113 protein-coding genes, 2 pseudogenes and 2 riboswitches (2 of these 117 running past the window's edge) are annotated in these 115,343 nt (G+C 53.4%); of the genes and pseudogenes, 102 read left to right on the top strand and 13 right to left on the bottom strand.

Annotated features, from left to right (window positions below; genetic code table 11):
• The 22 genes from yfmH to PVA01S_RS26405 form a co-directional block, all read left to right on the top strand.
• Positions 1-32: the final stretch of an EF-P 5-aminopentanol modification-associated protein YfmH gene (yfmH, locus tag PVA01S_RS01090; protein ID WP_127604469.1), read on the top strand. Its footprint begins 1,255 nt before the window's first position; only the last 32 of its 1,287 coding nucleotides appear in the window; its start codon lies off the left edge, out of view; the stop codon is at positions 30-32.
• Positions 29-790, top strand: coding sequence for an elongation factor P 5-aminopentanone reductase (gene ymfI, locus PVA01S_RS01085; protein ID WP_127604468.1), 762 nt, complete (start codon positions 29-31; stop codon positions 788-790). The genes yfmH and ymfI overlap by 4 nt, the downstream gene beginning before the upstream one ends.
• 78 nt (positions 791-868) lie before the next feature.
• Entirely contained in the window at positions 869-1,123 is a 255-nt protein-coding gene (locus tag PVA01S_RS01080; RefSeq protein ID WP_054795802.1) for a DUF3243 domain-containing protein, read from the top strand.
• Between the two features lie 121 nt (positions 1,124-1,244).
• Positions 1,245-2,099 carry a hypothetical protein gene (locus PVA01S_RS01075; protein WP_230876010.1) on the top strand — a complete coding sequence of 285 codons (855 nt, stop codon included), beginning with the start codon at positions 1,245-1,247 and terminating at the stop codon, positions 2,097-2,099.
• A gap of 98 nt (positions 2,100-2,197) precedes the next feature.
• Positions 2,198-2,977 (top strand): DUF3388 domain-containing protein, encoded by a 780-nt coding sequence (locus PVA01S_RS01070; protein ID WP_127604464.1) that lies wholly within the window; start codon positions 2,198-2,200, stop codon positions 2,975-2,977.
• Positions 2,978-3,033: 56 nt separating this feature from the next.
• On the top strand, positions 3,034-3,918 hold the full coding sequence (locus tag PVA01S_RS01065) for a helix-turn-helix domain-containing protein (protein WP_127604462.1): 885 nt from the start codon (positions 3,034-3,036) through the stop codon (positions 3,916-3,918).
• Between the two features lie 106 nt (positions 3,919-4,024).
• Positions 4,025-4,516, top strand: coding sequence for a YajQ family cyclic di-GMP-binding protein (locus tag PVA01S_RS01060; RefSeq protein WP_127604460.1), 492 nt, complete (start codon positions 4,025-4,027; stop codon positions 4,514-4,516).
• A gap of 143 nt (positions 4,517-4,659) precedes the next feature.
• Entirely contained in the window at positions 4,660-5,988 is a 1,329-nt protein-coding gene (gene rimO / locus PVA01S_RS01055) for a 30S ribosomal protein S12 methylthiotransferase RimO (protein WP_127604458.1), read from the top strand.
• Complete coding sequence (gene pgsA, locus PVA01S_RS01050; RefSeq protein WP_127604456.1) at positions 5,985-6,572, top strand: CDP-diacylglycerol--glycerol-3-phosphate 3-phosphatidyltransferase; 588 nt, start codon at positions 5,985-5,987, stop codon at positions 6,570-6,572. The genes rimO and pgsA overlap by 4 nt, the downstream gene beginning before the upstream one ends.
• A 39-nt stretch (positions 6,573-6,611) precedes the next feature.
• Positions 6,612-7,856, top strand: coding sequence for a competence/damage-inducible protein A (locus PVA01S_RS01045; RefSeq protein ID WP_127604454.1), 1,245 nt, complete (start codon positions 6,612-6,614; stop codon positions 7,854-7,856).
• 183 nt (positions 7,857-8,039) lie between these two features.
• Positions 8,040-9,089 carry a recombinase RecA gene (gene recA / locus PVA01S_RS01040; protein WP_054795805.1) on the top strand — a complete coding sequence of 350 codons (1,050 nt, stop codon included), beginning with the start codon at positions 8,040-8,042 and terminating at the stop codon, positions 9,087-9,089.
• A 67-nt stretch (positions 9,090-9,156) separates the two neighbouring features.
• The gene (locus tag PVA01S_RS01035; RefSeq protein WP_127604452.1) at positions 9,157-9,861 is read left to right on the top strand and encodes a RecX family transcriptional regulator; all 705 of its coding nucleotides are present in this window, start codon (positions 9,157-9,159) and stop codon (positions 9,859-9,861) included.
• Positions 9,862-10,105: 244 nt separating this feature from the next.
• The gene (gene rny / locus PVA01S_RS01030; protein ID WP_127604450.1) at positions 10,106-11,647 is read left to right on the top strand and encodes a ribonuclease Y; all 1,542 of its coding nucleotides are present in this window, start codon (positions 10,106-10,108) and stop codon (positions 11,645-11,647) included.
• Positions 11,648-11,740: 93 nt separating this feature from the next.
• Positions 11,741-12,535 (top strand): TIGR00282 family metallophosphoesterase, encoded by a 795-nt coding sequence (locus tag PVA01S_RS01025; protein ID WP_054795807.1) that lies wholly within the window; start codon positions 11,741-11,743, stop codon positions 12,533-12,535.
• 147 nt (positions 12,536-12,682) lie between these two features.
• Positions 12,683-12,943, top strand: a complete 261-nt coding sequence (locus PVA01S_RS01020; RefSeq protein ID WP_006286829.1) for a stage V sporulation protein S — start codon at positions 12,683-12,685, stop codon at positions 12,941-12,943.
• Between the two features lie 101 nt (positions 12,944-13,044).
• Positions 13,045-13,995 (top strand): dipeptidase, encoded by a 951-nt coding sequence (locus PVA01S_RS01015; RefSeq protein WP_127604448.1) that lies wholly within the window; start codon positions 13,045-13,047, stop codon positions 13,993-13,995.
• 225 nt (positions 13,996-14,220) lie between these two features.
• Positions 14,221-15,972, top strand: coding sequence for a 2-oxoacid:acceptor oxidoreductase subunit alpha (locus tag PVA01S_RS01010; RefSeq protein WP_127604446.1), 1,752 nt, complete (start codon positions 14,221-14,223; stop codon positions 15,970-15,972).
• Positions 15,960-16,826, top strand: coding sequence for a 2-oxoacid:ferredoxin oxidoreductase subunit beta (locus tag PVA01S_RS01005; RefSeq protein WP_054799143.1), 867 nt, complete (start codon positions 15,960-15,962; stop codon positions 16,824-16,826). The genes PVA01S_RS01010 and PVA01S_RS01005 overlap by 13 nt, the downstream gene beginning before the upstream one ends.
• A 106-nt stretch (positions 16,827-16,932) precedes the next feature.
• Positions 16,933-17,505, top strand: a complete 573-nt coding sequence (gene pduL, locus PVA01S_RS01000) for a phosphate propanoyltransferase (protein WP_127604444.1) — start codon at positions 16,933-16,935, stop codon at positions 17,503-17,505.
• A 102-nt stretch (positions 17,506-17,607) separates the two neighbouring features.
• Positions 17,608-19,095 carry a tRNA (N6-isopentenyl adenosine(37)-C2)-methylthiotransferase MiaB gene (gene miaB / locus PVA01S_RS00995; protein WP_054795808.1) on the top strand — a complete coding sequence of 496 codons (1,488 nt, stop codon included), beginning with the start codon at positions 17,608-17,610 and terminating at the stop codon, positions 19,093-19,095.
• Positions 19,096-19,110: 15 nt separating this feature from the next.
• Entirely contained in the window at positions 19,111-19,554 is a 444-nt protein-coding gene (locus tag PVA01S_RS00990) for a YlbF/YmcA family competence regulator (RefSeq protein ID WP_127604442.1), read from the top strand.
• Between the two features lie 81 nt (positions 19,555-19,635).
• Positions 19,636-19,794, top strand: coding sequence for a hypothetical protein (locus PVA01S_RS26405; RefSeq protein ID WP_164751700.1), 159 nt, complete (start codon positions 19,636-19,638; stop codon positions 19,792-19,794).
• Positions 19,795-19,846: 52 nt separating this feature from the next.
• On the opposite strand, the gene PVA01S_RS00985 is transcribed toward PVA01S_RS26405, so the two are convergent.
• From PVA01S_RS00985 to PVA01S_RS00970, 4 genes are read right to left on the bottom strand one after another with little or no spacing between them, the layout of a single operon-like run.
• Entirely contained in the window at positions 19,847-20,683 is an 837-nt protein-coding gene (locus tag PVA01S_RS00985) for an energy-coupling factor ABC transporter ATP-binding protein (protein WP_236595868.1), read from the bottom strand.
• Positions 20,683-21,423: an energy-coupling factor transporter transmembrane component T family protein gene (locus PVA01S_RS00980; RefSeq protein ID WP_127604438.1), complete on the bottom strand. Its 741-nt coding sequence runs from the start codon at positions 21,421-21,423 to the stop codon at positions 20,683-20,685. Before PVA01S_RS00980 ends, PVA01S_RS00985 begins: the two co-directional genes overlap by 1 nt.
• Positions 21,420-21,698: a PDGLE domain-containing protein gene (locus PVA01S_RS00975; protein ID WP_054795810.1), complete on the bottom strand. Its 279-nt coding sequence runs from the start codon at positions 21,696-21,698 to the stop codon at positions 21,420-21,422. The genes PVA01S_RS00980 and PVA01S_RS00975 overlap by 4 nt, the downstream gene beginning before the upstream one ends.
• The gene (locus PVA01S_RS00970; RefSeq protein WP_054795811.1) at positions 21,695-22,333 is read right to left on the bottom strand and encodes an energy-coupling factor ABC transporter permease; all 639 of its coding nucleotides are present in this window, start codon (positions 22,331-22,333) and stop codon (positions 21,695-21,697) included. The genes PVA01S_RS00975 and PVA01S_RS00970 overlap by 4 nt, the downstream gene beginning before the upstream one ends.
• Before the next feature lie 175 nt (positions 22,334-22,508).
• Here PVA01S_RS00970 and nikR point away from each other — a divergent pair, with 175 nt between their 5' ends.
• From nikR to hrpB, 4 genes are all read left to right on the top strand, one after another.
• The gene (gene nikR / locus PVA01S_RS00965) at positions 22,509-22,973 is read left to right on the top strand and encodes a nickel-responsive transcriptional regulator NikR (protein WP_127604436.1); all 465 of its coding nucleotides are present in this window, start codon (positions 22,509-22,511) and stop codon (positions 22,971-22,973) included.
• 148 nt (positions 22,974-23,121) lie between these two features.
• Positions 23,122-23,307 (top strand): hypothetical protein, encoded by a 186-nt coding sequence (locus PVA01S_RS00960; protein ID WP_054795813.1) that lies wholly within the window; start codon positions 23,122-23,124, stop codon positions 23,305-23,307.
• Positions 23,308-23,368: 61 nt separating this feature from the next.
• Positions 23,369-23,773 carry a YmaF family protein gene (locus PVA01S_RS00955; protein ID WP_127604434.1) on the top strand — a complete coding sequence of 135 codons (405 nt, stop codon included), beginning with the start codon at positions 23,369-23,371 and terminating at the stop codon, positions 23,771-23,773.
• Positions 23,774-23,958: 185 nt separating this feature from the next.
• The gene (hrpB, locus tag PVA01S_RS00950) at positions 23,959-26,469 is read left to right on the top strand and encodes an ATP-dependent helicase HrpB (RefSeq protein WP_127604432.1); all 2,511 of its coding nucleotides are present in this window, start codon (positions 23,959-23,961) and stop codon (positions 26,467-26,469) included.
• Between the two features lie 64 nt (positions 26,470-26,533).
• Here hrpB and PVA01S_RS00945 read toward each other — a convergent pair whose 3' ends face one another.
• The gene (locus tag PVA01S_RS00945) at positions 26,534-26,857 is read right to left on the bottom strand and encodes a hypothetical protein (RefSeq protein WP_127604431.1); all 324 of its coding nucleotides are present in this window, start codon (positions 26,855-26,857) and stop codon (positions 26,534-26,536) included.
• A gap of 207 nt (positions 26,858-27,064) precedes the next feature.
• Here PVA01S_RS00945 and PVA01S_RS00940 point away from each other — a divergent pair, with 207 nt between their 5' ends.
• The 7 genes from PVA01S_RS00940 to PVA01S_RS00910 all read left to right on the top strand — a co-directional run bounded on the left by PVA01S_RS00940 (position 27,065) and on the right by PVA01S_RS00910 (position 36,194).
• Entirely contained in the window at positions 27,065-28,321 is a 1,257-nt protein-coding gene (locus PVA01S_RS00940) for a M48 family metallopeptidase (protein ID WP_127604430.1), read from the top strand.
• A 25-nt stretch (positions 28,322-28,346) separates the two neighbouring features.
• Positions 28,347-29,000 carry a hypothetical protein gene (locus PVA01S_RS00935; protein WP_127604429.1) on the top strand — a complete coding sequence of 218 codons (654 nt, stop codon included), beginning with the start codon at positions 28,347-28,349 and terminating at the stop codon, positions 28,998-29,000.
• A gap of 485 nt (positions 29,001-29,485) precedes the next feature.
• Positions 29,486-31,837, top strand: coding sequence for an RNA polymerase recycling motor HelD (helD, locus tag PVA01S_RS00930; RefSeq protein WP_127604428.1), 2,352 nt, complete (start codon positions 29,486-29,488; stop codon positions 31,835-31,837).
• A 141-nt stretch (positions 31,838-31,978) separates the two neighbouring features.
• Positions 31,979-32,860 carry a YihY/virulence factor BrkB family protein gene (locus PVA01S_RS00925; protein ID WP_127604427.1) on the top strand — a complete coding sequence of 294 codons (882 nt, stop codon included), beginning with the start codon at positions 31,979-31,981 and terminating at the stop codon, positions 32,858-32,860.
• Between the two features lie 122 nt (positions 32,861-32,982).
• Positions 32,983-33,981 carry an HD domain-containing protein gene (locus PVA01S_RS00920; protein ID WP_127604426.1) on the top strand — a complete coding sequence of 333 codons (999 nt, stop codon included), beginning with the start codon at positions 32,983-32,985 and terminating at the stop codon, positions 33,979-33,981.
• Positions 33,982-34,208: 227 nt separating this feature from the next.
• Positions 34,209-35,168, top strand: coding sequence for a D-alanyl-D-alanine carboxypeptidase family protein (locus PVA01S_RS00915; protein WP_127604425.1), 960 nt, complete (start codon positions 34,209-34,211; stop codon positions 35,166-35,168).
• A 231-nt stretch (positions 35,169-35,399) separates the two neighbouring features.
• Positions 35,400-36,194 carry a lipid II flippase Amj family protein gene (locus PVA01S_RS00910; RefSeq protein WP_127604423.1) on the top strand — a complete coding sequence of 265 codons (795 nt, stop codon included), beginning with the start codon at positions 35,400-35,402 and terminating at the stop codon, positions 36,192-36,194.
• A 145-nt stretch (positions 36,195-36,339) separates the two neighbouring features.
• Here PVA01S_RS00910 and PVA01S_RS00905 read toward each other — a convergent pair whose 3' ends face one another.
• Complete coding sequence (locus PVA01S_RS00905) at positions 36,340-36,678, bottom strand: WGxxGxxG family protein (protein ID WP_127604421.1); 339 nt, start codon at positions 36,676-36,678, stop codon at positions 36,340-36,342.
• 267 nt (positions 36,679-36,945) lie between these two features.
• On the opposite strand from PVA01S_RS00905, the gene PVA01S_RS00900 reads away from it, so the two are divergent.
• The 32 genes from PVA01S_RS00900 (at position 36,946) to PVA01S_RS00745 (ending at position 66,010) form a co-directional block, all read left to right on the top strand.
• Positions 36,946-37,341, top strand: a complete 396-nt coding sequence (locus tag PVA01S_RS00900) for a DoxX family protein (RefSeq protein ID WP_127604714.1) — start codon at positions 36,946-36,948, stop codon at positions 37,339-37,341.
• Positions 37,342-37,415: 74 nt separating this feature from the next.
• Positions 37,416-38,111, top strand: coding sequence for a pirin family protein (locus tag PVA01S_RS00895; RefSeq protein WP_127604419.1), 696 nt, complete (start codon positions 37,416-37,418; stop codon positions 38,109-38,111).
• A 149-nt stretch (positions 38,112-38,260) separates the two neighbouring features.
• Complete coding sequence (locus PVA01S_RS00890; RefSeq protein ID WP_127604417.1) at positions 38,261-39,424, top strand: HEAT repeat domain-containing protein; 1,164 nt, start codon at positions 38,261-38,263, stop codon at positions 39,422-39,424.
• Positions 39,425-39,605: 181 nt separating this feature from the next.
• The gene (locus tag PVA01S_RS00885) at positions 39,606-40,337 is read left to right on the top strand and encodes an MBL fold metallo-hydrolase (protein WP_127604712.1); all 732 of its coding nucleotides are present in this window, start codon (positions 39,606-39,608) and stop codon (positions 40,335-40,337) included.
• 1 nt (position 40,338) lies between these two features.
• A complete protein-coding gene (locus PVA01S_RS00880; RefSeq protein ID WP_127604415.1) occupies positions 40,339-40,968 on the top strand; it encodes a TetR/AcrR family transcriptional regulator in 630 nt (209 codons plus the stop codon).
• Between the two features lie 78 nt (positions 40,969-41,046).
• On the top strand, positions 41,047-41,622 hold the full coding sequence (locus PVA01S_RS00875) for a permease (protein WP_127604413.1): 576 nt from the start codon (positions 41,047-41,049) through the stop codon (positions 41,620-41,622).
• A 344-nt stretch (positions 41,623-41,966) separates the two neighbouring features.
• Positions 41,967-42,407, top strand: a complete 441-nt coding sequence (locus PVA01S_RS00870; RefSeq protein WP_307720661.1) for a GNAT family N-acetyltransferase — start codon at positions 41,967-41,969, stop codon at positions 42,405-42,407.
• 25 nt (positions 42,408-42,432) lie between these two features.
• Positions 42,433-43,044, top strand: a complete 612-nt coding sequence (locus PVA01S_RS00865) for a TraX family protein (RefSeq protein ID WP_127604411.1) — start codon at positions 42,433-42,435, stop codon at positions 43,042-43,044.
• 131 nt (positions 43,045-43,175) lie between these two features.
• The gene (locus tag PVA01S_RS00860) at positions 43,176-43,397 is read left to right on the top strand and encodes a cysteine-rich CWC family protein (RefSeq protein ID WP_127604409.1); all 222 of its coding nucleotides are present in this window, start codon (positions 43,176-43,178) and stop codon (positions 43,395-43,397) included.
• Between the two features lie 69 nt (positions 43,398-43,466).
• On the top strand, positions 43,467-44,192 hold the full coding sequence (locus tag PVA01S_RS00855; RefSeq protein WP_127604407.1) for a ZIP family metal transporter: 726 nt from the start codon (positions 43,467-43,469) through the stop codon (positions 44,190-44,192).
• A gap of 35 nt (positions 44,193-44,227) precedes the next feature.
• Positions 44,228-44,689 carry a DinB family protein gene (locus PVA01S_RS00850; RefSeq protein ID WP_054795828.1) on the top strand — a complete coding sequence of 154 codons (462 nt, stop codon included), beginning with the start codon at positions 44,228-44,230 and terminating at the stop codon, positions 44,687-44,689.
• Between the two features lie 34 nt (positions 44,690-44,723).
• Positions 44,724-45,260 (top strand): NUDIX hydrolase, encoded by a 537-nt coding sequence (locus PVA01S_RS00845; protein ID WP_054795829.1) that lies wholly within the window; start codon positions 44,724-44,726, stop codon positions 45,258-45,260.
• A 273-nt stretch (positions 45,261-45,533) separates the two neighbouring features.
• A complete protein-coding gene (locus tag PVA01S_RS00840; protein WP_174817547.1) occupies positions 45,534-47,648 on the top strand; it encodes an LTA synthase family protein in 2,115 nt (704 codons plus the stop codon).
• A gap of 183 nt (positions 47,649-47,831) precedes the next feature.
• A complete protein-coding gene (locus PVA01S_RS00835; RefSeq protein WP_164751699.1) occupies positions 47,832-48,068 on the top strand; it encodes a DUF6953 family protein in 237 nt (78 codons plus the stop codon).
• On the top strand, positions 48,065-48,622 hold the full coding sequence (locus PVA01S_RS00830) for a cyclase family protein (RefSeq protein ID WP_127604403.1): 558 nt from the start codon (positions 48,065-48,067) through the stop codon (positions 48,620-48,622). Before PVA01S_RS00835 ends, PVA01S_RS00830 begins: the two co-directional genes overlap by 4 nt.
• Before the next feature lie 65 nt (positions 48,623-48,687).
• Positions 48,688-49,566 carry a radical SAM/SPASM domain-containing protein gene (locus PVA01S_RS00825; RefSeq protein WP_127604401.1) on the top strand — a complete coding sequence of 293 codons (879 nt, stop codon included), beginning with the start codon at positions 48,688-48,690 and terminating at the stop codon, positions 49,564-49,566.
• 175 nt (positions 49,567-49,741) lie between these two features.
• Positions 49,742-51,346 carry a LytS/YhcK type 5TM receptor domain-containing protein gene (locus PVA01S_RS00820; RefSeq protein ID WP_127604399.1) on the top strand — a complete coding sequence of 535 codons (1,605 nt, stop codon included), beginning with the start codon at positions 49,742-49,744 and terminating at the stop codon, positions 51,344-51,346.
• Positions 51,347-51,353: 7 nt separating this feature from the next.
• On the top strand, positions 51,354-52,097 hold the full coding sequence (locus tag PVA01S_RS00815) for a LytR/AlgR family response regulator transcription factor (protein WP_054795830.1): 744 nt from the start codon (positions 51,354-51,356) through the stop codon (positions 52,095-52,097).
• Between the two features lie 184 nt (positions 52,098-52,281).
• Positions 52,282-54,342, top strand: coding sequence for a carbon starvation CstA family protein (locus PVA01S_RS00810; RefSeq protein WP_127604397.1), 2,061 nt, complete (start codon positions 52,282-52,284; stop codon positions 54,340-54,342).
• 4 nt (positions 54,343-54,346) lie between these two features.
• Positions 54,347-54,541: a CstA-like transporter-associated (seleno)protein gene (locus PVA01S_RS00805; RefSeq protein ID WP_054795831.1), complete on the top strand. Its 195-nt coding sequence runs from the start codon at positions 54,347-54,349 to the stop codon at positions 54,539-54,541.
• A 235-nt stretch (positions 54,542-54,776) separates the two neighbouring features.
• Positions 54,777-54,861: riboswitch (cyclic di-GMP riboswitch) on the top strand.
• A 78-nt stretch (positions 54,862-54,939) separates the two neighbouring features.
• The gene (folE, locus tag PVA01S_RS00800; RefSeq protein WP_174817546.1) at positions 54,940-55,524 is read left to right on the top strand and encodes a GTP cyclohydrolase I FolE; all 585 of its coding nucleotides are present in this window, start codon (positions 54,940-54,942) and stop codon (positions 55,522-55,524) included.
• A gap of 16 nt (positions 55,525-55,540) precedes the next feature.
• Complete coding sequence (locus PVA01S_RS00795) at positions 55,541-56,356, top strand: 6-carboxytetrahydropterin synthase (RefSeq protein ID WP_127604395.1); 816 nt, start codon at positions 55,541-55,543, stop codon at positions 56,354-56,356.
• A gap of 1 nt (position 56,357) precedes the next feature.
• Positions 56,358-57,077, top strand: a complete 720-nt coding sequence (locus PVA01S_RS00790) for an SDR family oxidoreductase (protein ID WP_127604393.1) — start codon at positions 56,358-56,360, stop codon at positions 57,075-57,077.
• 158 nt (positions 57,078-57,235) lie between these two features.
• Positions 57,236-58,027, top strand: a complete 792-nt coding sequence (locus PVA01S_RS00785; RefSeq protein WP_127604391.1) for an ATP-binding protein — start codon at positions 57,236-57,238, stop codon at positions 58,025-58,027.
• A gap of 16 nt (positions 58,028-58,043) precedes the next feature.
• Entirely contained in the window at positions 58,044-59,090 is a 1,047-nt protein-coding gene (locus PVA01S_RS00780; RefSeq protein WP_127604389.1) for an alpha/beta hydrolase, read from the top strand.
• A 1-nt stretch (position 59,091) separates the two neighbouring features.
• Positions 59,092-59,334, top strand: a complete 243-nt coding sequence (locus PVA01S_RS00775) for an acyl carrier protein (RefSeq protein ID WP_127604387.1) — start codon at positions 59,092-59,094, stop codon at positions 59,332-59,334.
• Positions 59,331-60,773, top strand: coding sequence for a class I adenylate-forming enzyme family protein (locus PVA01S_RS00770; protein ID WP_164751698.1), 1,443 nt, complete (start codon positions 59,331-59,333; stop codon positions 60,771-60,773). Before PVA01S_RS00775 ends, PVA01S_RS00770 begins: the two co-directional genes overlap by 4 nt.
• A gap of 19 nt (positions 60,774-60,792) precedes the next feature.
• Positions 60,793-62,382, top strand: coding sequence for a methyl-accepting chemotaxis protein (locus PVA01S_RS00765; RefSeq protein WP_127604383.1), 1,590 nt, complete (start codon positions 60,793-60,795; stop codon positions 62,380-62,382).
• 51 nt (positions 62,383-62,433) lie between these two features.
• Positions 62,434-62,745 carry an STAS domain-containing protein gene (locus PVA01S_RS00760; RefSeq protein ID WP_164751697.1) on the top strand — a complete coding sequence of 104 codons (312 nt, stop codon included), beginning with the start codon at positions 62,434-62,436 and terminating at the stop codon, positions 62,743-62,745.
• 4 nt (positions 62,746-62,749) lie between these two features.
• The gene (locus PVA01S_RS00755; protein WP_127604379.1) at positions 62,750-63,592 is read left to right on the top strand and encodes a PP2C family protein-serine/threonine phosphatase; all 843 of its coding nucleotides are present in this window, start codon (positions 62,750-62,752) and stop codon (positions 63,590-63,592) included.
• Between the two features lie 13 nt (positions 63,593-63,605).
• Complete coding sequence (locus tag PVA01S_RS00750) at positions 63,606-65,669, top strand: FapA family protein (protein ID WP_127604377.1); 2,064 nt, start codon at positions 63,606-63,608, stop codon at positions 65,667-65,669.
• A 14-nt stretch (positions 65,670-65,683) separates the two neighbouring features.
• A complete protein-coding gene (locus PVA01S_RS00745; RefSeq protein ID WP_127604375.1) occupies positions 65,684-66,010 on the top strand; it encodes an STAS domain-containing protein in 327 nt (108 codons plus the stop codon).
• 22 nt (positions 66,011-66,032) lie between these two features.
• On the opposite strand, the gene PVA01S_RS00740 is transcribed toward PVA01S_RS00745, so the two are convergent.
• Entirely contained in the window at positions 66,033-66,329 is a 297-nt protein-coding gene (locus PVA01S_RS00740; RefSeq protein WP_054795846.1) for a hypothetical protein, read from the bottom strand.
• Between the two features lie 153 nt (positions 66,330-66,482).
• Here PVA01S_RS00740 and PVA01S_RS00735 point away from each other — a divergent pair, with 153 nt between their 5' ends.
• On the top strand, positions 66,483-66,833 hold the full coding sequence (locus PVA01S_RS00735; RefSeq protein WP_054799160.1) for a hypothetical protein: 351 nt from the start codon (positions 66,483-66,485) through the stop codon (positions 66,831-66,833).
• Positions 66,834-66,902: 69 nt separating this feature from the next.
• On the opposite strand, the gene PVA01S_RS00730 is transcribed toward PVA01S_RS00735, so the two are convergent.
• Complete coding sequence (locus tag PVA01S_RS00730) at positions 66,903-67,814, bottom strand: DMT family transporter (RefSeq protein ID WP_054795848.1); 912 nt, start codon at positions 67,812-67,814, stop codon at positions 66,903-66,905.
• Positions 67,815-67,914: 100 nt separating this feature from the next.
• On the opposite strand from PVA01S_RS00730, the gene PVA01S_RS00725 reads away from it, so the two are divergent.
• From PVA01S_RS00725 to fdhA, 14 genes and pseudogenes are all read left to right on the top strand, one after another.
• Positions 67,915-68,802, top strand: coding sequence for a LysR family transcriptional regulator (locus PVA01S_RS00725; protein ID WP_127604373.1), 888 nt, complete (start codon positions 67,915-67,917; stop codon positions 68,800-68,802).
• 133 nt (positions 68,803-68,935) lie between these two features.
• Positions 68,936-69,150: pseudogene (locus tag PVA01S_RS00720) on the top strand (hypothetical protein); the annotation flags it as partial.
• A gap of 60 nt (positions 69,151-69,210) precedes the next feature.
• Positions 69,211-70,158: a DMT family transporter gene (locus tag PVA01S_RS00715; RefSeq protein WP_164751696.1), complete on the top strand. Its 948-nt coding sequence runs from the start codon at positions 69,211-69,213 to the stop codon at positions 70,156-70,158.
• Between the two features lie 161 nt (positions 70,159-70,319).
• A complete protein-coding gene (locus PVA01S_RS00710) occupies positions 70,320-71,072 on the top strand; it encodes an IclR family transcriptional regulator (RefSeq protein WP_258313361.1) in 753 nt (250 codons plus the stop codon).
• 54 nt (positions 71,073-71,126) lie between these two features.
• Positions 71,127-71,861, top strand: a complete 735-nt coding sequence (locus PVA01S_RS00705) for a class II aldolase/adducin family protein (RefSeq protein ID WP_127604367.1) — start codon at positions 71,127-71,129, stop codon at positions 71,859-71,861.
• On the top strand, positions 71,858-73,108 hold the full coding sequence (locus tag PVA01S_RS00700) for an aromatic ring-hydroxylating dioxygenase subunit alpha (RefSeq protein ID WP_127604365.1): 1,251 nt from the start codon (positions 71,858-71,860) through the stop codon (positions 73,106-73,108). Before PVA01S_RS00705 ends, PVA01S_RS00700 begins: the two co-directional genes overlap by 4 nt.
• Before the next feature lies 1 nt (position 73,109).
• Complete coding sequence (locus tag PVA01S_RS00695) at positions 73,110-73,307, top strand: hypothetical protein (protein WP_054795852.1); 198 nt, start codon at positions 73,110-73,112, stop codon at positions 73,305-73,307.
• Between the two features lie 3 nt (positions 73,308-73,310).
• Positions 73,311-74,513: a Gfo/Idh/MocA family protein gene (locus PVA01S_RS00690; RefSeq protein ID WP_127604363.1), complete on the top strand. Its 1,203-nt coding sequence runs from the start codon at positions 73,311-73,313 to the stop codon at positions 74,511-74,513.
• Positions 74,514-74,612: 99 nt separating this feature from the next.
• A complete protein-coding gene (locus tag PVA01S_RS00685; protein ID WP_164751695.1) occupies positions 74,613-75,734 on the top strand; it encodes a TAXI family TRAP transporter solute-binding subunit in 1,122 nt (373 codons plus the stop codon).
• 59 nt (positions 75,735-75,793) lie between these two features.
• The gene (locus tag PVA01S_RS00680) at positions 75,794-77,734 is read left to right on the top strand and encodes a TRAP transporter permease (RefSeq protein ID WP_164751694.1); all 1,941 of its coding nucleotides are present in this window, start codon (positions 75,794-75,796) and stop codon (positions 77,732-77,734) included.
• Complete coding sequence (locus PVA01S_RS00675; protein WP_054795859.1) at positions 77,731-78,417, top strand: cysteine hydrolase family protein; 687 nt, start codon at positions 77,731-77,733, stop codon at positions 78,415-78,417. Before PVA01S_RS00680 ends, PVA01S_RS00675 begins: the two co-directional genes overlap by 4 nt.
• A gap of 122 nt (positions 78,418-78,539) precedes the next feature.
• Positions 78,540-79,466: a LysR family transcriptional regulator gene (locus PVA01S_RS00670; RefSeq protein WP_054795860.1), complete on the top strand. Its 927-nt coding sequence runs from the start codon at positions 78,540-78,542 to the stop codon at positions 79,464-79,466.
• Positions 79,463-80,368, top strand: a complete 906-nt coding sequence (locus tag PVA01S_RS00665) for a LysR family transcriptional regulator (RefSeq protein ID WP_127604355.1) — start codon at positions 79,463-79,465, stop codon at positions 80,366-80,368. Before PVA01S_RS00670 ends, PVA01S_RS00665 begins: the two co-directional genes overlap by 4 nt.
• A 103-nt stretch (positions 80,369-80,471) precedes the next feature.
• Positions 80,472-81,689 carry a formaldehyde dehydrogenase, glutathione-independent gene (gene fdhA, locus PVA01S_RS00660; protein ID WP_127604353.1) on the top strand — a complete coding sequence of 406 codons (1,218 nt, stop codon included), beginning with the start codon at positions 80,472-80,474 and terminating at the stop codon, positions 81,687-81,689.
• Positions 81,690-81,772: 83 nt separating this feature from the next.
• On the opposite strand, the gene PVA01S_RS00655 is transcribed toward fdhA, so the two are convergent.
• Complete coding sequence (locus PVA01S_RS00655) at positions 81,773-82,951, bottom strand: benzoate/H(+) symporter BenE family transporter (RefSeq protein ID WP_230876008.1); 1,179 nt, start codon at positions 82,949-82,951, stop codon at positions 81,773-81,775.
• Between the two features lie 248 nt (positions 82,952-83,199).
• Between PVA01S_RS00655 and PVA01S_RS26400 the strand changes: the two genes are divergently transcribed.
• From PVA01S_RS26400 to PVA01S_RS00630, 6 genes are read left to right on the top strand one after another with little or no spacing between them, the layout of a single operon-like run.
• Positions 83,200-83,373, top strand: a complete 174-nt coding sequence (locus PVA01S_RS26400; protein ID WP_155614316.1) for a hypothetical protein — start codon at positions 83,200-83,202, stop codon at positions 83,371-83,373.
• Positions 83,373-84,722, top strand: a complete 1,350-nt coding sequence (locus PVA01S_RS00650; RefSeq protein WP_244932865.1) for a right-handed parallel beta-helix repeat-containing protein — start codon at positions 83,373-83,375, stop codon at positions 84,720-84,722. The genes PVA01S_RS26400 and PVA01S_RS00650 overlap by 1 nt, the downstream gene beginning before the upstream one ends.
• A complete protein-coding gene (locus PVA01S_RS00645; protein WP_127604347.1) occupies positions 84,719-85,273 on the top strand; it encodes a nitrous oxide reductase accessory protein NosL in 555 nt (184 codons plus the stop codon). Before PVA01S_RS00650 ends, PVA01S_RS00645 begins: the two co-directional genes overlap by 4 nt.
• Positions 85,270-86,088, top strand: coding sequence for an ABC transporter permease (locus PVA01S_RS00640; protein WP_127604345.1), 819 nt, complete (start codon positions 85,270-85,272; stop codon positions 86,086-86,088). The genes PVA01S_RS00645 and PVA01S_RS00640 overlap by 4 nt, the downstream gene beginning before the upstream one ends.
• Entirely contained in the window at positions 86,081-86,800 is a 720-nt protein-coding gene (locus PVA01S_RS00635) for an ABC transporter ATP-binding protein (protein WP_127604343.1), read from the top strand. The genes PVA01S_RS00640 and PVA01S_RS00635 overlap by 8 nt, the downstream gene beginning before the upstream one ends.
• 57 nt (positions 86,801-86,857) lie before the next feature.
• Positions 86,858-87,382: a redoxin domain-containing protein gene (locus tag PVA01S_RS00630; protein WP_127604341.1), complete on the top strand. Its 525-nt coding sequence runs from the start codon at positions 86,858-86,860 to the stop codon at positions 87,380-87,382.
• A gap of 163 nt (positions 87,383-87,545) precedes the next feature.
• Here the strand turns inward: PVA01S_RS00630 and metE are convergent, their stop codons facing one another.
• Positions 87,546-89,840, bottom strand: a complete 2,295-nt coding sequence (metE, locus tag PVA01S_RS00625) for a 5-methyltetrahydropteroyltriglutamate--homocysteine S-methyltransferase (protein WP_127604339.1) — start codon at positions 89,838-89,840, stop codon at positions 87,546-87,548.
• 152 nt (positions 89,841-89,992) lie between these two features.
• A riboswitch (cobalamin riboswitch) is annotated at positions 89,993-90,197 on the bottom strand.
• 274 nt (positions 90,198-90,471) lie between these two features.
• Between metE and PVA01S_RS00620 the strand changes: the two are divergent.
• The 11 genes and pseudogenes from PVA01S_RS00620 to PVA01S_RS00570 form a co-directional block, all read left to right on the top strand.
• Positions 90,472-91,149: pseudogene (locus PVA01S_RS00620) on the top strand (oligopeptide/dipeptide ABC transporter ATP-binding protein); the annotation flags it as partial.
• 37 nt (positions 91,150-91,186) lie between these two features.
• Positions 91,187-91,723 carry an ATP-binding cassette domain-containing protein gene (locus PVA01S_RS00615; RefSeq protein ID WP_307720660.1) on the top strand — a complete coding sequence of 179 codons (537 nt, stop codon included), beginning with the start codon at positions 91,187-91,189 and terminating at the stop codon, positions 91,721-91,723.
• 261 nt (positions 91,724-91,984) lie between these two features.
• Entirely contained in the window at positions 91,985-92,905 is a 921-nt protein-coding gene (locus PVA01S_RS00610) for a carbohydrate ABC transporter permease (RefSeq protein WP_127604335.1), read from the top strand.
• Positions 92,906-92,942: 37 nt separating this feature from the next.
• Entirely contained in the window at positions 92,943-93,770 is an 828-nt protein-coding gene (locus PVA01S_RS00605) for a carbohydrate ABC transporter permease (protein WP_127604333.1), read from the top strand.
• 66 nt (positions 93,771-93,836) lie between these two features.
• Positions 93,837-95,597 (top strand): sensor histidine kinase, encoded by a 1,761-nt coding sequence (locus PVA01S_RS00600; protein WP_164751693.1) that lies wholly within the window; start codon positions 93,837-93,839, stop codon positions 95,595-95,597.
• Between the two features lie 2 nt (positions 95,598-95,599).
• Entirely contained in the window at positions 95,600-97,207 is a 1,608-nt protein-coding gene (locus PVA01S_RS00595) for a response regulator (protein WP_164751692.1), read from the top strand.
• A 215-nt stretch (positions 97,208-97,422) separates the two neighbouring features.
• Entirely contained in the window at positions 97,423-98,691 is a 1,269-nt protein-coding gene (locus tag PVA01S_RS00590) for an ABC transporter substrate-binding protein (RefSeq protein ID WP_164751691.1), read from the top strand.
• Between the two features lie 87 nt (positions 98,692-98,778).
• The gene (locus tag PVA01S_RS00585; RefSeq protein WP_127604326.1) at positions 98,779-99,801 is read left to right on the top strand and encodes a Gfo/Idh/MocA family protein; all 1,023 of its coding nucleotides are present in this window, start codon (positions 98,779-98,781) and stop codon (positions 99,799-99,801) included.
• Complete coding sequence (locus PVA01S_RS00580) at positions 99,798-100,823, top strand: Gfo/Idh/MocA family protein (protein WP_127604324.1); 1,026 nt, start codon at positions 99,798-99,800, stop codon at positions 100,821-100,823. The genes PVA01S_RS00585 and PVA01S_RS00580 overlap by 4 nt, the downstream gene beginning before the upstream one ends.
• Positions 100,824-100,843: 20 nt before the next feature.
• Positions 100,844-101,995 carry an N-acetylglucosamine-6-phosphate deacetylase gene (locus tag PVA01S_RS00575; protein ID WP_127604322.1) on the top strand — a complete coding sequence of 384 codons (1,152 nt, stop codon included), beginning with the start codon at positions 100,844-100,846 and terminating at the stop codon, positions 101,993-101,995.
• Between the two features lie 22 nt (positions 101,996-102,017).
• Positions 102,018-102,803, top strand: coding sequence for a glucosamine-6-phosphate deaminase (locus PVA01S_RS00570; RefSeq protein ID WP_127604320.1), 786 nt, complete (start codon positions 102,018-102,020; stop codon positions 102,801-102,803).
• 142 nt (positions 102,804-102,945) lie between these two features.
• On the opposite strand, the gene PVA01S_RS00565 is transcribed toward PVA01S_RS00570, so the two are convergent.
• The 3 genes from PVA01S_RS00565 to PVA01S_RS26395 are packed head-to-tail and all read right to left on the bottom strand — an operon-like array spanning position 102,946 to position 105,747.
• Positions 102,946-104,619 carry a hypothetical protein gene (locus PVA01S_RS00565; protein WP_127604318.1) on the bottom strand — a complete coding sequence of 558 codons (1,674 nt, stop codon included), beginning with the start codon at positions 104,617-104,619 and terminating at the stop codon, positions 102,946-102,948.
• A gap of 14 nt (positions 104,620-104,633) precedes the next feature.
• Positions 104,634-105,608 carry a hypothetical protein gene (locus tag PVA01S_RS00560; RefSeq protein WP_127604316.1) on the bottom strand — a complete coding sequence of 325 codons (975 nt, stop codon included), beginning with the start codon at positions 105,606-105,608 and terminating at the stop codon, positions 104,634-104,636.
• On the bottom strand, positions 105,577-105,747 hold the full coding sequence (locus PVA01S_RS26395; protein WP_164751690.1) for a hypothetical protein: 171 nt from the start codon (positions 105,745-105,747) through the stop codon (positions 105,577-105,579). The genes PVA01S_RS00560 and PVA01S_RS26395 overlap by 32 nt, the downstream gene beginning before the upstream one ends.
• A 190-nt stretch (positions 105,748-105,937) precedes the next feature.
• Between PVA01S_RS26395 and PVA01S_RS00555 the strand changes: the two genes are divergently transcribed.
• The 5 genes from PVA01S_RS00555 to PVA01S_RS00535 form a co-directional block, all read left to right on the top strand.
• The gene (locus PVA01S_RS00555; RefSeq protein ID WP_244932864.1) at positions 105,938-107,719 is read left to right on the top strand and encodes a vWA domain-containing protein; all 1,782 of its coding nucleotides are present in this window, start codon (positions 105,938-105,940) and stop codon (positions 107,717-107,719) included.
• 71 nt (positions 107,720-107,790) lie between these two features.
• Positions 107,791-111,180, top strand: coding sequence for a tubulin-like doman-containing protein (locus tag PVA01S_RS00550; RefSeq protein WP_127604314.1), 3,390 nt, complete (start codon positions 107,791-107,793; stop codon positions 111,178-111,180).
• A gap of 54 nt (positions 111,181-111,234) precedes the next feature.
• Positions 111,235-113,643 (top strand): hypothetical protein, encoded by a 2,409-nt coding sequence (locus PVA01S_RS00545; RefSeq protein WP_127604312.1) that lies wholly within the window; start codon positions 111,235-111,237, stop codon positions 113,641-113,643.
• Entirely contained in the window at positions 113,640-114,926 is a 1,287-nt protein-coding gene (locus PVA01S_RS00540) for a vWA domain-containing protein (RefSeq protein WP_127604310.1), read from the top strand. The genes PVA01S_RS00545 and PVA01S_RS00540 overlap by 4 nt, the downstream gene beginning before the upstream one ends.
• Positions 114,927-114,949: 23 nt before the next feature.
• Positions 114,950-115,343: the 5' portion of a hypothetical protein gene (locus PVA01S_RS00535; RefSeq protein ID WP_127604308.1), read on the top strand. The gene runs 242 nt beyond the window's last position; 394 of the gene's 636 nt are visible here — the first part of the coding sequence; its start codon is at positions 114,950-114,952; its stop codon lies off the right edge, out of view.

The following is a 115,343-nucleotide window of genomic DNA, read 5'->3' as shown; positions in this document are numbered from 1 at the left end:
CAGCGTCCATTGTCCGAAGCGAGGCGAAATGACACCAACCGGAATTAAATCTTTTACCGAACAAACCGTACTAATAACGGGGGCGAGCCGCGGAATCGGCGCGGCGATCGCCCGCCGGTTTGCCTCCGTCGGCATGAACGTCGTCATCCATTATTTGCAGTCGCATGAATCGGCGAACGAGACAGCCCGAAGCTGCATGCGGCACGGAGCCCGTGTACTGACGGTTACCGCTGATTTAAGATCGCTCGATCAAATCGAACGTATGCGCGAGAAGCTCGAACAGCACGGACTTATTCCCGATATTCTGGTTAATAACGCGGGTATTTCCCATTACGGGATGCTGTCTGATGTCACGGAAACGGAATGGGATGACATTATGAACATCAACTTAAAAGGTACGTTTCTGATAACGCGGCAGTTCATGCCCGCGATGATTGCTCAAAAATACGGGCGGATCATTAACGTTTCGTCGATTTGGGGCATCTCCGGCGCTTCTTGCGAAGTCGCATATTCGACGGCGAAGGGCGGGATCAACGCCTTCACGAAAGCACTGGCAAAGGAGCTTGCGCCCTCGGCGGTAACGGTGAACGCAGTCGCTCCCGGCGCCGTGGACACGATGATGATGGCAGGCTTCGACGCGCAGGAGAAAGCGGCGCTTGAGCACGACATTCCGGCGGGAAGGTTCGCCCAACCCGACGAAATCGCTTCACTCGTTTATTTCTTGGCGCTGCCGGAATCCGGCTATATTACCGGACAAATCATAAGTCCCAACGGCGGATGGCTGACCTGACCAACCGTATAAACTTTGCGTGTTTTGCGAATTCTAACCTTTGTAACGTCGATATCACTTCAAAGGAGGAATTGCGGCATGGCAACTGTGCTGAAGGTGTTTGAACGCTGGAAGGAATTTTTAGGAGAGCGTGTAGAGCAAGCAGAGAAAGCCGGGATGAGCGATGAGACGATATCGAAACTCGCGTTCCAGATCGGCGAGTTTTTATCCGATAAAGTCGATCCCGAGAACAAAGAAGAACGCGTCCTGAAAGAACTGTGGGATGTATGTGACGAGCAAGAAAGAAAAACGCTCGCCAAAGCTATGGTGAAGCTTGCCAAAGCGAATAATTAACCATAAGCGTCATTTTAAGCCAGCCTCCTTCCCAGGGGGCTTTTTTTGCGCTGCCTGCGCATAGCTTGGAATGGCGTTTTGAAACGTATATACTAAGGAGAAGAGCTCGGAAGATACAGAAATGAGGGTAGTAAGAAAGATGAAAGGGCTTATCCGAATCATTGCGTTGTTCCTTACCGTCGGTTTGCTCGCCGGGTGCGGCAAAAATATTCCCAGCATCGATCCGGCCTTGCTGCAAAGCAAACCTTCGCTGCTGGTAGTGACCGAACCGAACTTGGCGCCCGATACGAAGCAGCGGCTGCAAGCCGCTTTGGTGGATTGGCGCGATCACCATCAGACCGCCTTCGATTGGTTCGCTGACGTGTCGACGCTGTCGGAAGAACAATTGGAAGCGATCCGTTCCCATGCCTACGATTATATCGTAGTGGCCGGTCATGAACTGGTGCAGGCGACGCTTCCGCAAGCGGAGCAAATTGGAAACCGCAAATGGATTTTGCTTGATGATCAGGTTGTCCGGCAGACATTGTCCATCCAAGGCTCGCATATCATGGTGAAGTCGGTTCTGGAATCGCAGCTTCGCGGCGAATGGGACGAATGGGTCAGGCAGCAGCTCGTCTCCGATCGGGCGATCGAATGGGTGACTACCTCGGCGTATCCGATTCCGTCCGAATGGGCGCCGTCGGAAGAGGCCGAATACGTGTCGCTTGCGGATGCGGAAGGCTGGTACAGTCAATTACAGTTTCAGGTTCGCTCGCACGGCCCTGCTTGGATTGTCGTGTTCGCGCCGCTGGAAAAAAGTCAATTGCAGCGCATTCGCGGCTTGCAGGTGCCTGTTGTTAACATGGCGCAGACGACGGTCGAATTGAACTGGAACGAAATTCTCGTTACCTTGAGGAACAACCTCTCGAACCAGGCGTGGACCCCCGGTTTGCAGCCTTATGAGCAGCGGGAAGCGGTTGTGAAGAAGAATTTTTGAAAACCCGCCTGAAACGGGAGGAATTTATCGAATATTGTAGAATATTTTTCGTATCCCCATTTGTACAAAACCTAACATTCTATGATCGGAGAACGGACATGACGAACGAAAATAACGATAAGAAGCAATGGTATATGGAGTATAGAATACATAAGAACCGTCCAGGCTTGCTGGGCGATATCGCTTCTTTGATGGGGATGCTCGACATCAACATCGTGACGATCAACGGGGTGGAAGACCGTACACGCGGCATGCTGCTGCAAACGAATGATGAAGAAAAAGTGGAATTAATGGGTAAAATGTTAAAAAAAGTGGATAATATAACTATAACGGCTCTTCGTACGCCCAAATTGGTTGACATTTTGGCGGTACGTCACGGCCGTTATATCGAACGCGACTCGGACGATAAGAAGACGTTCCGCTTTACGCGCGACGAACTAGGACTTTTGGTCGATTTTCTTGGCGAAGTGTTCAAGCGGGATGGCAATCATGTTGTCGGCTTGCGCGGGATGCCAAGGGTAGGGAAAACCGAGTCCATCATTGCCGGCAGCGTGTGCGCGAACAAACGGTGGACGTTCGTTTCTTCGACCTTGCTTCGCCAGACGGTGCGCAGTCAGCTGTCCGAGGACGAGATGAACCCGAACAACGTGTTCATTATCGACGGTATCGTATCCACGCTGCGTTCCAACGAGAAGCATTACGGGCTGCTCCAGGACATTATGGGCATGCCGTCCACAAAAGTGATCGAGCATCCGGATATTTTCATCCGGGAATCGGAATATACGTATGATCATTTCGACTGCATCGTCGAACTGCGCACGACGCCTGATGAAGAGATTACTTATGAAAGTTTTACCGGCGGTTTCGATTCCTATTGAGGATGTCCGGCTAAAGGTTCAAAGCATACGACTCATAACGGGAAGGGGTGACAAGCGTGACCGATCTCGGTCTGTTATTGAAGAAAGCGAGAATGGAAAAGAAGATTTCGCTTGAAGATTTGCAGGAAGTGACCAAAATCCGCAAGCGCTATTTGGAAGCGATCGAAGAAGGCAACTACAAAGTGCTGCCCGGCAATTTTTATGTGCGCGCATTTATCAAGAGCTATGCCGAAGCCGTAGGGCTCGATCCGAACGAAGTGCTGCAGATGTATCAGAATGTCATTCCTGCGACGGAAACGGAGAAGGTTGAGCCGATCCGCACGACGCGCACATCGACGACCCGAAATACGGAACGTATCGGCAAATGGGCCTCCAACATCATGGTGATCTCTTTTGTCGTCCTTATTTTGGGGATTATTTATTACTTTATGAGCATCAACTACAAGGGCACGAGCGACGCCAGCAACAATTTGCCGAAGCAGATTACCGATAAGATCGAGCCGGCCGCGCCAAAAACGGATAACGGGGGAACCCCGGGCACGGGGGCAAACGGCGGCGGACAGCTCGCGCAAACGCAGCCCGAGCCGATTGCAGCGGCGCCGGTCGCGCCTGCGCCTGAGCCTAAGAACGAAGTGAAGCTGGTCAAGAGTGAGCGGGGGACCGATTTTTATGCGGTCAGCGGAACCGATAAGCTCAAGATCGAGGTGAAGGTAGTCGGCGACGAGTGTTGGATGAAGATCGACGAGCTCGGCACAAGCCGCCAACAGCTGCACGAAGGAATATTGAAGAATGGGGAAGTGAAAAGTTGGGAACTTGCCAATCCGGCTTATTTACGTTTTGGCAAAGCCAGCGCCATGGAGATTGTCATTAACGGTCAAAGCTATCCGGTCGGCAATCAGGCCAACGTGAAGAACGTGCAGGTGGACTTCCTGAAATCGTAGCCGCATCGGCGGGCATCCAAGGAGACACGCGCTGCCTTTGTGCAGAGGGTGTCTTTTTTGTTACAATAAAAACTGGTAAAATTTTGACGGGAAGGAAGTTCGATTCATGAGCAGTGAAAATTCATTCGATATCGTATCCAAGCTTGATATGCAGGAAATGAACAATGCGATCAACCAGGCGGAGAAAGAGATCGCCACACGCTTCGATTTCAAGGGCAGCAAGAGCAGCATCACCTTGGAAAAGGAAGAGCTTGTCGTCGTCTCGGACGACGATTTCAAGCTGCAGAACGTGCTCGACATTCTGCAATCCAAGATGGCCAAGCGGGGCATCTCGTTGAAAAATTTAGAATACGGCAAGGTTGAGCCGGCCGCGAACAGCACGGTGCGCCAGCGGATTAAAGTCAAGCAGGGCATCGATCAAGACATTGCCAAAAAAATCAATATCCTGATTCGTGATTCGAAGCTGAAGGTGAAAAGTCAAATTCAAGGCGATCAAATTCGGGTCACCGGAAAGAGTAAAGACGATCTTCAGCAAGTCATGCAGCTGCTTCGCAAAGCCGATTTGCCGCTGGAGCTGCAGTTCATCAATTTCCGTTAACGGCACAGAGTAGGCTTTAAACCTTGCGGATTCTAAGACCTGCAAGGTTTTTCGTGTTTTTGACACTGTTTGCGGGAGTATATTATACTTGTAGCAGACCCAATTAGAAGTAAAAGGCTTCATGCCGTTTTGGAGGAAATTTCATGACAGAGAAAGTCAAAGTGGTTACCCTGGGCTGTGAGAAAAATTTGGTCGATTCCGAGATTATGTCCGGCCTCGTCCATGAACGCGGGTACCAGCTCGTAGCCGAGAAGGAAGAAGCGACCATTATCATCGTCAACACGTGCGGCTTCATCGACGCGGCGAAGGAAGAGTCGGTGAATACGATTCTCGATATGGCGGAACTGAAAGAAACCGCGAATTTGAAAGCTTTGATCGTTTCCGGTTGCTTGACTCAGCGCTATAAGAAGGAATTGATGAACGAGATGCCGGAGATCGACGGCATCGTCGGAACGGGTGATTTCGATAAAATCAACGACATTATTGATGAAGCGCTGGCCGGGAAAAAACCGATCTTTGTCGGTAACCCGGTGTTTAACTATGAGAAGAAGCTGCCGCGCCGTTTGTCCACTCCTCGTTATACGGCTTATGTGAAGATTGCTGAAGGCTGCGATAACGCCTGTACGTTCTGCAGCATCCCGATCATGCGGGGCAAGTTCCGCAGCCGCAGCATCGAATCAATTTTGGACGAAGTGGCCCAGCTCGCCGCGCAAGGGGTCAAGGAAATCAGCCTGATCGCGCAAGATTCGACCAATTACGGTACGGATCTTTACGATTCGTTCAAGCTGCCTGAACTTATGAACCGCGTCAGCGAAGTGCCGGGCATCGAGTGGGTTCGGCTGCATTACGCTTATCCGGGATTTTTCACCGATGAGCTGATCGAGACGATTGCCGGCAATCCGAAAATTTGCAAATATATCGACATGCCTCTGCAGCACAGCGAGGACGGCATCCTGAAGCGGATGCGCCGTCCGGGACGGCAGCGCGACGCGCGGGAGCTGATCCGCAAAATCCGCGACCGCATTCCGGGCGTATCGCTGCGCACCTCGATTATCGTCGGTTTCCCGGGAGAGACGGACGAAGACTTCGAGAAGCTCAAAGCGTTCGTTCGCGAAGTAAAGTTCGACCGGCTAGGCGTCTTTACCTATTCGAAGGAAGAGGATACGCCGGCATCCTGGTTGCCGGATCAAGTGGCAGACGACGTGAAGGAATACCGGGCCAACGTGCTGATGGAAATACAGCGTGAAATCTCGAATGAACGCAACAGCAATCGGATCGGCCAAGTGATCGACGTGCTGATCGAAAAATACGACGGCCGGAACGATGTTTATGTCGGGCGTTCGCAGTTCGACGCGCCGGAAATCGACGGCGAGGTGTTTGCCCGCGGCGCCGATTTGCAGATCGGCGAAATTGCCAAGGTTCGCATTACGCATTCGTTCGAATTTGATCTGTCCGGGGAGGTTGTGGCATGAATTTAGCCAACCGGATTACGTTGGCGAGAATTTTTTTAGTACCGATCATCATGTTCTTCCTGCTCATTAACGTCAAATTCCCGCATGTCCGGATCGAGCAATTTACGATTACGTACAATCAGATTATCGCTGCGCTGATCTTTATTATTGCGGCCAGCACGGACAGCCTTGACGGTTATATCGCGAGAAAACGGAAGCTTGTCACGAATCTGGGCAAGCTTCTGGACCCGCTTGCCGACAAGCTGCTCGTATCCGCCGTACTCATCTCTCTGGTCGAGATGGATAAACTGGACGCCTGGATTGCGATTGTGATCATCAGCCGGGAGTTTGCAGTCACCGGCCTGCGTCAAATCGCTCTGCTGGAAGGCACCGTCATGGCTGCAAGCAAATGGGGCAAGTGGAAGACGGCGACGCAAATCACGGCGATTATTGCGCTTCTTATCAACAACTTCCCGTTTGCTTTCATCGATTTCCGTTTCGATCTCGTAGCCAGCTGGATAGCTGCAATTATTACGCTTTATTCCGGCTTCGATTATTTTATTAAAAACAAACACGTTATCAATTTCGACGACAAGAAACAGTAGGGCGACCTATTGTTTTTGTTGTATCCGGAGGGGAATAGGATGAGAGCGGAAATTATCGCCGTCGGCACGGAGCTGCTGATGGGTCAAATCGCCAATACGAACGCGCAGTTTTTATCTAAAGGCTTGGCCGACCTGGGCATCGGCGTATATTTTCATACGGTCGTCGGTGACAATGCCGGACGGATCAAGGAATCGCTTGCGCTTGCGAAGAGCCGGGCCGACTTGATTATTTGCACGGGCGGTCTGGGGCCTACGCAGGACGACATAACGAAGGATGTGCTTGCCGAGGTGCTTGGACGGCCGCTGGTGATCCACCAGCCTTCGATGGACAAAATGAAGGAGCTGTTCGCCAAACGAAACATGCCGATGGTCGAGAGCAACGCCCGGCAGGCGCTGATGCTGGAAGGGAGCGATCCCCTGGCGAACGAAACGGGCCTTGCGGTGGGCGTCGCCTTAACGGTGGACGGCACGCGCTACGTGCTTCTGCCGGGTCCGCCGAGCGAAATGAAGCCGATGTTCGAGCTTCAGGTCAAACCGTGGTTAGAAGCGAATGTCGAAGGCCTGGAGGCGCTTCATTCGACCATGCTCAAGTTTGCAGGCATCGGCGAGTCGTCGCTGGAGCATCAACTGATCGATTTGATCGACGCGCAGACGGATCCTACGATAGCGCCTTACGCCAAGGAAGGCGAGGTGGCCATTCGGTTAACGACGCGCGCAGGAAGCGCGCAGGAAGCCGCACGGAAGCTTAAACCGCTGGAGGATGAGATACGCCGCCGGCTCGGAGGCTTCATCTATGCGGCAGAAGACATCTCGCTCGAAGAATTCCTCTTGCGGGAGCTCGCTTCCCGCGGCCAAACACTCGCCGTGGCCGAAAGCTGCACCGGAGGACAGCTCAGCGATTTGCTGACGGCCGTACCGGGCAGCTCGAACGCTTTCGCCGGCGGGGTGATCAGTTATACGAACCAGGTGAAACACCGCGTGCTCGGCATTCCCTTGAACGAGCTCGAAGGCGAGGGAGCTCCCGGAGCCGTCAGCGCGGAAACGGCGATCCGGATGGCGGAGGCCGTACGGACTTTGTGCGGGGCCGATTACGGACTATCCGTCACCGGCGTGGCAGGACCCTCGGAATCGGAAGGCAAGCCGGTTGGCTTGGTGTATGTCGGGATTGCGGGCGGGGGCGAGGCGGCGGCGGTTGAGCTGCAAGCATGGGGCAACCGCTCGACAATCAAGCTGCGCGCGTCCAAAAGCGCGCTCTATCAGCTGTGGGAACGGCTAAAATCGTAGTTGCCGCTCACTAGAAAATAAAGTATAATAGATTTACGCGGAAGCACCGTAACAACTTTAAACCTTGTTACGGTTTTTATTTGGACCAAGATGCGAATATATGTTCGAGAAAAACCTTGGCAAAGGTTATGAAAACCGTTATGATGGAAACATAAGAGAATATAGAAGAGGGAAGTGAGTCTCTTGACGGATCGTCGCGCAGCACTGGAAAATGCCCTTCGTCAAATCGAGAAGCAGTTTGGTAAAGGGTCGATTATGAAACTGGGTGAATCTACCCACATGCAAGTGGAAACTATTCCAAGCGGCTCGCTTGCGCTCGATATCGCGCTCGGTATCGGCGGTTATCCGCGCGGTAGAATTATAGAAGTTTACGGACCGGAGTCTTCAGGTAAAACGACCGTAGCGCTGCATGCCATCGCGGAAGTGCAGAAGGTAGGCGGCACGGCGGCATTCATCGATGCGGAGCACGCTCTTGATCCGCTTTATGCAAGCAAGCTTGGCATCAACATCGACGAACTGCTCCTGTCACAGCCCGATACGGGCGAACAGGCGCTCGAGATCGCGGAAGCGCTCGTACGAAGCGGCGCGGTCGACATCATCGTCATCGACTCCGTAGCCGCGCTCGTGCCGAGAGCGGAGATCGAAGGGGAGATGGGGGATTCGCACGTCGGGCTGCAAGCGCGTCTGATGTCGCAAGCGCTGCGTAAGCTGTCCGGAGCGATCAACAAGTCGAAGACGATCGCCATCTTCATCAACCAGCTGCGCGAGAAAGTCGGCGTCATGTTCGGGAACCCGGAGACGACCCCCGGCGGACGGGCGCTCAAGTTTTATTCTTCCGTACGTTTGGACGTACGCCGCGTAGAAACGATCAAGCAAGGCAACGATATGGTCGGTAACCGGACGAAGATTAAAGTCGTTAAGAATAAAGTAGCGCCGCCGTTCAAACAAGCGGAGATCGATATCATGTACGGCGAAGGAATTTCCAAAGAGGGCAGCATCGTCGACATCGCGACAGAAATGGATATTATCCAGAAGAGCGGCGCGTGGTATTCCTACAGTGGCGAGCGTCTTGGTCAAGGCCGTGAGAACGCGAAGCAATTCTTGAAGGAAAATCCGCATCTGGCGGATGCGATCGAGAAGAAAATTCGGGAAACAAGCAATTTGGTTGCAGTAGTCGGACCGAATACGGACGATGATGAAGAGGAAGAAGAGGATTTGGCAGTACTCGAATAAATCGGCTTAAGGCACCTTTTCTTAGCAGGAGGGTGCCTTTTCGCCGTTTCTTGTGGAGGTAGTATGGATGACCGGTTATCAAGAAAGCGCACCGCTGGGCGGTTTTATTACGAAAGTGGAGCGTCAGGCGAGAGCTCAGCAGCGGTACAATGTTTTCATCGACGATAAGTTGGCTTTTTCCGTCCATGAGGACATTATGATCAAGTACCGGCTCTTAAAGGGTGCGCAGGTGGAGTCTGCGGAGATGGAACGGATTCTGGCGGCTGAAGAGAGGCATAAGGCTTACTTGAGCGCTGTTCGATTGCTGGCGAGCCGGCTTCGCTCCGAACACGAGATGCGTTCGCGGCTGAAGGAAAAGGAATTTCAGCCGGATGTCATCGAAGACGTGATCTCACGGCTGAGAACGGAAGGGTACTTGAATGACGCTTTGTTTGCGGAACAAATGGCGAAGCAGCGTTCGCAATCGCAAAAGAAAGGGCGTCACTGGATCAAACAGGAATTGAAGCAAAAGGGCGTACCCAAAGAGCATATCGAAACGGCTCTTGCCGGAGTGGACGCGGAGACGGAGCGGGAGGCGGCCTACGCGCTCGTTTCCAGACGTTATAAGCGGGAGTGGGAGGAAGACCCGTCGAAAGCCCGGCGGAAAATCGCTTCCTTCTTGCAGCGCAGAGGGTACACGTTAACCGTCGTTCAACAAGTTCTGGGCAAAATGCCGCAGCGCAGCATGGACGATGATGACTTGGCGGAGTTGGATCTTTCGGAATATGAGTGATCCGATTAAATATTTATCCTATTTAGATAGGGGGCGAAGGCCAACAGCTTGACAAGCTTCTTGACCAAACTATAAAATAATCATGTATATTCATCATATACAGAATCATTCCTTGACAGCCCAAGGAGACGATTCGCAAAGTAAAATCGCCAATTTTTACTTTTTCTAACGTATGTAGAATGGATTAAACAACCTGATTATCCCAAGCTTACCCCTTGGAGAAACAACGAGGGAGGTGAACTGGATGGAACCGATCATCTGGATCCTGATTGTTCTCGTTGTTGGTGTACTATGCTTCGGGATCGGTTATTTTATCCGCAAGTCCCTTGCAGAGGCGAAAATTTCAAGTGCTGAACATGCCGCACAGCAGATCATCGACAACGCTCGCAAAGAAGCGGAGGCACTGAAAAAGGAAACGGTTCTGGAAGCGAAGGACGAAATTCACAAGCTCAGAACCGAAGCTGAAAAAGACATTCGTGAACGTCGAAACGAAACACAACGACAAGAGAGACGACTGTTGCAAAAAGAGGAATCGCTGGATAAAAAATTAGAATCTCTTGAGAAAAAAGAAGAGCAGGTCGCCAACAAGGAGAAACGAATCGAAGAAACCCAAGCGCAAATTGATCAGATTTATCGTGATCAAGTTTCCGAGTTGGAGCGAATTTCCTCGTTGACGATGGATGATGCGAAACAGATCATCTTGACGAACGTGGAGCGGGAAGTTCGCCATGAAACCGCGCAATTGATTAAAGAAATCGAACAACAAGCCAAAGAAGAAGGCGACAAGAAGGCCAGAGACATTATTACTTTGGCCATCCAAAGATGCGCCGCGGATCATGTGGCCGAAACCACCGTATCCGTTGTTGCGCTTCCTAACGAAGAAATGAAAGGGCGCATTATCGGTAGAGAAGGCCGTAACATCCGGGCACTGGAAACATTGACCGGTATCGACCTCATTATCGACGATACGCCGGAAGCGGTTATCTTGTCCGGCTTCGATCCGATTCGCCGTGAAATTGCGCGTACGTCGCTTGAGAAGCTCGTAGCCGACGGACGTATTCACCCGGCTCGAATCGAAGAAATGGTGGAGAAGTCCCGCAAAGAAGTGGACGAGCGGATTCGCGAGTACGGCGAGCAAGCGACTTTCGAAACCGGCGTACACGGACTCCACCCGGATCTGATCAAAATTCTGGGTCGTCTGAAATTCCGTACCAGCTACGGTCAGAACGTGCTGAAGCATTCCATGGAGGTCGCTTACCTCGCAGGACTGATGGCAGGAGAGCTCGGAGAAGACGTGACATTGGCGAAACGTGCCGGACTTCTTCATGACATCGGGAAAGCGCTGGATCACGAAGTGGAAGGCTCGCACGTGGAGATCGGCGTGGAGATCGCCAAGAAGTACAAAGAACATCCAGTCGTTATTAACAGTATCGCCTCGCATCACGGCGATACGGAAGCGACATCGGTCATCGCCATGCTCGTCGGCGCAGCGGATGCTTTGTCCGCAGCAAGACCGGGTGCGCGCAGAGAAACGCTGGAGACGTACATCCGTCGTCTCGAGAAGCTTGAGGAAATCTCGGAATCGTTCGATGGCGTAGAGAAATCTTTTGCCATTCAAGCGGGGCGTGAGGTTCGCGTCATGGTCCAACCGGAGAAAGTGGACGACACCGAGGCGTTCCGATTGGCTCGGGATATTACGAAGAAAATCGAGAGCGAACTCGATTATCCGGGTCATATTAAAGTGACGGTCATTCGCGAGACGCGTGCCGTAGAATATGCCAAATAACCTGAGAGCAGCACAATCCGAAAGAGAAGTGGCCGACACAGCCACTTCTCTTTCATTAGGTAGACCGATGAGCATGTATAGGGGGTTACGAACATTAGACTGTTATTTATTGGAGACATCGTAGGCTCGGTTGGACGCAAGGCGCTAAAGACGTGCTTGCCGAAGCTGAAATTGAAATACAACCCGACCTGGATTGTCGTGAACGGAGAGAACGCAGCGGCGGGCCGCGGCATTACGTCGGCGATTACGCGCGAATTTTACGAGCTTGGCGTTCAGGGGATTACGATGGGGAATCATACGTGGGATCAGAAGGACATCTTTGAATTTATCGATGGGGACGACCGGATTGTCCGGCCGGCCAATTATCCGGCTGGCACACCGGGCAAAGGATTGACATTCGTAAAGACCAAAGACAAGGAGCTGGCGATCATCAATCTGATGGGACGCACGTTCCTGCCGCCGTTGGATTGTCCCTTCGCGAAAGCCGACGAATTGGTAGAGGCGGCGCGTAAACGAACGCCGTACATATTCGTTGACTTCCATGCCGAGGCAACGTCGGAGAAGCTGGCTATGGGCTGGCATTTGGACGGCCGCGTGTCGGCCGTGGTCGGTACGCATACGCATGTGCAAACGCATGACGAGCGCATTTTCCCGCAAGGAACGGCCTATTTGACCGATGTCGGCATGGTGGGACCCCGTGACGGTATTCTGGGCATGGAGCGGACGGCTGTTTTATATAAATTTATGACCCAGCTGCCGTCCCGGTTCGTCGTGGATGAAGGCCAGTGGCACTTCCACGCCGTCTGTATCGACTTGAATCCGACGACCGGACTCGGTCAGAAGATGCAGCTGATCCGGATGAATGAAGAAGACCTGTTGTTCGAATAGGCGGCTTGCTCCTTGCCGCTTTTTCTAAATTGACAAACAATTCAAATATTTTCGAAAATACCACTTTCGGTTAGAAGGAATTAACCGCAAATTCCTAGAATATGATTAGTACTGGAAGCTATCATCATTCCCGAGGAGGTACTTTTCATGGAAGTATTAAAGGTTTCAGCAAAATCCAACCCAAATTCCGTTGCTGGCGCACTTGCCGGAGTGTTGCGTGAACGTGGGGCGGCGGAGCTCCAGGCTATCGGCGCAGGGGCGCTTAATCAAGCTATTAAAGCGGTAGCGATCGCCCGAGGATTTGTGGCTCCCAGCGGGGTTGATTTGATTTGCATACCAGCGTTTACCGATATTGTCATTGACGGTGAAGATCGCACGGCGATCAAGCTGATCGTGGAGCCGAGATAGTTCATATACGTTCATATCATAAACCCAAACGCCTGTTTACGCCGTAGACAGGTTTTTTTGGGCTGTGCGCCGGCAGGCGAAGAGAGGGAGGATGAGAGATCGTGACCAGGATCGTCATCGACGGACATTGCGACGTGTTATACAAATTGTTTGAAAACCGAGCGCTTGATTTCTACGGTACGAGCCTCAGCGGATTAGACGTGACGTATGAGCGAATGTGCCGTTCCAATATAAAAGTGCAATTTTTTGCAATTTATTTACCGGAACGTATAACCGTCCCTCATTTTGACTATTACTTGGAATACATCTCCATTTTCAACAGGAAAGTCGCATCGGACGGTCGCATCCGTCCGATTAAGAATCGAGGCGATTTGGAGGCGGTGATGAACGGCAAGCAGCGCGGCGCGCTGTTGACGTTGGAAGGAGCGGATGCCTTACACGGCAATCCGCTTTATTTGCGGACGTTGTACGAGCTGGGCGTGCGGATGATCGGCACGACGTGGAACTACGCGAATTGGGCGGCTGACGGTATTTTGGAGCCGCGGCAAGCAGGCTTTTCCAGGAAGGGAAAAACCTTTATTAAAGAATGTGACGAACTGGGCATTCTAATGGATGCTTCTCATTTATCGGTGGCGGCTTTTTGGGATCTGGCCGACACCGCGCGCTTGCCCTTCGTAGCGTCGCATTCCAACGCGAAGGCGATATGCGGGCATCCGCGCAACCTGGATGACAGCCAAATCCGCGAAATCATTCGCCGCGACGGGCGGATCGGAATCACGTTCGTTCCTTGGTTCGTCAAGAGTCAAGGGGGTGCGACGATTGACGACTTGCTCAAACATATCGATTATATTTGCGCATTGGGAGGCGAACGGCAGGTGGCGTTCGGATCAGACTTCGATGGAATTGACCGCTGGATTCCGCAGCTGGAGCATGCGGGACAATTCCCGCGGCTGGTCGAAGCGTTGGCCAAACGTTATTCGGACGAACAAGTGAACCGATTTCTTTATGCCAATTGGCACTCGTTGTTACAGGCCTATTTGCCGGTTCACTAAAACTTAACATCTGTTTTCTAGATACAAGACCATTAAACTATTCTCTATTTGATATGGATATGATCTAAAATAACTATCTTTACAATTGGGTTAAAACCCTTGCAATTTACCTCTTGACGACTTAAAATTTGGGTGACACCTGAAAGATCTATCGTGGTTTGATCGTCTTTCGGACCGATCAAGGGGTAGCTGCAATGGCAGCGAATTTAAAAGGAGTGGACAACGGTGATTAGCCAATTATCTTGGAAAGTCGGAGGACAGCAGGGGGAAGGCGTGGAGAGTACCGACAAAATTTTCTCTACAGCTTTGACCAGACTGGGGTATTACTTGTATGGATACCGTCATTTTTCCTCGAGGATTAAAGGCGGACATACGAACAACAAAATCAGAATCAGTACGAAACCGATTCGTGCGATTTCCGACGATTTGGACATTCTCGTGGCTTTTGACCAAGAAACGATCGATGTAAATGCGCATGAGCTGCGTGAGAACGGCGTTATTATCGCCGATGCAAAAGTGAATCCTGTCGTACCTGAAGGCGTAAAAGCAAGACTGTTCCCGGTTCCGATTACGGCAATCGCCGAAGAGCTTGGCACTTCCTTATTTAAGAACATGGCCGCTTCCGGCGCATCTTGGGCTTTGCTCGGCTTGCCGCTTGAAGTGTTTAATAAAGCAGTAGAAGAAGAATTCGGACGTAAAGGTCCGGCTGTCGTCGAGAAGAACATCGAAGCGGTTCGCAAAGCGGCGGAGTTCGTTCTGAATTTGACTGGAGGACCACTGCCGGAATTCCAATTGGAACCTGCAGACGGCAGACAGAAGCTGTTTATGATCGGGAATGACGCTATCGGCTTGGGCGCGGTCGCTGCAGGCTGCCGTTTCATGCCTGCATACCCAATCACGCCGGCTTCCGAAATCATGGAGTATCTGATCAAAACGCTTCCGAAATTCGGCGGTACAGTGATTCAAACCGAGGACGAGATCGCGGCATGTACGATGGCGATCGGCGCTAACTACGGCGGCGTACGCGCCCTGACGGCTTCGGCAGGTCCTGGTCTTTCCTTGATGATGGAAGCCATCGGCTTGGCCGGTATGACAGAAACGCCTGTCGTTATCGTCGACACGCAGCGCGGCGGTCCTTCCACAGGTCTTCCGACGAAGCAAGAGCAGTCCGACGTCTTCGCGATGATCTACGGCACGCACGGTGAAATTCCGAAAATCGTCTTGTCGCCTTCCTCGATCGAAGAGTGCTTCTATGACACGATCGAAGCGTTCAACCTGGCGGAAGAGTATCAAGTGCCTGTCATTTTGCTGACCGACCTGCAGCTTTCCTTGGGTAAACAAACGAGCGAGCTGCTTGATTACAATAAAATACAAATCAAACGCGGTTCGCTCCAAACGGGAGAGCTTCCTCCGCTTGAAGACAACAAAATGTTCAAGCGTTATGAGTTTACCGAGAGCGGCGTTTCGCCGCGCGTCGTGCCGGGCCAAAAATACGGCATCCACCACGTAACGGGCGTCGAGCACGATCAAGACGGCCGTCCGTCGGAAAGCCCGATCAACCGTAAGAAAATGATGGACAAACGGATGGGCAAACTCAAAAACATCAAAGTCAACAACCCGATTCTCGTGGATGCACCGCATGAAACGCCGGATCTGCTGATCATCGGTATGGGCTCCATCGGCGGTACGATCGACGAAGCTCGCGGCCGTTTGACTAAAGAAGGCTTGAAAACGAACCATGTAACGGTGCGCTTGCTGCATCCGTTCCCGGTTGAGGAACTGAAACCTTATCTGGAGAAAGCGAAGCAAATCGTTGTCGTAGAGAACAACGCAACAGGCCAACTCGCTTCCTTGATCAAATTGAACGTCGGATATGCCGATAAAATTAAAAGCATGCTGAAATACGATGGAAATCCGTTCTTGCCAGCCGAAATCACAAAATTTTGTCAGGAGTTGAACCTTGTATGGCAACGTTAAAAGACTTCCGCAACAATATCAAACCGAACTGGTGTCCAGGGTGCGGGGACTTCTCCGTACAAGCGGCGATTCAAAGAGCGGCTGCCGGCGTGGGTCTTGAGCCTGAACAGCTTGCCGTTGTCTCGGGTATCGGATGCTCCGGCCGTATTTCCGGCTATATTAACGCTTACGGATTCCACGGTGTGCACGGTCGTTCGCTTCCAATCGCGCAAGGTCTGAAAATGGCTAACCGCGAGCTGACGGTTATCGCTGCTGGCGGCGACGGCGACGGCTTCGCCATCGGGATGGGCCATACGGTCCATGCGATCCGCCGTAACATCAACATTACGTACATCGTCATGGACAACCAAATTTACGGGTTGACGAAAGGTCAAACATCGCCGCGTTCGGCAGAAGGCTTCAAAACGAAATCGACGCCGGCCGGTTCGATCGAATCCGCCTTGTCGCCGCTTGAAGTGGCGCTTGCTGCAGGCGCAACGTTCGTCGCACAATCTTTCTCCAGCAACCTGAAACAGCTGACTTCGCTGATCGAAGCAGGCATGAAGCACGAAGGCTTCTCCTTCATCAACGTATTCAGCCCGTGTGTGACGTTCAACAAAGTGAACACATACGAGTGGTTTAAGGAAAATATCGTGGACCTGGAAGAAACACCGGATTACGATCCGTCCAACCGCGTGATGGCGATGAACAAAATCATGGAGACGAACAGCTTGGTGACCGGTTTGATCTACCAAGACAAATCGAAGAAAAGCTATGAAGACCTCGTGTCCGGATTCAAACCGGAAGGTCTTAATAAAGCGAATCTTCAGCTCACCGAGCAAGAGTTTGATAAATTGGTGGCGGAATTCAAATAATTTCATGAATTGTACGCGAGCATACGGCCCAAGCCGTATGCTTTTTATTTTGCGGATGGGTATAATGGGGAAGAGAAGCCATAGAAAGATCAAGGAGAGATGGGACATGAAGCAAGTACTGATCGGCGTTTCCGCGAGACATATTCATTTATCGGCGGAGCATATCGAGGTATTGTTTGGAGCCGGCTACGAACTGAGGGTATTAAAGGAGCTTTCGCAGCCGGGTCAATATGCAGCCAAAGAAACGGTAGCCGTTGTCGGTCCGAAGGGGCGATTCGATAAAGTCCGGATCCTTGGCCCCGCACGTCCGCATTCGCAGCTGGAAGTATCCCGGACCGATGCGTTTGCGCTGGGGATGAATCCCCCCGTTCGCGAGTCGGGGCGCACCGAAGGCACGCCGGGGATTAAGGTGATCGGCCCGGAAGGGGAAATTGAACTCCAGGAAGGCGTTATTATCGCGGCACGGCACATTCATTTTCATACCGCAGATGCGGCTAAATGGGGCATTCGGGACAAGCAGCTGCTGAAGGTGCGTGTGGAAGGCGAACGCTCGCTTGTGTTCGAGCAAGTGATCGCGCGCGTGTCCGACCAATTTGCGCTCGATATGCATATCGATACGGATGAAGCGAACGCAGCGGGTGTGACAACAGGCGATGTCGGTACGATTTTGTCCGAATAGACTGATTTTCATTCAAGTTCTTTGAAAAACGTGCCGTACTAGTGATATAATAAAGGGTACGATCTTTGCGGCACACTGCAGTTTCAGGAGGAACGCGAGTCTATGACGACAACGAACAAATCGAAGAAAGATTATTCCATATATTTTCAACCGCCTTCCTATTCGGATGCGAAGAAGCGGGGGAAAGAGGACATTGAAGTTCATTACGACTTCAACGTCCCGGAAGATATGAAGGAAATCGGCAAGGACAAGTTTTACTTGATCCAAACGTACGGCTGCCAAATGAACGAGCACGATACCGAGACGATTAAAGGGATGCTGGAGCAGATGGGCTACCGGTCTACCGACGACCGCAAGCAAGCGGATATCATCCTGCTCAACACCTGTGCCGTCCGGGAGAATGCCGAGGATAAAGTGTTCGGGGAGCTCGGGCACCTGAAGCATTTGAAGCTTGAGAAGCCTTCGCTGATTCTTGGCGTCTGCGGCTGTATGTCGCAGGAAGAGGGCGTCGTCAACCGGATCATGAAGAAGCATCCGTTCGTCGACCTTATTTTCGGCACGCATAACATTCACCGGGTGCCGGTGCTGCTCAAGGAAGCGATGTTCAGCCGGGAGATGGTTATCGAGGTATGGTCCAAAGAGGGCGATATTATCGAAAACTTGCCGAAGAAGCGTGAAGGCATTAAAGCCTGGGTCAATATTATGTACGGCTGCGACAAGTTCTGTACGTATTGTATCGTGCCTTACACGCGAGGCAAGGAACGGAGCCGCCGGCCCCAGGACGTCATCGCCGAAGTGCGCGAGCTGGCGCGGCAAGGCTTCAAGGAGATCATGCTGCTCGGTCAGAACGTCAATGCGTACGGCAAGGACTTCGAGGACATCGAATACCGCTTCGGCGACTTGATGGACGATATCAGGAAGATCGATATCCCGCGCGTCCGATTCACGACGTCGCACCCGCGCGATTTTGACGATCATCTGATCGAGGTGCTTGCGAAGAAGGGCAATCTGGTCGAGCATATCCATCTGCCCGTGCAGTCGGGCAACAACGAAATTTTGAAGCGGATGAGCCGCAAATATACGCGGGAGCATTATTTGGAGCTTGTTCGCAAAATCAAGAAGGCGATTCCTGATGTCGTACTTACGTCAGACATTATCGTCGGGTTCCCGGGCGAAACCGACGAACAGTTCGAGGATACGCTCTCGCTCGTGAACGAAGTCGGTTTCGACAGCGCCTTTACGTTTATTTACTCGCCTCGGGAAGGTACGCCGGCCGCTGCAATGCCGGACGATATCCCGGCCGAAGTGAAGAAACAGCGGTTGTACCGCTTGAATGACGCATTGAACGCGATCAGCAAGCAACGCAATGAGCTTTTGAAAGGTCAAACGCTCGAGGTGCTCGTAGAGGGCGAAAGCAAGAACAATGCGAACGTGCTGGCCGGGCGGACGCGTACGAATAAACTGGTTCATTTCGAAGGACCGAAAGAACTGATCGGCCAATTTGTGCAGGTACGGATTACGGAAACCCCGACGTTCTATATCAAAGGCGACTGGGTGCAGGAAGCCGTAACACAACAACTGGGAAGCTAAGGGGCGTGTAAACGGATGGCAGAGCAAAAATATACCGATTGCGGCATGGAATTGTATACGAACACGGAATTGATCGTGCGCGAAGATATTTTGGCGAAAGCGCGGGAATTGGCGGATCTGATTTCGACCTCGAACGAGGTTCAGTTTTTTCAAAAAGCGGAGAAGCAAATTGCGAACAACGATCACATTCAAACGCTGATCAGCGCGATCAAGAAAAAACAGAAGGAAATCGTCGCTTTTCAATCGTTCCAAAATCAGAAAATGGTCGATAAAATCGAAAATGAAATCAATGCGCTTCAGGACGAGCTCGATGCCATTCCGATCGTTAGCGAGTTCAAGCAATCGCAGGAAGACATCAACTACCTGCTGCAGCTGGTCATGAGCGTCATTCGCGATTCGATCTCGGAGAAAATCAATGTCGAAGAAGGCGAAGTCGTCAATTCGAGCTGCTCGGAATAAGCGTTCGAGCGTCATCGACGTATAATCGGAAGCCATGCTGGCTATCCTCACCTTATCCGACAACGATAAGGAGGAACAAGCTTGGATATCGTGAAATTCAAAGTTGATACACATAACGAGGCGGATCGGCAGGCGATCCTGCGGGAGCTCGCCGAGCATACCTCGTTAACGGCAAGCGAACAGGAGCAACTGTTACAGGAGCTGGACGAGCTGGAAGTGCAGTCTGGCGCAGAACCGTAAGCGTAATCTGCAAAGCAATGAAGAAGACCTCTGAACGCCTGGAGAAGGCGGTTCAGAGGTCTTGCTGTTGACGCAGCCATTGCCGGGCTTCCTCCATCCGGATCGGCATCGATTCGGGCGGGTTCCAGGCAAATGCGGACATCAGCTTCGCAACGGGAGGCAGATCAAGCCGGGCGGAGGCGAGAAGCTCGGGACGACATCCGAACAGCTCCCGCGGCGTCATGCTGCCCAGACAGGCGCCTTCGCGTATGACGATCGCTTGTTCCGCCCATTCTGCGACAAGCTGCATCTGATGGGTGGCGATGACGACGGTTTTCCCGCGCTGCGCGAGCAGTGTTAACACGTCGTGGATCAGGCGCTGTCCTTCGGGATCGAGGAATGCCATCGGTTCGTCGACGATGACCGCCTCCGTATCCATGGCGAGCACGCCGGCGATTGCGACCATTTTCTTCTGTCCGAAGCTGAGCTCGCTGGGATTACGGGCAGCGAGCGGCTCAATGGCGAGCAGCGCCATGCATTCTTCCGCGATCCGGTGTGCTTCATGAACAGGGCGTCCAAGCTGCAGCGGGCCGAAGGCGATGTCGTCCTTCACGGTCATGGAGACGATTTGGTCGTCAGGATCTTGAAAGACGACGCCGACCTTCCGCACCCATTCCGCTTGATTGCTCTTCGTCACCGGCTCGCCCATAATGCGGACGGCGCCGGAGGCGCAGCGAAACAATCCGTTCATGTGGAAAATGAGCGTCGATTTCCCGGCGCCGTTCGGACCGATTAACGCCGTCCGGGAGCCGCGCGGAATTTCGAACGAAATGCCGTTCAAGGCTGCAGGCTGAGCGTCGCTGCCGCCGTACCGGTATACGACGTTGTCGAATTGAAACATAGGCTCCATCATCCGATCTCCTTCCATAGCTTGTCCGCAAGGAACAGCAGTGCGACCGGCACGGTCGCGAGCGCCGCTAACGCGCCGTCTGCCGAACGGTAGGCGGGGAGCGGGGATTGCGCAGGTACGCCGCGGTAGCCGCGGGCCATCATTCCCCAATAAATACGTTCGGACCGCTGCAGCGATCGCTGTAACAGCAGTCCGAGCAGCCGGGCAAGCTCGAGCGTTTGCCGGTAGTTGAAGTAAGCGCGGAGCCGCAAGCCGCGGCTGCGGCGCGCTTGCATCATGCGGAATGCTTCGTCCCGAATGACGAGAGTAAAACGCAGCGTAAACAGAATCAGTTCGATGAAAATCCCGGGAACTTTCAATCGAAGCAGCGCTTGGAAAAACGAGGGAAGCGGCAGCTCGTGGAAACAAACCGTCAGTGCTTGTACGGTGAAAAGCAGCCTGGCCGCATACACGGCCGCCTTCTCTGCGCCAGCGGCGGACAAGGTTAAGCCGTTCCCAAGGGCAATGCCCGTCCCGCTCTCATACAAGGGGAAAAATAAAAACGAGAACAGGACGAACGGAACGATAAGCCGAGCTCTTCCCCAGAAAGAGCGGAGCGGTACATTTGTCATAATCAGGTAAAGCTGTCCCCAGACAAGCAGCGCTCCGAGTATGTCCAACCGGTTCATGCTGACCGCCATCACGATACAAAGCAAGGTTGCCGCAATCCGGAGCGGGGGATAGCGTACGATGGTCTTCATCGGGTTTTGCGGCTGATCAGCTTGCCCAGCAGCAGAAACAGGACGAATGTCAGCACAGTGCCGAATATACCGGCCAGACTGCCCGAATACCAGCCTTCGACTCCCGGAAAGGTATAGTCCGGAAACCAGGACCCAAGCAGCGTGCCGGCCTGTTCGATATATCCGATTTCCTCACCGGCTTTCTCGAAGCCGTCCGGGTGGCTGGAAGCGAGCAGGGAGACGAAGGCGGCGATCAGCAGCGAAGCGATCAGCCAGAAACGAACCGGTTTGTTCATAAGGAAGCGGTCTCCTTCCCTGGCAAATAAAACGACGAACGCAGCGCGATAGGCAGAACGACGGCTGTGATCAGGCCTTCACCGATCCCAATCCACGTATGCCAGAATACAAGCGCCGCCGCCGCGTCCCCCAAACCTACGACGCCGGACAAGGCAAGCTGCACCGAGGCGGCCAAAGAGACGAGTACGACCGAGCACCAAGCGGATACGAACGCCGCCGCCGCTTTGGGGATGAATGAGAGTTTGCTCAAGAGCTTATGGGTGACGACGGCGAAGGCAGGAGCTAGAATCGCCATGTTCAGCACGTTCGTGCCAAGCGCCGTAATGCCTCCGTCTTGAAAGACGATAGCTTGAATGGCCACAACCACTGTCATGACCAGCGTTGCCGGCCAGAAGCCGAACAGCAGTGCCGCCAGTGCGCCGCCGATCAAATGGCCGGAAGCCGCTGCGCCGAGAATCGGAAAGTTGACCATCTGCGAAGCGAAAATAAACGCGGACATGACGCCCATTACCGGTACAGCCCGATAGTCAAGCTGACGGCGCGAGTGCCGGACGCTGCCTGCCAATACCGCAGCCGATACGATGGCGGAAGCGCTCCAAACCGCGGGGGATAAAATCCCGTCCGGGATATGCATTCGTTTCTCCTCCTTCTGTATGTAGGAATATGCATGATTTCAAACCATATCATATCACTGTGCTACTTTTATGTAAATGAATAGCACGATATTCGCACATCAAGGTGGAAGGTTTATTTCTTCAGCGCGCATATGCTAGAATAAACAGAGAGATTGTACGCGTCGAGGTGTAAATATGGAAAAAGACGTCTTAACACGATTTGGCGTGTCGATGCCGGAAGAGCTGATCAAGCAATTCGATCTCTATCTGACGGAACAAGGTTATACGAACCGTTCGGAAGCGATCCGGGACCTCGTCCGGCGGGTCCTCCTTGAACCGGGCGGCATGGATACCGATCAGCTGGTCGCCGGAACTATCGTGATGGTTTACGACCATCACGCTTTCGAGCTGCCGCTCACCTTGATGGAGCTCCAGCATGATTATCACCATCAGATTATTTCCACGATGCATGTGCATCTGAATCACCATCAATGCATGGAGATTATCGTTGTTCGTGGCATGCTCGGTCAGCTGCATGAGCTTCGGCAGCGTATACAAGTGTTGAAGGGCGTACATTACGCCGAGCTTTCGGTTACGTTCGTCGACAATCACGAAACGCCGCAAGACCCTCACACGCCGCACGGACATTCGCACGCTTAGGCGAACCGATCGGCAATTGTTTCTGGATGGCTTCAATAATTTGTCAAGGAAAAGTCGGCTCCGCTATATGCTTCCTCTTTTATTTATGGTATTTTGTAAACGGTAGGGCATTTGCCCGTAATGTGAAGCAAAGGGGAAGTTATATCGGATGGCGACGATCGTCATGTTAGTTTGTTTGGTTGTGATGGGGTCATTCTTCAGTCTCTCGTTCGTATTGGCCTTTAAGAAGAAGAAAACGGCAGCTATTATGTGGCTGATCGTCGGCTTCGTCAGTGCGTTTCTGTTTTATTACGGGATTTATCAAGGGTGGATTTTGATTCCCGAGCAAAAATAAGGCATGAACGGACGATACTCCCGCGTACAATGTGAAGAAATTCGGCGTGGGGGGGGAGTCGATGCGGAAATTTCAGGAGCTGCCCGGGGCCACCGCGCCAAGGCCTCTGGCCCATGCGCATTACGCGGGCGGCTGGACGGACACCGTGCTCGGACATGCGCATTCGCTCGAGCTGTTTACTTATCCGGTGAACGGAAGTGCGGCCGATGGACATGTACATACGTTTCAAGGCCATACGCATATGAGCGCCGGACATTTTCACCGATTCTTCGGTTCTACGGGTCCGGCCATCGCGCTGCCGAGCGGGGAGCATATCCATCGGGTCGAATTCAGTTTGGACGATGAGCCCTTCGAACCGAAAGGGAACTTTTATAAAACGGTGCTTTCGGTGAAGCGGCACGTCCATCATTTTGCAGCCGCGTCGGGGCCGGAGATCGGACACGATCTCGGGACTTGGGACGAGTGAGCGGGGGGGAAAGATCTGGCGGCTCCACTTCGGAGAAGCCGGGTCTTTTTGTCGTGGCGTCTTGGCCCAAGCTTCGGCAGCTTAGGCGTCGGCCTGCCGCATTTTACCTGTAAGTCAGGGTGTTCGGTGAGAGGTCGGCCTATCCTGAAACCATGAGTTGATATTCAGAGCAAGAGGTGACCGGGTTGTTACAATTGCCAATAGATGCACTCATTCCGGACGTTCGCCGTACGCTGTCCGCACATGCGCGGGCGGTGCTGGTGGCGGAGCCGGGAGCGGGGAAGACGACAAGGGTTCCTCTGGCGCTGTTGAACGAGCCCTGGCTGCAAGGACGCAAGATCCTCATGCTGGAGCCGCGGCGTTTGGCGGCGAAGGCAGCGGCGCGTTATATGGCCGAAATGCTGGGGGAGAAGGTCGGTCAAACGGTCGGGTATCGGGTAAGACTGGAGACGAAGGTAAGCGCGCAAACCCGGATTGAGGTTATTACCGAGGGCGTGCTTACGCGTCTGCTGCAGGCCGATCAGGCGCTGGAGGATACGGGCGTCGTCATCTTTGATGAATTTCATGAACGCAGCCTGCAAGCCGATCTCGGTCTGGCCCTTTGCTTGGAGTCGCAAACGGTGCTGCGTGACGATCTGCGGATTCTGGTTATGTCGGCGACGCTCGACGCAGCGGCGGTTAGTGCGCTGATGGGCGATGCGCCTGTATTGGTTAGCGAGGGACGGAGCTATCCGGTCGTCACGCATCATTTGCCGCGTAAACGGGACGAGACGGTTGAGCAGGCGACGGCAAGAGCGATCGAAATGGCGCTTGCGCGGGATGAAGGCGATATTTTGGCCTTTTTGCCGGGAGCGCGGGAAATCCGGCGTGTCGAAGCCATGTTGGCAGGTTTGAAAAGGGTTCCGGGCATTCGTATCGCGCCTCTGTACGGCATGCTGCCGCAGCAAGCGCAGGAGGCAGCGCTGCAGCCCGGACAACAGGGAGAGCGGAAGATCGTGATCTCGACGCCGATCGCCGAGACGAGTTTGACGGTCGAAGGCGTGCGCATTGTCGTCGACAGCGGCTTGATGCGTGTGCCGCGGTTTTCGCCGCGCACCGGCATGACGCGTCTCGAAACGGCCAAGGTGTCGCGGGCGTCCGCCGATCAGCGGCGAGGACGCGCCGGCCGGCAGGCGCCGGGCGTCTGCTACCGGCTATGGTCGGAAACGGAAGACCGGGCGCTGGCGGAGCATCGTACGCCGGAGATCGCCGAAGCCGATTTGGCCCCGCTTGCCCTGGAGCTGGCCGCCTGGGGAGTCGCGGATCCCGGAGCGCTCCAATGGTTGACGCCGCCGCCGGCTGCCGCCTATGCGCAAAGCGTCGAGCTCTTGAAGCAGCTCGGCGCGTTGAATGCGAGCGGCGCTCTTACCGGGCACGGCCGGCAGATGGCCGAGCTGGGGATGGAGCCCCGTCTCGCGCATATGGTGCTCCGCGCGATTCCGCTTCACCTGGGGGAGATGGCCTGCGAACTGGCCGCTATGCTGCAGGAGCGGGATGTGTTCGGCGGCGACCGGCAGGGCGACGATGCGGATATTCTGCTGCGATTCGCCGCGCTGCACGATTTTGCGAGGCAAGCCCAGGCTGCGCAGGGGACGGCTGCCGACGCGGCGGTCAAACGGCGCGTTCTGGAGGAAGCGGCGCAGTGGAAGCGGAGGCTTGGCTTAAGCGGTGCGACTAGCGCGGACAAGGACGCAAACTGCGGGCTGCTGCTTGCGCTGGCTTACCCGGATCGAATCGGGCAAAACCGCGGGGACGGACGGTTTATTCTCAGCGGAGGGCGCGGAGCGGTGTTCGGCAAGCCGCAGCAGTTGTCGCAAGAGGCTTATCTGGTGGCTGCCGAGTTGGACGATCAGGGAACGGACAGCCGCATCCGGCTTGCCGCACCGCTAACCTTGGACGACCTGTACCGGCACTTTGACGAACTCATCGTCCGGGAAGCGGTTGTCCGATGGGACGACCAAGCCTGTAATGTGCGGGCGCGCAAACGCGAACGGCTCGGTGCGCTGCTGCTGAAAGAAACGGTATGGCCGAATCCGGAGCAGGGCGAGGTCGTCCAAGCGCTGCTCGAAGGTGTGCGTACGGAGGGCCTCGACCTGCTGACGTGGACCAAACCGGCGAAGCAGCTGCGTGAACGGCTTGCTTTCATGCATCGCCATGCGCGCGGGGACGGCTGGCCGGACGTTTCCGATGAAGCGCTGCTGGAGGGGCTGGACGAATGGCTGGCGCCGCATCTGTACGGGATGAAGCAGCGCGAAGATCTGCAGCGGCTGCAGCCTGCCTCGCTGCTCGAAGGCATGCTGTCCTGGCCGCAGCGTCAAGCGCTGGAGCAGGATGCGCCTACGCACGTAACCGTGCCCAGCGGCTCGCGCATTCCGATCGACTACAGCGATCCGGATGCGCCGGTGCTGGCCGTGCGGCTGCAGGAGATGTTCGGGCTGCAGCATACGCCGCGATTGGCCGGTGGCCGGGTGCCGGTTGTTCTGCACCTGCTGTCGCCGGCACACCGTCCGGTGCAGGTGACGCGGGATTTGGCCAGCTTCTGGCGGGATGCGTACTTCGAGGTGAAGAAAGATCTGAAGGGCCGGTACCCGAAGCACGTCTGGCCGGACGATCCGCTGGCGGCGGCCCCGACGAATCGGGCCAAGCCGCGAAGCTAAAGGCATAAAGAGAAGAGACCGCCCGGCACGATGGCCAGGGCGGTCTCTTTCGAGATTGGAATTGTTATTTTACGCGGTACGTGAAAGACTTTGCTTGGGCAGTCCGGAACAAATACCAGCCGCCGATGATCATGGCTGCCGAGATCAGCAGCGCGATAAATTTAGGCAGCCAGTAGAGCAGCAGTACGCCGCCTGCGATGAGGCCGAGCACGCTGCAAATTTTTTTCAGCGCGTTGTCCGCTGTTCGGAGAAAGCGAAATCCGAAGTACAGCAGAATGAAAGCTAAAGCGTACGAGATAAACGCTTCAAACCCGCCCCAAACAAATAATGTGCATACGCCAAGCAATCCCAGCGCGATGCCTCCGATCGATCTGCCGTTCCATACCATATTGTTCTTCACCTGTCCTTTATTCAGTAGTTCGTCATAGGTTTATTGTAAACGATTTAGGCGCAATCGGAAACCGTCCGAAGACGGACGCTAAGCTGGACCTAGGTCGGGGTTGCGTATGATGCGCGTAGGAGGGGAAGCCGCGTTGCAACAACAGAGTCCGAACAGGTTATAATGGACGTATATCCCATTTAAAGGAGGTCGGTTATGCAGGCGCAAACCTCTTGGCGAAAAAAATTCGCGGTTGCTTTTATCATTTACGCTGCTGCGATTGGTCTCTACCTCGCTGCGGCGACAATCCATCCGATTCCGGAAGCTTACCGCGGAACGGCGGCCGATCCCGCCACGTTCCTCGATCCGGCGAAATACAGGCAGAGCCTCCTATATTCGGCACAGCGGAACTGGATTTTTTTCATCAGTTATCCATGGGAATGGGCTGTTTATTTGTACCTCTTGTTCAGTCGAAAAGGGGCGGCTTGGCAATCCAGGCTGGAGCAATCGCCGAAGCTTCGGAAGTTCACGCTGCCGTTATTTGTGCTGCTGCTGCAAGGCTTCGTGTTCCTATGCTTTTTGCCGCTTCGGGTGCTCAGCTATATGTTATCGCGAACGAACGGCATCTCGACCCAAGGATGGGGGAGCTGGCTGCAGGACCGGGCCGTCGACTTTGGCGTTAACTATGTGCTGATCGTGATCGTGGCTTCCGTCGCTTTCCTGATTATGCGAAAGGGCGGGCGCTGGTGGCTGAAGCTGTGGCTGCTGTCGATTCCGTTCACGCTGTTTATGATGTACATCCAGCCGGTCGTCATCGACCCGCTCTATAATCAATTCAACCGGCTGTCCGATCCGCAGCTGGAAGCGAAAATTTTGTCGCTTGCGGACAAAGCGCACATCCCGGCCGAGCGCGTGTATGAAGTCGATATGTCGGAGAAAACGAACGCCTTGAACGCGTATGTGAGCGGCATCGGGGGGAGCTTGCGGATCGTGCTGTGGGATACAACGCTACAGCGTCTGAACGAGCCGGAAATTTTACTGATCATGGCGCACGAAATGGGGCATTATGTGAAGCATCACTTGGAGTGGAGTGCGATCGGCGCCGTCGGCTCCAGCTTCGTGCTTCTGTGGGCCGGGAGCTTCGCCATTCGCCGTTTGCTGAAGCGATACGGCGATGACTGGGGCATCCGCCGTCTGCATGAGCCTGCTGCGCTGCCGGCGGTGCTGCTGCTCATCTCGGTGCTCACCTTCGTCTCCCTGCCGGTCAGCAATGCCGTTTCCCGGCAAGCGGAGCATGCGGCCGATATCTATGCGTTTCAGCTGATCGGCAGCAAGGAGGGGGCCGTCACGATGTATCAGAAGCTGGCCGAATCGTCATTAAGCGAAATGAATCCGCCGTTGCTCGTCAAGCTGTTTCGCTCCACCCACCCGAGCCTGATGGACCGCATTTTATATGCCCAAGATGCGCCGTAGACGTCATATTGTGTTGATGCCGGGTATGGCTACAGCGCCTCGCTTTATGGATGCGATCGGCGAAGCGCTCGCCGATCGGCTGAAGGCGCATGGCGATGATCGCCCCTCGGTGCAGACGGTGTTTCCTTATGGTGACTGGGGACGGCATCTTGTGCTGCAGCTTCGCGAAATCTCCGTCGACCTCGGCTTGTCCCCGGGACGCGCCGAGCGTTCTATCGGCGCCAGACGTATCCGGGCCGAGCTGCAGGAGTTAACGACGCTGGAAGAAGTGCTTATCGTCGGTCATAGCGGCGGTGGCGTAGCAGGGCTTCACGTATCGCGGTGGCTGCGGAAGGAGTTTCCGCACCTGCGCCTTCGCAACGTGCTCGTCGGATCGCCCAAATGCCGGGTGCTGCCTGACGAGCAGCATGCGGTTCTGGCGATCCGGGCGTCATCCCTTGACGGCCGAACCGTCGACCCGGTCGGACGGCTCGGCAGCTGGGGCGGATGGGAACGGACCCTGCTGGGTCTTGTCCGGTGGAACCGCTGGAAGTTCGCACCGCAGACGCGTATCGAGCTGCCGATCGTCGGCGGGCATCCGGATTATTTTCGCGGGTATGCGCCGTATGTGGATGAGACGGGGATGTCGAACCTGGAGAAAACGGCAGGATGCATCGAGAATTGGTTATCTGCCCATTAATCGCGGGGGGCGTGGAGCAGAGCGTAATAGCGTCCCGCTGCACAGCAGGATAATGAAAAAAAACGACCTGAATCAGGTCTCGAATTAGGTAGGGGTCGCCGGCTTGGCGGGGGGCGGTGCGAGTTTGGCCCGTTCCCCGCACCAGGCGTATTTTTTGTCAAAAGGCCGCGTTTGGTGCGGTTGCCCGGGAAATGAAGATTAGGAAATAAGGGAAATACGGAAAATACGGAAATCCAAGAGATCCAAGAGATCCAAGAGATCCAAGAAAACCAGCCTCTGCTGCAAACAGAAAAAGAACGATTGTGGAATCGTTCTTCGAAGTTAACAAGTATGAAATTGATTTACATGACGGGCCGTGTTAAAATCAAATATAACGCTTGAAAATGTAAAGATAAATAATCATATTTATCTAATTTAATATTACCACAATAAAAAGCCCGTGTCAAGCGTTTCCCCTCACATTTTTTTATTAAAGGAGAAGTCGCATGAATTCCAATGAACATCCGCAATGGCAAGAGGAACAACAACGCGTCCGTCACGTGGCGGCGGAAATCCGGGAACGGATCGGATCGCTGCAGGAACAGCTTGGCGCGATTCGCTCCGATATCGTCACGCTCCGCACACACTTCTGGGACGATGTAACGGTTAACTTCGAGGATGCGGCCGAAGCGGCCGAAACGTATGCGAGCATGAAGCAGCAGGCCGAGGTATTGTCCGAGCGGGAACGCAGTCATAAGCATGCCCGGGCGCAGCTGCTCGTTCTGGAGCGGCTGAAAGACTCCCCTTACTTCGGGCGCATTGATTTTCGCGAAGACGGAGAATCCGCTGCCGAGCGAATCTATATCGGTATCGGCTCGCTTCTTGAGAAATCGGGCGAGACCTTCCTGATTTACGACTGGCGCGCTCCCGTCTCCGGCATGTATTACGATTATGCGCCCGGCCCTGCGCAGTACGATACGCCGATGGGGCGAATAAGCGGAACGATGGAGCTGAAGCGGCAGTACATGATCCGGGGCGGCGAGATCCGCAGTTTGTTCGACACCGGGATTACGATCGGCGACGAGCTGTTGCAGCAAGTGCTGGGCAAGCAGTCGGACACCCAGATGAAAAGCATCGTCGCGACGATCCAAAAGGAGCAAAACTCCGTTATCCGCGACACCAGCAGCAAGCTTCTTGTCGTTCAAGGAGCGGCAGGCAGCGGGAAGACGTCCGCCGCTCTGCAGCGGGTTGCTTATTTGCTGTATCGGTATAGGGAGACGTTAAGCGCCGAGCACATTTTATTGTTTTCGCCGAACCCGATGTTCAACAGCTATGTGTCGACCGTCTTGCCCGAGCTGGGCGAAGAAAACATGGAGCAGACGACGTTCCAGGAATACGTTGAGTTCCGTCTTGGAGATGCGTTCGACATTGAGGATCCGTTCCGCCAGCTGGACGATGCATTGACGATGATGGACACGGCCGATTATGACGTGCGTATGGAGAGCATTAAGTTTAAAGCGAGCCTCTCGTTCCTGCAGGTCATGGAAAGGTATGTGAACGGTTTGAAGGAGGAAGGACTTGTTTTCAAACCCGTTATGTTCCAAAACCGCGAGCTGATCGGTGCGGAGGCGATGCGTCAGCAATTTTATGCGTACGACCCGAGCTGGTCGATTCCGAACCGGCTGCACCAGCTGGTTGAATGGCTGCAGCAGCAGCTCAAACAATTCGCGCGGGCCGAGAAGCGCAAGCCATGGGTCGAGGACGAAATTGAGCTGCTCGATCAGGACGCTTACATGGAAGCGTATGAGGCGCTGCGCCGCAAGAAACGGTTTACCGAAGAGTCGTTCGACGATTTCGAACAGGAAAAGGCAGCTTTGGCCGCGATGGTTGTCAACGTGCATTATAAGCCGCTGCGCAGCTGGGTGAAACGGCTCAAATTTGTCGATCTGCCGGCGACGTACGCTGCGTTATTCGCAAGTCCCCGGAAAGCTCTCGATTGGGCCGGCGAAGCGGGGCTGCCCGGATGTTGGCCGGCGGTTTGCGCTCTAACCCTTGATCGGTTGAAGCGTGGAGAGCTGGCGAACGAGGACACGACGCCGTTGTTGTATTTGAAGGACCGCATCGAAGGCGCGCACCGCAATCTGAAGGTGCGGCATGTGTTTATTGATGAAGCGCAGGATTATTCGCCGTTCCAATTCGCGTATTTGATGCAAATGTTCCCGAGCAGCCGATGGACCGTGCTGGGCGATTGGAATCAAGCGATTCACGTACAGGCGGCGGACCGCGACCGGTTCGGCGATTTGATCGCGCTGTTCGGCGAGGAGCAGTCCAAACGTATCGTGTTCACCAAAAGCTACAGGTCGACCCGGCAAATCGTCGAATTTACGCGCGGGATGCTGGTCGGAGGGCAGGTTATTGAGCCGTTCAACCGCGACGGTCTCCTGCCGACGGTAACTTATGCCCCCGATCTTGGCACCATGCGCGAACAAATCGTACGGCAGCTTGAGACACTGCTCGAAGAAGGGCACCGAACGCTTGCCGTTATTTGCAAAACGGCGGCCGAAAGCCAGGACACGTATGCGGCGCTGAAAGAGCGCTTGCCGGTTCGGCTGATCAGTACGGAGACGGTTACGTTCGAGCCCGGCCTGCTGGTCATCCCCGCCTATTTGGCCAAAGGGGTGGAGTTCGATGCGGTTATACTGCATAACGCCTCGGAGGAACGGTACGGGCGGGAGAGCGAAAGACGTTTGTTTTACACGGCATGTACGCGGGCCATGCATGAGCTGCACTTGTTCCATACAGGGAAAGTAAGCCCCTTTGTGGCGCAAACGCCGCCGGAAACTTATATAAAGCGCTGATGCGGAAAACGGCCGGTCTATTCAGAACCGGTCGTTTTTGCGTCAGCCGGGAAGAAATCGGTTATAGTGAATAAAATAAAGTCTACGGACTATGCTGGTAAGGAAGCCCAAATTAACGATTGAAGGAGGTGCGGGAGTCGGATGAAGAAAAAAAACGTTTTTTTTCAAACCTTAATTTGCCGGTTTCAAGATGACGATGTGTCGGCGTTGGCCGCTCAATTGACTTATTATTTGATCCTGTCGTTCTTCCCGTTTCTCATCTTCGTCGCGGCACTGCTTAGTTTTACCCGTTTTTCGGCTATAGACGCGCTCGAGCGGTTAAGCTTGTTTTTACCGGAGATGTCCAATCAGACGATCTCGGAGGTTTTATATGAAATCGAGCAGACCCGCAGCGGCTCGCTGCTTTCGTTCGGATTGATCGCGGCGCTCTGGTCGGCGTCCAACGGCGTCAATGCGATTATTAAGGGACTTAACAAGGCGTACGATGAAGAGGAGAACCGCCCGTTCTGGCTCGTCCGTTCGATGTCGCTGCTGACGACGGTCGTTCTTGCGGTTGCGATCCTGTTAAGCTTCAGCATGCTCGTGTTCGGCCGGATGATCGGCGAATGGATTTATCATACGGCACATTTGCCGGGCGATTTCTCGCAGTTATGGGGATGGGTTCAGTATGCAATCCCGCTCGTCGTGTTATGGACGATGTTCGTGCTGTTATATTCGTACTTGCCAAATGTGCGGCTAGGGTATAAAGCGGTCATTCCGGGCGCGATCTTTGCGACCGGCGGCTGGATTGTCGTCTCGATGCTGTTCTCCTTCTACGTGAATCACTTTGACAGCTATTCGAGAACGTACGGCAGCATCGGAGGCATCATCGTTCTGCTGACCTGGTTGTACTTATCGAGCATGATTATATTGTTGGGCGGCCAAATCAACGCAACGCTTCATTTTATGAAGACAGGAAGGGAGAAGCCGCCGTGCAAAGCGTTCTCGTTGTCGCTTTTCGGATGGAGTCGTAAGTCAACGTGAATGAAGTTGATTACATAAATTATTAATTACATTAATTAAAATCCGGCAAAACTGCAAGGAGTAGACGCCATGTCTTCGCCGCCGTATAATATGATTTCATCTTTTTGGCGGGAGGCCCCTATATGAACCATGGAAAAGATCGCTATGTCAGACAGCCGGCGAACGCAAGCACCTGCTGGGAGCCGATGTATCGCTTGGACGTGCCGCTCGACCCGCTTGAGCGGGGGCTGCTTATGACGGGCGAACTATGGCGGCTGCATCGCGTATCCCATTTCGGAGCGGCCGCTTTAGCCAGTCCGGTCAAACACTCGCGGTACGAGCATACGTTAGGGGTATGGGCGCTCGCCAAGACGTTTTTCCCGGAATGGCGCGAGCTGCATGCGGCGGCGCTGCTGCACGATATCGGCCATCTGCCTTTCTCTCACGCGGTGGAGAAAGCGATCGGGCAAGATCAACATCGCATGACCGAACAATTGATCTTGTCGGCGCCGATAGCCGGTTTGCTGAGCAAACACGGCTTGTCCGCATCGGATATCGTCGACTTACTGAATACCGACTCCCCGTTGACGCACCGATCCGGTTTTTTGGGCTTGGATCACCTGGACAGCTTCCTGCGCGACACGCATGCAGCGGGCTTGTACGATCGGCATCCGGCGGAGCTGATCCGAAACATTCGTTTCGAAGGCCATGTTGTGAGCACCGATGAAGAGACGGCCTCTCATATACTGGAAGCCGTTGTTCGCGATCACCGCATATTCCTGCATCCGTACCATCTGGCCCTGGATGCGCTGCTGTCGAAGGCCGTGCTGGGTCTCATTCGCGAAACGCCCTGTTTCGCGGAGGAGATCCGGACGATGACGGACGACCGGCTGCTGGCTCGATTCGAGTCGTCCGGGGACGACGAGGTTCGGGCCATGGCGAAGGTGCTGTTTCATCAACCGCATCGGCTCCGCCCGAGTGAGGCGCATGCCCCGCATGCGATTCGGGCGGAAGTCCGCAAGCTGTATCCGAAGCAGCCGCTCGTCAATGGCGTTCCGCTCACCGAGCTGCGGGATGATGCGAAGCTTCTCCTGCAGGAGCTGGAATCGCTGCGCGGCGTGTTCTTTTACCGGATCGATTAGCCGCCGCGTTCGTCGGGAAGGGAGAGTTCTGATCGGCAGATGCAGGGAATCGGATCGCTTGAAGCGTCTCTACAGAGAAGAGGCGCTTTTTGTATTGCCAATCATACCGATACGACCTCAAAAAAATTTGCAGCCTTTATTCAGCGGAACATACAGTTGTGACGTCTATATTAGAGTAAGGCTCAAATCTTGGTCGAAAATGTTGAAGCAGGGAGGAGTATTGCGTCATGAAATGGATTCGCCGCATGTTGTTAATTGGCATAACCGCCGTTATCCTGGCTATAGGTTGGCCGCACCTCGACCGCCTGAAGCCGGCAGCGGCCTTCGCGTGGCGCTCCGTCAGCAGCGGGGAATTTCTGAAGCCGGGCCCCGTCATTCAGGGGGAAGCCGCCGCGCTCGTGAATGGGGAGACGGGGGAACTTCTGTTCAGTAAACGGGCAAGCGAACGCATGTACCCCGCAAGCACGACGAAAGTGATGACGGCGCTTATCGCCTTGGAACGGTTGAAGCCGGAAGATCGGATTACGGTTGGCGACGAGGTGAGCTTGCGTACGCCCGGTGAAAGCTCCGCAGGACTGACCGCCGGTCAAAAGCTGACGCTGCGCGATCTGATCGCGGCCATGATGCTGCCGTCCGGCAACGACGCCGCCCGCACGGTCGCCGTCCATGTGGCCCGCAAATCGTGCGGCGCCAAGCTGAAGACGCGGGAAGCGATGAACTGCTTTGCGAAGCTGATGAACGAACGGGCGAAGCAGCTGGGGGCGGACGACTCCCACTTCGTCAATCCGCACGGGCTGCACGACCCTGACCATTATTCGACGGCTCGCGATCTTGCGATCATCGCCGTGAAGGCGATGGAGCAGCCGGAGTTTCGCCGCATCGTAGCAGAGCCCGAGCATCGGGTTGCAGGCAGCGCGGGGACCGGTTCTACGGTTTCGAGCAGCGGTTCCCCGGCCCCGCAGCGCTATACGAACCGCAATTTGCTGGTGCAGCCGAGCGGCGGTTATTATTTTCAAGGCGCTAACGGGGTGAAAACCGGATTTACCGATGAAGCCGGCTATTGTTTGGTCGCTTCGGCTCAACGCGGCGGCACTCAACTGATCTCCGTCGTGCTGCGGTCGACGCAATCGGAAGTCTGGACCGATTCGACAGCGCTGTTGACGTACGGTTTCGGGAAATCGTCGTAACGCGTAGAATTGCGGCGCATGCAAAACCGCCGAATGACGGCTTATTTACATTCGGTACCGAATTCGATATAGTGTCTGTAACTGCTGGAAAGTTATTCCTAATGAACGAGCTTGCCGTATTCATTCGGGGGTGAACCGGACACCGGGATCGGTTCCGGCAGCCGGACAGAAAGGACTGTCGGAGGAGACGCAGTACAACGATGTCTTAGGCGGGATGGGAGAGGGAGTCCGGTGATCAGTACGTTGATGTGGGTGTGCATCCTTACTCTGGTGATTCATAGCGTTGAAACGCTGTCTTACGCCATCCGGTTGTCGGGCGTACGCGCCGGGAAGCTGGCTGTCGCGCTATCCATAACGGGGATCGTCGTGCTTGTGTCGCGTACCGCGAATTTGATTCAAGCGCCGTTAACGGCGAAGCTGATCGACCAGGCGAAAGGCAGCGAATCGTTTCCGCTGGAAACGTATTTCAGATACATTTTGGGCGCATCTTCGCTCGGGACGCTGGTCGCGATTGCGCTGTTTCCGACCTTTGTCTTTTTGTTCGCGAGGGTCATTGCGCATTTGGAAATCGAGGGCTCGATCCCGAAGCTGATCTCCAGCGTCACTGTCGATAAAATCAGGCACGCGAAGCATCACCTGCGCAAACCGCGTCTTTCCATGCTGCGTAGTCTCCGATATTACGGCATTCCGAAGCGGCTGCTCGTCTTGAACGCCGTCGTCACCGCAATCTATACGGTAGGCGTCCTGTCTTCGTTGTATGCGGCTCATCTGGTACCGGCCTACAGTATGACGGCATCGCAATCGTCCGGACTCATCAACGGAATTGCGACGATTATGATGACGGTGTTTGTCGACCCTCAGCTGGCGCTCATTACGGATAAAGCGATTGCGAACGCCGAGGCGCGGAGCAAGCTCGGACGTATTTTCGGCCTGCTGATGATTTCGCGGTTTGCGGGCACGCTGCTTGCGCAGCTTTTTTTCTTACCGGGTGCGTACTGGGTCAGTTTGGTAGTACAGTGGCTGTAACATGGAGGCACTCGACGTTAGCGGGGAATTGACGCACGGATTGATGGATGGAGGATGACCGGGAATGGAGAACAGGATGCATTCGCCGCTGGGCCCCTTGGCTATTAACGTACGGATTCGAACCCGAAAAGCAGCCCGTGATGCATTAACTTTCGTTCCGACCCCGTCTTCCGGCAAGCCCGCACAGCCCGAGCAAACCGAGCAGCCCCCAGTTGGCCCGGCTGGTGGCGTCGGCTGCATTCGTCTGGAAAGCTTGAATCCCGCCGTAGGGAAGAGGAGTTCCTCCGAGGCCTGGCGGTACGAAGCCCGGCGTACTGCCGGATCGACCGAGCTCCGCCGTACGGTCGAGGCCGGCGCCGGCCGGGCTTGCTGGCGCGGCTGCGAGGGGCGTTATCTGCAGCGACACAGCAGCGAAAGCCGTCGTCACAGGCACGGACGCAGACAGAGCGGCGAACACGATGAAAAAGAACCAGCTTTTCAACATTCAACATGACCTCCGTTAGCCGGGGAACCCATTTTTCTGATAGCATTCCCCAATTCGCCTGCGCGCTTGACATCAATCAAGGAATATTTCGATACCTGTTGACAGCGGTCAAACGATCCGATATATTTATCTTAAATTAAAGATAATTCGACGGGGACGATCGGCCGAAAGGTTGAATTATTTTTATGTATAAATCTTAATATTAAGATTTTATTGCGTGAAGTCTTAACTTTAAGATAAAATAAAACTTTGGGAGGCTTTTTTATGATGATGGACACCGGATTGTTGATCATTCGTTTGGTTGTTGGCTTGACGTTAGCGGCGCATGGCGCTCAGAAGCTGTTCGGCTGGTTCGGAGGCTACGGTCCGAAAGGCACGGGGGGCTGGATGGACTCCATCGGTATCAAGCCGGGCGTACTTATGGCGGTGCTCGCCGGGTTGATGGAGCTCGCAGGCGGCATATTGTTCGCTGCGGGGCTGTTCACACCGGTTGCCGCCGCGTTGATCGCGGTCACGATGCTTGTTGCGATCGTGAAAGTGCACGCTGCTAACGGCTACTGGGTTTCGTCGAACGGATACGAATACAACCTGGTGCTGATTGCTGTTTCGGTCGGCATCGCATTCATCGGCGCCGGCGCTTATTCGCTTGACGCGCTGCTGTGAGCATTGGGCCCGCTGCGCCCGATGGGAGCGTACCTCCTCACCTAATACTGTCAAGAGAATGGAGGATTTATTCGATGATACGCATTTATCCCGCTGCTTCCCGTTACTCTGCTGACCACGGCTGGTTGAAAAGCAATTTTAGTTTCTCCTTCGGCGACTACTACGATCCTGAGAACATGAACTTCGGCGTCTTGCGGGTGTTGAACGACGACACGATTGCAGGCGAACGCGGCTTCGGGGCTCATCCGCATCGCGAGATGGAGATCGTCACGATTGTCCTGAAGGGTCAGCTGCAGCATGAAGACAGTACCGGCCACAAAGCCGTCACAACGTTCGGCCAAGTGCAGCGAATGTCGGCGGGCACGGGCATCATTCATTCGGAGGTCAACCCGTCCAGCGAAGAAGTACAGCTGCTGCAGCTTTGGTTCATACCGGCCGAACGGGGATTAACCCCGTCATACGAAACGACGGATTACGACTTGACGAAGCTGCGCCACCAATTGCTGCCGGTCGTTTCCAACGCATCCGGTCCCCATATCGCGCACATCCATCAAGATATGACGATCTATTTGAGCGAGCTGGAGAACGAAACGATCGACTTTCAGCAGAAGGAAGGGCGGCGTACGTTCCTGTTCGTCATTGAAGGCTCGCTGACGTTGAACGGTGACAACAAGCTCGATCGCCGGGATTCCGCGCGAATCGAGGACGTTACCAACCTGTCCCTTCAAGCCGAAGGTCAGACGCTGTTTATGCTGATTGACCTTCCCTAAAATCAAGATTCCGTAAACGAGGTGCCGGTCCTTCGCTGCAAATGCGGGGACCGGCACTTATTTTTATGTGAAAAATCTATATTTTTCAAGTTCAAGCGAATACGTTATACTGTTGCTATATCTTTTCCATCTTGGGGGTTGAACCGTACATGAGCCAGAATGGCGATTACGGCGCGATGGGGCGCCAATATTTACAAGCGGAATCATATGGCGTCGCGGCTTTTTGTTTATATCGCGCGATTTTGGAAAATAAGGAAAACGCCAGTGCGTGGAACGGCTTGATCCTCGCCTTGACTTTCATGCGTAAGGAGTACGATGTCCAGACGGTGCTTGCGAGATTTGCCCTGCAGCCGCAGCTCCCTTATGATCCGGACATGATTTCGTTCGCGATGATGATGTGGCAGAACAACCCGCGTGCGCTTGGGGAATGGATGGCCGCGGTGTCCCGGATGCGGGGGACCGGCGAGCATAAAGCGATGCTGACCGGGCTGGAGGCCGACCTGAAGAAAGCATACGGCGACCTTGTGGAGCAGCACGGCGAAGAGACGTTACAGGAAAAAGGCATGATCCCGCTTGCGGAATATGCCGCCAGACGGATTGAACTTGACTGGATTCACGAAGGCGGATCCGTCGATACGATATATAACAACGCGAAAGAATGGATCGAAGATCCCGAGCAGGCGCTCTCGTGCGTTCGCTTGCTTTGTATGCTGCCGGACCCGCGCAGCGAGAAGCTGCTGCGTCGCGTTTGCCGCAACGAAGAGCTGGATAGCAAGGTGCGCACCCATGCGCTGCTTGCGCTGCGCTGGCTGGGCATACGCGGCAACGTGAAGTTCCATAACTTCGGCGAATCATTCGTCGTTAATCTGGACAATCCGCAGCCGGAGCTGACGGTCTCGGTACCCGCCGTCTTCAAGCCGGCCTTGAACCGGATGATGCTGTGGGTTGCTAAAGAACAAGGTCATGTTACAGCGGACGAATACGAAGCGGCCGCGTCCACCGACGAACCGGAATTTTCGGACGAACTGGCCGAGAAGGTGAAGAATGCCGAGCTTCCTTCGCTGCTGCAGGAAGTCGTGCATACGCTGATTCGTGCCGCCTATGACAAATATTATCCGCTCGTCCCCACGATTCGCGGGACTCGGGACTGGGCAGCCGCATTCCTGATGCTGATGAAGGATTACGCCGTCGGCGTCGGGATGGGTTGGCCGCTCGGCGAACCGGAGCAGATCGAGCAAGCTGTGCTTCACCGCAATTGGCTGCTGAGCGGTTCGCCGGACTTCTATGAAACGCTGCAGTCCGTCCATGCTTAACGCGCCGACCCCGTTATGAAGAGAAGAACCGATTTCCCGCATAGAGCTGACGGCGGGGAGGCGGTTCTTTTTGTTATTGAACATAAAATGAAGCAAGCTGCCATTTTTTACTTGCCAAAACTAATAACATTAGTTATTATAAAACTAACAACATTAGTGTATGGGGGCGGTGAATCTTATGATGCGTATGAAAAGAGAATTGACTTTGGCGCAACTTACATTTTTTCCTAGGTTATTTCCGGTAAATTGTTATTTGATTGAGGAAGAAGACGGTTTAACGCTTATCGATGCCGCGCTTTCGGTAAGTTTGAAGGGGATTCTGCAAGCGGCTCGGCTCATCGGGAAGCCGATCGTGCGCATCGCGCTGACGCATGCTCACGGGGATCACGTAGGGGCGCTTGACGGACTGAAGCGCCAGCTGCCGGACGCGCCGGTTCTGATCTCGGTCCGCGACGCACGGTTAATGCGCGCGGATTCTTCCTTGGATCCGGGCGAGCCTCAACGGCCGATCCGCGGCGGCCTGCCGAAGAAGCTGCAAACCCGTCCCGATGTTCTGCTGAAGGATGGCGACCGGATCGGTTCGCTGACGGCCGTCTCCGTACCGGGGCATACGCCTGGCTCGATGGCCTTCTACGACGAACGCACCGGCTTTCTGATCGCCGGGGACGCGATGCAAACAAGAGGCGGAATTGCGGTATCGGGCCAGATGGTGCCTTGGTTTCCTTTTCCGGCGATGGCTACGTGGGATAAACAAACGGCGCTGGACAGCGCCCGGAAGCTGCGCGAGCTGCAGCCCTCGATGCTGGCGGTCGGTCACGGCGATCTGCTGCCGAACCCGCTTCAGGCGATAGACCGCGCGATTGCCCAAGCCGAACTTAGTTTAAACGGAAAACCCGCGCAAAGGAGCGTTTAGCATGTCACCGAGAATGGGATTGGATTTACCGGCTATTTTACAGGCAGCCACCGAAATCGCCGATCAGCAGGGCCTGGAGAACGTCAGTTTGGCCGGGCTTGCGAACAAGCTGGACGTTCGTTCTCCATCGCTTTACAACCATGTGAACGGACTTCCCGGTTTGCGCAAGAAGATGGCCGTGTACGGCATCGGGCTGCTCACGGCCGACATGAGGCACGCTGCCGTCGGCCGGTCCGGCGACGAGGCGCTGCGCGCCATTGCCCGCGCCTACGTGAGCTTCGTGAGGAAGCATCCGGGCTTGTATGAGGCGACGCTGCGGGCGCCGGAGGCTGACGATGAGGACCACCGCCGCGAATCGGAGGCGCTTGTCGCCCTGGTCGTCCGTGTGCTTGACGTGTACGAATATCAGGGGGAGGACGTTTATTACGTCGTCCGCTGCTTTCGCAGCATGCTGCACGGCTTTGCCTCCCTGGAGCAGCAGGGCGGCTTCGGGATGCCGCTTGGCCTGGACGATACGCTCGAGCTGCTGATCGATGCGTTTCTGGCCGGCATGCGGGTGTTGAAGCAGCAGCGGGTTAGCGGTCTGACGAAACCCGATGCATGGAGCGAGAGAGCGGGGGATTCGCGATGACTTTTATCGGATTCCTGTTATTGTTCAGTGTGGTCTGCGGAATTTTAGATGCGAAAGCACGCAAGGGGGGGTGGTAAGATGTTTGCCGGACATTTTGGATTGGCTGCCGCGGTGAAGGCGAAGACGCCTGAAGTACCGTTGTGGGCATTAGTCATAAGCACGCAGCTGCTGGACGTCGTCTTCGTCCCTTTGTTTCTGGCGGGGGTGGAAACGATGGAGCCGGTCGGGGCGGGAGGCTACGGAGAAAGCATTATTCATGCCGATTATTCGCACTCCTTGCTGGGAGCGCTGCTCATCAGCCTGCTGGCCGGCTGGATCGGCGGCCGCTTATGGGGGCGGCGCGGAGGTCTCGTTATTGCCGCCCTAGCATTCAGTCACTGGCTGCTCGACCTGGCGGTGCACCGGACGGATATGCCGATATTGCCTGGCAATACCGGAGATTTGCCGCTGCTCGGATTCGGCTTGTGGACCTCGGCATCGGCCAGTATCGCCGTTGAGGCGATCCTGCTTGCCGTCGGCTTCTTCTTATACACGCGCTCTATAGTAGGCGCGAAGGGAGTGAAGTCGAACCGCGGAATAAGGTTTGCCGCGATTGGAACGATGGGGGGGCTGCTCGTTTTGTCGCTGCTGGCGGATGTGCTGGGGATCGGTTGACAGGCTGATTTTGTAACTTTTTCCTGGCGGCTTGCGTTAGTTAGGTGAACGTACCGATAGGAGGAAACAAGCTCATGTGGAAAAAGCGCTGCTGCTTGCCGCTTCGCTGCTGCTGCCGCTAACGTGCGCTCCTGCAGAGGCGGCTAAAGTCAGGCCGCTCATAGGCAAAGCCTCCAAAGCCGGTTGCGGATGACGCGACGGTGATGGGGGCTGCTGTTCGTAAGCCCGAACCACCCGGGCAAGGGAAGCAAGCTATTCCTTCGCAGGCTTGCAGGAGTCGGGCCGTCTGGTGTCGAAAGCAAATGCGAAGCAATTTCCTGTATAAACAAGAGACGGAGTGAGACATGATGTTAACCAACCTCAAAACCCAATTGCAGGAGCCTGCCGTCCGGGAGCTCCTGGAGTATTCGATATTTCCCGATCCCGACCTGCTGGAGCAAGTCGTCGGCGAGTACGAGCGAAGTGAGGAACTCGAGCTGTATGGCTATGAAGAACAGGGGGAACTGGTCGGCATTGTCGGTTTTACGGTGTCGGATCGGAACGAGATGGAAATTAAACATCTAGCCGTTCACCCCGACGCGCGCGGGCGCGGTTACGGCAGGGGACAAATACTAGAGCTGCTCGCGCTCAAAAAACCGGCCCGTATCGTAACGGAGACCGATGAGGAAGCGGTAAATTTTTATCGGAATATCGGGTTCACCGTGATCGGATTGGGGGAAAAATATCCTGGGATCGAACGGTACCGCTGTGAATACGAGGCCGAAATCGACGATAACCGGTCCTAATCACGCGTAAGGGGGAGTGGTTGTCATGTGGCAATGGGTCGCCATGATCAGCATGACCGCGGATCATATCGGTTACGTTTTTTATCCGGATGACCCGTTATGGCGGGTTGTCGGAAGGATGGCTTTTCCCGTTTATGCGTATTTGCTCGTTCAAGGCTACCTGCATACGCGCAGCGTCTGGCGCTATTTGCTGCGTCTGTTGTTTATTTTCGCCGTCGCGCAAATTCCTTATATGGCTTTGTTAAAGACGCTGGAGATGAATGTCGTCGGCACGCTGTTGATTAGCTTGACGGTTCTCTGGGCGATCGACAAGCTTTCATGGGGGTTGAAGACGGCCGTAATCGCGGCTGCCGCGGGTCTGCTCCTGTGGATTCCGTTCGATTATGGGGTGTACGGGCTTATCCTCGTGCTCGTGTACCGGTATGTCCGCACGTATTGGGCCGTTGCCGCACATGCCGTCTTGACGCTAATCCTGTATGCGGGCGTTCCTATCCAAATGTTCAGCGTATTGGCGACGCTGCTTTTATATGCCGGGGCATTGCCGATAAGCCGTCAGGTGCCGGCTTGGCTGTGGCGCAGTTTTTATCCCTTGCATTTAGGGATACTGTTCATTTGGTTCACGCTTCAGATCAATTAGCGGCATAAATTATTAATCGAATTAAATAGATAGAAGAGGCATCCATGGGACGGGAGTGTCCTTTTTTGACAAGTCCATGATATGATAGAGCACATAAAGACGGGGCCGGAAGCGGGAAAGGCGGTGAGCGCGTGAATAATGGAACGGCCTGTGCCGGGCAATGTCCGCTTTGCGGAGCGGATAACGGGTGCAGTTACGTGCAGGGGAAGCCGATCGAAGCGTGCTGGTGCTGGAAGGAGCTGGTCCCCAAGACGCTGCTGGAACGGATCCCGGACGAGCGAAAGGGGAAGGCGTGCGTTTGCAGGCCATGCGTGAACGCCGGCGAGAGCGCTGAACGAAACGTGCAGGACTGATTTTCGGGCAGCTTTCGATATAATGGAAATACTTACATCATAGTCTAGTCGTACAAGGAGGCGAAATCTATCGAGACGTTGCTGATCGGGAGCATTTGTTCGGCGCTGTCGACCGGATTAGGCGCGTTACCGATCTTATTTTTCAAAAAGCTGACCCACCGTTGGCGGGATTTGCTTCTCGCCTTTACGGCGGGCGTGATGGTGTCCGCTTCGATGTTCGGTTTAATCCCTCAGGCGCTTGACGTTTCCAACACGTTCGTCGTTTCCGTCGGCGTCATGATGGGGGTAACGATCTTAAGCTTAATGGAGAAGTTCATTCCTCACATCGATGTGGAGCGTCCGCAGAAGGTCATTTCGGATAAAGCGTTCTTGGTGGTGGCGGCATTATTCCTGCACAATATACCCGAGGGTCTTTCGGTGGGGGTCAGCTATGCGCACGTGAACCCCGAGCTCGGCGCTATCGTGGCGATCGGAATCGGGCTGCAAAACATGCCGGAGGGGCTGCTCGTCGCCTTGTTTTTGAGCTATCAGGAGATTAGCCGTTGGAAGGCGTTTCTGGTGGCGACGCTGACCGGCGTTGTCGAGATTTTTGCCGCGCTGCTCGGTTACGGAATGACCCATTACGTGCAAGGGCTGGTCCCTTACGGTCTGTCGTTTGCCGCGGGTGCCATGATGTTTATCGTATACAAAGAGCTGATTCCGGAAAGCCATGGCGACGGGAACGAGCGGATTTCCACGTTTTCTTTCATCTTCGGGCTGCTCGCCATGATTGTCCTGATGGACCTCTTTAGTTAATTGACCGATCACTCCTGGACGAAAGGAACTACCGTATGATAACGATCAAAACACATCTGGAACGTATGTTTGATCATGTGCATTGGGCCAACCTGCGCATCCTCGCAGCGCTGCAGGCCTCCGATGGCAAACCGGATAAAGCCGTCAGGCTGTTCGCCCATATTTTGGGCGCCGAGAACGTATGGTTGACCCGGATGAACGGGGAAGACGGCGGATCGTTTCCGATCTGGCCGGAGGCCGATTTGGCGGAGTGCGGGCGTATGGCGGAAGCGAATCGGGCCGGGTATGCGCGATTGTTCGAACGCTTGAACGAGAGCGACTTGTCCGAAGCGACGACGTACCGGAACACGAAAGGCGACGTTTTTCAGACGGTGCTGGCCGATATTTTAACGCATGTGTCCATGCACGGCAGCTATCATCGCGGTCAAGTGAACGCGCTGCTGCGCGCCGAAGGCTTCGAGCCGGCCAATACGGATTACATTACGTTCGTCCGGTAATGCGGCGATAATTTCCTGTTCAAGAAGGTGCGGTATGTTAGCCTATAACATTTGTTTTATTCGAAGAAGCGATGAAATTTTACTGCTAAACCGGAATAAGCCCTCCTGGATGGGCAGATGGAACGGCGTAGGCGGGAAGGTCGAGAACGGCGAGACGCCGCGGGCTTCCGTCCTGCGGGAAGTATATGAGGAGACCGGCATCCGGCTGGATACGGTTCGCTTCAAAGGGATCGTCACTTGGCTGGTGGACGGCCGGCATTACGGCGGCATGTATTTGTATACGGCCGAGCTGGAAGCGGCTTACCCCTATGAAACGCCGATCAAGACGGAAGAAGGCATCCTGGACTGGAAGAAGATCGATTGGATCCTCGACCCGAACAACGAAGGGGTCGCGTCCAATCTCCCGCGGTTTATTCCGTTGATGCTTCAGGAGGACGGCTGCTACGATCATCATTGCCTCTTTATGAACGGTGCGATGACCGGCGTCGTGTCCAGACCGATCGCCGCCGCCACGGAGACCGATGCGGCGCTGCTGGCAGGCGCCAGGGAGAAAGCGGAGCTCACCCCATAACGTAATGCGATTTACACCCCACAACCTGCGCCTGCGGCTATGTTGCGGGGTGTTTGCTTGATCCGGACAAAAACAGAACGTAGCCGGGAATATGCAAACGGGGGAAGATCGAATGTCGCGCGGGTAAACCGAAATCCATAGACTGGATATTAACTAAAAATTAATGCAAGAGAAGCTGAAAAACGTAAAGTATGCTATACTGAGACTAGGTGCTTCATAAAAAATTTATAATTCGAGCGACCTACTATATCAGACATCGAATGTGGGGAGAACATGGGGGAACTACAGCTTGCGATTCGTCATTATGGCATTCAAACGGCGCGGCGGTTGCCGTTATTTTTGTGTTCAGTTTGGATCGTATTTTTAGTCGAGCTTCTGAGCCGGGGCAAGTGGGGCGATACGTTCGGCTGGACGTTCCTGGCGATTCCGAAACTGACGCTGAACGCCTTGGTCGTGTTGGGGCTGTTGCTGCTGCTCAGCGCGCTTACGAACAGTGTCCGGCTTTCGTTCTGGCTGGTGGCCACCGTCTGCCTGGCGTTCAGTCTCATCAGCGGGATCAAGCTGGAAATTCTTGGCGTCCCGTTCCTGCCCTGGGATCTGCTGCTTACGAGCGAAACGAAGGACATGACACCGTATATCGGCGGCCTGTTCAATTTTACGGTGATATCAGGAGTTGTCGTGTTTATTGCAGTCAGCCTGTTGTTACTTTATAAGCTGCCGCGAGTCGCCGTGAAATTGAAATGGAAGCACCGTACGACGATGGGGTTGTTCTCCGCGCTTCTGCTGGTTTCGATCTATAACGACGGAGCCATTTCCTTGAAGAAACTGGCCAATATAGAAAACCTGGCCTGGGATCAAACGGAAAATGTGAAGACGAACGGCTTTCTGTTGTCGACGATCATGAATTTAAAGTTTTTGAACTTGAAGGAGCCGTCCGGCTATAACGATCAAAGCATCCGCTCGATTGCTTCGTCCGTCCCCCCGGCGGTACCGGTTGCAGGGGATGTGAAGCCGAACATCATTGTCGTCCTCAGCGAATCGTTCTGGGATGCGACGCAAGTGAAAGGCTTGACGTTCAGTCAAGACCCGATTCCCTTTTATCACGCGCTGAGCGCTAAATATTCGAGCGGAACGATGCTTTCTCCGCAATACGGGGGCGGTACGGCCAATGTCGAATTCGAGGTATTGACGGGCAATTCGATGCGCTTCCTGCCGCAAGGTTCGATTCCATATAATCAGTATGTCGATAAAGGCATCGATTCCATGGCCAGCATATTGAAGCGTCAAGGGTACGACACGACGGCGATTAATCCATTCCATAGCTGGTTTTATAACAGCAAGAAGGTGTATGAGAACTTTGGTTTCTCGAAGTACATCTCGCAGGAGTTTTTTGAACCCGACTATGAAGGTCCTTATTTGTCCGACCGCTCCGTGGCGAAGTATATTATCGAATCCGGGGAGAAGACGCCGGGGCCCGATTTTATTTTTGCCAATACGATGCAGAATCATTACCATTACTACCCCGGTAAATTCAAGGAGAATACAATCGAGGTGACCGGCGTGACCGGCGAAGCGAAGGGTCTCTTCGAAACGCTGGCCCAAGGCTTGCAAGGAGCAGACAACATGCTGAAGCAGCTGGTCACGTACTACGAGCAGAAACAGGAGCCGACCATTATCGTATTTTTCGGCGATCATTTGCCAAGCCTCGGCGAAAATTATAAAGCTTATAAAGATAGCGGCTACCTGCAAGAGAACGACCCGGATTTTCTGAATAAAATGTACCGTGTCCCGGTGCTCGTATGGAACAACTACTTGCCTCAGCATCAGGACAAGCTGGACATGAGTCCTTCGTTCCTCAGTTCATACGTATTGAAGCTGGCTGAGCGCCCAGGCACTTATTACACGGATTTTTTATATCAGCTTTCGCAAAAGTCGCCCGTCATCCCGCCGAAAAACATGTACGCGGTGATGGGGATCGATGAGAATGCGCTGCAAAGCTATGAGAAGCTGCAATACGATATTATGTTCGGCAAACAATATGGATACGGCGATTGGGCCGGGACGATCAAGGACCCGAATTACGTATTAGGGCCCGGCAAGCTCGAGATCGAGGACATCCAAGTCCAGGTCTCCGGCGACGATCAGGTTGTGAAGGTGTCGGGGCAAAACCTGCCGCACAATGGCGTCGTGCTTATCAACGGTCAACCGGCTGTCACCGAATGCAAGAAGCTTGGCGAATTAACAGCGGTCGTAACGCCGGAAGCTGCCGGCTCGCAGGAGTTCAATATCGAAATCGTGGTGAAAGATTCCAAGGATATCGTGGTCGCCACCTCCAATAAAGTCGCCTATTCGGCGAATGCGGCAAATGCGGCAAATGAGGTGAAGTAGCCATTCGTACAAACACCCCTTAAGTCAGGCGATGGGATTTACCGCCAGGTAGGTCTAAGCCACTGCCAAGGGGTGTTTTTCTGTTGACGGTACACGTTCCTCCACGCGTACCAACGGTTCGCTAAATCAGCAGGTTTCGGCTATACTGAACAGGGAACCCTTATCAGTTAGGAGAGAATAGATGTGGAATATTCAGCCCAAGATGTTGCGGATTGGATGCTCGCCAAGGTCAAGAATGCGGGCATTTTATATCAAAGCGACGCCGTTAACCATATTGTCAGCCACTTCGGAGAATCCTATATTTATGTGAATGAGAACGGAAATACGTCCATTTCCAAAGAGGTCAAAAAATTATTCAAGAAACTCCATGGCGGCCGGGTTGCCTGGGATCGGGACGGTTTCTTCTGGGGATGGACATGAAGATCATTGATTTATCCGTACCCTTATATACGGGCATGCCTGTTTTTCCCGGCGATCCGGAAGTACGTGTTGCCGTGGTGCAAACCTATGAAACGCATGCGTGGGAATTGCGGCAGCTCATCCTCGGTTCGCATACGGGTACGCACGTTGACGCCTTTTCTCATATGCATGCAGGTCTGGAAACGTTAGATGAAATACCGCTGGAACGTTTTTTTGGCAGGGCTCGGGTTGTCGATCCCCGGCAACCGGATTGGCCCAGAGACAGAGGATTGTTGTTTATAGATGAGGTCGGAATAGAAGCAGCCGGTAAAATCATCGGGTTGAATCCGGGATTTGCAGGCGGGAATCTAACGGAAGAGTTAGAGAGAGCTCTACTCGGCGAGAGAATCATCACGTATACGGATTTAATTCATTTGGACCGGCTGCCGAAGGAAACAGACTTTATGTTTTTTGGAGTGCCCTTAAAGATTAAGGGCGGGGATGGTTCGCCGGTCCGGGCTTTTGCTATTTTGGAAGACGAGTCTTCCGGGATTTCATTGAAAGAAACGCCATGAACGGTTAAAATGAACGGGGAAGCTACTAGCTACGTACAGCGCAAATAGGATCGGAGTATGGATGGATGAAGAAGTTTAAGAAGTTTTATATCGAAATTACAAGCGTCTGTAATTTGGCTTGCAGCTTTTGTCCGCAAACGAAGCGGCAAGCCAATTTTATTAAAATCGAAGATTTCAAAAAAACGCTCGATCAAGTTCGGCCTCATACGGATTATATTTATTTTCATTTAAAAGGCGAGCCGCTGCTTCATCCCAAGATCGATGAACTGCTCGATATCAGCCATGAAAAAGGGTTTAAAGTCAATATTACGACCAACGGGACATTGCTCCATAAAGCCGGACCTAAAATCATGATGAAACCGGCGCTCCGTCAGATGAACTTCTCGCTGCATAGCTTTGACGGACATGCCGGCTCCACCGACAAGGAAGGCTACATTTCCAGTGTTTTGTCCTATGTGAAGGAAGCGGTACAGAAAACCGGCATGATCATCTCCTTGAGGCTATGGAATCTCGATACGGACAATGCAACGAACCAGCAAAGAAATCGAAATCGCGAAATTCTGGAAATCATCGAACGCGAATTTCATCTGCCCTACAGAATCGAAGAAAAATTCGTGCGAGGCAGCGGATTGAAAATTGCCGACCGTATTTATTTGAATCAGGATCATGAATTTCAATGGCCCGATCTCAAGGCGCCGGAAATAGAGGGAAGCGGATTCTGTCATGCGCTTCGGAACCAGGCGGGTATACTTGTGGACGGAACGGTAGTGCCTTGCTGTCTGGACGGAGAGGGCGTTATTAATTTAGGAAATATTCACCGGACGCCGTTCTCCGAGATCGTGGAGGGCGAACGGGCGAACAATCTGTATAACGGTTTCTCCAGAAGAGAAGCGGTTGAGGAATTATGCAAGAAGTGCGGGTATCGCACAAGATTCAGCGTGTAATCGTTTCGAAGGCTTGGTCAGAACGCTGCTGCTGCGGCTATCTGACCAGCCTTTTTTTGCTTTGCGGTGCAAGAATGTCGACAGCTGACCGTTCACTGGAAACGAAATTGTACTGCAAGTGCGGTTCATATCTGCTAGGATAACGTTAAAAGGGTACGCAGGGGGGCATGAAGCGATGCTGCAGCTATTCGTCGATATGATCGAGCGGGTCGGCTTTCTGATAGCGCTCGCATTTGCCTTTTCCCGCAGCCGCTGGATGCGCAGCTATATGAGCTATCAAGGGGACAAGACGTATCAATGGCGGTTTCTTGTTTTTTTCACCGCCTATGCGGTTATCGGAACGTACTCTGGTGTGACCGTCTCCAATTATACGTATCAACCGGCCCCGTGGATCGGCGAGGTTTCCCCGACAGCGGCCATTGCCAATTCCCGGACCGTGGGCGTTGTCATTGCCGGCTTGCTTGGAGGGGTGAAGAGCGGACTGATCGTCGGTATCGCTGCCGGCGTGCATCGTTACAGCCTGGGCGGATTCGTAGCCGTCGCCTGTATGGTTGCTCCTATCCTTCAAGGCGTGTTGGCGGGGCTTTGCCGCAATGCGTTCAAGAGGCGCTTCCGCAAGGTAGCGTCGGTCCAGCTCGCCTTCGTCGTCGGATTCATGGCCGAGTCGCTGCAGATGGGGCTCATTTTATTGCTGGCTAAGCCCTGGGAAGAAGCGGTCGGCTTGGTATCGCTCATCGGATTTCCGCAAACGTTCGCTAACAGCGTCGGGGTTGCGCTTTATTTTGTGCTGTACAATACGATGGAGCGGGAAGAGGACCGTATCGGCGCGGAGCATGCCCACCGAGCGCTGCAAATCGCCGATATGACGATGCCGCTCTGGCGGCTGGAGTTCGAGAAGGCGGTTCAGGAAATCGCCAAGGTGTTGAATGAAGAGACGAAAGCGGTTGGCGCGTTTTTCACCAAGAACGGTTCCGATTGGGTGATGGAAGGAAGAAAGACGAAGTTTTGCATCGACCTGTTCGTTGGCATTCCCAATCAGCGGCCGATCGGACAGTTCCGGTTGTATTTTGAACGGGAGCAGGATGACAATCCATCCCGCCGGCGTATGCTGACTTCCCTGGCCGGACTATTGTCCCAGCAGTATGCGTTTGTCGAATCGGAGAGGCAGGCGCAGCTTCTTGCGGAAGCCGAGATTCGCTCGCTGCAGGCCCAGATGAATCCGCATTTTCTGTTTAACGCGCTGAACACGGTCAAATCGTTCATTCGCACCAAACCGGAAGAGGCGCGTCAGATGGTGATGCATCTGTCGAAATTTTTACGCAAAAATATGAGCAACGGCAACCAAAGAATGGTTACGATTCGCGACGAATATGAATTGGTAATGTCCTATCTGAGTCTGATTAAAGCGCGTCTCGGGGATCAGCTGGAGTTTTACGCCGATATTGACGAACGCGTACTGGATCATCACATTCCTCCGTTTACGATTCAGCCTCTCGTCGAGAACGCTATCGTGCATGGGATCAAGGGCATCGAGAGGACCGGCGTGATCCGGCTCATCGTGAAGGAGGAGCCGGAAAGCGGCGAGAGGCATGCGCGAATTACGGTCGAGGATAACGGAGTAGGCTTGACCTTCATCCGGGAGGACGGGCAGGAAGATCATACAGGCATGGCTTTGCGTAATATCGAACAGCGTCTGAGCTATCATTACGGGAAAGTGCGGCCGCTTGAAATCGAGAGCAGTCCGGGGGAAGGAACGAAAATTACTTTTTGGGTGAGGTGAGGGATCCATGGGTTGGAATATCGTAATTGCCGATGATGAAGCACCGGCAAGGGAAGAGCTTGTATATTTGTTGGAGCAGCTCGCTGACGTGGACCGGGTGACTCAGGCGAACAGCGGCATGGATGCGATTAAGAAAGTGAAGGAACAAGCCCCGGATGTCCTGTTCCTCGACATGGACATGCCGGACTTGAACGGGCTTCAAGTGGCGGAAATCGTCGGCGAGCTGAATTCGCAGGTGAAGATCGTCTTCTCCACCGCCTATGACCAATATGCCGTCGATGCGTTCAAGGTGCGGGCTTTTCACTATATGCTCAAGCCATTCGACGAAGATGACTTGGACAGCGTCTTCCGGGAGCTGCGCAAAACGCGGACGGGAACGGGGACGAAAGCCCCAGCCATCCCGCCGGCCGGAAATTCGTGCGTCAAGCTGGCGCTCGAAATGGAAGAAGGCATTAAGTATGTGTCCCCGAAGGACATCATCTATATTAGCAAGGAGGGCAAGTATGTCCAGGTTCATATTCGCGATAAAGCCTATCACGTTACGTACACGTTGGTAGAGCTGGAACAGAAGCTGGAGCCGTTCGGTTTCTTCCGCTGCCATAAGAGCTATCTCGTCAATCTGGCCGCCATCGCCGAGCTGAAAACGTGGGTCAACGGGGCCTACAATCTGCTGATGGACGATGAGGCGCGAAGCACGATACCCGTCAGCCGCAATTATGTGAAAGCGCTGCGTTTGAAACTTGAAATTTAACATCATAGATGACAAATTCGGCATGATGCGCTTCAGGCGTATCGCGAAGACTCCAAACGATTTATACTATTTGCAAGCGCTCTCAAAACAAACCGGTTGGAGGAATGCAAGACGTACAGCCAGCTTGGGCCTGGTTCGTACGGACTGTGTTCGCGCGACAATAACGCTTACGAGGAGTGGGATCATGAAAAACAAATGGGTTTCGTACGGGGTTTGGGGGCTGATCGCGGCGTTAGGCGCGCTAGGGTTCGCGATGATCGCGCTTGCGAACGGCGAGAAAATTTCGGCGGCCTGGCTCATCATAGCCGCAATCTGCACTTATGCTTTTGGTTACCGTTTCTATAGCCGGTTCATTGCCAGGAAGATCTACGAATTAAACGACAACCGGGCAACGCCGGCCCATGTGCATAACGATTCCAAGGACTACGTCCCGACGAATAAATACGTGCTCTTCGGCCATCACTTTGCGGCGATCGCCGGAGCCGGTCCGCTGGTCGGTCCGATTTTGGCCGCACAAATGGGGTATTTGCCGAGCATTCTGTGGATTATTATCGGAGCTGTACTTGCGGGCTGTGTGCAGGACTTCGTCACGCTTGTCGGATCCATGCGGCGGGACGGGAAGTCGCTCGGTCAGATGGCGAAAGACGAAGTCGGCCGATTCGGCGGCACGTTAGCTTCTATTGCAACGCTGGCGATCCTCATTATCATCGTCGCCGTACTTGGACTCGTCGTCGTGAAAGCGTTGGCGGAGTCTCCGTGGGGAATGTTTACGATCGCCATGACGATGCCGATCGCCATCTTCATGGGCTTCTACATGCGATTTATTCGACCGGGGAAAGTCATTGAGGGCTCCATTATCGGTTTTGTTCTATTGATGATCGTATTATGGGCAGGACAATTTGTTGCCGCCAATCCGGTGCTGGCGAAGATGTTCACCTTCACCGCGCCGCAGATCGCCCTGATGATGGTCGTATATGGCCTGATCGCTTCGATTTTGCCGGTGTGGGTACTGCTTGCACCCCGAGATTATTTAAGCTCTTTCTTGAAAATCGGCGTCATCATTTTACTGGCGGGCGGTATTTTGGTGACATTGCCGGAGCTGCAAATGCCGGCTGTGACCAAGTTTATCGATGGGACCGGTCCCGTATTCTCCGGCAATTTATTCCCGTTCTTGTTCATTACCATAGCATGCGGCGCCGTTTCCGGCTTTCATTCCCTGATTTCTTCCGGGACGACACCAAAGCTGATCGAAAGAGAAAGTCATGCGCCCTTCATCGGATATGCCGGTATGGCCGCGGAATCCTTCGTCGCCGTCATGGCCTTGATCGCCGCGTGCGCCTTGGAGCCCGGCATTTACTTCGCTATGAACTCGTCGCCGGCCGTTATTGGAACCGATCCCGCTGCCGTCGCCGCCAAAATTTCATCCTGGGGCTTCACGCTGACACCGGAACAAATTACGAACACAGCCAAAGAAATCGGTGAAAACACCATTCTCTCCAGAACGGGCGGGGCGCCGACGCTTGCCGTCGGCATGGCGGAAATCTTTTCAACATTCCTGGCCGGGGCCAAGGCATTCTGGTACCATTTCGCGATTTTGTTCGAAGCGGTCTTTATTTTAACGGCTGTGGATGCGGGCACACGGGTAGGACGCTTTATGCTTCAGGATTTGATCGGCAACTTCTACAAGCCGTTTGCTCAAACGAAAGTGTTCAAGTATAATTTCCTGGCTTCGTTTATTGTTTGCTTGGCCTGGGGCTACTTCTTGTATCAAGGAGCCATCGATCCGTTCGGCGGCATCAATTCGTTGTGGGCGCTGTTCGGGATTGCGAACCAAATGTTGGCTGCCATCGCTCTCGCCGTCGCGGCGACGATTATGATTAAAATGGGCAAGGCCCGCTACGCTTGGGTAGGAATCGTGCCGTTCGTGTTCCTCGCGGTAACGACATTAACGGCCGGCTTCCAAAAAACGTTCTCCTCTCAGGCAAGCATCGGCTTTTTGGCGGCTGCGAAGAAATACCAGGACGGGATCGATCAGGGGCAAGTCATCGCGCCTGCCAAAAATATGGACGTCATGCATCAGATTGTGACGAACAACTATATCGATGCAGGCCTCACGATCTTCTTCGAGATTGTGGTGATCCTGATGATTATTGAATCTTTACGCGTCTGGTACAAAATTTTGATCCAAAAACAAAAACCGGTATTAAAAGAAGCGCCGTTTGTCAAATCTACTTTTGGAGCCTGATGCCATGAGAACGATAACGAGCTTTGCCAGCAAGGCCAAAGCGACAATCAAGGTCATTTTCAGTATTCCGGACTATGAGAAATACTTGAAGCATCAGCAAGAGCGCCATCCGCATGAAACCCCTTTGACGGAGAAGGAGTTCTATATGCTGTCACTTCACGAGCGTTATGAAAGCGGTAAGATCAATCGCTGCTGCTAACAAGGAGAGACGGAGTAAGGCGGGTGCATGCAGCCCGTCTTGCCCCGTCTCTTCGTTTATGCAACCTGTGCGGCTTCATCCGGCTTTGGCATCAAATGTCGAAAAATGCGCGATAATATCACGTATTTTTCGACTTTATTCTCATATAGCGTCGAATAATGTCGTTATATCAAAGATTTCAATAAAGAAATCATTGCTTATCTAGGTATAATAGACTATACTTGGCTTATATTCTTAACGATAATGGCAAACTCATCGAAAGGTGGGGACGCAAAGCTTCGGGTCTAAGGCGGTAACGCTATGACGGCTGGGCCGCCGAATTAGGGACGGATCTGTATATACGAATCCAGTTCTATTCGGACTGGATTTTTTGTTGTTTCTAAGGAGGGAAATACTAGATGACCATACGATCAAATACCAATTTGGCAAGTAAAGATGCTCTTGAAGACAGCATTCGAACGATTCTCGAGCAAATAGGGGAAAATCCGGACCGGGAAGGTCTGCTGGATACACCGAAACGAGTCGCGAAAATGTACCGGGAAGTGTTCTCAGGTGTGGGGGTGAATCCGGAATCGGCGCTGACGACAACGTTCGAAGAGGAGTACGACGGGATCATCACCGTAAAGGATATGACTTATTACACCTTCTGCGAGCATCATCTGATCCCGTTCTATGGAAAGGCGCACATCGGATATATTCCGGATGGGAGAATCGTCGGCTTAAGCAAATTTGCCAGATTGGTAGAGCTGGTCTCGCAGCGTCCGCAGGTGCAAGAGCGCATGACGCAGCAAGTTGCGAGTGCCGTATTGAATGTGCTGAAGCCGAAGGGTGTCATCGTAACCGTGGAGGGAACTCACTTATGCATGTGCGCGCGGGGCGTGAAAAAACCGGGAACGTCTACGGTGACAACGGTGAAGAAGGGGATATTTGCCGACAACGTCTCGCTATGTGAAGAGTTTGACCGTTCCATATCCAGAGCCTAGGAAGGGGGAAACGGCGATGCTTTATTTATCGAGAAGAATCGATTTTTCGGCAACTCACGTTTATCGGGTTCCCCAGTGGAGCGAAGAGGAAAACCTCCGGGTCTTCGGGCGCTGCAGCAACTCCAGCGGCCATGGGCATGATTACAAGCTGGAAGTGATGGTCAAGGGACGATTGAATGAAAAATCCGGGATTGTTGTCAATACAACGGATATTAAACAAATCGTGAGTTCATTTGTGGAAGAGGAGCTCGACGGGAAGTTTTTGGACCGTGAACATTCCTATTTTCAGCATCGCATACCGACTACGGAAAATGTAGTTGAGTACATCTGGAATTCGCTGGAACAGCGGTTTCAAGATTGCGAATTGCACCGGATTCAATTACATGAAAACCACTATTTAAGTTCGGTAAAGGAGGCGGGATGCTTGATACGACTTACACGCAAATATCACTTTTGCGCTGCGCACCGATTACATAGCGTGCATTTGTCGCCGGAGGAGAATAAGAAATTGTTCGGCAAATGCAACAATCCGCATGGGCACGGACATAATTATTACCTTGATGTCACCGTCGAAGGCGAGCCGGATCCGGTAACGGGCATGATCATGAATTTGGCGGATTTGGATGCCATTGTGGAAAGAGAAGTGCTCGATAAGCTGGATCATAAGCATCTGAACCTGGATACGGCTGAATTTAAAGAGTTGAATCCGACATCCGAGGTCGTAGCGCTCGTGATCTACAACATGCTGCGACCGCATCTTCCCAAGCTCCGAAAAGTCGGACTGTGGGAAACGGAAAAAAATTATTTCGAGTATTGCGGACCGGGTGAATGAGATGATTGACTTTCTGCAGCTCCAAGGAAAAACCGTTGCAATTACCGGGGCGTCCCGCGGGATCGGCAAAGAAACGGCATTATTGCTCAGTCAATTGGGAGCGAATCTTGTGCTGGGAGCAAGACATGAAGCCGAATTAAAGCAGGCAGCCTCTCAGATGAATGCGAATACGCTAGCCGTACCTTTGGACGTAACGAATGAAGAAAGCGTTAGCCGATTTGCCGAAGAGGCGATATCGCGGTTCGGCACCATTGATGCACTCATCAACAGTGCGGGCACAGGGGTGTTCGAATCGGTGTTGACGATGTCCAGTGACGATTTCGATCGAATGATCGCCGTTAATTTGAAAGGTACGTTCCTCGCCTGCCAATATTTCGGAAGGCATATGGTTGAAAACCGTGCCGGTAAAATGATTAACGTCGTATCTGTCGCCGGCACGACGGCACTGCCCGGCTGCGGCGGTTACTCCGCTTCGAAATTCGGGGTACTGGGATTAACGAGAGTATTGCAAGCGGAATTGAGGAATAAAGGCATACAGGTAACGGCCGTATTGCCCGGCGCGGTAGCGACTCCATTCTGGGACCGGATGGAACTGAAGCCGGATGCATCCGACATGATTCCCGTTCAATCGTTAGCCAAGCATTTGGTGTATCTCTTATGTCAACCAGAAGGTTCGGTCGTTGATGAAATGACGGTTATGCCTCCGCTCGGGATTTTGTAAAGGGGGAAGTGTCGATTGTGAAATCCATATTTCCTAAATTTTTTGGGAATTTTCATGCAGGAGCTCTAAATGCGCGGGCCCCTCTACCTTCCCCCTTATCAGGCGATAATATCCATGATCATCAACGGCGCGCCTTGATTGGATGGATTGCCAATCGTATGAGTCAACATCTGAATAGGGGTAAAGGGGAATCGGGATTTCTGATCTACCTGTCCTTCACTGCAGCGGAGAACGAACCTCAACCTAAGAACGATGAGGGCCGGTATTTATTATCACTGGCTGCTCGTTTGGTGGAAATGGTGGAGAAGCAGGAGGATGTTTATCTGAAAATAAAGGAAATGCATCTTTCGGATCGGCATCATCGCTGCTTCTTGAAGACTTATGAAGAAATTAAACAAGATCTAACCCAATATATCCCTTCCGCTCCTACAATCGAGCCGGTCGGCCATCCCGAAGAGGATGAAGTATGGCAGGTGTACCGCGACGTGATGTATGCCATCACGCAGCGAAAGTTTCTGCTGATCCGCAAACATGAGGTGGAGCCATACAAGGCAGGCAAGCTATTGTGCACAGCCCCGGTTATCGAACGATCGGACATTCCGAAAGCCAGGGAGCTCGCCAAACAAAGTCTGATCGGTATTGGGATCCCGCAGACCGCGATCATGAGCCATCTCCTTGTTATTTCTGAGGCGATTACGAATATTCTCAAGCATGCTCGCGAAGGAAAGATGACCATGTTTATAACCGACGCTGCCATCCATCTCCTCGTGGAAGATCAAGGGCCGGGCTTTCCGTTAAAGCATCTTCCGAATGCTGCGCTCATGGCGGGTTATTCGACAAAAAAATCACTCGGCCAAGGATTCACGCTCATGATGAAAATGACGGAACGGGTGCTGCTTTCCACGATTCCCGGTGAAGGGTCCTCCCTGATCCTCATATTTAATCGTTAAGGGAGAGTACGAAGCTATGATACCGGATGACCCGACTGTAAAGGGCACCATTCAAAAAACATTGATGACCTGCCTTCTTTTTGAAGGCTTTTGGGACCGCTGGATTGCCCATGGCATTCGAAGAGAAGACGTCGCTGGCTTTCAACGACGGTTAACAAGCGCCGAAGCTTGGAACGGGATTTTGCAGAAATGCGCGGAGGATTTTGCGAAGCAAGCGATCTTCCTTCAGGCTCAGCAGGACAGGAAGGAAGCGGAGGAACATTTCCGCATGGCCGGCTTGTACTATAACCTGCTGCAGTGGCTGTACCCCACAGGGGATGAGAAGCGAAAGTGGTTTGCACGCTGCAAGGAGCTCTTTCAACGGGCGGATAGGCTTTCCGAGGATCAGATCCTGGAGGCCGTCATCGACGTCGACGGAAACGATTGCTTCGGCAGAATCCGTGTGCCTGAACGGAAGAAGGGCATCATGGTCATCGTCAATCCCATTGATTCCTCCAAAGAAGAACTGTTCACCTACGAGACGGATTTCGCAAAGCTGGGTTTCGTTACGATCAGCTTTGACGGGCCAGGGCAGGGGGAAACTTATGTACGCACGTCATTCAAGGCCACCCGTCTTCATTGGGAAAAGTTTATGAATCAAGTCATTGACTACGCATCGAACCAATACCCGGGACTGCCTCTCGCTTTATTCGGAACCAGCTCAGGCGGCGCTTGGGCCATCGAAGGAAGCGCTCATCCGAAAGTGAGCAAAGCGATCTCGGTAAGTCCTGCTTGTGCAAGTGGTGTGAGGATGCCGGATTATTTCATGGAGCGTATGGCTTATATCCTCGATGATTCCGCACAAAGCCTGCTGCCGAAGCTGGATAACTTCGATAATTTCAGCCCGATTTTCCTGTTTCATGGAAATAAGGACGTGATGGTCAAGGATACAGATATTTACGAGCTGTACCAGAAGCTGCCGGGGGGAAAACAACTTATCGAATATGAAAATGAAGGCCACTGCTGCAACTTTAAATTACGCGAGATTAGGAAGATTTCGGCCGAGTGGTCTTTAGGAGGTTAACATGATGGACTTCAAGCAATTTTGCCAGCTGCTCTCCGAGCTGACGCACGTTCCGCACGAGAAGATCAACGAAAGCTCATCCTTTCGCGATGATCTGGGAATCGACTCTCTCCAGATGGTCAATGTATACATTCAATTATCGCAAAGATTTGCAATCGGCTTGGAGCAATGGATCGGTTCGGCAGATATTACGACTGTCGGCGGCGTATACCACGCAATGACAAGAGGAGGCGTACAATCATGACATTAGCTCAGAAGGTTTTTCACTATCCGGATGCGGACAAGGTCGTATTAACGACATTCTCCGGCCATTATACGAGCCGGGATATCCAGGTCGAGATGGACCGGTATATCTCGTTATTGCGTCCGCTGGAATTAAAGGGTAAAAAAGTAGGACTGCTGGTCCCGGCTATCCCTTCTTATGCAGCTCTTGTCCTTGCCATCAATGAACTGGGCGGTACGATTATCCCGTTAAGCTGGCAATTTCGCAAGGAGGATTTGTCTGCCGTTCTTCAATTTCTTGATCCTCATGTCGTATTTTCCATCAACACGCACAATGGCTTTCCTTTTGCAGAGGTCATGGAGGCTTGGGCGATTGGATCCGGGAAGGAAACTTTGCTGTATACGTCGGACGACTGCAAGGAATGGAAATCTAAAGCTATAGCGGGTGCAGAGAGAGCACTTGAGCAAGACAAAATCGACTTTATATGCTGCTCTTCGGGAAGCACAGGGACGCCCAAAGGGATGGTTGTCGGCATTCATGCGTTTGATTTCTCGTTTCAATTGCTGAAGGATTTTAACGAATTGAAACCGACGGATGTCGTGTTTTTGAACGCGCCTCCCAACTCGGTGTTTGGCATTGCTTCCTTACTGACCGGTATTCGCTCGGGCGTGCGCATCGTATTTCCGGATAACTTCGAACTGCCCCGTATGATTACACTGATGCAGGAGACGGCCTGCAACAAGGTTGTGAGTACGCCGTCCATTTTTAAAGCGATTTATACATTCGGCCAATCCTTGAACCCGGACGTATTTAAGAAGATCGAGTTCGTCGGCTTGACCGGCGAAATGATGACGGAAGATTACGTGAAGCAATTTGAACTGATGCAGCAATGCAAGTTTGTCGGACAGTATGGCAGCTCGGAGCTTGGAGGCGCGATGCTGTGCGATCTTCGTCAACAATTGGAGTTTACGGTTTATGACGGCGTGCAGTATAAAGTCAAGGAAGACGAATTGCTCCTGAAATCGCCCGCTGCGTTTAGCGGCTATTATCAAAATCCGCAGCTAACCGAACAATGTTTTGATGAGGAAGGATGGTTTTACACCGGCGATCTTGTACGCTTGAATGAGAAGAACAAGCTCGAGTTCATCGGACGCAAGAAGGAGTTGATTAAGAAGGGCGGGCAGCAGGTCATCCCGGGCGAGGTAGAGAAAGTGCTGTCTCAGCATGCAGGCGTGAAGCAGGCTGTTGTGATCGGGGCTCCGCATCCTGTATTCGGCGAGCAAATCGTAGCCTTTGTCGTTCCTCAGGATGATCTGCGCACCGATGATTTATATGCGTTCTGCCGTGCAAAAATTGCAGGCTATAAAGTTCCCGACCGGATTGTAGCTATTGCGGAAATTCCCGTAGCCCAAGGCAAAGTCGACAAAATTACGCTGAGAACGATGGTTGCTAAGCAATAGCGAAGGAGGAGTGCTACCCATGAGTAAATCAACGGCAAGCCAAACCTTGCGCTGGCAGTTCATTCGCAAGATGCTCATTATGATGATAACCATTGCGTTGATCTCCGGTACGTTTCAATACTTTATTCTGCGTGAACAGATCAATGAAAATGTCATGAATGAGGCTTTGATGATTGGCAACAGCATAGAGCACGGCATCAAAGAAACGGATCTTGCCTCCAAATCGATCGAACAACAAATCGACTATAAATTAGAATCCATTTCCGCGCGGATTGCCGATCACTTGCAAGGAAAGTCCCTTGATCATATTACCGATCAGGATCTGATCCGCTTGCGCGATCAGTTTCAAATTGCCGGGATTACCCTTTTTGCAAGAAAAGGGGATGACATCGTAGGGGTTAAATCCTCGGACCCGAAGGAGATCGGGTTTAGTTTCAAAAGCATCATGCAGGAAGCCTTTCTGGCCTTAGACCATTTGCTGCAAGGGAAAAAGCCGGAAGGCAACGGTATCGTCAGTTATGTGAACCAGAATATCATTAATCTTTATATCGCTCAATCCGGCTCGCATGACGATAAACCGAGATTTTTCAAGTATGCTTATTACCACCAGCCGGGGACGGATTATGTGATCAATCCGTATATTGAAGCGAATGAAGTGTATCAATTCACGCAAGAGGTCGGCCCGGATTCGTGGATTAAGAAGGTGTTGAGCGAGAACAAATATGCGAAGGAAATTGCGGTGCTGGACCCGCGCGTATTTGAGGACCCGAGCCTGGCTGAGAAAATGTACCCTCCTTTGAAAAAGATTGTCTATGGAACCTATAACGATCAGACTCAGGAAGACGAGCAGATTCTCGTGCAGATGGACAAGAGCGCTCAACGGGTATCTTATGTGCAAAAGTTCAATGGCGAAAAATTGTATAAAATGTTTATCCCGTTTGATGAGGGCCGAGTGATTTATATTTCGCTCGATTACGAAACAATGAGCGCGCCTTTGTATCGCCAATCCCTCATTTTGATTATTTTCGGCTTACTTTCTCTCGTAGCGCTCTTTATACTTACTGCCAACTTCTTTAATAGCATTTACCGTAACATTCAAAAGATCATCATTCAAATCAAACAGCTCGAAGCGGGAGATTTGACGGCGAAAAGTCAAATTCTGGACGGGGGAGAACTCGGCGAGCTATCCGACTCAACCAATACGATGGTCGACACGTTACACCAGTTGTTGACCGATACTCGCGAGAAAGCGACGCAAGCACAAAAGCTGTCCGTTCTCTTAGAAACGGATGCAAACGAGTCTCTCGAAAAAGCGTTCACGATGTCCATGGAAGCGACCGCCGAATCCAGGGATACCGTTGAAGAAATTTATTACTTTTTGGATCAGCTCGAGAAGCATCTGGTTCAGCAGTTAGACGATCCGGGCGCCAAAGTCATTATGGACAAACTGGATGAAATGCGACAATTGGCTAATCACCGGACAAACAATACAACCGAGATTACGATTGCCCTTTCCGATCTGTTCAAAGCTTTGCATGAACAATCCAGTGAACTGTCCGATCTTTCCCATTCCCTTCTGGATGATCTTGCAAAGTTTAAGCTTCAATAAATAATTCCGGCGATGGGCGGCTTACCAAACGAACAGCTAGGAGGAATGATCGTGAGATTGGAAATGAAGCAGCACATACAAGGATCTACGTTGCGCGTAGAAATCATCGGTCTCATGGATTATTCGACCATTGACGACTTTGAACTCGGCATTCCCGATAACGTAACGAAGATCATAGTTGATTTGGCCGGTTTGGATTTTATTGATTCTACGGGGATCGGTGCGTTTCTATCCATGATCTATGATGCGAGCGAACGTGGAAGTACGGTTGAATTCGTAAGTATGAATAACGTTATTACCGAATTGTTCGACACCATAGGCATATTTCGAATCATGGAGTCTTTGCAAAAAGGGGGACAGTAAGTTGATGTTCCGAAAAGTACTGCTCCAAACCAACAGTGAGGTTGGTTCCACTACAGAAATGAATAAAACGCTGCAGCGAGAGATCCAAATGGCTCGTAATATTCAAACCAAGCTATTGAATGGGGAGAAGCCTGATCTGACGAACGGCGAAGTATCGGGGGTTTCCTTCCCTGCAAGGTTGATTGGCGGTGATTATTATGATTTTTATCCGCTTTCTAACGGGAAGGTCCGAATTATAATCGGAGATGTGATGGGCAAGGGAATCCCTGCCGCCATGCTTATGATTCTTACTCGCGGAGCCTTCCGAAGCGCTGCAGAAGCCACGAAGGGACCCGGTGAGACGCTTACCGCGATGAATAATGCCTTGTACCGGGACTTAAGAGTGCTCAAGTCCTTCGTCACGGTGTTTTGTGCAGATTGGGAACCGGATACCGGCGTTTTTGTTTATGCCAATGCGGGACATAACCTTCCGGTGATCGTTAGGGCGGAGGTTGGCGTCGTGCAGCCTCATGACTTGAACGGCGTCATGCTTGGCGGATTACCCGGACAGGTTTACAAAGAGAAAGAAATGCAGCTTGAGGATGAGGATCTTGTTTTCTTCTATACGGACGGGATCGTGGAATCCCAGAATAGTAAGGGCGAGATGTTTAAATTGGACAGACTGGTTCGAATTCTTGAACAACATGGGCATAAAAGTGCGGCTGAAATCGAGACGATTGTTGTTGATCATATCAACCTCTTTACGGAAGGCTTGCCCCAAAAGGACGATATTACCATGGTCGTGCTCAAGGCAGGCAAGGAACAGACGGAAATCACAAGCTTTAACTCCCCAATCGTATGTACATAAGGAGGGGTAGCTCTTGTTCGCAAAGGGAAAAAGTGTTGTATCCAAAGGGAAAACCGTAAAAGAAGCGGTAGCCATCGCGTTAGACCTTATGGGTGAAACGATGGAGCATGTGGATATTGAAATTCTCGAGACGGAATCCAAGGGAATACTGGGTATTGGCTCAAGACCTGCGGTAATACGGGTAACGCTCAAGGAAATGGGGGCCGTATCCGAAGCGGAGGACCCGGTGTCCATGGCCACGCTGGAAAAGGAGATGGCCTCTATAGAGCCGGCGGAGGATCGCTTGCTTCCCCCGCTCTCGCCAGAGAAGCGGGATGAATCCGATTTATTAGGAAAAGTCTGGGTTGCGGATGGAATGATCTTTTGCAAAGACGCGGAAGATCACTACCCGCTCATTTCACCAGGGAAAGATATCAAATTTTATAAAAATGACGAACTCATTGAAAAAACAGTGGTGGTCAGCGAACAAGATATTCTTCATGTAGAGCTTCAAGACGACATACTGGAGCCGCAATGGGAGATCGTGGTAAGCGATGATAAAATGGAAGCCGTGCTCAAGGTAGTCCCGGGAGCCCGCATCTACCGCAGGCTAAAAGAAAAGGCGCCTCACTCCTATATCCAACTGGAAGTAGAGGAACATCTGATCCCCGTGACGATTGAAACCGGACCCGTCATGGAAAAGCTTCGCGAGTTGGGGATTGTGTACGGTATCGACTATACCCAGATTGCCTCGGCTTGCACGAGTGATGAGCCAGGTGTATTCGTCATCGCGAAAGGCAATCCTCCGAAACCCGGTAAAAACGGCTGCTTCTTATCGCTGCAAGATATGGAAATCAAAAACGGCTTAAAGGAACGTTCGGACGGTACGGTCGATTACCGGGAGATTCGCGAGTTTCCTTCTACGCAGCCCGGACAAGTTTTAGGTATCGTCCAGCCGCCTGTGCCGGGGATGCCTGGCACAACGGTAACCAATGAACCTGTGTTTCCTCCGGAAGTTTTACCCTTGGTTGTTCATGAAGGGAAGGGCATAGTTCTGGTTGGGGATGGAACCAAGGTAGTTGCAACCGAAGCCGGACATCCGCTCATTAAAGAGAAGGGGACAACCGTCCATATTTCAGTCGTTCCCAAATTAATGATCGCCAAGGATGTCGACCTTCAGACTGGAAATTTGCATTTCGTTGGCGATGTTGAGATTGTTGGCTCCATTCAGGATGCCATGCTTGTGGAGGCTCAGGGTAATGTACTCGTTCATCATAATGTAAATCGGGCAAAAATATTTGCAGGCAGCTCGATTATTATTCGAAAAAATATTATTTCAAGTGAAATCAACGCAGGGAAAAATCATATGTTGATCGCGGAGATTCATCACATTCTTGGGGATCTCATCCAGCAAATGCGGAGCATGATCAATGCGATACATCAGCTCTCGACGGTGTCGGCATTTAAAGTTTCCTCTTTTTCCCAGGCGGGGCTTGGTCCCCTAATTAAAATCTTATGCGACGGAAAGTTTAAATCGTTTCCTCAGCTTACGACGTCGCTCATTCATAAGATTCAAAGCGGTACGGGAGTATTGGAGGAAAGTTGGGCGGAATTTAGCGAACGATTGTATAAGGGGTTTATGCTGACCCATTCCGAATTCAGGTCCGTGGAGGAGATGGTTCAGCTTATGAAGCGAGCCGAGCAGCTATTTACCGACACGCAAGAAAATTCGGAAAATGCCGATTGCTTCATTAAAGCAGGCTACACCCTGAACAGCCAGCTGTACTCAAGCGGCGATATCGTCATTATGGAACAAGGGGTGTATAACTCCAAGCTGTATGCGGGTGGATTTATCGAAGTGGACGGATATATCCGCGGCGGTGAAATTTATGCAGCCAAAGGTGTGAAGATTAGCGAGGCTGGAGCTAAGGGCGGCATGAGTACAAGAATCACGGTCCCCAAAGGCGAGACGATTCGGTTGAACAGGGTCATGGAAGATACGATGATCCAAATCGGAACGAAAATGCACAAATTTACGACCCAATCGTCGAACGTGTATGCACGTCTCGATGAAGAGGGGCAGCTGCTGATCAAGTAATAGGGGGTGTCGGAATGTTTCATTACGTCATTGAGCAACAAGGTTCAAAAACCGTCACGTCTTTCGAAGGAGATATGGATATCGATGTAACGGAATTAATGGAAGACGAAATGTTACCGAAGTTATTGGAAAGCAAGGAGATTGAAATCGATTTTGCGAAAGTTCATTTTGTAGATTCGTCGGGCATCGGTTTGTTGATCTCGCTCATTAACAGCCTTCGGGAGCAAGGAAGCCAAGTTGTTATTAAAAAAATTAATCCGGAAGTGATGCAGGTGTTTTCACTCCTCCAGCTTCCGGAAATACTGGGTCGTGATGTGTTTGATGGATTGGAGCAGCAATGAATCATCGCAGCAACCCTGTTGATTAAGCGGTTTGTAAAATTTTCGCTTCCAGGTTGGCTCTGATCATTCTAATCCGCTGCTTCACATAAAAGTCATAAGCCGCTCCTTTCAAATCTTTAACGGAGATGGGCAGGTCCGAATCGTTATCCATAATGATCATTGATCCATCATCAAAAAACTTAAAAGTAAGATCGACCCAATTAGCGTCAGCTATCGTAAGGATCTTCTCAATCTGGGCATCGGAAAGATCGCGGCTGTTCGATTCCATCAGTTTCTTGTAATAGTCTCTTTCAATGAATCTGACTTTGATAGCGTTCATCGTCTACACCCCTCTCCATTATAGAACAAGCGTTCTTATACCTAATTATACAGAACAATTGTTCGCAGTCAAGTGCATTTGGTATAATGTACTTGCAGGGAACACAACCTAACGGGTATAAACAAGGAACCTGCCGAAAGGAGACGCCGGGCTATGGACATTCAATTGTTGACGGATATGATCAAGGATGACCGCGGCAACTATTACGTGGCAGTTTACAAGAATGGAAAAGAACTGACCTTAGTAAACGCAGCGGTGGAACGGGCTTTCTATGAGGTATTGGAGTTTAATGAAGATTTTAAAACGAAGCATGCGGAGTATGAGCGCCAGTTCATCGGCAAAATAGCCATGGATAAGTTGCGGCACGACGTTGTTTACGCGTCCAGAGAGGACGGTCATGGACGCATGTACGATCTGGATGCGGTTGCCGGCGCATACCGGGTTACGTTTATCGATTCGATCGAATTTTACCGGAATCCCCGAGCCGGACGCAGCTCGAATTGAAAATACGGTTTGTCAGACAAATAGCTGGCCGCGCTCTGCGCGGCCAGCTATTTGTCGATGTATGCCTGATTAATGATGTCCGGTGGCCGCAGCGGAGCTTGAGATCCCCGGTTTGGGCTTCAGGTTCACGAGTAATATGCTGACGAGGACGAACAAGAGACCGACTCCCAAATGAATCGTAATGGGTTCGTTCATCATAAGAGAGCTTCCGGTAATGGAAACCAGCGGGATTAAGAAGGTGAAGGAGGCCACTTTACTGGCTTCTCCGGTACCGATCAATATAAAGTAAGTCAGCCAGCCCAACGCAATGACGAAAATGGAGATGAAGAGCATAATGGCTACGAAGGATGCGTCCCACTGAATGCTGGACCAGGCTTCCGAGACCGATCCGGAACCCATTAACAGAATGCCTCCGATGATGAGCTGCATCGCGACAAGCCATACGGAATCCGCACGATCTCCGATTTTCTTCATATAGACGGTGCCGAAAGCCCAACAAAGCGCAGTACCGAGAGCAAGCAAAACCCCGACTAACGAAATATTCCCGGTCAGTGCGCCTGCGCTTATGGTGGCAACGCCTGTAAATCCGAGAATCAAACCGATGATTTTCAGCCTGTACATCGATTCGCCGAGCCACAGCCAGGAGAAGATGCCGAGCAGTACGGGCTGCAAGAATACGATGGCGGAGAAGAGTCCGGCGGGAAGATAACCCAGTCCTATCGTTTGCAATCCGTAAAACAGAACGATATTAAGTAAGGCCGATAACAAGTAGATCGACCAGTTTTGCTTGAAGCGAAGCTCTTTGTATCGAAACAGCCCAATGAACACCAACAACAGTCCGCCGATTTCCGTTCTCAGACCGGCAAACAGCAGCGGCGGCGCGTAATGCAGGGCAAGCTTGGTTAAAGGCCAATTCACTCCCCACATGACGATTAAAAATGCGAGCAGCAAAGAGGCCTGTTTACGTGACGGTCGATGCATGAATAATCGCGCTCCTTGTTGTTTACTGATTGTATATGATAAGCTAAATGATAAGATAAATAAAATGAATGTTTTTTATAAGGAGCATTAGTAATTAGTTATGACGATAACCCAGTATATGGTGTTCGCAAAAGCGATGGAGACCGGCAGCTTCACCAAAGCCGCACAAGCCTTGAATATGACCCAACCGGCGGTCAGCCACGCCATTTCCGGTCTGGAGTCCGATCTGGGCGTCAGTCTGATTGTCCGCGACCGCAGAAAAGGCATTGTCCTCACCGATGTGGGTCAACGGGTGCTTGTTCAGATTCGGGAAATTTTGCAGCGGATCGAGAACATTGAACAGATTGCAGCAGCGGAAAAAGGGCTTGAAGTAGGAACGATTCGGATAGGAACGTTTCCGAGCGCGGCGGCCCATTTTTTTCCTAAAATCATCGATTTCTTTCAACGAAATTACCCCAATCTCCGGCTTGAGCTCCATGAAGGAACGATCGAGGAAGTGAAGGAATGGTTGCGGACGAGGGTGGTGGATGCCGGCATCATCATACTCCCGGACGGGAAGATGGATCATATTCCCATACTGCGGGATAAGATGGTCGCGGTCCTAAGGGACGACCATCCGTTATGCCTTCGAGCCTCCGTCACGATCAACGATCTGGACAGTGAGCCTCTGATCGTTTGTCATGGGGGCTACGATGCGCCGATCATCGAGATGTTTCACCAGGCGGGAGTCAGATTGAACATTGCGTATGGGGTTTACAATGTAAACACGGTGCTGAACATGATCAAGGAGGGCTTGGGCGCGGCCATCCTATCCGGCCTTTCCCTCACTCATTTGCCCCCAGGCATCCAAACGCGCGATCTGGAACCCCGGGTTTACCGGGATGTTAGCATTGCCGTACCTTCCTTGCCGGAATGCTCGCTTGCCGTTCAGCTGTTTATCAAAACGATGAAGCAATTATTCGCCCCGGATTCGAATATGTTTCAATAAAATATTTGTTCTATCTGTTACACATAGCAGAACAAGCGACTTGTTGAGGGAAAGATTCCCGCGATACGATACTAATGCTAGCTATGCTCAAGCCATGCGCTTCCTGTTTGATTGAATATAACCATTAGGAGGTATCTTGATCAAAGACAATCACATTAAGGCTGCCGGCGGTTTGCGCGAAGCGGTCACGAAGGCACGGAAATCGGTGCCTCACACGATGACGATTGAGGTGGAAGTCAAGAGGCGTCGGTCGGCGTCGACGTCATCTCCATGGGGAGCCTGACTTACTCCGTGGAAGCGTTGGATATCAGTTTGGACTTATATGCTAAAAAATCGGTATACACCTAAAAGAAAGGGCCCCTTGCGGGCTTTTCTTCTTTTAGGCGAATATGCAGAAAAAGGTGAATGATGGGAGAATTGTTGGCTTTATTATCCATGACGTTATTTGCTGTCAATATTATCATTACGAAGATGGCTACTTCCCGGTTGAGCTTAACGCTAGGGTTTTTTATTTCCGCTTCGGTCAATATTATGTTTTCCACGTTGTTGTTCGCTGTTCAATACATGGTGAAGGGTGACATTCAGCCGTTTCATCTTCAGGCATTTCTCTTGTTCTTATTGTCCGGCTTCTTCGCAACTTTCCTGGGACGATGGTTCTTCTTTGAAACGATTGAACGGCTGGGGCCGGCTAAAGCCAGTACGTTCCAGACGAGCAATCCCGTATTCACCGTCTTGATTTCATGGGCTGTGTTGGGCGAATCTCTAAGTGTAGGCAAATGGTTCGCCGTTATCACGGTATTGTTCGGATTGTTTCTCGTGAACTACGTGAAGCCGAAACGGGCATTGACTGCGGAAACCAGCGCTGCCGATTCGGAAATCGCAGCTGCCGGGCAGTCGGGCGGGAACGTGCTCCGAGCGTTGTTTCATCCTTATATCCTGTTGGCGCTGTTGAGCTCGTTAAGCTACGCCGTCGGGAATATTTTGAGGGGATCGGCGGTACAGCAGTGGAACGAGCCGATACTGGGCGCATGGATCGGGGCTGTAGCCGGACTTTTGCTGCATATGACGTTCAGCATGAAAATCAGTACCGTCGCCGATCAAATTCGAAACGCCGACCGCCGGGGACTGTTGCTTTATGCGAGCAGCGGGGTTCTTACGATCACGGCGCAGATTTTATACATCGCGTCAATGAAATGGCTGCCGGTTTCGATCGCAACCGTAATCAATATGTCTACGCCGATTCTGGTCCTGCCGATCAGCTATTTTCTTTTGAAAAATCAGGAAGGGATCACATGGCGGACCCTGCTTGGCGTCTTGCTGGTGCTGGCTGGAATCAACGTCATCATTTTGATGTAAAATCATGCTTCGGAATTATTAATAGTAGTATTAATAATCCCGCAAGTTCGGATTCGCTCGAGCGCGTATAATGGAGTCATACCACATTACGAAATGAGTTCCGCATCGTGGAATGATAGAGGGGGAGGGGCATAATCGCTGAGCGTGAGAAAGTTCAATCCTTGGAGAGGGCTTTACGAATTTTGGAATGTTTCACGATGGAAAAGCCGGATATGTTTCTTGGCGAAATCGCCGAGAAGAGCAAGCTTTCCAAAAGCACCGTCCACCGGCTGCTCGCAACGATGATCCTATGCGGATACGTCAAACAAAACGAAGACAATCAGAAATACAGTTTAAGCTTGAAATTGTTCAGGCTGGGGTCGATCGTCGGAGGAACGATGTCGCTAAGGAGCGTCGCATTATCGTTTATGAAGCAGCTGTGCGGGGAAATTTCCGAAACCGTCGGCTTGAGTATAGTCGATGACGATTATCGGGTATGCATCGAGATGGTAGAGAGCGCCGAAGTCGTTCGGAATTTCGTCAAGGTCGGCCAACGGGTTCCTTTATATCAGGGAGCATCCAGTATGGTGCTGCTCTCGTTCATGCCCGAGCCACGGAAGCGCCGCCTGATCGAACAAGGAGAGAAGGACGGGCAGCTGCTTATGACAGCACCCGAGCTGATGGACCGCCTCGAACAAATCGTCCGGCTAGGGTACGGCACTTCCGTCAACGATCGAATACCCGGAGCTTTCTCGGTTTCCGCACCGGTATTCGATCATAGCGGTCACGTTGTCGCCAGCTTAACGGCAGCCGGCCCCGTTCAAAGACTGACGGACAATCGGCTGCAATTCCTCATCGAGAAGGTGACACAAAGCGCCCATCAAATTTCCGCTGCTATGGGTCATTCCGGTGTCATGATGGAAACAACCCGATAAACCGCATGATTATGAAAGCGCTCTATTTTGACTTTGTGCAAGGAGGGATGCAGGTTGGATGCTCAAGTCCATGAATTAAAGCTGCTTGTGACGAAGGCTGTCCGGATGCTGGAGCGTATCGAGCTGCTGGATAATAACGGCCATGTCAGTGTCCGAATACCCGGAGCAGACCGTTTTCTGATCAATTCGCGTAAAGCGAGCCGGGCTTCACTTACCGTTCATGATATTGTCATGTGCGACATGGAAGGCCGACTCGTCGAAGGAGATTCGGAACCGCCTAGCGAGTTCCACATCCATACGGAAATCTATAGAAGAAGAGCGGATGTCGGCAGCGTCATTCACAATCATCCTCATTATCAAACCGTGCTGGGCATAGCGGATATTCCACTAAAGCCGGTGTTTGGGGTCGGGGCCTTCGTACGGGATGTACCGATGTTCGAGGACTCCAGTCTGATCAATACCCGGGAATTGGGAGAACAAGTGGCGGAGAAGCTGGGCAAGGCCAGTTCCGTTCTGCTTCGTCATCATGGAACCGTTGTGGCGTCCGAGAATGTCCAAAGCGCGTTTACAATCTCCGTGTTTCTGGAAGAAAATGCAAAAAAACAATATGACGCCGCCTTGCTGGGACCGAACATGAGGGTGCTGGAGGGCGACAATCTGGAACGCACCCGGTCCTCCAACTGGCAGCCGAGCATCATCCAAAAATTGTGGACGTATCACCAGGAGAAAGCGGAAAAGCAAGGTGCGCTTAGCGGAATCGAAGATGACAAGGAGGACGATCATCGATGATTAGTCAAGAACAGAACGAGTTTCTAACGCAAGTCGGTCCAGGGACGCCGCTTGGTCTATTGCTTCGCCGTTACTGGTTTCCGGTTGCTGCCGCATCGGATCTAAATAACACCTATACCAAGAAAGTGCGATTGCTTGGCGAAGACTTGGTTCTATACCGCGACAAGTCGGGCCATTTGGGATTGGTTCAGGAACGATGTCCGCACAGAGGCGTCTCCATGGTGCACGGCATCCCCGAACAAGACGGGCTCCGCTGCCAGTATCACGGATGGTGCTTTAACTCCAGCGGACAATGTACCGAACAGCCTAATGAGCCGGAGCACAGCACCTTTAAAGACCGCATAAAAATCGCTGCCTATAAAGTTCAAGAGATGGGCGGACTGATCTTTGGTTACATGGGTCCGGAGCCTGCTCCGCTGCTGCCCCGATTTGACGGGTTCGTCGTCGACAACGCGATTCGCGTCATCGGTCAGGCGGTGCTGCCGGTGAACTGGCTGCAGATCATGGAAAATTCGATGGATCCGGTTCACACGGAATGGCTGCATGGGCACTACCATGAATACATTACGACACAAAACGGGTCCAAGCAGGAAGTAGCTTTTCAACGCAAGCATTTGAAAATCGAATTTGACCGGTTCCAATACGGTATCGTTAAACGCAGGCTGCTTCACGGTCAAACGGAAGACAGCGATGATTGGAAAGTAGGCCATCCGGTCGTGTTCCCTTATATGCTGGCTGTCGGCAGCGGCGGACTTGGCACTTACGCCTTCCAAATGCGGGTGCCGATTGACGATCACCATACATGGCACGTTTGGTATAACGCTTATGTGCCGGGACCGGACGTAGAAATTCCCGACAATCTGAAAGAGGTCTGTGTCTACGAAGTGCCTTATAAGGATCAGAACGGAGCGTTTATTACCGATTACATTGACGGACAGGACATTATGTGCTGGATTACGCAGGGTGCGGTTGCCGATCGTACCAATGAGAAGCTGGGCACGACGGATAAAGGCATCATTCTATTCAGACAGATGCTGAAGGAGCAGATCGCCAAGGTTGCGAAGGGGGAGGAGCCGATCAATGTGTTCCGCGATCCTGCCGCCAATCAGTTCATTGAACTGCCGCTTGAGCGTAAAAAGCACCATTTCAGCGAAGGCTTCGCCAGTATTACGCAGCGGTTTCAGACGAAATATTGCCCGGTTGCCCAAGATTTAATCGCCTTATTCGAACGGGTAGGAGTCCATTAATATGAGCGAACCAGCCAAGGGACCGGATAAGGTCAAATTTTGCAACGGATGCGGCCATTCGATGCACGATCCCAGCAGCATCATCATTGAATATTGGAGCTCTCATCATACGGTTTATTTCTGCTGGTGCCACGCTTGCGGCTGGAGAGGGGAAGTGGTGGAAGTGAAACGTATGATTACGACCGAGACGGAGGAATAGCCTATGATTTCCGAACCGGGACCGCAGCGTCCGGTGATCCGTGTAGGGATCGCCGGACTCGGGACCGCAACGAAAGCGATGCTTCCCGCTTTCCTTAAACATCCGGGGATACGCATTACCGCCGCCGCTTCCCTGGATGAGGAACAGCTTCGCCAATTTCATGCCGATTTTGCTGCGGAGACTTATCCTAGTGTGGAGCGGATGTGCCTCTCGCCCGAGGTGGACGCCGTTTACATTGCTACACCGACACCATTTCATACGGAACATGTCCTGCTCGCCGCCTCTGCGAAGAAGCACATCATTTTGGAAAAACCGATCGCCACTTCGCTGGAAGAAGCGCTCCGGATGGTAACGGCGGCAGAAGCGGGCGGGGTGACGATGGTGGTCGGCCATTCGCACAGTTTTGACCCTCCTATTTTAAAGATGAGAGAAGTGCTTGAAAGCGGGATCATCGGGAAGTTCACAATGGCCCATACGTGGTGCTACACCGATTGGATGTATAGGCCTCGCCTGCGTGAGGAGCTCCGAACGGAATTGGGCGGCGGGGTGACTTTCCGGCAAGGCGCCCATCAGTTCGATATCATCCGTTTGCTGGGCGGGGGCAAGGTCAGAAGCATTCGGGCGTCTGCCGGCGCTTGGGACCCCAAGAGGCCGACGGAAGGCAGCCATGTTGTTTTTTTCGATTTTGAAGACGGCGCTTCCGCAACCGCCGTGTATAACGGATACGATCATTTCCATACGACGGAATGGACTTCGAACATTGGAGAATGGGGTGAGCGGGTGACAGCCGGAGCTTATGCGTCCAATCGCAAAACGATACGGGCCATGAGCTCGAGCCAAGAGCAGGCGTTAAAGAGCAGCCGCTCCGGTTACAACGGCAAGTCGTCCATGAAATATGCGGACCGTGATGTGCAGCAGCCCTTTTTCGGTCTAACCATCGTCAGCGGGGAACGGGGCGACATTCGGCAAACGCCGGAAGGTCTGATGGTGTATGGCGAAGAGGGAGTCGAGCATCTTAAGCTTCCGCAAGATGTGAATGGGCGTGATAAGGTCGTTGAGGAATTTTATGAGGCGGTGATTCAAGGGAAGCGCCCTGTTCATGACGGAAGATGGGGGCTGGCGAACTTGGAAATTTGTTTAGCCGCACTGAAGTCGTCCCAGGAAAAAAAGGAAATCGTGTTAAGCCACCAGGTGCCGCTGAAGTAGTCAGGATTAGCGATCGTTACTCGTTGATGTCTTCATCGGCACTTCTTAAAGAAACGATTTGTAAGCGATTACAAACAATTTCTAAGGGAGATGAAAATTATGAAACAAACAAAATGGAAGCAACTGCCGCTTACCTTACTGTCGTTCGCCTTATCCATCGGGATGGCCGCCTGTTCCGGCGCCCCGTCCGAGAAAGACGCCGCCAGCCAGCCGGCTGCTGCTTCCGGCGCATCTGGGGCTTCCGCTGCAGCCGGAGCCGCTGAGCCAAAGGCCGATCTTCAAATTGACAAAAACAATAAAAATCCGATGACGGTTACGCTTGCAGGAGGGTCGGTCGGCGGTTTTTGGTCGGGTATGGGGCAAGTGATTTCCAAGTCGTTCTCGACTTCTTATCCGGGCTCGGCAGCCACCTATGAACCGGGCAGCGGCGCGGGGAATATCAAGCTCATTGACGAGGGGCAAGTCGAATTAGGCATCGTGCAAGCTATTGAAGTGACGGCTGCCAAAAACGGTATCGCTCCCTTCAACAAGAAATATGAAAACCTGATGGCGCTTGCTACGATCTATGACAACGCTGTTCTTCAAGTCACGGTCCGCAAAGATTTTGCAGATAAGTACGGGTTAACCGGTTTAGCGGATATTTCCGCCAAGAAAGCTCCCGCAAGAATCGCCATTAACCAGAAAGGAAATATGAATTCCCTGGGGGCGAATACGCTGCTTGAGGTCAACGGCATTACGGAGGCGACCTTGAAGCAGTGGGGCGGGTCTTTAACCTGGACAGGAAGCGCGCAGCGGTTTGAGGCTATGCAGAACAACCGGATGGACATTTCCATCGACTTCGTATTTGCGCCGGATTCGAAAGTGGAGGAAACAGCCGTCAATACCGAGCTTGTCCAGTGGAGCCTCGATCAAAAATCCAAGGACGCCCTGAAGAAAGTATGGGAGCTGAATGATATTGTTGTGCCGAAGGGTACTTATAAATGGCAGAAAGAAGATGTGAATACGGTAACGCTGAGCGCCGTTATTCTCGTAAGTAAGAAAGCAAGCGTACAAGATCAATACAAAATGGCGAAAGCTCTGGTTGACAATATCGCCATCCTCCGGGAATTGCACCCGGCCATGAAAGAGATATCCGCGCAAAAGCTGGCGGATACCGGGTCCGTTCCGTTAGCGCCCGGAGCCAAGGCCTTATTTGAAGATGTCGGTGCTCTGAAAAAATAATGAACCTCTACGAGTAGAAATCGCTGAAGTCCTAACAAGATGGAAAGGTGGTATTCAACTTGACGAATGAACATACAGAAGCACCAGGCTCCGGGTTCAAGGAGTGGTTTCGGGAAGGGGCTTTGCGAAGACCCCAGGGCCTATTCCGCATCGTCATTATTGGTTTTGCCTTGGCCTTATCGATTTTTGAAATTTGGCTCGGTGCGATCGGGAATATGGATTTGTTTCAATATGCGGCAATCTTTTACCCTTTTGTACTGGGGATCACGTTCTTGTTATACAGTTCCAGGAAGAATGTAAGAAATGAACTTCCGACATGGTGGGATATCATTTATTCCTTGCTCTCATTCGCCATATGGATTTTCTTTATGGTGAACACGCCGGAATATTTACAAAGAATCCCGTTATTCAACGAATTGACTTCGCTCGAAACGTTTGTAGGGATTGTTCTTGTGGTACTGACGCTTGAAGCGACACGCCGCACACTGGGCTCCTCCTTGACGATTATCGTGCTGGTCTTTATGGCCTACACCGCTTTTGGCCATTTAATTCCCGGAGCTTATTCACACCGGCTGATTACGTTAAATCATTATTTGGACGATATGGTTTACACCGTTAACGGTATATTTGGAACCACGATTGGCGTTGCGGCCACTTACGTGTTTATGTTCGTCCTGTTTGGCGCCTTCTACACGCAAGCCGGCGGGGGAGACTTCTTCTTTAAATTTGCTGCCATGCTCTCCGGCCGTTCTGTCGGAGGACCGGCCAAAGTCGGCGTTATTTCCGCCGGGATGTTCGGCATGATCTCCGGCAGTCCGACGGCGGATGTATTGACAACCGGCTCCGTCAATATTCCGATCATGAAGCGTATCGGATACAATCCGGTTTATGCAGGCGCCGTAGAGTCTGCGGCCTCGGCCGGAGGAAGTATTGCTCCGCCGATTATGGGTTCCGCGGCATTCCTGATGGCGGAATATGCCGGCATTCCCTACAGCGACATTATGATTGCGGCCATCATACCGGCGGTATTGTATTATATGGGGATCTTTCTGCAGGTCCATTTCCGTTCGAAAAAATTAAATATGCCCACCATGGACAGTGTCCCTAAATTTAAGGAAGTGATGAAAGAAGGCTGGATGCATCTGCTGCCTATCTTATTCCTGATATGGGGAATCGAGCAGGGATACACCGCGCCATACGTCGCCATTTTGGCTTGCGCTCTGATCATTGTCATGAGCTGGTTTAATCCGCAGCGAAGAATCGGCCTGCGTAAAATCATCGAAGCGTGCGAAGAAACGCTCATACGCGTCATTCCCGTCACCTTGGCTTGTGCGGCGGCGGGCATGTTTATCGATGAAATTATGCTGACCGGGCTGGCCTCCAAATTCGGAACGATGATCTTCGAGTTTACGTTCGGAGATATATTCTTGTCACTGGTAGCCACAGCGATCATGTGTATTATTTTCGGAATGGGCTTGCCGACGTCCACTTCGTACATCTTGACGGCGGCGCTTGCCGCGCCTCTCTTAATTAATTTGGGTGTCAGCGTCATGTCTGCGCATCTGTTTATCGTGTATTATTCTGTGCTTTCGTGTATTTCTCCGCCTGTAGCAACCGCATGTATCGCCGCAGGCAGCATCGCCCAAGCGGACCCGAACAAGATCGGCTGGGCGGCTTGCAAACTCGCCTTGGTCGCATTTATTATGCCGTTTATGTTTGTGTATCAGCCCGGATTGCTCATGGAAGGAACCATCGGTACGATTCTCGTTGCGGTCTTGACTTCCGCGATTGGCATCGCTTCCTTGGCTGCTGCAGTGGAGGGCTGGCTCCTGAAAAATCTGAACGGGTTTGAGCGTTTAGTCATTTTCGTAGCGGGAGTCATGATGATTTTCCCTCAAGCTTATATGGATATTATCGGGATTATCGCTGCGTCGTCGGTGTTGGTCTCCAAGTATTTAAGTCGGCGCGCACCCAACTTAACGGAGAATAAAAGTATATGATGAAATCATGGGTGGAACGACTTCCGGAGGCAGAGCGGGGAACCTATGAGCAGCTAGGTTACCATACCCGTCAAACGATGGGTTCCAGACCCGCGTTGTTGATCATTGACTGCACGTACGGTTTTACGGGTTCCAGACCGTTACCTTTGGAGCAGGCGACTCAAGAATACCGGACTTCCTGCGGAGAAGCGGCGTGGGAGGCGATGTCCGCGATCCGGCAGGCCGCCGGGCGGTTTCGCGAACTTCAGCTTCCGGTCGTCTATACGGTTATGGACCTGCGGCAAGGGACTTATGCGGGGACGGCGACAAAGCCTAAGTCGGTCACGCATGAAGCTCACGAATTATTTAATCAATTCGCGGAAGACATCCGACCGCTCGACCGCGAATGGGTGATGCCGAAGACCAAAGCAAGCGCCTTCTTCCACACCCCCTTGCTGAGCTATCTCATCAGGCAGCAGGTGGATGCCCTTGTCTTATGCGGAGGCTCCACCTCCGGTTGTGTGCGGGCGACAGCCGTTGACGGATTTTCCAACGGGTTTCCATGCTTCGTTATGGAGGACGGTTGTTTTGACCGCTCCCGATTTGCACATGAAAATAATTTGTATGATCTGGACGCCAAGTACGCTTCCGTACTCACTTGGGAACAATTGAAGCCGTCCATTTCCGCAAACCGCCTTCCTTGATTCAATCTGCCGTTATGTGACAAAAAATCGAAACTTGTTCCGCATGGCGGCACAGCTTTGTTTATGGCAGGGAGCGCGCTGTTAGAATGGGCATAAAGCGATTGAAGCAAGGGAGAATTCGAATGAGGGTGCCGCCGTTAGAAATCGATTTGTTGAAGACGTTTCAACGGGTTGTCACATCAGGGAGCATCAGCAAAACTGCAGAAGACATGTATTTGTCGGTGTCTACCGTCACCGGAAGAATCAAAGCCTTGGAGGATGAGGTCGGTGTCCCGTTGTTTGTCCGAACGGGCCGGCGGATTGAACTCACGGATGCAGGAGCGGCGTTCGTCGCATACGTGGAACGGTTTATGGATCTCATCGAAGAAGGACGGAGCCGGATTCATGCCAGGGGCATGGCCCATGCAGGGCATTTGAATATCGCTGCGACGCCGTTCTTCACCAGCTACATGCTGCCGGACATGATCAGGAGGTTCGCTAAGAAGTTTCCGAAGGTAAGGCTGAAGTTGTCGGCTTGCTCCAATTCCCAGGTACTCAGTTTGGTCACGCAAGGGAAGGCGGACATCGGCATGGTTCAGGAGCAGCCGCAGGAGAAGGGCCTCGTCCGTTATCCGCTGCTCCGCGATCCGGTCATCCCGGTAGTGCCCAAGGGACATCCTTTAACCCGGCTTGAGGCGATCGGTCCGGAAGACGCGGCGTCATGCCCCATATTGGGGTTCGATACGCGTTCGGAGCCATGGAGCCTTCTGGAGCAATGGTTTGCTCGGCACCGTCTTGTTCTCCGGGTTCACATGGAATTCGACCATCCGGAAACGCTGAAACGATATTTGCAGCCGTTCGGCGCTATCGCTTTCCTGCCTGGTCTCACTGTTGCTGAAGAGCTGGAGAGCGGGGATTTGGTCAGTCTGCGGATGGCGCCGCCGCCGGATATCCGCTCTTCCTTGTTTATGGTCTCCCGAAGCGAAGCCTCGAATCATGCACAGGCTTCCCAAGCCTTTATGGAGTTTGCCTTGCGGGAAGCTGCGGAAATAGCGGGGGGTGCCGAATGAACGTATTCCACCTGGATGTGCTCGGCCAGTTGATAGAACACAGCAGCTTAAGCCGGGCGGCCGGGGAGCTCGGCGTATCGCAGCCCGCTGTCACGATGCGGATCAAGGCGCTGGAGGATGAGCTTGGCGTACCTTTAGTTAGCCGGGCAGGCAACAAGCTGACCGTAACCGCCGAGGGCATAGCGTTCTACGAGTGCGCCCGAAGATCGCTGCGCGTGCTCAAGGATGGCCTGGAACGTCTGGCCGATGCTCAGAGCAGCCCGAAAGTGCGGCTGCCTGTGGCAGGAACCCCGACCATCATGACTTACTTTTTACCTCCGCTGATTGGCGATTTTATCCGCAAGCGGCCGGAATGGGATATGCCGCTGCACATCGGGAGCACGCGCGAAGTGATGGAAATGTTGTTTGACGAGGTCGCCTACGTCGGATTTATCGCCGGATACCTGGAGCATCCGGACATGGTCAGCCTTCCGATCTGCGCCTATCCATTCCGGCTTGTTGCTGCGCCGAAGCATCCGCTCGCCCAATGCCCCAGCCTCCATCTTTACGACCTGAAGAACGAACCGCTGCTGATCAGCGAGAGGGAATCCAATTCCTCCTATATGATCCATAATTTGTTTCGGGAGCACGGCCTGCCGATCCGCATCTCCATGGAATTGAACCATTTCGATGCGGTGAAACGGATGGTGATGGCCGGTAACGGCATCGCCTTTCTGCCTTCCATCGTCGTGGATCAAGATGTCGAAGCAGGCAAGCTCGTGGTGCTGCCGCTTCATCTGAACCGCCCGATCAGACGGGAAATCAGCCTGATTTTCCGAAAAACGAGGATCGAGCATCAGGCGCTCGTCGAGCTGATGCGGCAATTCATGCTGTGGCCGGTCGAATTGCACACGAAGGCTTGAGTTACTTTACTCAAACATGGTATGATGAATCTGCCGAACTACTTACATAATTTCACATACTTCCGGTTAATTTGTGTAAACGGTTACAGAAGGAGAGATGTTCATGGCAGGAAATCGCGCAGTTGTTTACGTTGGACCAGGAGAAGTGGAGGTTCGGGATATCAGTTATCCCGAATTGATTTTGCGGGACGGACCGGGTGTCAACCCGTTGAACGTCGGCAGGAAATGTGAGCATGGCGTCATTCTGAAGGTGATCACGACTAATATTTGCGGCAGTGACCAGCATATGGTGAGAGGCCGTACAACCGCTCCAAGCGGCTTGGTATTAGGGCATGAGATTACCGGAGAAGTCATCGAAGTCGGACGCGATGTCGAGTTTATTAAGAAGGGCGATCTTGTTTCCGTCCCCTTTAATATTGCTTGCGGCCGGTGCCGGAACTGCAAAGAACGCAACACGAATGTATGCTCGAATGTGAATCCGGACCGTCCGGGCTCGGCCTACGGCTACGTGGATATGGGAGGCTGGGTCGGCGGCCAGTCGGAGTACGTCATGGTTCCTTACGCGGACTTCCAACTGCTTAAATTTCCGGACAAAGACCGTGCTATGGAAAAAATTCTCGATTTGACCATGCTGTCGGATATATTCCCGACGGGATATCATGGCGCAGTAAGCGCCGGTGTCAAGCCGGGATCTACCGTTTATGTCGCGGGTGCCGGTCCGGTCGGTTTGGCTGCGGCCCACTCCGCCCAGCTGCTTGGCGCAGCTGTTGTCATCGTAGGCGACCTGAACAGCGAAAGATTAGCGCAGGCCAAGAGCTTTGGGTGCGAAACGGTTAATTTGCGCGAGCATGCGAACCTGGCTGAGCAAATTGACCAAATTCTAGGGGAGCCTGAAGTGGATTGCGCGATCGACTGCGTAGGATTCGAAGCGCACGGCCATGGCCACGCGCATGGCGAAGCGCCTGCTACCGTATTAAATTCGATTATGGAGGTTACACGTGCGGGGGGAAGGCTTGGCATTCCCGGACTCTATGTAACCGGTGACCCGGGCGCTGTCGATGAAGATGCCAAAATCGGGACCTTAAAAATCCGATTCGGCTTGGGCTGGGCCAAATCCCATACGTTTGTAACCGGACAAACGCCGGTCATGCAGTATCACCGGGAATTGATGACGTCCATCCTGAGCGGAAAAGCCCAAATCGCCAAAGCGGTCAACGCTACTTTGATCTCGCTCGACCAAGCGCCTGCCGCTTATTCGGAATTCGATAAAGGCGCTTCCAAAAAGTTTGTAATTGACCCTCATCTTTCCGTAAAACGATAATAGACCTGCATGCAGGTGCGAAAGAGGATGCCAACGGCAACAGCGGCATCCTCTTTTTTGTATGGCGGCACTCGCTCGCTGCTTCAATTTCCTTCCAAGGCTTTTTCCGCAACCCGATGATCGATGCCTTCTCTTAATATTTTGGCCGAAAGCACGCCGATGACCAGGGACCAGACGGGCGCAGCAATCCCAAGAAAAGTCACGTTGGACACAGCGATCGCAAACGCAAACACGGTGGAATAGCGGTAGGTGGATTCCGAAAAAGCGGATTGCAGGCTGTTCATCAACACCCCGATCAACGTAAATCCCGCGATAATGGTAATAAAAGAAAGCGGCAGCACCTCAATAAAAGAAACGGCCCACCACGCGAACAGGCCAAACACAAGCACCAGGCTTCCTGAAACGACACCCGCCCAGTAACGTTTGTGTTTGGGGCCCGATTCGTCCTGGCTGCAGATGGCGCTCATCATCCCTCCAACGGTGGCAGCATGTCCGCCGAATAAACCGACGAAGGAAGTGGCCAAGCCCGAAATGACCAAGATCCTGTTGACGGGCAGCTCGAAGCCATTTTTTCGGAGCGCGGCAAGGGCTACGGCAATATCGTTGCTTAGAATCAGTACGGCGACCGGTATCGTGATCGATATAAAAGCATGCGCGGTAAAGGTAGGCATTACGGTTTGCGGCCATGCGAATACCGCTTCTTTCATCGGCGGCAAGGAGCCGCTGACCGCAAGTCCTATGATGCCGAAAACCAGTACCCCGATGATCGGCGGGATTTTCTTGGATATTTTCGGCATGATCAAAAATCCGAATACGGCTAACCCGCCAATAAGCGGAGCTTGCTTGAGGGCGGGAACCATTTTGACGATATAGTTCAGGACCAATCCCGCCAGCATGGCGTCCAGCATCGGTTTCGGAATGTAACGGAGCCACTTGTCGAACAGGCCGGACAACCCGACCAGCGCAACGACGACTCCCGCCAATATGTAGCTCCCTGCCAGTTCGGATAAGGAGAACCCGGAAACAGCCGTGCTTAAAAAGGCTATCGCTGTAATGGAATGGCAGCCGGCGATTGGAATTTTGTACATCAGCGCCAAAGCAAGATTCAATAGGCCGCCGATGATGTAAACGGCACAAATCCAGGAAATGAGCACAGGCCTGCTGAAGCCTGCGGCGTTCGCCGTATCAATCACAAGAATGAGGCCCCCTGTATAAGCCATTAGAGCGGATATGATACCGCTGGATACGTTCTGCGTGTTCAAATGTGGCACCTCCAGCTTCATCTAATTCTTTTATTATAATCCTACCTGTCAAGCCCCCGCATTTCATGCATGGCAAGAGTTCAATTTTCCGTAATAATAATAGCCCGTTCGAGTCATAGGAATCTCTGGGGGAATAAGTAAAATTAAAAATGTGCCATGGAAAGGAACGAGGCCCGTTCCCGTCTCTTCGCAACAAGTAATTAGGGACGCGGTCCATCTAAGGAATGGCGAAGGAGGAGGGAGCGAACGTGCAGTTTGAGATTCGCAAGTCGGGGAACAGCGGCCTGCCCGGTATACCGGAAGCAAGGACAGACGGAAGCGGGACAATGTTGGACAAGTTTGTAGCGAATACGGTCAATCGGCAGCTTGCTCCAGGGGATTTGCTGCCCCTGAGCCCGTACAAGCCGCTTGTGGTGTTATGATGCGCGGGTTGTTGATCAGGCAGTGGGCGATAGTTGGCATAGCCGTAGCTCTCGGTGTGTGCCTGTCCGGAGGGGAGACGGCTCTAGCGGCCGATAACGGCGCGAACCTGAACCTTCAGCAGTTGATCAATCGCACGCCGAAGGGAGGCACGCTTACACTGAAATCCGCCGAGTATGAAGGCGCGATAACGATTGACAAGCCGATCCGGATTCAAGCGGAAGGCACCGTCCGGCTTAGAAACGGCGCGAACCAATCCGCCGTTCAGATCCGTGCCGACGGCGTACATGTGCAAGGCTTGCAAATTGTTCAGGAAGGGCGGGAAGAAACGGCTGCGGTTCTTGTGACGGCGAGCGGTGCCGTATTGGAATCGCTCGACATCCGTACGCGTTCCTACGGCATCGTATTGCGCGACGGCGGGCGCAATGAAATTCGCCATACCGCGATCCGTTGGATGGATAGTCCGGGTCAGCCGGCTGTCAAGCTGTCGGATAAGCGGAACGGCATCGATCTTTTCAATTCCCATGACAACCGGATTGTCGACAATTACATTTCCAGTATGAACGATGGCATTTATATGGAAAACAGTCATCGCATTCAAGTAGAACGCAACCGGATCGAGCACTCCAGATACGGCCTTCATTGCATGTATATCGACGGAACGGTCATGCGAGACAACGTAGGCTCGTATAACGTGACGGGCGCGATGATCATGGGCGTGAAGGATGTCGAAGTGACGGGCAACAAGTTCTTCAAGCAAAGCGAAAGCGTCAATTCGCAGGGCCTGCTCTTTTTTGATGTGCAAACGTCGCGCATATTTAACAATAAAGTCGAAGGGAACCGGGTCGGACTTTATATCGAGCAATCGCACCGCAACGAGTTCCGGAACAACGAGGTCGTGCAAAACTTCGTTGGCGTCCAGTTTCTGGAATCCGAAGGGAACCGCTTTGTGTCGAATCGCTTCACCCGCAATGTCATTGAGGCGGAAGCGAGCGAGAGCAAGCTCAACGCGTTCTCTGGAAACTACTGGGAAGCGTTTCGCGGCATCGATACGAACGGCGACGGTTCCAGCGAGCTTTCTTATGCGATCAATCCTTTTTTTCAGCGGCTGACGTCGGCTACGCCCGCCTATCAATTATTTTTTCAATCACCGGGCATGCTCTTCCTCGAAAGCATGTATACGTCGGGTAAAGCCGAATGGTCCGTCGATAAAGCGCCTTTAATGAACCCTGAAATCCGCAGCGAAGCGGGAGATGCTTCTTCCGGTTCGGCAGGCACGCTTGCTGCCGGATTGCTGCTGCTGTTTCTTTCCGTCTTTACAATTTTATATCTGGGGGTAAAACGAACATGAAAAAACAAGCTTGGTCGGTTCTCGCTGTTCTCTTCGTCATTGCTATGTTATCCGGGTGCGGACAAGCCAAGTATCAGGCGATTCCCATCGATGAAGAAACCGACAAGTGTGAAATTTGCAATATGCAGGTCAAAGACGACGCCTTTGCCGTACAATTGACGACGAAGGAAGGAAAGACGTTCAAGTTCGACGATTTGGGCTGCATGAATGAGTGGAAGCGGAAGAACGGCACGGCCAACATCGGAGCCCAGTTTGTGCGGGATTACAACAACAAAGAGTGGATTCCATACGAAGATGCTTCCTATGTATACGACCCTTCATTTAAATCACCGATGGCTTACGGCATATACGCATTCAAGGATAAGACGGAGGCCCAGAAATTTATAGACGGGCAAAAGAAAGGCAAATTGATGTCCGCAGCAGAGCTGGGAACGCATTCATGGGAGCGCGGCAAGGGTTCGATGGATATGGGCGGAAATCATGACAAGAACGCCCACTCGGAGTCAGGCGGAAGCATGGGCGCCGGGGACAAAGGGATGCATGGCAAATGAATGTGCTGCATATCGCGCTTCGCGAAGTGAAAGTCGGCTTCAGGAACCCGTGGGCCTATTCGTTTATGGCCCTTTTTACTTTATTCAGCTTGTCTCTGCTGTTAATTAACGCGCAAAGCTTCGTACAAGGGTATTCCAGCGCCACCTCGTCGATGCTGAACCTCATTTTGTATCTGCTGCCGCTCATGACGCTGCTTCTTGGTTCGTTCTCGCTCACCGCAGAGAAGGAAGAAGGGAGCTGGCAGCTGCTGTCGACCTACCCGCTCGCTACACTCTCGTTTATTCTGGGCAAATACATCGGATTAACCGTCGTGCTGCTGACCATTGTCGCCTTCGGCTACGGTTTGACGGGGGTTGCCGGTGCGTTGACAGGGAGAGGACTGGAGGAGGACACCTTCGGACTTTTCCTAGCGTTTTCCTCCGGGCTGGTGCTGCTGTTCCTCGCGATTGCGCTCGTGCTCGGCACCTTGGCTCAAAATCGCTGGCAGGCGCTTACGATGGGCGTCGCGGTTTGGTTCTTTGCCGTAGTCGGTTGGCCGACCTTGCTGATCGCGGTGCTTGGCCTGATGCCATTCCAATGGATCAAGCCGCTGCTGGTGACGCTGACGCTGATGAATCCGGCCGAGCTGGTGCGGCTGTTCGTCGTCGTAAAGCTGGGTGGGGGGTCCGCTCTCGGTCCCGAGTACTACGAGTGGGTGCGCTGGATCGGAAGACCGGCGGGGACGTGGCTGTTTCTGGCGCTCTGCCTGATTTGGATTGCCGTGTCCGAGGGCTTCGCCCATCTGATCTGGGAGAGGGGGCGTTCTCGTGGCTGACACGGTGCTGCACCTGCAGGGCGTGAAGAAGGACATCGGCGGTCAGCCGATTATTCATTCGCTGGATATGCAGGTAGACCGCGGACAGGTGCTTGCGCTATGCGGCGGAAACGGAGCCGGTAAGAGCACCATTCTGCGCATGATCGTCGGCATTCTTCAGCCGACGCATGGAACGATTGAGGTGAACGGACTTTCATGGAAAGAAAGCCGGAAAGCGTATGCGGAGCAAATCGGGTATATGCCGGATGACTACCTGTTCGGCCAAGGGTTGTCCGCAGAGGAAACGTTAGCGTTCTGGGCTTCCTTAAGGAAAGTGTCCCCTTCGCGTGTTCACGAAACCTTGACCCTTGTCGGCTTGGCCGATGTGAAGAACAAACCCGTCACGTCGTTCTCCAAAGGGATGCGGCAGCGGCTCTTGTTCGCGCAGGCGCTTCTGGCGAAGCCCCCGCTGCTGGTTATGGATGAGCCGACGAACGGTCTTGACCCGTACTGGATGGATTCCTTCGTAGACCTGGTCCGATATGCCAAGCAGGAAGGACATGCGGTCATCTTCTCGACTCACCAGCTTCAAGTGGCGGAAGCGGCGGCTGACCATGTCGTGTTCCTGAAGGAGGGGCGGATCGTGGAGGAAGGGACGACGGCATCCTTCATTCAAGCGTACGGTTCTTACGGCCTGCAGGCTGTATTCGCCAAACTGTTCGGGTTCCGCTAGGGCGGTGCGAAGCTTTGGATAGGCGGAAGCCTCAGAAGTCTGGAAGGAGGGAAGCGAATGGGGACCGCTGGGCGAAAATGGATGGCCCTGCTGGCGGTAACGCTCATCTTGGCGGCGGCAGTTTATGCGCTGGTGCAATCGGGTACACGCGAAGCCGGAACGATTCGGCCTGGAGGACAAGCGCCCGATTTCTCGATAATCGGTCTGGACGGAAGCGCCGTCAAGCTGTCCGATTATCGCGGGAAGGACGTTCTTCTGAACTTTTGGGCTTCCTGGTGCGGCCCTTGCGTTAGCGAAATGCCGCGCATGAATGAAGCTTATCGCACCGGGATGCCAGGTGTGGAGATCGTGGCCGTTAATGTGGGGGAGTCCAGAGGAACGGTGAGCGAGTTCGCTTCGCGGCAAGGACTGGCCTTTCCCGTGCTGCTTGATCCGAGCGGAGAGGCGGCCCGGAGCTATCAGATCGTCGGCCTGCCGACTTCCATCCTGATCGACAGCGATGGCTGCATCGTGAGCGTCGTTCCCGGGGAGATGGCCGGTAGTGGTCAGGTCAAGGAACTGTTGCGCAGCATACGGCCGTAAACCTGTCTTTATCGTTTCATCCGACGGGTTGTCCGATGTCGTGAACATCGGCTTCCCGAATGAATAGAGCGGCCGCTTTACCGGCGATAATCGGAAAGCGGCCGTTGTGTTGTTGTGTGGCGGATATGTTTCCTGAGAGTCGTTAAGCCCGCTGGAGCATGTATCAGACCGGCTTCAAGCTTTGTTCCCGGTACTGTTTGGCGGCAGCGACCATATTCCGGAGGGCTGCGATCGTTTCGTCAACGCCTCTCGTCTTGAGTCCGCAGTCCGGATTGATCCAGAACAATTCGGGGTCCAGCACGGCAAGCGCGCGGTCGATCATTCGCACCATCTCATCCACGGAAGGCACTCTCGGACTGTGAATGTCGTACACGCCAAGACCGATGCCGTGATCGTAGGTGTGCTCCTCGAAGCTGTGCATCAATTCGCCGTGGCTGCGGGACGTCTCGATGGAGATGACGTCCGCATCCAGGGCACGGATCGAATCGATAATATCGTGAAACTCGCAGTAGCACATATGCGTATGGATTTGCGTCGTATCCTTGACCGTCGATGTAGCCAGCCGGAAGGCAAGCACCGACCACTCCAGATACTTCTGCCAATCTTCCCGCTTCAGCGGCAGCCCCTCGCGAAGTGCAGGCTCGTCCATCTGGATCATTTCCACACCGGCGCGTTCGAGCGCTTCCACTTCGCGGCGAAGCGCCAAAGCGATCTGATAGGCCACCGTCTCCCGCGGGATATCGTCCCGGACGAAGGAACAGTTCAGAATGGTAATCGGGCCCGTCAGCATGCCTTTGACCGGTTTAGCGGTCAAGCTCTGCGCATAGACGGTTTCATCGACCGTCATCGGCTTTGTGAATTCCACGTCGCCGTATATGACAGGCGGCTTCACGCAGCGGGAGCCGTAGGACTGTACCCAGCCGTTCGACGTGAACGCAAAACCGTCCAGTTTCTCGCCGAAAAATTCCACCATATCCGTCCGTTCAAATTCACCGTGAACGAGCACATCCAGATCCAATTCCTCCTGCAAAGCGATCCAGGTCCGAATTTGTTCCCGGATAAAGGCTTCATACTGCTCCTGGCTCCATTCGCCGCTTCTCCAATGTTTCCGGGCCTGTCTCACTTCGAGCGTCTGCGGGAAGCTGCCGATCGTAGTCGTGGGCAGGAACGGCAAGTTCCACTTGCTCTGCTGAACGGCACGCCGCTCCGCAAAGGGCCGGCTTCGCTCGGACGGCTGGAGGGCGATCCGGCTCGTTTCGGACTGCACCCGTTCGTTGTTTCGGGAAGGGGAGGCGTTGAGCTCCTGAACCGCTTGACGGCTTTGTTCCAGCTCGGCTGCGATTGCCGCGGGACCTTCGTTCACGGCTCGGGTCAATAGTACGAGCTCCTCGAGCTTCTCGTTTGCGAACGCAAGTGCGTTCCGCAGCGTACGCTCCAGCTTCGTTTCATGTGCGGCCGTGACCGGAACATGAAGCAGGCTGCAGCTTGGCTGGATCATCATTCTCTCATACGGGACGATCGGGGACAACGTGTGGAGCAGCCGGAGCCGCGCGTCCAGATCGGAACGCCAAATGCCCCGTCCGTCGATCAAGCCGACGCCAAGCGTCTTATCTGCAGGAAATCCATATTGCAGCAAATGCTCGCTGTTTTTGTCCAGCCCGTGAGCGAAGTCGAGGCCAATGCCTTGCACCGGCAGCGCAGCGATGTGTTCATACAGATCGACGGCGTCGAAGTACGTTTGCAGCATCAGCTTAAGACGTGGGGCCGCTTCGTGCAGCTTCTTGTAAACGAATGCGACCCGCTCCATATCGGCTTCCGTTAATGAGGTCGCAAGAATCGGCTCATCGATCTGCACCCATTGCGCGCCTTCCTGCTCAAGCTCGCTCAATATGCGGGCATACAAAGGCACGAACCGCTCCAGCAGCTTATCGAAGTGCTCGGTCTTGTAGCCCTTGGACAGCTTCAGGAACGTGTACGGCCCGATCAAGACGGGCTTGCCTTCAATGCCGAGACGGAGTTTGGCTTCCCGGTAGGCCAGGAGCGGTTTGTTCACGGTCAGCTGCGGCTCGGCGCCGTTCAGCTCCGGCACAATGTAGTGGTAGTTGGTGTTAAACCATTTGGTCATCTCGCAGGCCGGGGCGCCCTCGCTCCCGCGGGCCATCGCGAAATAGGCGCTCAGCGGAACTTCGCCGCCTTCGTAACCGAAACGGCCGGGCACGAGCCCGAACATCGCTGCCGTATCCAGCATGTGGTCGTAGAAGGTGAAATCGTTGACAGGGATCAAGTCGATGCCGCTCGCCTGCTGGGTGCGAAGATGGTTGAGCCGTATTTCTTCCATGCGGCTGACCAGCTCTGTCTCCTGCAGCTTTCCGGCCCAGAAGGCCTCAAGCGCTTTTTTCCATTCGCGCCCGCCGCCGATTCGCGGATATCCCAGGTTGCTGCTTAATGCTCGGTTCATAGGTATTCCTCCAGTTCATTTGTTTTCATAAGCGGTGCTTTCCCATGCAAAAAAGGCATCTTTACCCAGTAAAAGTCAAGGGTAAAGATGCCTCCCGATTGTTTGTACGGCGGCTGCCATCTTTAACACCTCCCTATCTCCCGTAGGTAAAAGCAGTGCTGTCAAAATAGGCAGGTCTCCTGGCTCCAGAATCATCGTCTTGCGTCGGCCTTCCCAATCCGAAGGATTAGTGGCGCCGGGTGACGTTCGACTCCTCTGTTACAGTGGCGGGACCGCGTCGGCATTTCACCGAACTTCCCTTTTAAGCTCCGCCCGGCATAACGACCGGTCCGGAGCACCTATTTCCACATGATTCAATTATCGAATACCGAGTAATAGTACAATATTTCTTAGGTTTATTCAAACCTTTTTTACGAACAAGCGGAGAAGAGGCAGAGCAGCGGTTGTTGTAACACAAAGTTTAAAAATAATAGCACAATTGTAGTGACAGAAATTGGTTTCATGTGCTACGCTATACAAGTGCTACTATATATCTTTAACGTGCTACTGAACACGTTAACAACTTAATTCGAAGGAGTGTTTGAGTTTGAAAATGTGTTTACGATTCACAAGCTCGGGCTAACGATCGATGCGGGTGGCACAGCTGAGAGGCAGGGATATTGCGCTTGTCCCACAATCGGTGCAATATTTGGACCCGTTGATGCGGGTCGGCCGTCAGGTCAGACAGGCCGTTCGGACCGGAGATCCGATAGAACGGCAGCGAAGCGCCTTTGCCAGATACAGGCTGAAGCCCGAAGCGGCCGACTTGTTCCCGTTTCAGCTGTCCGGAGGCATGGCAAGGAGGGTCCTGGTCTCGACGGCAACCGTGAGCGGAGCCCGGCTCGTCATCGCCGATGAGCCGACCCCGGGTTTGGACGAGACGGCTCTCCGGGAGGCGCTCGGCCGATTCCGGGAGCTGGCCGACGGGGGCTGCGCAGTCATGCTCATTACGCACGATATCGAAGCGGCGTTATCCGTCTCCAACCGGATTGCCGTCCTGTACGCCGGCAGCGTCGTCGAAATCGCCTGCTGCGAGGAGTTTGCCGGCGATGGAGCGGATTTGCGCCACCCCTACACCCGGGCGTTATGGCGCGCTTTACCGCAGAACGATTTTGTCCCGATTCCCGGCGCGCAGCCGCTGCCGGACGCTTTGCCGCCGGGCTGCGCCTTCGCTCCGCGCTGTTCATGGGCCACGCCGGAATGCGGCGTAACGCCTCCGGAGCCTCGGACGGTGCGGGGCGGGATGGTGAGGTGCTTGCATGGCGCTTGAAGGGCGAAACTTGAGCTTCCGGTACGGAGAGTCCTGGTTGCTTAAGAACGAAGAGCTGCGAATCGAAGCCGGTGAAATCGTCGGACTGGTCGGGGCGAGCGGCAGCGGGAAGTCCACGCTCGCCCGCTTGCTTGCCGGTCACGAACGGCTGCAAGAAGGCAGCGTTGTCGTCAACGGGTCTCCGCTTCCCGCCCGGGGCCGCAATCCGGTGCAGATGGTCGTTCAGCATCCGGAGCAGGCTGTCAATCTGCGTTGGAAGCTGCGGCGCACGCTGCTGGAAGGAGGGACGCCGGACGAATCGCTGCTTATCGGGCTGGGTATCGAGCCGGAATGGCTGGACCGCTTCCCGAACGAGCTGTCCGGAGGAGAGCTTCAGCGGATCTGCGTCGCGCGGGCGCTCGGACCCGGCACCCGTTATCTGATTGCCGATGAAATGACGACGATGCTCGATGCGATTACGCAAGCGCAAATCTTGGCAGACCGTGCTGGGCTGGGCGGCGCGGCGCGGCGCGGGCATACTGGTCATCAGCCACGAGCGGCAGCTGATCCGCAGGCTGTGCAGCCGGGTCGTTGAGCGGGGCACACGCTTGTAAAATTTGGATCACGCCATATAAACCCGTGTCCGGGCACATATAGAGCAGGCAAGTGAAGGGGGTGTCCCCAAGGGTCTATTTATGACCTTTGGGGACACCCCCTTCGCGTTGCTCAAGGCATCCGGCAAAACCGTGTATATTTTTATAAATAATTATAGATTTCTCTCATTTATATGAAGAGCTCCAAAAGCTAAGATGTGTTTACAAGCGGTGATCTAGATGAAAATACGGGAGTGAGAAGGATGACAGAACTAACGCAAGCGTCAAAACGCAATCATTCAGGAAAACTTAACCGATGGATAGAACCTATTTGGGGTTATGTGTTCATTGCGCCTTGGTTGCTTGGTTTATTTGTTTTAACAATCGGACCGATGTCCCAATCTTTTTATTTGTCCCTGACTCAATATAATTTGTTAGAGCTGCCCTCTTGGGTAGGGTTTGAGAATTACAAGGAAATTTTTACGGACGATAAAGATTTTTGGACCGCGCTGCGGGTCACGATCACCTATGTGGTGCTGTCGGTGCCATTAAAGCTGTTCTTTGCTTTAATGGTGGCCATGCTTCTGTTTAAGCCTATTCGCGGCATGTCCGTTTACAGGGCTATCTTTTATTTGCCGTCACTGGTCGGAGGCAGCGTAGCGATTTCCGCCATTTGGCGAAACCTTTTTGGAATGGATGGATTTATAAACAAGTTTGCGAGCTTCCTTGGCATACAAGGCATCGACTGGATCAATACGCCTGAGACAGCGCTGTATACGCTGGTGATGCTCGCCGTGTGGCAGTTTGGATCTTCCATGGTTATTTTCCTGGCAGGCTTAAAGCAAATACCAAAGGATCTTTATGAATCGGCCTCGGTGGATGGCGCTTCCAAGTTTCGTTCCTTCTTTTCAATCACCTTACCGATGCTGACGCCGATCATCTTGTTTAACCTGGTTATGCAAATTATCGGGAGCTTCCAAATGTTCACGCAAGCCTTTATCGTCACGAAGGGCGGTCCTATTAACTCGACGCTAGTCTATGCCTTGTATCTGTATCAGAAAGCGTTTGCTTACTTTAATATGGGCTACGCCAGTGCTTTAGCTTGGATTTTGCTTACGATCATCGCTTTGTTCACGGCTCTTGTGTTCTGGTCTTCCAAAAAATGGGTTCATTATGAAACGTAAAACAAGCTCTTATTTTAATGGATGAGGTGGCGGCTCGATGAAACAAAACAGGCTCTATCAATATACATTTTTAACACTTTGCAGCGTGGTGATGATTTATCCTATCTTTTGGCTGGTTGGGAACGCTCTGAAATCAAATGAAGAAATACCTAAGTCCAATTTGATTCCTACCGAGTTTCAGTGGGAAAATTTCTATGATGGCTGGGTAGCGATTCCGGGCTTCAGCTTTGCGCATTTTTTCTACAATTCTTTTTTCATAGCGGTGCTTTCCGTTATCGGGACCTTGCTTTCCAGCGCATTTGTAGCGTACGGTTTCGCAAGATTGAATTTCCCCTTAAAGCGGTTTTGGTTCGGTATCTTGATGTTAACCTTAATGCTTCCTACCCAGGTTACGTTGGTTCCGCAGTATATCTTGTTTAAATATTTCGATTGGGTGGGAACTACCCTGCCGCTGATTGTTCCTCATTTCTTGGCCGTTAGCCCGTTTTTTGTATTTCTGCTCATCCAATTTATTCGTGGAATTCCTAAAGATTTGGACGAGTCCGCGAAAATAGACGGCTGTACGACGCCTGGAATTGCGTTTAAGATCGTACTGCCTCTGTGTACGCCCGCTTTTATTACAACGGCGATTTTCAGCTTCATCTGGACCTGGGACGATTTTCTCGGGCAGATGATTTACTTGACTGATACCGCCAAATACACGGTTCCGCTGGCCCTGCGTCTATTCCTGGATAATTCATCGGCGGTAACATGGGGACCTATGTATGCGATGTCGCTGCTGTCGGTTATACCGTGCTTTGTCATATTTATCGTGGCCCAAAAATATTTCGTGGAGGGAATTACCACAACGGGGATCAAGGGATAATGTTTGCAAAACGCTTTACTTGACCTTATGCTAAAGCTAAATTACACAGCGACAGGTGATAGGGGCATGAGGAATCCATTTAAAACGTTTTCTTTTCAAGCAACGTTTTTTACTTCATTTATTCTGATTTCCGCTATATTGATTTCCCTTCTCGGAATAACGAGTTATTATATCACGAATCAGGAAGTCGTCGAGCAAACCATTTCTTCAAGAAAGCTCTTGCTGAACGAGATTAATAAGCAGCTGGACATTCAATTACAGTCGGTTGAGAACGATTCTTTGGTGCTAGCCAGTAACCCGAAGCTGATCCAATATTTACAGCATAACGAAGACAGCTTCGAGCGAATCGGGCAAACCTCGGATATTATGGATTTACTTAGCCGTCTCAGCTATGTCAAGGAAGGCATACATTCCGTTCAGCTGTATGCCAAAGACACTTCGTTGAATCATCATATCGCGGCAAACGGCGTGTATGATTATGGAATTTTAGAGAGCAGCTCATGGTTTAACGAGATTAAGGATGCCGATTATTGCTGGGTGGGGACTCATCCCATCGAGGTGGAAAGCTATCCCGTCGATGAACGAATGGTAGTTAGCTTTGCAAGAAAGGTGCTCTCCTCTTCAGGCAAAGAGGTTGGAATCCTCGTCATCAATTTGAAGATGTCGTCTATGCAGAAGATCGCCTCCAGCAGCGCGACGGAGGTCAGCCGGTTTATTTTCGATACCCGCAACAGGCTGATTGCGCAGTTTAATGACGATCCGGCCGATCAGGTATCCTACGAGCATATAAAAAGCAGAATTGCTGCAATTATAGAAGAATCGGCAGATGATCATTATGCGGTAGCCAGCTTCGCGGAGAAAAACTTGATCATCTGGAATAAGCAGGCTCGTACTTCATGGATAACTATGGATATTATACCGTGGGACAATATTACGAAGGGGAGCCGCCGTATTGAAAACGTCATCCTGGTGGCGGCCATCTTTTGTATCCTGCTTGCCATTGTCATGGCCTTTTTGTTATCCCGGCAATTCGTCCTTCCGATCCGCAATTTGATTCGTGCCATGAGATTAATGAAAACAGGCAGGCTGGATGTGCAAATTACAAACGATTACCAGAATGAATTCGGCGATATGAATGAAAATTTCAATCAAATGATAGAACGTATCGATCAATTGATTATTCAAGTGAACGAGCAGAATAGACGGAAGCGTGAAGCGGAGATCCAAATCCTGCAGGAGCAGATCAATCCTCATTTTTTGTACAACACGTTGGATATGATCAACTGGCAGGCTATTGAATCAGGCTCCCGTGAAATCAGCCATATGCTGGCTCTGCTCGGCAAGATGCTGCGGATCGGTCTTTCCAGCGGCGCGAGCTTCATCACGGTCCGCAGGGAAATGGAGCATCTTCATTGCTATGTGGAATTGCAAAAAATAAGGTACAAACAAAAAATTCAGTTCGTGATCTCCGTGCCGGAATCGATGGAGAAATATTATATCCCCAAGCTGATTATTCAGCCTTTTGTAGAAAATTCGCTCATTCACGGCCTTCATGCTTACGAGGAGGGAATGATCACGATTTCCGGACGGGAAGATGAGCAAAGCTTGTATTTGACCGTGGAGGATAACGGCAAAGGAATGGACGTTGAGCATGTCGCAACCGGCAGGGAACACAATGGATACCGCAACGTACATGAACGGATCCAACTTTATTTTGGAGAGCAGTACGGCGTACAAATGGACAGCCAAATCAACCAAGGGACCAGGGTCGTCTTGTCTCTGCCTAAGCTATTATCGGAGCCGGCGAATCCTGCAAAAGGGGAATGAAAATGATCAAGGCCGTAATTATCGATGATGATATGACTACGATTCATGGACTTACCCGCTCTGTCCGGTGGAACGATTATGGGATTGAGGTGGCGGGAACCGCCAAAAACGGGAGAGAGGGATTGGAACAAGTCCGGGCCCACCGTCCCGAAATTATTTTAACCGACATTTATATGCCTGTCATGGACGGCATAGAGATGCTAAAGGCTTTGCGTGAAGAAGGAAACAGGGCGGAAGTTATTATATTAAGCGGTTACGAGGATTTCAAATATGCTCAATCGGCAGTTAAGCTGCAAGTAAACGATTATTTGTCAAAACCGGCTACGCTGGACGAAATTGAACGTGTTTTGCAGGAAGTGGCGGATAAAATCAGAAAGAAGATGCATTCCGAACGAGAGGAAAAGGAATTAAGGGAGCTTCTGGAGCGTAATTTGTCGACGACAAAAAAACAAATGCTGAAGGGCTTGCTTGAGCCCGGATTTTGCCAGACTGCCTTTTTCGATAAAGTGTCCGATTATTTAAAGATGGATTTATCTCAACAATATTTTACGGTGCTGTTGATTGAATTTTTCATTAACCGGGAGCGGAATTCGTACAGACCCCGTGATTTGTCGTTGTTCGCCTACGCCGTCAAGAATATTGTGGACGAGCTGTCGCAGTATAAAAAAGGGGTTTATGTGGCAGATATCCAGCGGAATTTGATCACGGTGATCGTGTCGACGCCAGCACAGGTCAAAAGGGAGAACGTAAAGCGGCAGGTCACACAGATGGCGGCTGAATTTCTGGAGAACATTCAAAAATATTTAAAGCTGCAGGTCTGGGCTTCTGTCGGTTTAGCGGCGGATCATGTAAGCGGCATTCCTAAATCTTACGCGAGTGCTATTGATTTGCTGGCCCAACGGGAAAAAATGTCCGATAAGCAGTTAATCACGGAAGAAGATATAAAAGATATTTCCAAAACGACTGTACGCCGTCCGATGGAAAGCTATCAAGCTATTGTAGACGCTGTCATGATGGGGCAAGAGGATCTTGTGGAGGAACGAATCGCCGAATTGACCAAGAACCTTCATAAGGGCGCCATCCCGAGCATTAGCGTCCTCAGGGAATTTTCCATTGACATTGTCGCCGTCCTGGCTCTCGCCTTACATGACCATGGACTGCAGGTCGAGGATATTCATGCAGGCTTCAACATGTACAAGGAATTGGAGCTGCTGTACAGCGTTGATGATTTTGCCGCTTGGTTGCGTGACCTTCTTCTTCCGGTGTGCGAGGTTATGAATCGGCGGGGCTCCCAGAAGCACCGTAAAACGATCGAGTTTATCATGCGGTACGTGCAGGAGCATTATTCGGAAGATATTACGCTGGACGTATTGGCGGAGAAGGTGTATTTGACTCGTAATTATTTGAGTCAAATTTTCAAGCAGGCGACCGGGGAGAACTACAACAGCTACTTGACGAGGGTTCGTATGGAAAAAGCGAAGGAACTCATGCTTAGCGGGAATTATAAAGTCTTTGAGATTTCGCAGATGGTCGGATATAAAAACAACGCGTATTTTAGCCAGCTCTTCAAGAAGCATACGGGACTTAATCCCTCCGAAATTAATCAGTAGGCTGCCCCATGGCTCTTACCGCGAAGCTTTGTATTTTTTTAATACATTTTGTAGATTTCTCTTATTTTATAAAACAACAGAAATTTTATAATGAGATTGTAAACCAGTAAACCTTAAGGGGTGTATCTACAATGGCAAGGTATGATCGATTAGGCCGCAGGTTGTCTACTTCATTTCTAACATTGACTTTATGTAGCGGTCTTCTGGCAGGATGTATGCCTACACAACAGAAAAGTGCCGCTCCAGCCAAAGAGGATTCCAAGGATCCGCAAGCGCAGCAAAACGTTGAACTGCGCTTTGCCTGGTGGGGAAGTCAAGGCAGACATGACAGAACGCTGAAAGTGATCGACAAGTTCCAACAGCTGCATCCGAATATCAAGATTAAGCCGGAATATACAAGCTTCGACGGGTATTGGGAAAAGCTCTCTACCCAGGTAGCAGGTAACAATGCGCCTGATTTGATGCAAATGAGCATTCTGTATATCAAGGAATATTCGGACCGCGGTGTACTGGCAGACCTTACACCCTACGCGAATAAGGAAATTCAAATGCAAGATCTAAACGAGGACGTTATCAAAAATCAAGGAACCATTAACGGTAAGTTAACCGGTTTACCGGTTTCTGATAACGCTTCCGTCTTAATTTACAACAAAGAAATGTATCAACAAGCGGGCGTCGAGCCGCCGAAACTGGACATGACCTGGAAAGAGTTCTTCGATAAAGCGCGTGAGGTCAAGTCCAAGCTGGGCGACAAGGTCTATGGGGCCTTCGATATGTCGACGTCCTTAGAGGCTTACATGTACTATCTGTTCTCCGTCGGAGATACGTTGTACAAGAATAATCGACTCGGCTATGATGATCAAAATTTCAAAAACTGGCTGAAGATGTGGGATGATGCCCGGAAAGAAGGCATCGTGCCGCCGGCCACGATGACCGCTTCGTTCCTGCCGATCGGAAACGCCGATCCGAATAAGGACGCCTTAATGAAGGGCGTCGTGCCCATTATGGGACCCCAGTTTACGGCTACGTTCCCGGCTTATGAGAACGTGATGAAAGACAAGATCGATATGGTCTCCTATCCGAAGGACAAAAAAACCGGCAGCGTGCTGTTGCCTGCCATGTTTCTTTCCGCATCTGCCAAATCGAAGCATCCGAAAGAAGCGGCCATGTTTCTGGACTTCTTCTTAAACTCGAAGGAAGCCGCAGATATTCTGGAAATGGATAGAGGCTTGCCGGAAAATAAAAAAATGCTGGAGTACTTGACCCCCAAATTCACAGAGCGTGACAAAAAAATGGCGAATATGCTGCAGCATGTGACCAGCATTCAGCCGTCCATGTACGATGGAGGACCTAAAGGCGCGGGCGAAGTGACTAAGCTTTTTGAGCAGACGGTGCAAAAGCAGCAATTCGGCAAATCGTCTATTGATGAAGCGGCAGCCGATTTCCGCAGGGAAGCCGATAAAATTTTCGAGAAGAACAATTAATTTCATAGCAGGAATATAGAAGGCCGCTCAACAGCGGACTTCTATATTTCCAGCGATATTTTTGGTGTAAAGGGGATTAATGCGAACATGAATTCACGCCGGTTTGCCATTATAGGCTGTCAGCATGCGCATATTGGAATATTTATCAGCGAAATGCTGGAATTAGGTTACACTTGCGCAGGAATATTTGAGGATGATAATGATGAGCTGGCCCAAGGCTTTGCTGACCAATTCGGCATCCCTCTTGCGGAAGATAAAGAAAGCTTGCTGGGGGACGACATTGCTGTCATTGGCTGTGCTTCGATCAATGCACATAAAATAGATGTCATCGAGCTATGCGAAAGCCGCGGGAAGCATGTGATGCTGGACAAACCGGCAGTCACAAGCAGGGAAGGACTGGAGCGATTGAAGGCTGTGCTTGACAGGGGGCGCATTCAAATCGGCATGCTGCTCACCGAACGGTTTCATCCTGCCATCTATACGTTGAAGCAGCAGCTCGAGCAAGGTGCTTTAGGCGATATCGTCACGATCGGCATGCGAAAGCCTCACCGCTTGGATGCATCGAAACGGCCTGCCTGGTTTTTCTCCAAGCAGCTTTCAGGCGGAATTCTGATTGATCTGCTTGTTCATGATTTCGATCTTCTCCGCTGGTTTACGGGAAAAGAAATTGAAAAGTTCGATGGCTGCGTGGGCAAAACGATTTTGCCTGAGCACCCGACCTTTTATAATACGGCAAGCGTTCAAGTTGTCATGGAGGATTGTATCGTGGCCCAGCTTTATGCCGATTGGCATACCCCGGGCAAGAGCTGGACGTGGGGTGACGGACGGATTTTCGTAACAGGAACGGAAGGATTCGCCGAGCTAAGGCTGCAAGGGGATCCATTTGTTCGAGAAGAGAGCACCATGATTCAACTGACGAATGGAGAGCCTGCTGTCTTGGTCCCTCTCCTTTCGCCACCATGCACGATTACGGAAGATTTCATCCGGCGTATACAAGGCTTGGATTCCCTCCTGACCCACAACGATATTCTTAAGACAACGGAAGCGACCATCAAGGCCGATGGGCTTGCAACCATTTTAGATGTGCACGAGAGGAAGATTCAGCGATGAAGAAGGAAAGAACAACGACGAAGTTTGCGATCGTGGGATGCGGTGTTATTGCCGAGATTCATGCCAATGCGATTCAAGAAGTTGAGGAGGCCGAGCTGATTGCGGTTTGTGAAACGGAAGCAGAGAAAGGACAAAAGTTCGCGGATAAACACGGTGGCAAGCTTTATACGCAGCTTGAAGATATGCTGCGCAACGATGATATCGATGTGGTTTGCATATGCACGCCAAGCGGGTATCATGCGGAGCAAACCATACTTGCGGCACGGGCCGGTAAGCATGTACTGGTGGAAAAACCGATGGCGATTCACTTGGAAGACGCACACCGGATGATTCGGGAATGCAAGGAGCAAGGTGTGCTGCTGGCCACTATTTTCCCAAGAAGAATGTCGCCTGCCGCCCAATTTGTAAAGAAATGGATCGCGGACGGTAAGCTTGGGAAATTAAGCTTGTGCGACGCTTATGTGAAAATTTTCCGCAGTCAGCAGTATTATGACAGCGCCGGCTGGAGGGGGACTTGGGAGATCGATGGCGGCGGATCGATGATGAATCAGGGGATTCATACGGTTGATCTGCTGCAATGGCTCGTCGGTCCTGTGAAGTCGATTTACGGTCGCGCCCATACGATGCTTAGAAACATCGAGGTAGAGGATACGGCCGTGTCGCTGCTAAGCTTTCAGAACGGGGCTATGGGAGTGATGGAGATCACGACGACGGTATACCCTGATTTGGGTCAGCGATTGGAAATACACGGCGAGAAAGGTTCCATCATTTATAAAGAAGATGAAATTGAATTGTTACAGGTCGATGGAGAAGATATTCAAATCCCAACGTTCGAGCCTTTCCGTGTTATTCCGGACGGACACCGCATCCAAATTCGTGACATGGCCCTCGCCGTACAAGAAAAACGCGCCCCGATCGTGCCAGGCGAAGAAGGAATTCATGCATTGGACATTATTCTCGGCACCTACGAATCTTCTAAACGACAACGTGAAGTCGTTCTGGACCATTCGGATCGATCCTGACAAAGGGCGGGTGATCATCAATGAGGTCCCGTGGGATAAGATTTGATACAAATGAAGCGGTTGAAGTAGAAATCAGCAACGGTTTGATCGTCTCGGTCCGCTCCATTGCTGAAGAGGAAGGGCTTCCTTGGATTTCGCCGGGCTGGATTGACTTGCAGGTCAACGGCTATAACGGATTTGACTTCAACGGTGAAATCACAACGGTTCAGGATGTGGCCGGTGTCACGGAATCGCTGTATGAAAAGGGCGTTACCCGTTACTTGCCGACGGTCATAACGGGAAGCTTCGAGAGAATCAAGCAAGCCATGACGGCCATCTCTGAGGCTTGTGAGCAATATCCGAATGTCAACAAGTCGGTAATTGGCATCCATTTGGAGGGGCCCTATGTCTCCGGCGAAGATGGTCCACGCGGGGCTCACGACAAGACGTTCGTGAGGGATCCCGATTGGCATGAGTTTGCCCAGTGGCAAGAGGCGTCGGGCAATCGGATCCGCCTGGTTACCGTGGCACCGGAAAGAGAAGGGGCTATCCCTTTTATTGAAAAACTGAAGGCAGCCGGTATTGCGGTAAGCATAGGCCACACCTGCGCTAGTCTGGAGCAGCTTGAACAAGCGGTAGCCGCAGGAGCTGCCTTGTCGACGCATCTGGGAAACGGTGCACATCCTGTATTACCGAGGCATCCCCATTACATATGGAATCAATTGGCGGAAGACCGGCTGTGCGCTACTTTTATTGCAGATGGCCATCATCTGAGTAAGGCTGTGTTAAAGGCGATGCTTCGAGCGAAGCGCGATCAATTCATTCTGGTGAGCGATTGTGTGAAATTCGGAGGCATGAAGCCAGGCCGGTATTCAAGCGTAATCGGAGCGGAAGTTGAGCTTCATGCCGACGGCAAGCTCACGCCCGTAGACCAACCGCTGATATTGGCAGGTTCTGCCCAAGCTCTGGATGTGGGCATTGCAGGCGCCATACAGCTTGCCGGAATTACGCTGAATGAGGCGATTCAAGCGGTCACGCTTCGTCCGGCACGTGTCCTCGGCTTTCCAGGCGGAGATTGGCTGCGGCCGGGTAGTGCTGCCAACTTCACGCTCTTTACAGGACCTGATGAACGGGGTTCCCTGGAAATTAGAGAGACCATCGTAGGCGGGGAAACCCAATACTTGAAGCCTTAATGGCATAAGGAGGAGGAGCCGTATGACAATCAGCATCAAGCCTGAGCGAAGTTTGACGGCAGACCATTTAAAGGTCGGGGTGTATGCCAACCGACGCGAGCTGGGTAGGGCAGCGGGAAGCGAGGCGGCGGAAGCAGTCCGTAACCGGCTGAAGGAGAAGGAGCAAGTTCGTATTGTATTTGCAGCCGCGCCTTCCCAGAATGAGTTCTTGGAGCAGTTAGCTCTGGAGGATGGCATCGACTGGAATCGAATAACCGCATTTCATATGGATGAATACATCGGCTTACCGCAAGGCTCGCCGCAACGGTTTTCGGAATTTCTCAAGAGGAGCATCTTCAACAAAGTACAGCCCGGAGTGGTTCATCTGATCGATGGCAGCGACGGAGTGGAGGCGGAGTGCCGCAGGTATGCGGAATTGCTGCAGGAAGCGCCGATCGACTTCGTATTTCTCGGGATCGGCGAGAACGGGCACCTTGCATTCAATGATCCGCCTGTAGCTGATTTCGCTGATCCTTATGCCGTTAAAGCGATCCCGCTGGAGACCGCATGCAGACAACAGCAAGTCAACGACGGGTGCTTTCCGGATCTGAATGCGGTGCCTACACACGCCCTAACCTTAACGATCCCTGTACTTATGTCCGCTTACCGACTATTCTGCATGGTGCCGGGTCCGACCAAACGCGAAGCCGTTAGGAATACGTTAAAGCTTTCCATTACGACAGCATGTCCGGCGACGGTCCTTCGCACCCACCTGAATTGCACCTTGTATGTGGATAACGATTCGTTTGATATGACTTCATATGGATAGCCCGCCAGCTTCATTCTTAATCACGAGCCACAGACGACTTTGATCTCTGTGGCTTTATTGTTGTCGTGATCAAAGGGAGGCACTTGAGAAAAACAGTACGACGCATCCTCGTTTTCCAAAGTCCTGCAATGGCTTCAATGAATTACTGTTTTTGAGTCCCGTTTTCCGCCGGTTTCTTAGGTATTTCCGGCTGCGTCTCGCTGCCGGAACCTTCGGGCTTACCCGCGTCGGGCTCCGGCGGATGGGGCTTGCCAAGGTCGGGCTTTGTTTCCTCTGGTTGAGCGGGCTCGTTCTTAGCCCGATCCGGCTCAGCGCTTTCCGCTCGAACAAGCACATAATGGTCCTGCTCGTAGCGGTAATAGCCGCGCAGCAAGGCTCCCGCGTCCGACGCGCCGGTTTCCGCCGACAGCGGACGGGCAACCGTCAGCTCGCCGTCCTGACCGGACATTATCGCGTCCGCTTCCACGTCAAGAACCGGATGCAGCCCGGTATTGCCGATTTGCACGAGCACATACCGCGCTTTGCGCTGCGCAGAAACGCCTTCGATCAGCAGCAGCTTGTCGCCGCCCGGACTTGCCGGCTCCGAGTAGCGCACCGACTTGGGCTTCACGCCGGGGCTCAGTTCGGTTTCAAGCAGCCCGGGGCTGCCGTCCGCTTGCAGCTGCGCAAAGAAAAGCCGCGTGCCTGTCTCGCTCAAAGCTGCCGCCTGCGCGGATCCGTCCCGTCCTTTGAGCCTCGTCACCGCTGCCAGCTTGCCCGGGGCGCCGGCTGCTTGCAGCAGCTGCTGAGGGTCGTTCGCCAGCTTCCGCTGCTCAACCGCCAGCAGCTCCTTCGACGTGTCGCGGTAATCGCCGATCGTCCGATACAGGGCGATGGCTTCGTCGTACTTGCCGCTGTCGGCAAGCGCAGCCGCTTTTACCAGCCGATTGCGGATAACCGAGTCGACATACGCGTCGATTTTGCTGCCCGGCCCGGCCCAGGCCTCATACGATTTGAGCTGCTGCGCAGCGTCCAGAAATTTCCCCAAATCCTGCTTCTCGACGATGCTGAGCGAACCGAGTGCGAGCTTCTCCAGCTTCGGCGCGATCCATGCCGCCTCCCAGCCCAGCCGTTCATAAGAGATCCTCAATTCTTCGCCGAGCTTCCATACTTCCTTGTAAGGCTTCGTTCTGGCGAGCGCATCCAGCCTCGCCGTATCGCGACTCTGGAGCAGCGCGTTCACCGCTTTGCGCTTGGCGGCGTCGCCGCCGTAATACGCCGCGGGAATCAGGATCAGCTCGGAAGCCGCGCTGCCGGTGTCGTCCGCGGGCTTGCTGCCCGCAAGCCGTTTCTCCGCCGCTTTGCGGGCAGCGGAGAAGGCGTCCGCGAGCGCCGTTTCGAGGTGCGCTTCGCTTGCGGCCTGTGCGAACCGCTCGGCGTCGGCTGCCCCCCGCGCGGCGTGCTGCTGCTTGGCTTCCTGGTAGTCGGCGTGCGCCTTTGCCAATCCGGCCACGCTGCCGGAAGCAGCCGCTTCGGCAATCGAAGCGGAGAGCGAGGCCACGGTTCGCATCGTGTGAACAACCGGCTGCAGCTCGGCGAGGGAGGCGGATATTTCCTCCTTGCGGTAGTCGAAGCCGGGAACCGAGCTCGCTTTCAGGTACTGCGCCTCCGCTTCCATCAGCCGCCCTGCGGCTTTATGTGCTTCGGCCTGCTTGTACGCGCGAACCGTCTGCAGCGCCGCATACGTTTTCCAGCCCGCCAGGGCGAGCATGATCGCGAGCATCACGGCAGCTGCCGTTCTGACGCGGTTCGCACGTTGATAGGTAAACCCCTTCACAAACTTTCCCGCCTTTACGATTTGGAATGAGCATCTTCACCGGACAGTACCGGTACGGCTTGCGGCTTAGACGCGTCGCCGCCGAAGCGGCGGTTCACCGTTTGCCGCACGCGTTCGAACAGCTCGGGATCCTCGTCCGCGCGTTCTGCCGCAAGCTGTTGAAGCCGGCGCAGCCGGTCCTCCGGCAGCGCGTCGGCATAATCCAGCACAAGGCTGCGGTAGAGGGGCAGATGCGACCGGATGCGCAGCGCCGCTGCGGCTGCTGCCGTCAGCACTTCCGAACCGTGCGGAAGTCGTTCGATCTGTTCGCGGTGCTTCACGACATATTGGATCGTCGGCCGGTCAATGAGCTGTGGCTTGACCCGGCCGACCTCCAGCAGATAGGCCACAAAATCGCCGTCGAACCGGTCCGGAATGAGCGAGGTCAGCTCAAGCTCCATATCGCTGCGCAGAATGAAGCGGTTGAGGCACATGAGCTTGAGCAGCCGGATCGGGTTGTCTTTGATGAAAAATCCGATTTCGCGGAATTTCTCGTACGCCGATTTGTAGTCTTCGGCCTTCAGGTCGGCTTCCGCCTTGTCGATATCCTGCAGCAGACCTCGACGAATTTTTTCATGTTCTTGCAGGAGTAGACGGCTCAATATACGTCTAAGGAGATAAGGCTCATAGGTTTGGCGGATTCTGGCGTAAACCGCGATCAGCACCGCGCCGGTCCCTAAGGCAGCCGCCATCTCGGCAAAGCTGCGCGCCACAAGAAAGCCCGCCGCCGCGAAGATGCCGAGAACGAGCATGTCCGTATAGGCGCGCTGCCGGCTCACCGCCTCCGCGGGCTTCGGAAGCGGCATCCACGTCTGCACCGCGCCGCAATCCGGGCAGCTCTCGGCGTCCAGGCAGGTGTAGGCGCCGCAGCGCTTGCATTGGCGCAGACGTTGAAACAAATAGGCCGTTCGCATCGTCTTAGTCAATTGGATGGGTTTTTTTGGACTCATGTGACACCTCCTTGAAGCGTCCGGCCAAAGCTTCGTCGATTTGTGCGAGCGAAATGTCGTGTTTTTTATAATAGACGAACGTCAGCAATCGGACCCCTGCATACAATGCGGCGACAAGCAAAACGATCAAGGTTAGCATGGCACTCTCCCCAGGACAGCGAGAATCTTAAGAAAATGATAAGAATTCGCTGAGTAGCATTTTTATTTAGGACCAGATATTATATTAAATTACTAGCGACTGTAATGAACATTGTACAACCCTATCCGACAAAATACTACAAGAGCGACAGCCTTCGGGCGCAGGCGCTTGTTTGGAGGAATGACCCGCTGTGAGAAAAAGAAACCTATGGCCGCGCACGCTGCTGCCGCTGCTGCTGGCCGTGCTCCCGCTGCAGACGGCTGCGGCACAGACGGCCGGGCCGGCCGGGCCGGCCGGCGATGCGAGAATGGACGCCGTGCTTGCGGTGGATGTCAGCACATCCATGAACGAAAGCGACGTGAATAAGGTAAGCTTCGAAGCCGTCAAGCTTTTTGTCGACATGGCTTCGGTACAGGGCGACAAAATCGGCGTCGTCGCCTATACGGACCGCATTATGCGCGAGAAAGCGATGCTCCTGATGAAGGACGCGTCGGACAAGCAGAGCGTGAAGACTTTCATCGACCAGCTCGACCGCGGGCCTTACACCGATCTGGCCGTCGGTGTGAATGAGGCGTTGAAGGTGCTGGAGAACGGAGCCGATCCCGCTCATACCCCGTTGGTCGTCCTTCTGACGGACGGCAACAACTCGCTGCCTGCCGGCAGGACGCAGGAGCAGTCGGACAAGGAACTGGCCGGAGCGGTCGAGCGGGCCAAGACCGAAGGCATTCCGATCTATACGATCGGACTGAATGCCGACGGTCAGCTGAACCAATCGGCGCTCGAACGGATTGCGGGTGAAACGGACGCCAAATCGTTCGTGACCAGCTCGGCCGACGATCTGCCGGCCATCCTGAGCGAAATCTATGCCCGCCATTTGAAGCTGAAGGTGCTGCCGATTCAAGAGCTGAACGGGAGCGGGGCCTTCCAGGAGGTGGCGCTCGACATTCCGAACGCCAGCGTCAAGGAGGCGAACATCTCGATCATGTCCGGTTCCCCGGTGGAGCTGAAGCTCTCCGATCCGAAGGGCACGGAGGTGCCTATACCTTCGGACAAGATTCTCTTTTCGTCGTCAAGGGCTTATTCGCTTCTCAAAATTTTGCAGCCCGCACAAGGGACCTGGAAGCTGCAGGTGAAGGGCGCGCCGAAGGATAAGATCAAGATCAACCTCATTTACAACTACGATCTGAAGCTGCAAATGGAGCCTTTGCCTACTCAGACGTGGAAGGTGGGGGATGATGTTGCAGTTCAAGCGTATTTGGAATCGGGCGGCCGGAAAGCCGGAGATGCGGATCTGTACAAAAGCTTGAAAGCGACGCTGATCGTCAAGGATCTGCAAACCGGCAGGACGGAGGAAAAGCCGCTCGTCTCCAGCGCGCAGGGAATTGCCGGCAGCTACAAGCTGCCCGAAGCGCACGAATACGAGCTGAAGGTAAGGGCGGAGGATGCGGGCTACATCAGAGAGACCGACCCGGTCAAGCTGTCGGCGGCGGGTGCCGCCGGCAGGGCGCCGTCACCGCAATCGGGGCCGGAAGCGGCGGAGCCGGGTCTCGGGGCCGGGGCGTGGGCGGCGATCGCCGCCGGCGTTTTGGCCGCTGCGGCTGCGGGGCTGTACGGCTTGGCGCTGTGGCGCAAAGCGAACAAAGGCTTCGTCGGGCAGATGGTGATCGAGGTGCGCGACGAAGATACGGGAGAGCGGACAACCCCGCAGTACCGCAACCTGGACGCCTTCAAAGGCAAGGTCACGCTTCACCAGCTGCTCCAGCTCGCTCCCGAATTTGCCGAGACGAAGGATTTGACGTTCCGCCCCGGGCCGAACGACAGCCTGCTGCTGTATAACGGGTCGGCCTGCGTCATCGAGAAGGGCGGACGGGTACTGGACGCGGCAGGCGGCAAAGAGCTGCGGGCGGGAGACCGCATCCGCATTATGCTCAGCGGGGTCCACCGCTCGGTGACGCTCGAATACATCAAATAGCAGCTTCATGAAAGAGACAAGCAAGCTTGAGCATTCTAACCGTTCATCGTTATCCCATAGGAGGGTCAAACATGAAAGCAGTCGTAAGAGAACATATTCAGCAGCTCGACGTGTCGCTCGGCGGTGGCATCGTCAGCGAGAAAATACGGGTCGATACGATCGACAACCCGATGCTGGTCATCGGTCTCGGAGGAACCGGCATCGATGCGCTGCTCCGCTTAAAGTATCAGGTCAACCGCCGGTTTAAGCTGCCCGAGGACCCGTACACCAAGAAAAAGCGCGAAAAGCCTGACAATATCGAGTTTCTCGCCTTTGAGACGAACGAACACGACCGGGGCAAAAGGTACAAAGGCATCGGCCTCGACCCGATGACCGAGTTTGTGCTGCTTGCCAACGCCGAAATCGGCAGCGTGCTGCAAAACCGCAGCATCCTCGAGCCGTACATCAAGGAATGGCTGTCGCCGGAGCTGACGATTACCGACGGCATTAACGGCGCATCCGGCGTCCGCCAGGCGGGGCGTCTGCTGCTGTTTACCAAGATCGTGCAGGTCGTGCAGACGATCGAGCGCAAAATCAAATCGCTGATGGTCGGCACGAACAAGAAGCTGATGGTGTTCGTGCTGACCGGCTTGTCCGGAGGCACCGGCAGCGGCTGCTTCCTCGACATCTCGTACATCGTCCGCGGCATTCTCGAGCGTGATTACGGTGCGGCCGGGGTGGACAAGGTGAGCATTCTCGGCTACCTGTTTACGCCGGACGTCAATTTGGCGAACAAAAGCCTGACCGAGCATTCGCGCGAATATATCAAGAAGAACGGCTATGCCGCCCTCAAGGAGCTCGACTACTGGATGAACGTCGACGAGCGTGGGGAGCGGTTCCGGCAGCAGTATGCGAACATTCTGAACGTCCAATCGCCGATGCCGCCCTTCAACCTCGCCCACTTGATTTCGGCGACGAATCTCGAGGGCAAGCTGCTGGAGAACGCCTACGATTACTGCATGAACGTAACGGCCGAGAATATCACGAATTTTATGGCCAGCGAGCAGAAGCAATCCGGCGAGGAGTTCGCCATTCACGACTACATCAGCAACATCCGCACGAATATTAACCAGATGCCGAAGGCGTATGCGGCCAACTATCAATACAACATCCTGGGCGCTTCGTCGGCGGTGCTGCCGATTGAAGAGATGACGACTTATTTGGCTTATAAAGTGTTCCAGCGCATGGAGAACATGTTCAATGCCGGTCCGTCCCAGGAGGACGTCGAGAAGCTTGCCCATAAGCTCGGGCTCGATCCCGATTCGATCCACCGCGAATTCGACAAACGCGTGCCGGAGCCGCTGCCCGGCTACAAGAACAGCGAGCGGCTCAGTTACGCGAACGTCGTGAAGCAGCAGGTCGTGCACGTCGACACGGAGCTGGAGCAAAGCTATTTATCCCGCGCGCGCGAGGAATATATCAAATGCCGGAAGCAGCTGCCGGGCGAGATCAAGGAGCGGTTCACCGAGCAGATTACGCGGGTGTTCCTGCATCCGGAGCAGGGGCCGTTCTATGCGTCGCGCATGATCTTGCAGGACAAGGGCTTCTGCCTGCTGAAGCTGATCTCCTCCTACATCGAAGCCTTGAAGGAAAATTTGGCGCGGCTTCCGCGCGATCTCGAAGCGGCTCAGGAAAGCGCGCTGCAAAAGCTCGGCGAAGCCAAGAGCGCGTTCATCTCCAAGGACCGCAAGAAGGATGCTTACATCGAGGCCAAAATTCAGGAGTACCTACTGCACGCGGATCGTGAGCGGATGGAGCAGATGATCGAGTTTTACGAGGATTTGTACACGCTGATCAACCAGGACAACTCCCGGATCTATCAGGTGTTCACCGAGCTGCTGAACGAGCTGAACCGGATTTTCGAGAAAAACGGCCAAATCTTGATGAACGGCGACGAGCAGGTCGACCACAAGGGGAATAAAACGTACTACTGGAACGTCGTCAGCGTGCCGGATATGGCGAAGATGATCGGCCGGTTGACGGAGGACCGCAACTCGCAGGAGCTGATCCGTGATTTTACGCAGGAGCTGCTGGCGAAGGCCAACCATTGGGTGAAGGAGCAGGAGGTCGATATCGTCGGCTCGATTTCGGACTTCCTCACCGAGCAGTTCGGCGAACTCATCACGAAGTCGATGGAAGAATATTTGATCATCCAATACGGCCATGAGGATTCGATCGAGAAGCTGGTGGAGCAGCGCATCGCCGGAAGGCTGTACGAAGAGGCGAAGCCCGTGTTTCATCTGACCAATTCGTCGGGACACTTCAATTTTCCGTCGTGGGGTTTCGTTTCGGTTCCGGTGAAGGCGCCGAACATCTTCAAGGGCATCCGCAATTTTCAAGACAACGCGATCGCCAATTCGCGGTTCACGATCAAGGAGAGCGAGGTGAAGAACCGCATCTTCTGGCTGAACACGCAGAACGGCGTGCCGTTGTTCCTGTATACGCCGCTTAAGGTATACGAGGAAAGCTACGAGCGCTCGATTCTGGAGCCCGAAGGGATCGGCCGGCATCTCGTGCAGACCGACAAAGTAAACTGGACGTACTTGCCGTCGCCGATTCCCGAGCGTTCCTGGGGCGACACCTATGTGAACGGACGGGTGCGCAGTTACAACGCGGAGGTCCGCGCGCTGTTCGACCGGGCGCTTGCGCTCGGCTGCATCCGTGAGAAAGCGGCCGATTCCGGAGCGATCCACCGCTATGAGTGCGTGCTGTCGGGACCGCTTGACCTGGAACGCAAGGTCGCGTCCTACGCGATGCAGCTGCAGGAAGCGCGTCCGAACTTGAGCGAGGTCAAGCGCTGCGCGACGGAGCTGCGGACGCTGCTTGAGCAGGGGCTGGAGCCGGTGAGCGTGAAGGATATTTTCGGCAGCGTCAGCGAAGAGATGGCGAAAGAAAACCTGATCCGTTCGCCGGAGCTGCTGCGGCTGGTCAAGGAAGAAATCCGCAAATACGAACAGATTCGCGAACGCGTCGAGGAGCTCGATAAGGTGATCGCCGCCCATCAGGATGAGGAGCGGCTGATGAAGCAGTTCATCGAGGCGATGTATACGGGAACGATTGTCCGCAGAGGCGCGCTCTATGTGTACGATCACGGGCCCGACGAAGACCCGTGGGAGCCGTTCGCCAATGTCATGCAGGCCGGACGGTTCCTGGATTTCGAAATATACGCCAAGCTGCGCGGACTCCAGCCGAAGCAGATGGCCCAGCTGCAGCGCAAATCGTCCGAACGGAGCAGGCAAATGACCGCATCCGAAGACATCTCTGACCTGCTCGGCAAGCTGCAGGAAATGGCCGGCGTTTATCAAGACGCCAAGGCGGCGCTCGATTACGACCGCGGCGATTATGTGAACGGGGAAGAGCTGTACCGGTTCTACAAAGAGATGGCCGGCAAAGTGAACGAGATGGTGCGCAGCCTGAAATAGGGCTGACAAGATAGAAAGCCGGAACGGTTCGTCCGGCTGGGGGAGAGAGCGCACATGAAGGAACGACTCGCGGCGTTTACAGATCACTACGCCGAACGAAAGGACAGGACGGAATCGGGCGGGGACGAGCGGCGGAGCCTCCGCCATCCGCTCGTTTATCTCGTCGTCGGCGACCGGTCGAAGCAGGCGCTCGAACGCCTGTTCGAGCTGAATCGCACACAGTGGACGCATCCGGAAGGCGTGATGTATGTATATGCGGGGGCTGAGGAGCTGACGGGGCCGGTGGCCGGCCATGCTTTCCAGTGGCAGCCGCCGGTGCCTGCGGATGCGGACGACAAGCGCTCCCTGAGGTCCCGGCTGCCCCAAACGCTGTACGGCAGCGAGGAGAAGCTGCAGGAGTTGAACGGGCTGCTGCGGCGGCTCGTGGGCCGGATCGGGGAAAGCGGACGCTTGTACGCGTCCTTGATGCAGGTGCACGTCGCCGTGATCACGCGCGCGGACGATCCTTGGAACGCCCTGCTTCCCGAATTGACGGTGCTGCTGAAATCGGTCTTCGCCGAAAGCTTCCGCACGGTTTCGGCCGATCTGTTCGCGCTGCTGCGGGAGAAGCAGGCGCACGGCGATTACGCCTACGATGCGGCGCTTGGCGTCAGCTTCCTGCACGAGCTGGACCGCATGCAAAGCCGCTCGTTCCGGTTCGAGGCCGGGCTGCAAGTGACGGCCGACGGCCTCAAGCTGCCGGCGGTCCATCCGCCTTCGCCCTTGTTCGATACGGCTTACATGCTCGGGGACAAGGACGAGCGCGGACGGTTCGCCGAAGACGATACGGCGGTTTGCGCAGAAATTGTCTGCCGGTTAAGTTTCTTGCGCTGCCGCCAGACGGCGGACGCCGAAATCCGGCACAACCCGTACAATCATCAGCTGTTCCGGCAAAATATGATGCCGCCCGGGGCGGCCGAAGCGCACTATGCCTCGGCGGGGCTCGCCAAGGCGACCCGCCCGGACCGGGCGATCGCGCTCACGGTGCTGCTCGCCCTGCACCGCCGCCTGCTCAGGCTGATGCAGGAGAGGGGCGAAGCCGGACAGCGCGAGCTGCTGGAAGCGCTCGGACTCGATGCGGGGCAAGCCGATACGGTCGTGCAAGCCGCCATGGCTCAGCTGCCCGACCCGGTTGAAGAGATGCATGGCTTGCTCTACGAGCCGATGTCCGTCCCGGAGCTGCGGCGCATGACGCTGCGTCAGGCGGAGAGCGCGCTCTTCGGGAGCAACGCCCGTGATTTCTTCGAGCGGCAGAGCGAGCGGCTGCGGGGAGCCTTGTCCGCGGCCAGCCATGCGGAACGGCTTCGCCAAGCCGTAGAGCAGCGGCTGGTGAGCGATCCGCGGTACGGGCTGTGGGCCGTATACCGCTGGACGTCGGCGGATGAGCGCCACGGGTTGACCGGCGCGGTGCGCGAATGGCGGCTGGAGAACGACAGGCGCCTTACGGCGGGGCGCGCGGAGCTGGATGCGCTCTACGAAGAGAGCGCGGACAGGCTGCCCGCCGCCCGCGGCGGCATGCTCGGCCTGTTCGGCGCCAAGCCGAATGTGAAGGCGACGGTCGGCGCGCTGCTGGACCGCGTGTACGGCCTGAAGCGCGAGCTGCTGCGGTTGGAGCTGAAGCGCGAGCTATTGCTGCGTTACGAGCAGCTGCTGGAGGAGACGCACGAACGGCTCAAGCGGTACACGGAGCGCCTTGAGGCGATCGACAAGCGGCTGCAGGAAGCGTGCCGTCTGTGCATCTCCGAGGCGAACGACGAGATGGGCCGCAACGTCGAGGAATACTATGCGCAGGCGGTGGAGGTCATCGCGGCCGAGCTGGAGACGCGTTGGGGAACCCGATTCGAGTTCGACGAGCGGCGTATGGGTTCCGTGGCGAAGCTCCTGGAACAAGGGGACGAGGCTTATGCGGAGCGGCTGATGCAGGTAGCCCGGAGCGATTGGTTCACTCATTCGCTGTTCGCGCAGCCTTTCGAACAGGAGCTGCTCGAGCGGGCCAACGTGACCGTCAGCTACGAGAACCGGCAGGCGCTGACCAAGGAGGAGCTGTACCGGGATTTATGCCGGGCGCTGGACGAAGAGTCTGCCGTTCGGGTGGACGTGTACCGGTTTACGCATCGTCACCGCTATGAGGAGAGCTACTTGTTCGGCGATGCCGACAGCGAGCTGCTCCGTTATGCGCTGGCGTCCGGGGAACAGGCGCAAACGAAGCTGGGCTGCATGCACGAGCAGCGGCGCAGCGGAGTCGAGAAGCTGCGGATTATGGGCGGTTTCCGCCGGGAGGACTTGATGGTTTACCGGGGCGGCAGGCGATTTTACGAAACGTACCTGCAGAACGGTTACCGGTTCCATAGGCCCGGATGGGAAGCTTCGGAGCCGGAAGCGGCTTCCGGGGCGGACGCCAAGGAAAGAGGGGATAGCCGTTGAAACGGCGCAAATGGAATGGTTTGCTCGTCGGCTTCGCCCTGGCGGGCGGACTGGCAGGCTTTATCGCAGGAGAATGGCTGCTGGGCCGCCTGTCGGGCTCGCTGCACGAAACGCTGCTGATGGGATTGTACTTCGGGCTGTTCGCCCTTCTCGTGACGGCCGGCTGTCTGCTGGCGGAAACGATATCGCCCAAGCTGAACGGCGCAAATTGGCGGCTGCGTTACGCTGCCGAAGGATGGAAGTGGCTGGTGCCCGCTTCCTTCGTCCTGCTGTTTGCCGGCGGCGCGCTGTTCCAGTGGGTATACGGGCTTGATTTCGGACGCAAGGCGGCGCCGAAGGATTACGTGCTGCTTCTCGACATGTCCGAGAGCATGAAGGAGAACGACCCGAACATGCAGAGCCGGATGGCGGCGGCTTCGCTCGTGGCCGAGATGTCGGCGGACAAGCGGGTCGGCGTCGCGATTTTCAATGAAAATACGACATGGCTTCAACCGCTCGTCGGCTTGAAGGACGAGGCGGTCAGACGGGATATTGCGGGCAAATTGGAGGGCGCGCCCGAGCCGGTTGGACAGACCGATATCGGCAAAGCGCTCGGGCAAGCGATCGAGCAGATGAACGTATCGGGAACACCGGCGAACCGCGGAGCGGTCATTCTGATTTCGGACGGGTACAGCGAGACGAATGTCGCTGACGTCACCGCGCCCTATGTGTCGCGGGGCTTTGCGATTCACACCGTCGGCATCGAATCGCCGGGGAACGAAGAGGGCAAACGTCTGCTCTTGCAGCTGGCGGAGGCGACCGGAGGGACGTACCGGCACGCGGAGCAAGCCGAACGGATTCCGGAAGCGATCGGCCATATTTATGCGGCCCAGCAGAACGGGCACTTGCTGGAGGAGCGATCCGGACCGGAGGCCGACAGCGTATATCGCGCGTCGCTCCGCGTTGCGATCATGCTGGTTGTCGGCGGGCTGCTCGGGCTTTCGCTCGGCATCGTGTTCGACAACCGTTACTTGGCGAGAAGCTTCCTGCTCGGCGGGTCGGCGGCCGGTTTGCTGGCGGGACTCGTGCTGGAAGGCGGGCTGCCGACGGACCACCCGGCTTTGACTCGTGCGGCCGCTGACCTCATATTGGCCGTGGTGCTGTCGCTGTCCACCGTCCTGTTTGCGGTGAAGGAAAGCGGCGTCGGAGCGGGCTTGCGCCCGTTCCGGCCGGCATCCGGCTACGGCAGACTGCCGGAGCGAACCGGAACGCAGGGCGAGCGGACCGGCAAACGATTCCGGTAACGGGCTAAAGGAGGAGACGGCCGATGTTGTGGACAACGGCGGAAGAGCGGCATCGCATCATGAAGGCCGCCTCGCGGCTTGCAGAAGGGGAATGTCTGGTGACCTGGCAGTGGCCGGCAGACATTCAATATGTGCAAATTTACAGCTTCGGTCCCGGGGAAGAAGAGTCCGGCGAGCAGCCGGACGAGCGCCGCATGAAGCTGTATACGCGTGAAGAATACAAAGTTCGCGGCGGGTACCGGCTGCCCGCCGATTTCATCGGAGCCCGGTATTTCCGCATCTATCCTTGCTTGATGGAGGAAGGACAGCTGGTGGCGCTGCGCCAAGCGGACGGGGACAATCTCGCCCGCGTCAGCGGGGGGCGCGCCAAAGTCCGCTACTCGATTCAGTACGGACTGGGCTGGTTTGCCAAGCACC

It is taken from the genome of Paenibacillus validus NBRC 15382, from assembly GCF_004000985.1.
Lineage (GTDB): Bacteria > Bacillota > Bacilli > Paenibacillales > NBRC-103111 > Paenibacillus_G > Paenibacillus_G validus.
The sequence above is the reverse complement of the archived record's forward strand: the minus strand, read 5'-3'. Positions and strand labels throughout refer to the sequence as shown.

Excerpts from the sequence above, each read along its gene's own strand:
- PVA01S_RS00605 (WP_127604333.1), top strand. The coding sequence starts at position 92,943 with ATGAAACAAAACAGGCTCTATCAATATACATTTTTAACACTTTGCAGC.
- PVA01S_RS00735 (WP_054799160.1), top strand. The coding sequence starts at position 66,483 with ATGGACATTCAATTGTTGACGGATATGATCAAGGATGACCGCGGCAAC.
- PVA01S_RS00850 (WP_054795828.1), top strand. The coding sequence starts at position 44,228 with ATGATAACGATCAAAACACATCTGGAACGTATGTTTGATCATGTGCAT.
- PVA01S_RS00885 (WP_127604712.1), top strand. The coding sequence starts at position 39,606 with ATGCGTATGAAAAGAGAATTGACTTTGGCGCAACTTACATTTTTTCCT.
- PVA01S_RS00960 (WP_054795813.1), top strand. The coding sequence starts at position 23,122 with ATGGCGACGATCGTCATGTTAGTTTGTTTGGTTGTGATGGGGTCATTC.
- fdhA (WP_127604353.1), top strand. The coding sequence starts at position 80,472 with ATGGCAGGAAATCGCGCAGTTGTTTACGTTGGACCAGGAGAAGTGGAG.
- PVA01S_RS00775 (WP_127604387.1), top strand. The coding sequence starts at position 59,092 with ATGATGGACTTCAAGCAATTTTGCCAGCTGCTCTCCGAGCTGACGCAC.
- PVA01S_RS00815 (WP_054795830.1), top strand. The coding sequence starts at position 51,354 with ATGGGTTGGAATATCGTAATTGCCGATGATGAAGCACCGGCAAGGGAA.
- PVA01S_RS01035 (WP_127604452.1), top strand. The coding sequence starts at position 9,157 with ATGACCGGTTATCAAGAAAGCGCACCGCTGGGCGGTTTTATTACGAAA.
- PVA01S_RS00805 (WP_054795831.1), top strand. The coding sequence starts at position 54,347 with ATGAGAACGATAACGAGCTTTGCCAGCAAGGCCAAAGCGACAATCAAG.
- rny (WP_127604450.1), top strand. The coding sequence starts at position 10,106 with ATGGAACCGATCATCTGGATCCTGATTGTTCTCGTTGTTGGTGTACTA.
- PVA01S_RS00600 (WP_164751693.1), top strand. The coding sequence starts at position 93,837 with ATGAGGAATCCATTTAAAACGTTTTCTTTTCAAGCAACGTTTTTTACT.
- PVA01S_RS00980 (WP_127604438.1), bottom strand. The coding sequence starts at position 21,423 with ATGAAGACCATCGTACGCTATCCCCCGCTCCGGATTGCGGCAACCTTG.
- PVA01S_RS00740 (WP_054795846.1), bottom strand. The coding sequence starts at position 66,329 with ATGAACGCTATCAAAGTCAGATTCATTGAAAGAGACTATTACAAGAAA.
- PVA01S_RS00875 (WP_127604413.1), top strand. The coding sequence starts at position 41,047 with ATGTTTGCCGGACATTTTGGATTGGCTGCCGCGGTGAAGGCGAAGACG.
- PVA01S_RS01005 (WP_054799143.1), top strand. The coding sequence starts at position 15,960 with ATGGCAACGTTAAAAGACTTCCGCAACAATATCAAACCGAACTGGTGT.
- PVA01S_RS00770 (WP_164751698.1), top strand. The coding sequence starts at position 59,331 with ATGACATTAGCTCAGAAGGTTTTTCACTATCCGGATGCGGACAAGGTC.
- PVA01S_RS00825 (WP_127604401.1), top strand. The coding sequence starts at position 48,688 with ATGAAGAAGTTTAAGAAGTTTTATATCGAAATTACAAGCGTCTGTAAT.
- PVA01S_RS00630 (WP_127604341.1), top strand. The coding sequence starts at position 86,858 with ATGGGGACCGCTGGGCGAAAATGGATGGCCCTGCTGGCGGTAACGCTC.
- PVA01S_RS00900 (WP_127604714.1), top strand. The coding sequence starts at position 36,946 with ATGATGGACACCGGATTGTTGATCATTCGTTTGGTTGTTGGCTTGACG.
- PVA01S_RS00745 (WP_127604375.1), top strand. The coding sequence starts at position 65,684 with ATGTTTCATTACGTCATTGAGCAACAAGGTTCAAAAACCGTCACGTCT.
- PVA01S_RS01070 (WP_127604464.1), top strand. The coding sequence starts at position 2,198 with ATGACGAACGAAAATAACGATAAGAAGCAATGGTATATGGAGTATAGA.
- PVA01S_RS00700 (WP_127604365.1), top strand. The coding sequence starts at position 71,858 with ATGATTAGTCAAGAACAGAACGAGTTTCTAACGCAAGTCGGTCCAGGG.
- pduL (WP_127604444.1), top strand. The coding sequence starts at position 16,933 with ATGAAGCAAGTACTGATCGGCGTTTCCGCGAGACATATTCATTTATCG.
- PVA01S_RS00920 (WP_127604426.1), top strand. The coding sequence starts at position 32,983 with ATGAACCATGGAAAAGATCGCTATGTCAGACAGCCGGCGAACGCAAGC.
- PVA01S_RS00575 (WP_127604322.1), top strand. The coding sequence starts at position 100,844 with ATGAGGTCCCGTGGGATAAGATTTGATACAAATGAAGCGGTTGAAGTA.
- PVA01S_RS01020 (WP_006286829.1), top strand. The coding sequence starts at position 12,683 with ATGGAAGTATTAAAGGTTTCAGCAAAATCCAACCCAAATTCCGTTGCT.
- folE (WP_174817546.1), top strand. The coding sequence starts at position 54,940 with ATGACCATACGATCAAATACCAATTTGGCAAGTAAAGATGCTCTTGAA.
- helD (WP_127604428.1), top strand. The coding sequence starts at position 29,486 with ATGAATTCCAATGAACATCCGCAATGGCAAGAGGAACAACAACGCGTC.
- PVA01S_RS00690 (WP_127604363.1), top strand. The coding sequence starts at position 73,311 with ATGATTTCCGAACCGGGACCGCAGCGTCCGGTGATCCGTGTAGGGATC.
- PVA01S_RS00880 (WP_127604415.1), top strand. The coding sequence starts at position 40,339 with ATGTCACCGAGAATGGGATTGGATTTACCGGCTATTTTACAGGCAGCC.
- metE (WP_127604339.1), bottom strand. The coding sequence starts at position 89,840 with ATGAACCGAGCATTAAGCAGCAACCTGGGATATCCGCGAATCGGCGGC.
- PVA01S_RS00940 (WP_127604430.1), top strand. The coding sequence starts at position 27,065 with ATGCAGGCGCAAACCTCTTGGCGAAAAAAATTCGCGGTTGCTTTTATC.
- PVA01S_RS00905 (WP_127604421.1), bottom strand. The coding sequence starts at position 36,678 with ATGTTGAAAAGCTGGTTCTTTTTCATCGTGTTCGCCGCTCTGTCTGCG.
- PVA01S_RS00935 (WP_127604429.1), top strand. The coding sequence starts at position 28,347 with ATGGCTACAGCGCCTCGCTTTATGGATGCGATCGGCGAAGCGCTCGCC.
- PVA01S_RS00975 (WP_054795810.1), bottom strand. The coding sequence starts at position 21,698 with ATGAACAAACCGGTTCGTTTCTGGCTGATCGCTTCGCTGCTGATCGCC.
- PVA01S_RS00915 (WP_127604425.1), top strand. The coding sequence starts at position 34,209 with ATGAAATGGATTCGCCGCATGTTGTTAATTGGCATAACCGCCGTTATC.
- PVA01S_RS00840 (WP_174817547.1), top strand. The coding sequence starts at position 45,534 with ATGGGGGAACTACAGCTTGCGATTCGTCATTATGGCATTCAAACGGCG.
- PVA01S_RS00685 (WP_164751695.1), top strand. The coding sequence starts at position 74,613 with ATGAAACAAACAAAATGGAAGCAACTGCCGCTTACCTTACTGTCGTTC.
- PVA01S_RS26395 (WP_164751690.1), bottom strand. The coding sequence starts at position 105,747 with ATGCTAACCTTGATCGTTTTGCTTGTCGCCGCATTGTATGCAGGGGTC.
- PVA01S_RS00865 (WP_127604411.1), top strand. The coding sequence starts at position 42,433 with ATGTGGCAATGGGTCGCCATGATCAGCATGACCGCGGATCATATCGGT.
- PVA01S_RS00610 (WP_127604335.1), top strand. The coding sequence starts at position 91,985 with ATGACAGAACTAACGCAAGCGTCAAAACGCAATCATTCAGGAAAACTT.
- PVA01S_RS00675 (WP_054795859.1), top strand. The coding sequence starts at position 77,731 with ATGATGAAATCATGGGTGGAACGACTTCCGGAGGCAGAGCGGGGAACC.
- PVA01S_RS00590 (WP_164751691.1), top strand. The coding sequence starts at position 97,423 with ATGCCTACACAACAGAAAAGTGCCGCTCCAGCCAAAGAGGATTCCAAG.
- PVA01S_RS00810 (WP_127604397.1), top strand. The coding sequence starts at position 52,282 with ATGAAAAACAAATGGGTTTCGTACGGGGTTTGGGGGCTGATCGCGGCG.
- PVA01S_RS00990 (WP_127604442.1), top strand. The coding sequence starts at position 19,111 with ATGGCAGAGCAAAAATATACCGATTGCGGCATGGAATTGTATACGAAC.
- PVA01S_RS01080 (WP_054795802.1), top strand. The coding sequence starts at position 869 with ATGGCAACTGTGCTGAAGGTGTTTGAACGCTGGAAGGAATTTTTAGGA.
- PVA01S_RS00790 (WP_127604393.1), top strand. The coding sequence starts at position 56,358 with ATGATTGACTTTCTGCAGCTCCAAGGAAAAACCGTTGCAATTACCGGG.
- PVA01S_RS00970 (WP_054795811.1), bottom strand. The coding sequence starts at position 22,333 with ATGCATATCCCGGACGGGATTTTATCCCCCGCGGTTTGGAGCGCTTCC.
- PVA01S_RS00785 (WP_127604391.1), top strand. The coding sequence starts at position 57,236 with ATGAGTCAACATCTGAATAGGGGTAAAGGGGAATCGGGATTTCTGATC.
- PVA01S_RS00780 (WP_127604389.1), top strand. The coding sequence starts at position 58,044 with ATGATACCGGATGACCCGACTGTAAAGGGCACCATTCAAAAAACATTG.
- PVA01S_RS00845 (WP_054795829.1), top strand. The coding sequence starts at position 44,724 with ATGTTAGCCTATAACATTTGTTTTATTCGAAGAAGCGATGAAATTTTA.
- PVA01S_RS00665 (WP_127604355.1), top strand. The coding sequence starts at position 79,463 with ATGAACGTATTCCACCTGGATGTGCTCGGCCAGTTGATAGAACACAGC.
- miaB (WP_054795808.1), top strand. The coding sequence starts at position 17,608 with ATGACGACAACGAACAAATCGAAGAAAGATTATTCCATATATTTTCAA.
- PVA01S_RS00545 (WP_127604312.1), top strand. The coding sequence starts at position 111,235 with ATGAAGGAACGACTCGCGGCGTTTACAGATCACTACGCCGAACGAAAG.
- PVA01S_RS00650 (WP_244932865.1), top strand. The coding sequence starts at position 83,373 with ATGCGCGGGTTGTTGATCAGGCAGTGGGCGATAGTTGGCATAGCCGTA.
- PVA01S_RS00730 (WP_054795848.1), bottom strand. The coding sequence starts at position 67,814 with ATGCATCGACCGTCACGTAAACAGGCCTCTTTGCTGCTCGCATTTTTA.
- PVA01S_RS00955 (WP_127604434.1), top strand. The coding sequence starts at position 23,369 with ATGCGGAAATTTCAGGAGCTGCCCGGGGCCACCGCGCCAAGGCCTCTG.
- PVA01S_RS00895 (WP_127604419.1), top strand. The coding sequence starts at position 37,416 with ATGATACGCATTTATCCCGCTGCTTCCCGTTACTCTGCTGACCACGGC.
- ymfI (WP_127604468.1), top strand. The coding sequence starts at position 29 with ATGACACCAACCGGAATTAAATCTTTTACCGAACAAACCGTACTAATA.
- PVA01S_RS00830 (WP_127604403.1), top strand. The coding sequence starts at position 48,065 with ATGAAGATCATTGATTTATCCGTACCCTTATATACGGGCATGCCTGTT.
- PVA01S_RS00580 (WP_127604324.1), top strand. The coding sequence starts at position 99,798 with ATGAAGAAGGAAAGAACAACGACGAAGTTTGCGATCGTGGGATGCGGT.
- PVA01S_RS00725 (WP_127604373.1), top strand. The coding sequence starts at position 67,915 with ATGACGATAACCCAGTATATGGTGTTCGCAAAAGCGATGGAGACCGGC.
- PVA01S_RS00560 (WP_127604316.1), bottom strand. The coding sequence starts at position 105,608 with ATGAGTCCAAAAAAACCCATCCAATTGACTAAGACGATGCGAACGGCC.
- PVA01S_RS01060 (WP_127604460.1), top strand. The coding sequence starts at position 4,025 with ATGAGCAGTGAAAATTCATTCGATATCGTATCCAAGCTTGATATGCAG.
- PVA01S_RS00925 (WP_127604427.1), top strand. The coding sequence starts at position 31,979 with ATGAAGAAAAAAAACGTTTTTTTTCAAACCTTAATTTGCCGGTTTCAA.
- PVA01S_RS00820 (WP_127604399.1), top strand. The coding sequence starts at position 49,742 with ATGCTGCAGCTATTCGTCGATATGATCGAGCGGGTCGGCTTTCTGATA.
- PVA01S_RS00945 (WP_127604431.1), bottom strand. The coding sequence starts at position 26,857 with ATGGTATGGAACGGCAGATCGATCGGAGGCATCGCGCTGGGATTGCTT.
- PVA01S_RS00585 (WP_127604326.1), top strand. The coding sequence starts at position 98,779 with ATGAATTCACGCCGGTTTGCCATTATAGGCTGTCAGCATGCGCATATT.
- rimO (WP_127604458.1), top strand. The coding sequence starts at position 4,660 with ATGACAGAGAAAGTCAAAGTGGTTACCCTGGGCTGTGAGAAAAATTTG.
- PVA01S_RS00985 (WP_236595868.1), bottom strand. The coding sequence starts at position 20,683 with ATGGAGCCTATGTTTCAATTCGACAACGTCGTATACCGGTACGGCGGC.
- pgsA (WP_127604456.1), top strand. The coding sequence starts at position 5,985 with ATGAATTTAGCCAACCGGATTACGTTGGCGAGAATTTTTTTAGTACCG.
- PVA01S_RS00715 (WP_164751696.1), top strand. The coding sequence starts at position 69,211 with ATGGGAGAATTGTTGGCTTTATTATCCATGACGTTATTTGCTGTCAAT.
- PVA01S_RS00795 (WP_127604395.1), top strand. The coding sequence starts at position 55,541 with ATGCTTTATTTATCGAGAAGAATCGATTTTTCGGCAACTCACGTTTAT.
- PVA01S_RS00755 (WP_127604379.1), top strand. The coding sequence starts at position 62,750 with ATGTTCCGAAAAGTACTGCTCCAAACCAACAGTGAGGTTGGTTCCACT.
- PVA01S_RS00645 (WP_127604347.1), top strand. The coding sequence starts at position 84,719 with ATGAAAAAACAAGCTTGGTCGGTTCTCGCTGTTCTCTTCGTCATTGCT.
- PVA01S_RS00670 (WP_054795860.1), top strand. The coding sequence starts at position 78,540 with ATGAGGGTGCCGCCGTTAGAAATCGATTTGTTGAAGACGTTTCAACGG.
- PVA01S_RS00890 (WP_127604417.1), top strand. The coding sequence starts at position 38,261 with ATGAGCCAGAATGGCGATTACGGCGCGATGGGGCGCCAATATTTACAA.
- PVA01S_RS00640 (WP_127604345.1), top strand. The coding sequence starts at position 85,270 with ATGAATGTGCTGCATATCGCGCTTCGCGAAGTGAAAGTCGGCTTCAGG.
- PVA01S_RS00570 (WP_127604320.1), top strand. The coding sequence starts at position 102,018 with ATGACAATCAGCATCAAGCCTGAGCGAAGTTTGACGGCAGACCATTTA.
- PVA01S_RS00595 (WP_164751692.1), top strand. The coding sequence starts at position 95,600 with ATGATCAAGGCCGTAATTATCGATGATGATATGACTACGATTCATGGA.
- PVA01S_RS00765 (WP_127604383.1), top strand. The coding sequence starts at position 60,793 with ATGAGTAAATCAACGGCAAGCCAAACCTTGCGCTGGCAGTTCATTCGC.
- PVA01S_RS01075 (WP_230876010.1), top strand. The coding sequence starts at position 1,245 with ATGAGGGTAGTAAGAAAGATGAAAGGGCTTATCCGAATCATTGCGTTG.
- nikR (WP_127604436.1), top strand. The coding sequence starts at position 22,509 with ATGGAAAAAGACGTCTTAACACGATTTGGCGTGTCGATGCCGGAAGAG.
- PVA01S_RS00870 (WP_307720661.1), top strand. The coding sequence starts at position 41,967 with ATGATGTTAACCAACCTCAAAACCCAATTGCAGGAGCCTGCCGTCCGG.
- PVA01S_RS01045 (WP_127604454.1), top strand. The coding sequence starts at position 6,612 with ATGAGAGCGGAAATTATCGCCGTCGGCACGGAGCTGCTGATGGGTCAA.
- PVA01S_RS00550 (WP_127604314.1), top strand. The coding sequence starts at position 107,791 with ATGAAAGCAGTCGTAAGAGAACATATTCAGCAGCTCGACGTGTCGCTC.
- PVA01S_RS00695 (WP_054795852.1), top strand. The coding sequence starts at position 73,110 with ATGAGCGAACCAGCCAAGGGACCGGATAAGGTCAAATTTTGCAACGGA.